We start from the raw sequence: 115343 nt of genomic DNA on the forward strand, positions 1-115343 counted from the left end.
CCGGCCGGGGGGCCAGCGCGCGGGCCAGCGCGACCCGCTGCTGCTGTCCGCCGGACAGCTGCGCGGGGCGGCGGGCGGCGAGCCCGCCGACACCGACGGCGTCGAGCAGCTCGCGGGCCCGGGAGTCGGCCGCGGCGCGGGGCGTGCCCTGGGCCCGCGGCCCGAACGCGACGTTCGCCAGCGCCGACAGGTGCGGGAACAGCAGCGGCTCCTGGGCGAGCAGCCCGACACCGCGCCGGTGCGGCGGCACGAAGGTCCCGTCGGCGGTGTCGAGCAGGGTCCGGCCGTCGACGCGCAGGTGCCCGGAGTCCGGGCGCAGCAGCCCGGACAGGATGCCGAGCATCGTGGACTTGCCCGCCCCGTTCGGGCCGAGCACCGCGAGCACCTCGCCCGCGGCGACCGACAGCTCCAGGTCCAGGGCGAACCCGTCCCGGTCCAGCCGCGCGGCCATCTCCACCCCGCTCATCCGCGGCCGTCCAGCCCGCGCGGACGCCCGATGACGATCACGACCAGCGACACGACGACCAGCAGCAGCGACAGCGCGACCGCCCCCGCGACGTCGGTCTCCCCCTGCAGGTAGACCAGCAGCGGCAGGGTCCGGGTGGTGCCCTCCAGGCTGCCGGCGAACGCGATCGTCGCCCCGAACTCGCCCATGCAGCGGGCGAAGGCCAGCACCAGCCCGGACGCCAGTCCGGGCAGCACCAGCGGCACGGTGACCCGGCGGAAGGCCAGCCCCGGCGACGCGCCGAGGGTGGCCGCGGTCGCCTCGTAGCGCTCCCCCGCGGTCCGCAGGGCGCCCTCCAGCGACACGATGAGGAACGGCATCGCGACGAAGGTCTGGGCCAGCACCACCGCCGCCGTCGTGAACGGGATGAAGATCCCGAACGCGGTGTCCAGACCCTGCCCGACCAGGCCCTTGGCTCCGAGCAGGAACAGCAGCGACAGCCCGCCGACGACCGGCGGCAGCACCAGCGGGAGCAGGACGACCGAGCGGATCCCGCGCATCAGGCGGGGCAGCCGGTTGATCCGGCCGCGGGCCAGGACCACCGCGAGCGGCCCGCCGAGCAGCAGGCACAGCGTCGTGGAGATCGCCGCGGTGAGCAGCGACAGGCGCAGCGCCGACAGCGCGGCCTCGCTGGTGAGCAGGCGGGGGGTCTCCGCCCAGTCGGCCTCCCACAGCAGGCCGAGCACGGGCAGCGCGATGACCAGGAAGCCGATGCCGGCCGGGACCCACATCCAGACCGGCAGTCCGACGCCGGTGCCGTGGCGGTCGGCCGCGCCCTCGCGGCGCCGGGTCGGGGCCGGCGCGGGGGCGGTGCCGGCCCCGGGGGTCACAGGTGCCCGCCCGGCGTCTCCACCACCACGTTCGTCGACTTGATCACCGCCACCGCGAGCGCGCCGGGCTCGAGACCGAGGTCGCGCACGGCCTCGCTGCTCATCAGCGACACCACGCGGTGCGGGCCGCACTGCATCTCGACCTGGGCCATCACCGTGTCGGCCAGCACCGAGGTGACCAGGCCGACCATGCGGTTGCGGGCCGAGCGCTGCACCACCGAGGGGTCCGGCGGGGCGGACGCGTGGTCGCGGGCGAACGCGGCGAGCGCGGCGCCGTCGATGACCTTGCGGTTCGACGCGTCCGCCTGCACCGGCAGCGTCCCCGCGTCCACCCAGCGGCGGACGGTGTCGTCGCTGACGCCGAGCAGTCGGGCGGCCTCGGAGATCCTGAAGTGCGGCACGACCCGGATACTATGGTCGCGCCTGCGGTGGTGCCACGCTGGATACCCCGCGGGATGTCGGGATCGCGCGCTGCCGGGTGCCGGGGACCTGTGGTCTGATCGGTGACGTGGACTTCGCACCCAGCGCCGTGGCGGCCGACTACACCGCGCGCATGCGCGCCTTCCTCGACGAGGAGGTCCTCCCGGCCGAGGCCTCCTACGACGCGTTCCGGGCCGAGCGGCGCGGCACCCCGGAGGAGTGGGCCCTGCCCCCGGTGGTCGAGGAGCTGAAGGCGAAGGCCCGCGGGCGTGGCCTGTGGAACCTGTTCCTGCCGGACGTGTCGGGGCTGTCGAACCTGGAGTACGCGCCGGTCGCGGAGGTCTCCGGCTGGTCCCCGGTCATCGCGCCGGAGGTGATCAACTGCCAGGCCCCGGACACCGGGAACATGGAGACGCTGCACCTGTTCGGCACCGACGAGCAGAAGCAGCAGTGGCTGGAGCCGCTGCTCGACGGCGAGATCCGCTCGGCGTTCGCGATGACCGAGCCGGACGTCGCGTCGTCGGACGCCACGAACATCGAGACCCGGATCCGGCGCGACGGCGACGACTACGTCATCGACGGCCGCAAGTGGTGGATCTCCGGTGCCGCGGACGAGCGCTGCCGGATCTTCATCGTCATGGGCAAGACCGCCGACGACAGCGACGACACCGTGTCGACGCACCGCCGGCAGTCGATGATCCTCGTCCCGCGCGACACCCCCGGCCTGACGATCGAGCGGCACCTGCCGACGTTCGGCTTCCAGGACCAGCACGGGCACTCCGAACTGCGCCTCGAGGGCGTGCGGGTGCCGGCGTCGAACCTGCTCGGCGAGGAGGGCGGCGGGTTCGCCATCGCCCAGGCCCGGCTCGGCCCGGGCCGCATCCACCACTGCATGCGGCTGATCGGCATGGCCGAGCGGGCGCTGCACCTGATGACCGAGCGCGCGCAGGCGCGGGTCGCGTTCGGCAAGCCGCTGGCCGAGCAGGGCGTGGTGCGCGAGCAGATCGCGCTGTGCCGGATGGAGATCGAGCAGGCCCGGCTGCTGACGCTCAAGACGGCGTGGTTGATCGACAACCACGGCGCGAAGGGCGCGGCCACCGAGATCGCCGCGATCAAGGTCGTCGTGCCGCGGATGGCGTGCACCGTGATCGACCGGGCGATGCAGGTGCACGGCGGCGCCGCGATGAGCGACGACACCCCGCTGGCCTACTTCTACGCCTGGGCGCGCGCCCTGCGCTTCGCCGACGGACCGGACGAGGTGCACATCCGCTCGGTCGCCCGGCAGGAGCTGAAGGCCCACCGGAAGTAATCGTGTCCCTATCCTTTCGACTAGGTACACGATGACTAGTTCCGCACCTGCGACGGCGTGACCCCGGCCACGTCCGCGGGTGCGGATCATCGGTCTGAGCTGCGGAAACCCGCCCTGGGCGGGCGCGGGCGACGGCGGTTAGCCTCGGGCCCATGACCACCGAGCTCGGCCTGCCGTCGCTACGGGGCGGCACGTCCCGGGACCCGGCCCGACCGGCCGACCCCCGTCTCGTCGACGGGTTCGGCCGGGTCGCGACCGACCTGCGGATCTCGCTCACCGACCGCTGCAACCTGCGCTGCACCTACTGCATGCCCGCCGAGGGCCTGGACTGGATGCCGCGCTCGGAGCAGCTGACCGACGACGAGCTGAACCGGCTCATCGCCGTCGCGGTGCGCGACCTCGGCATCGAGGAGCTGCGGTTCACCGGCGGTGAGCCGCTGCTGCGCAAGGGCCTGGAGGAGATCTTCTCCGCGGCGTCGGCGCTGGAGCCCCGCCCCGACATCTCGCTGACCACTAACGGCATCGGGCTCGCCCGCCGCGCCGAGGCCCTCGCGGCCTCCGGGGTGAACCGGCTCAACGTCTCGATGGACACCCTGCGCCCGGAGCGGTTCGCGCAGATCACCCGACGCGACCGGCTGTCGGACGTCATCGACGGGATGGCCGCCGCGCACGCCGCGGGCCTGTCCCCGGTGAAGATCAACGCGGTGCTGCTGCGCGGCGTGAACGACGACGAGGCCGCGGACCTGCTGGAGTTCGCGCTGACCCACGGCTACCAGCTGCGTTTCATCGAGCAGATGCCGCTCGACGCCCAGCACGGCTGGCGCCGCACCGAGATGATCACCGCCGACGAGATCCTGGCGCGGCTCGAGGAGCGCTTCGTGCTCACCCCGTCCGACGAGGACCGCGGCGGTGCGCCCGCCGAGCGGTTCGTGGTGAACGGGGGCCCCGCCACCGTCGGGGTGATCGCCTCGGTGACCCGCCCGTTCTGCGGGGCCTGCGACCGGACCCGCCTCACCGCCGACGGCCAGGTCCGCACCTGCCTGTTCGCCACCGGCGAGACCGACCTGCGCGCCATGCTCCGCGGCGGCGCGACCGACGCCGAGATCGCCGACGTCTGGCGCGACGCGATGTGGGGCAAGAAGGCGGGCCACGGCATCGACGACCCCGGATTCCTGCAGCCCGCGCGCCCCATGAGCGCGATCGGAGGATGAGCATGACCCTGTCCCTGGAGACCAGGACGCTGACCGTCCGCTACTTCGCCGCCGCCAAGGCGGCCGCCGGCACCGGCGAGGAGACCGTCGAGCTGCCCGACGGCGCGACGGTGGCCGACGCCGTCGCCGCGCTCGGCACCGCGCACGGCCCGGAGCTGGGGCAGGTGCTGCTGCGCTGCAGCTTCCTGCTCGACGAGGTGGCGGTGCGCGACCGCTCCGCCGCGGTCGGCGGAGCGGCCACGCTCGACGTGCTCCCGCCGTTCGCCGGCGGCTGAGACCCCGGCACGGTCCCCGAGGGGATCAGTCCTCGGGGACGGTCGCGACCCGGCCGGTCGGCACCCCACCGGCGCAGCCCAGCGTGACCCGGACGTCCGGGACGTCGTCGCCGTCGAAGACGACCTCGGCCGGGCCGATGTCCTTGTCGTCCTCACGCTCCCAGCCCTGCGCGGGGTTGACCGACACGATCCGCGGGGTCGCGCCGTCGCAGCGGACCAGGACGTTCCCCGCCGACCCGGCCTGCACCACCGCGGGCGGGGCGGCGGCGGGTGCCGTCGTCGGGACGGGCGCGGGTGCCGGTGGCGCGGCGGTGGCGGCCTGCTGGGCCAGGCGGGCGTCCACCTGCTCGGCGCTGAGCGGCTGCGTCTGCGTGCCCGCGAGGTCGCTGCCGATGCTCCCGACGGCCGTCAGGCCCAGGAGCAGGGCACCGGCGGCCGCGGCGGTCCAGAGCGCGATCTGCAGGACGGGGCGCGTCGGTCGTTCCACGCGCACAGCATGCCCCGGACCCCGGTTAACGGATCCCTAAACGGGACACAAGCGACGGCTGTGCCCCACCGCGGGCGGGGTCGCGGCGGATAGGTTCTCCCTCCGTGGCCCAGATCCTGATCGTCGAGGACGACCCCGGCATCCGCGGTGCGCTCATCCGCGGGCTGACCGAGCGGGGGCACGCCGTCGACTCCGCACCGACCGCGATGGCCGGGCTGGAGCACGCCGTCGGGAAGCGGCCCGACCTCGTGGTGCTCGACCTCGGCCTGCCCGACATGGACGGCACCACCATGCTGCGGATGCTGCGCGGCGCCAGCACGGTGCCGGTGATCGTCGCGACCGCCCGCGACGACGAGACCGAGATCGTCTCCGTGCTCGACGCGGGCGCCGACGACTACCTGGTCAAGCCGTTCGCCGCCGCCCAGCTCGACGCCCGGATCCGGGCGGTGCTGCGCCGGCTCGGCGACGGGGCGGCCGACCCGACGGTCGTCGTCGGCGGGCTGACGGTGGACCCGCGTTCGCGGCGCGCGGTGCTCGACGGCGCCGAGCTGGAGCTGACGCCGCGCGAGTTCGACCTGCTGCACCACCTCGCCGCCCGCGCCGACCAGGTCGTCAGCAAGCGGGAGCTGGTGACCGAGGTCTGGCAGCAGCCCTACGGCGGCGCCGACAAGACCGTCGACGTGCACCTGTCGTGGCTGCGCCGCAAGCTCGGCGAGACCGCGCAGGCCCCGCGCTACCTGCACTCGGTGCGCGGCGTCGGGGTCCGGCTGTCCGCGCCGTCCGCGCCGTCCGCGCCGTCGGCGACGCCCGCGCCGCCGGGGACCGGGCCGGGCACCGCCTGATGCGACGGCGCATCCTCGTCCTCGTCGGGGCGACCGTGCTGCTGGTGCTGGTCGCGTTCGCGGTCCCGCTCGCGACGCTGATCCGCTCGGTCGCGGAGAGCTCGGCGGTGTCCGCGGCGACCGTCCAGGCCCAGGTGCTGACCCCGGCCGTCGCGGGCGGGGACCGGTCGGTGCTGGTCCCCGCCGTCCAGAACGCCGACGGCCGCGACGCCTCCGACGTCTCGGTGTTCCTGCCCGACGGCACCGTGCTCGGCGCGCCCGCACCGCGCAGCCCGGTGGTCCGCCTGGGACTGCTCGGGACGAGCGCGTCGACCGAGGCGGCCGGCGGGCGCGAGCTGGTGTTCGCGGTGACCGGCGCCGCGGGCGGCAACGCCGCGATCCGCGTGTTCGTCCCCGACGCCGAGCTCACCCGCGGGGTGACCCGCTCCTGGCTGCTGCTGGGCGGGCTGTCGCTGGTGCTGCTCGCCGGCGGGCTGCTGCTCGCGGACCGGCTGGCCCGCACCCTCGTCGACGCCACCACCGACCTGTCCGGGGTGTCGGAGCGGCTCGCGGCCGGGGACCTGTCCGCGCGCGCCGACGCCGGCGCCCCGGCCGAGCTCGGTGTCGTCGCGGGCGCGCTGAACGGGCTGGCCGGGCGGATCTCGGAGCTGCTGCGCGAGGAGCGGGAGAACGTCGCGGACCTGGCGCACCGGGTCCGCACCCCGCTGACCGCCCTGCAGCTCGACGCCGAGGCCCTGCGCGACCCGGACGAGTCCGCACGGCTGTCGGCCGGGGTCGACGGCGTCCGGCGCGCGGTCACCGGCGCGATCAAGCAGGCCCGGCGACGCGGCGGCACGACCCGCAGCGCGGACGCGGCGGCCGTCGTCCGGGAGCGGGTGGAGTTCTGGCGGGTGCTGGCCGAGGACACCGACCGCTCGGTGACCCTGCACCTGGCCGACGGCCCGCTGCCCGTGGCCTGCGCACCCGGCGACCTGGAGGCGTGTGTGGACGCGCTGCTGGGCAACGTCTTCGCGCACACCCCGGACGGCACGGCCTTCGGCGTGGAGCTGTCGGCCCGGACCGGCGGGGGCGCCCGGGTCGTCGTGCACGACGACGGCCCGGGGCTGCCGCCCGGGACCGACCCCACCTCCCGCGGGGTCAGCGGCGGCGGCTCGACGGGGCTGGGCCTCGACATCGCCCGGCGCACCGCCGACCAGGGCGGCGGGTCGCTGACGGTGGACTCCCCCGCCGGGGGCGGGCTGCGGGTCGAGCTGGAGCTGGGGCCACCGGCGGGCTGAGCCCGGCCGCTCGGGGCCTCCGCCCTCACCGGACCGCGGCGGCCGCGGCCAGCAGGGCGTCGCGCACCGCGGCGCGGTCACCCGCGTGCAGCGCGTCCACCAGCTGTCCGAGGGTCCGCGCGACCGTGCCGCGCCCGGTCGGCGCGGTCACCGTCCATCCCCCGGGCACCGCCCGCACGCGGACCCCGCCACCCGGCCCGGGACCGTCGGCGGCCGGGGCCCGCACCAGCCGGGTCGCCGCCGCGGCGACGGCGGCCCGCCGCCGGGGCCCCGCGACGAGTGCGCCGTCCGGGTCGTGCGGACGCCCGCAGGCCCCGCACATCAGCGGCGCGGGTGCCGGGTGAGGAAGTCCCGGGCGATGCCGTCGAAGGTGGACCAGCGCACCCCGTCGTGGCCGGAGATGTGCTCGATCAGCCGTTCCAGCATGAGCAGCACCTGCGGGCGTCCCGAGACGTCCGGGTGGATCGTGATCGTGAAGACCGCGTAGTCCTGCTCGCGGTACACCCAGTCGAACTGGTCGCGCCACATCTGCTCGATGTCGCGCGGGTTCACGAAGCCGTGCGAGTTCGGGCTGGACTTGATGAACATCATCGGCGGCAGGTCGTCGAGGTACCAGGACGCGGGGATCTCGACCAGGTCGGTCTCCTCCCCGCGGACGAGGGGCTTCATCCACTCGCGGGCGGGCCGGTCGTAGTCGATCGGGGTCCAGGAGTCGCCGACGCGGACGTAGTACGGCTCGAAGTCGCGGTGCATCAGCGAGTGGTCGTAGGTGATGCCGCGTTCGAGGAGCAGCTCGTTGGTGACCCGGGAGAACTCCCACCACGGCGCGACGTAGCCGGTCGGGCGGGCCCCGGCCCGGTCGGTGATCAGCCCGATGCAGTGGTCGAGGATGTCGGACTCCTGCTCCCGGCTCATCGCGATCGGGTTCTCGTGGGAGTAGCCGTGCACACCGATCTCGTGCCCGGCCGCGACGACCGCGTCGAACTGCTCCGGGAACGTCTCGATCGAGTGCCCGGGCCAGAACCAGGTCGACGGCAGGTCGTAGCGGGCGAGCAGCCGGTTCAGCCGCGGGACGCCGACCTCCCCGGCGAACACGCCGCGCGAGATGTCCCCCGGCGAGTCCTCACCGCCGTAGGACCCGAGCCAGCCGCCGACCGCGTCGACGTCGATCCCGAACGCCACGAAGATCTCTTTACCGGCCACGTCCGCACCTCCGCACCCGCGCCGCCCGGTCGGCGGCGACACCCGATGCGACCACGGTCACACCGTCGGCGCAGATCCTGAGGTGGCGTTGGGAACCGCTGATCCGGACCGGGTGGGCCCTCAGGCCGGGGTGAGCCCGTCGCGCCAGTCCGGGTCACCGGCCAGCACCGTGACCCCGACGGCCTCCTGGGCCAGCCGCGCCCCGGCGGCGAACAGGTCACGGACGGGACCGCGCAGCCGGGCGTCGAGCCACTCGACGTCGCTGTGGTCCACCGTTCGCGACGACGCCGGACGCCCGTGCCGCAGCAGCGCCCGGTACAGCCCGGTCGCGGGCCGCACCGGCGGCAGGCCGTGCGCCTCGGCGAGGTCGGAGGCGGCACGTGGGATCCGCAGCCCGGCGGCGTCGAGGTCGCCGAAGTAGCGGACCGCCGCGGGCGGGTCGTCGCGCAGGGCGAGCACCGACGCGGTGAACGCGTTCCCCGCGCCCCAGGCGAGGCCACCGACCGGGCCGGGGTCGGGCGCCAGGGCGCGGCGCAGCGAGTCCAGGGTGTCGGCGTTCCCGACGACGAGCAGCACCGGCCCGTCGCCGGGCAGGCGGTCGCGGTGCAGCGGCGGGACGACCCGGCGGGCCCGCAGGACCTCCGGGGTCAGCCCGCCGGGCAGCGGGCCGTCGAAGGCCTTCTCGTCGCCGGTGATCTCCAGCGCGCGCTCGCGCAGCGGGACCTCGGCCGCGCGGGACGCGTGGGCGAACAGCCAGTCGTTGACCTGCAGCAGCACCCGCGACGGCCGTCGCAGGTCCGCGGCCCCCGACAGCGCGGGATGCCACGGGCCCCGGTCGGCCGTGGCCGGGGCGACGTCCGCGCGCGCACGGACCAGCCGTACCGAGTTCGGCAGCGGCGGCACCCCGTCGTCGGTCCGGTCGGTCGGCTCCAGCACGCCCGCGGCGGCCAGCTCGGCCAGGACCCCGGCGAGGTTCCGCCGGGCGTCGACGCTTCCGGCCATCGTGGGGTCCGCCTGCAGGAACGCCGCTCGCACCGCCGAGCGCGGGATCCGGGTCCGCCCGGAGGCCGCCAGCAGCTCGGCGAGCCGCTCCGCGACGGGCCCGGGCGGGGTCATCCGGCCGACCCCGCGCCGTCGTCGCCGGTGCCGGCGGCCACCGCGGCCTCGGGGCGCCGGTAGACGCGGGCGGCGGTGATCCGGCCGCCGGGGGCGTCGGCGTCGGGCACCGACCGGGTGACCCGCTCGTCGACGGACAGGTACTTGCGCCCGGCGCGCAGGTCGGCGTCGTTGCGCAGCCGCACGAGCAGCGGGAACGACGACAGCGCACCCGCGTCGAACAGTCCGGTCGTGTAGACCAGCTGCACGCCGAGCGCCTGCGCCACGCCGAACTGCAGCTCCAGCAGGTACCCCGCCGACGCGCGCCCGATCGGGTTGTCGAGGAACAGCACGCCCGCGTGCGCCCGCCTGCCCTGCCCGCGCTGGTGCGCCCGCAGCGCCGCCATCGTGCAGTACAGGACGATCGCCGCGGTCAGCTGCTGCCCGCCGGAGAACACGTCCTTGATCGCGGAGACGCGCAGCCGCTCGGTGCGCAGCACGGCGTCGGGCTTGAGCATCTCGACCCGGACGCCCTTCGGCATCGCCGCCCGGACCCCGCGCAGCAGCATGGACATGCCGTCGCGCCGGTCCTTCGCCTTGCCGCCCGCCATGCCGGTGGCGGTGCGGTCGACGACGGCGCCGAGCTCGTGGCGCAGCGCCGCGTCGGGCAGCTCCTCGAACCGGATCCGCAGGAACTGCTGGCCCGACCAGTCGCCGAGGCCCTCGGGCAGCTGGGACAGCCGCTGCGCGAGGCGCACCGTGCGCAGCGCCTCGCCGACCATCCCGGACAGCCGGGTGACGATCCCGGAGCGGTGCCGCTCGATGTTGCCGAGGTCGTCGTCGAGGGAGCGCAGCCGCGGGCGCAGCGCGGCGATCCACTCCGCGGCGAGGCCGGGCATCTCCGACCGGTCGACGCCGCCGATGTGGCGGTGCACCGGGGAGCTCAGGGTCGCGAACCGCGGGTCCTGGGCGAAGCGGGCGACGGCGTCGACCCCCTCGCGGACCTTCTTCTCGGCCCGCGTCCGCTCCCCCGCCGCGTCGCGGACGGCGTTCTGGTGGCGCTTGAGCGCGGCCTGGGCGGCCTCGACGTCACCGTCGAACGGCACCCCGGCCGGCTCGGGCGTCTCGTCCAGCGAGGACACGACCAGCCCGAACCCACGGGCGAGGTCGGTGGCGGTGCGGTGGGCGTCCTCGGCGTCGGTCCGGGCCCGACGACGGCGTTCCAGGTCCTTGCCCGCCGCGTCCAGGTCGGCCGTGGCGCGGGCGACCAGCTCACGGCCGTGCTCGGCGTCGCGGGGCGGGTCGTAGGGGTCGATCGGCCGCTCGCCGCCGGTGAACCGCTCCAGCTCGCGGCGGGCGACGGCCAGCTCGGTCGCGGCGTCGGCGCGGCGGCTCTCGGCCTCGTCGTAGGCGGTCCGGGCCTGGTCGGCGGCGGCGCGGCGGCTGGCGGCGTCGGCACCGTCGGGGGTGTGCAGGAACGCCGTCGCGGCCTCGACGACGGTGCGCGGCAGCCCGTCGACGGCGACCCGCCGCTCCCGCGCGTCGGCCTCGGCCCGCTCCAGCGCACCGTGCAGGTCGGTGTCGACGGAGGCCGAGGCGTAGGCGTCGCGGGCCCGCTGGAACTCCTCGCGCAGCTCGGCCAGCGACCCCTCGGGGGTCCCCTCCGGCTCCCCGTCCTGCCCGCCGACCTCGTCGGTGGAGACCGGGAGGGCCGCGGCCTCGTCGCGCAGGGTCGTGCCGATGCCGCGCTGCCGGTCGCGCGTCTGCTGGGCGTCGGCGGCCTCGCGACCGGCACGGTCGGCGGTGGTCCCGGCGGCGTCGGCCTCCTCGCGGGCCCGCGCGGCGTCGGCCTCCCCGGTGCGCATCCGCTCCTCGTGCGTCGCCCGGCGGGCGAGCTCGGTGCGCAGCGCGGCCAGCGCGTCCGCCCGGCGACGCGTGTCCCCGGCGGTCCGCTCCAGACCCGGCCGGTCGACGGTGAGCCGGTCGGCGCGCTCGTCGAGGTCCTCGACCTCGGCACGGGTCGCCTCGTGCTCGGCGACGGCGGCGGCCCGCGTGGTCTCCGCGGCCTCGGCGGCCCCGGTCAGGTCGGCGAGGGTGGGACGACGGTCGCGCAGCGCGGCGAACCGGTCCCGCAGCCTGCGGTCGTCGTCGAGGACGGTCTCCAGCTCGGCGAGCCGGGCGGCGCGCTCGGTGGTCTCGGCGACGAGCCGGACCCGGACCTGCTCGGCGGCCTCCTCGTCGTGCAGGGCCGGGTTGGGCGGCACGACGAAGTCGATCCCGGGCGCCGCGTCGGCGTCGGCGCGCAGCGCGGCGGTGGTGCCGACCGCGACCAGGCAGGCCGGCAGCAGCCGCGCCGCGTCCAGCTCGGCGCGGGCCCGCTCGGCGTCGCGCGCGTCGTTGAGCAGCACCCCGCCCGCCAGGTGCGGCAGCCGCGCCAGCACGGTCTCCCGGTCGGGGGCGGGCAGCTTCGCCAGGTAGCGACGGCCAGACCAGGCGGTGATCCCGGCCGCCTCCAGCGCCGCGAGGACGTCCTCGATCTCCGTCGGGTCGGGCAGCAGGCCGCCGTCACCGAGCGCGGCGAGCGCACGTTCGTCGCGGCGCTGGTCGCCGTGCAGGGTCGTCCGCTCCCGCTCGGCGCCGCGGATCGCGGTGGTCAGGGTGTCGACGACGAGGCCCGCGTCGGTGTCCGGGCGGATCTCGTCGAGCCCGAGCAGCTCCGCGGGCCGGACCTCCCCGGCGAGCGCGACGGCGTCGGCCTCCGCGGCGGAGCGCGCGGCCTCGGCGGTCGCGGCGTCGGCGCGGGCGGCGGCCGCCGCGTCCTGGGCGGCGGTGCGGCGGGCCTCGGCGGCCCGTCGCTCCTCGCGGATCGTGGCGGCCGCGGTGTCGGCGTCGGCGAGCGCGGTGGCGCACCGCTCCGCCTCGGTCCGGGCGGCGGCCGCGGAGTCCTCGACGTCGGCGGCGGTCGAGCCCGCCTTCAGGTGCCCGGCGGAGACGGCGGCGGCGACCCGGGTGTCGAGGTCGTCGAGGGCCTCCCGGGCGGTGGTGGCGGCGCTCTCGGCGCGGGCGGCGTCGGCGGTGCGGGTGACCTGCTCGCGACGGGCGGCCGCCGCGCGCTCCTCGGCGTCGGCGCGGTGTTCCTCCGCCGCGTCGGCGGCGGCGTCGGCCTCCGCGGCGACCCGGGCCAGCGCGACCGCGAGCGCGCGGGCGGCGTCCTGCCGGGCGGCGAGCGCGGGCCGGGCCTTCTGCTCCTCCTCCTCGACGCGGGCGCGCAGCCGCGCGGCCTCGGCGGCGGCGACGCGGTGCGCCAGGACCGGTTCGACGGCGTCGCGGGCCATCGAGACGGCCGACGCGGCGTCGCGCTCGCGGGTCGCCTCGGCCGCGGTCCGCTCGGCGGCCTCGACGGCGAGCCCCGCGGTGAGTCTGCGCAGCTCACCGACGGTGTCCTGCAGCCGTTCCGCGGCCCGGGCCGCGGACTGCTCGGCCTCGACCGCGCCGGTGGCCTCCTCGGCGGCGGTCACCGAGCGGGCTTCCTCGGCGATCCGGCGGGCCGCGATCCGCGACGCGGTCGCCGCCAGCTCGGTGCGCGCGGCGGTCTCGGTGTCGCGGGCGGCGGTCGCGGTGGCCTCGGCGTCGACCATCGGCTCGAGCCGGGACAGCGTGCCGTCGACGAACTCCCGCTCGGTCTCCAGCTCCTCGCGCTGGGCGAGCCGGTCAGCGTAGCCGGCGACGAGCTCGGCGACGTTCTGCGGCTCCGCCGGGTCGAGCACCGCGCGCAGCAGGAAGTCGACGAACGCCTCGTCGGAGGAGAACGAGAACGCCTCGGCGGCCTCGCCCTCGCCGGCGTTCATCGCGCGCTGGTAGCGGAACAGCTCCGGGTCCAGCCCGACCTCGACGAGGTGACGGGTCCAGTCCCGGTGCCCGGTCTCCCAGGCGAGCTCGGCGTCCGGGTGCTCGCGGTGCGCGGTCTGCAGGCGCTCCCGGAAGGCGGCCAGGGTGACCCGGCGCCCGTCGTGGGTGAACGGCAGGTCGTCGAGGCCCATCCCGGGGACCGGCCGGAAGGAGAACCAGGCGTCGGCCAGCTTCTCCGGGTCGGTGGAGGCGACGTGCCCGCGCCACTCCGACACCTTCCCGGTGACCAGCAGCCGTCCGGTGCCGACGTGCATCCACTCGCAGACGACGTGCGCCACGTCCTCGGCCAGCACGAAGTTCTCCAGCACCGTGGTGCTGGTGGTCCCGACGACCTGGCGCCGCCCGGGCAGCAGCACCGAGAAGATCAGCTTGAGCAGGACGGACTTGCCGCCGCCGTTCTCCAGGAACAGCACCGACGCGGGCGATGGCCGGCGCGGCGTCGTGCGGTCGAGCGCGTCCGGGGCGAACAGGTCCTCCTGCACGGCGACCTTCACCGGGGCCCCGACGCCCCGCAGGTCGAGCGCGACGTCCTGGTAGCGGGCGGCGGTCGGACCGACGGAGAACAGGCGGACGCGGGTCAGCTCATACATCGCGGTCCTCCGTGGGGTGGTCGGTCGGCGGGGTGCTCGACGGGTCGGCGGCGGCCGGATTCGCACGCTCTGCACCCGCGTCGGCAGGGTGACCTTCCTCGGCCGCATCGCCACCCCCGGCGATGCCCTGTGCGAGTTCGCTTACCGGGTAAGCGAACTCTGCGGACGCAGCGTCGTCGACAGAGCCGGTCGGGCCGCCACCCCCGGCACCGTTCCCTGCGACCTCGCCCGCCGGAACGGTGGGCTCATCGGCCGGCCCCACCGCCGGTGCCGGATCGGGCCGCGACGACGGCCCGGCGGCCTCCCCCGAGTCCGACGGGTCGTCGAGGTCCGGGTCGCTCCCCGCCCCGGGCGTGTCCTCCGGACCAGGCCCGTCGACCGAGCCGGAGACGCCGGACGCGCCGGCAGCACCGTCGGGACCGGGCGTGCCGGGAGCACCGGAGCCCGGCGCGTCGAACACGCCGTCGTGCTCGGTCACCAGGGTCCCGGCGGCGGTCGCGGCGGGCAGGACGTTCAGGGCCAGCAGCTCGTCGAAGGCCCGCTGGGCCGCGAGCTCGCGCACCTGCACCTGGTAGCGCGGCGTCGTCCGGTAGGCGCCCTCCGCACCGACCGGGACGAGGAAGCCCTGGTCGGCGAGGAACCGCAGCGCCTTGCCGACGATCCCGCGGGTGGTGGACTCGCCGACGCGGCCGTCCTTGGTCGCGGTGGCCTCCGGGCGGCGCTGCCAGACCCGCCAGACCTCCTCGAGCTGCGGGGCGTCGGACTCGGGGTCGGCGGGACCCGCGGCACGCTCGTTCAGCACCCGGCAGGCCTCGCGGACGGCGCCGTCGACGAGCTCCACCGAGACCCGGCCGACGTAGGAGTCGTCGCCGAGGTCGTCGGGGCGGGGGAAGGCCAGCGCGGCGACGGCGAGGTGCGCGATCCCGTGCAGGACCTTGTCGGCGCCCCGGTTGGCCAGGGCAGTGCGGCGGGCGTACTCGTCCATCCGGATCTCGAACACCGAGCCCTCGGTCGCGGCGAGCACGATGCCCGGGCCGGTGTCGACGGCCAGCACGACCAGGCCCAGACCGGACGCCACGCGCTGCACGGTCGTGCGGAACTCGTCGTCCTCGCGGTAGCGCCGGACCAGGTCGGCGTAGTCGGGGTCGCGGCCGGGCAGCGCCTTGGGGCGCATGCCGTAGCCGACCAGGCGGGCCGCGGTCTCGGTGTCACTCATGTCTGCGCCGTCCGTCGGTTCGTCTGTCCGCCCTGCACCCCGGCCCGCGCCAGCAGCAGGTCCGCGCCGCCGAACTCGGGGTCGTCGAGGACCGTCCCGTCGTCGACGGCGACCAGCACCGACGGGTCGCCCTGGGTCCGTGCCGTGGCCACCGCCGTCCCGACGGCGTGCATCGCCCGCAGCGCGACCAGCTGCGGCAGGTCCGCCCCGGCCGCGCGGGCCGCCGCGAGCGCCGCGGACAGCCGCACCGGGTGCTCGACGTCGGCGGGCAGCACCGCGTCGGCGGCCGCCCACGTGTCCACCCCGAACCGCTCGCGCGGCTGCGGTGCCAGCTCCGGCTCGGGCACCTCGGCGCCGAACGGGTCACGGTCGCTCGGCGGTGTCAGCAGCGTCTCGACCAGCCCGCCCAGGCTCGGCACCGACGGGTTCCGCACGCCGGCCCCGGCACCGAAGTAGCCGGTCACCGGGTCGTGCGCCGCCTCGACGGTCAGCGCCAGCGACGGCCGCAGCAGCTGCCCGAACACGTCGACGGCGGCCCGCTTCGGCTTCCCGGAGAACTGCTGGCGGTCCTGCTCGGCGCGGAACGACGCGCCCGCCTCCTGCAACCGCGCCTGCAGCTGGGTGTGCCGCTGGATGCAGTCGTCGACGACGGTCACCAGCTCCGCGGCCTGCCTGCGGCGCCCGGGCTCGGTGGCCTCGTCACGGGCGTCGGCGATGTTCGCCTTGATCATCGTCTCGGCGCGGTAGCGGGACTCGATGTGGGTCAGCGCCTCGTCGAGCAGCTGCGGGACGGCGTCGAGCCAGTCCACCGAGCGGACGTCGCGCCGGGTCGCCTCCAGCTTGCGCCGCAACGACTCCGCGTACTGCACGGTCCGGTAGCGGGCCTGCTCGGCGGCCAGCCGGGCGTCGCCGAGACGACCGCGGACGATCAGCGTCTCCAGCTTCGTCTCGGCCGCCTCCTGGGCCGACTCGACGTCGGTGTCCAACGCCCCGACCAGCACGTTGATCGCCTCGTCCGAGGCGCGCAGGTAGATCCCGCCGTCCGGGGCGGCCACCTCGACGAGCAGCTTGAAGTCGAACCGGCGACGCACGTAGCGGCCGTCGTCGTCGGTCGTGCCGTACTCCACGGCGAACCCGCGGTCGATCGACCCCACGTTGATCAGGTTGTCGATGACCCACTGTGCGACGCGGACATACTCCGACCGCGGCGCCCCCGGCACCTGCGCGCCCACGAACGGCAGCAGCCGCCGGACGACCTCCGCGTGGTCCGCACCGTGGTCGAAGTCCATGGCCAGGGTGACCTGGTCGATCGCCTGCAGGCCGATCTCGGCCATCTGGTAGCCGGTCGCGTCCCAGTCGAGCCGCCCCTTGCGAGCGTCGAGGTCGTGCAGCGGCGCCGTGCAGGCCAGGGCCTTCAGCCGGCGCGCCACTCCCTCGTCCGGGCTGATGGTCGACACCCCGACGACTGTAGTTCGGCCGCTCCGGGCCCTAACGCCGCCTTAGGGCTCACGCAGCGCGACCTTGGGGCGGGCGGCGGCACAGTTCCCACCAGCATCCGGGTCGCACCGACCCGGACCAGCCGGAACCTCTCGGAGGAAGATCACCGTGCGTACCCCGCTCACCGTCGCCGCCGTCGCCGCCACCGGTCTCCTGCTCGTCGGCGGGGGCACCGCCCTCGCACTCGGCGCGGGTGGCGCCCCGGACGAGCTCACCGTCGTCCCGACCGGCGCCGCGATCGCACGCACCGCCGACCTGCTGCCGCCGGAGCTGCCCCGCACCGCCGCGGCCACCGCGCCGGCGGCCCCCACCCCCGCCGCGCCCGCGGTCGACCGTGCCGCCGCCGAGCGCGCCGCACTGGCCGCCGCGGGCGGGGGCCGGGTCACGAAGAGCGAGTGGGAGAGCGCCGACCGGGACGACCGCGACGACGACGGCAGCGACGACCGGGACCACTGGGAGGTCGAGGTCCGGAACGGCACCACCGAGCACGACATCGACGTCGACGCCGCCACCGGCCGGGTCCTCGACCACGACGTCGACCACCACGACGGCGACGACCGGGACGACGACTGACGGCGGCGGGGCGCGGGCCGGGCCGGTCAGCCCCGGCCCGCGGTCCCGTCGGCCGCGGCCAGCACCGTCGCCCGCAGCAGCTCCCGCTCCCCGGGTGGGGCCACGGCGTCGAGCAGCTGGTCGAGGGTGTGGCAGAGCGTGTAGTAGCCGCTGAGGAACGACACGGTCCACCCGTCGCCGAACGCGCGCACGTCCACGCCCCGCACCACGTCGTTCACCGCCCGGGCCGCCGCCCGCCGCCGGGGCAGTCCCACCAGACGCACCGCGTCCGGGTCCGGCGCGGACGGCGGACGCGGGGCACGCGGGCGCCCCAGCCACGGGTTCGGCGCGCTCACGGACCCACCAGGAGCGACGAGTACGACGGCCGGTCCGGCGCCGGTTCCGCCGCGAGCAGCGCGTGCGCCACCGCCCGCGCCGTCACCTCCGCCGCAGCCGCCTGCAGCGCGAACACCCCGGCGACGTCCGGCGCGGCCCGGGTGCCCGTGGCCAGCGCGAACGCGCAGTCGCCGTCGCGGATCGTGTGCACCGGCGAGATCGACCGGGCCAGGCCGTCGTGCGCCATCGTCGCCAGCCGGGTGCAGCCGACCTTGTCCAGGGCCGCATCGGTGCCGACGACGACCAGCGTCGTCGCCGTCCCCAGCGGGTTCACGTGCCCCGCGTACAGCTCGGCGAGCCGCTCCGGCGGGGCGAGGACCGGGGCCACCCCGGCGGTGAACTCGCCCGGCAGACCGTGCCGGGCGCCGTACACCTCACCGGTGGCCGGGTCCGCGGCCGCACCGGCGGAGTTGAGCACGACCAGGGCCGCGATCGTCGTCCCGGCGGCAGAGCCCTCGGTGAGCACCGCGGACGCCGACCCGATCCCGCCGCGCAGCCCGCCGGACACCGCGCCGGTGCCCGCCCCGACCGAGCCCTGGACGACCGGGCCGGCGTGCGCGTCGTCGTAGGCGGCCGTGCCGGTCACCGCGGTCGGGCGGGCCCGGGGGTCGCCGCCGCGGCCGAGGTCGAACACCACGGCGGCCGGCACGATCGGCACGACGGCGCCGGGCACCGGGAAGCCCTCGCCGTCGCGCTCCAGCCGGGCCATCACCCCGGAGGCGGCGTCGAGACCGAAGGCGCTGCCCCCGGACAGGGTGACGGCGTGCACCCGCTGGACCGTCGCGACCGGGTCGAGCAGGTCGGTCTCCCGGGTGCCGGGCGCGGCGCCGCGTACGTCCACGCCGGCGACCGCGCCGCCCGGCGGGGCCAGCACGACCGTCGTCCCGCTGCGGGCGCCCGGCCCGCTCACCGCCGCGTGCCCGACCCGCAGGCCCTCGACGTCGGTCAGCCCGTTCCGCTCGCCCGCTCGCACCGCTCCATCCTGCCCCGCAACGCCACGGGCCGGCACCGCGGAACGCGGTACCGGCCCGGAGGGACGTGCGGGGGACTCAGCCCTTCGCGCCGCGCAGACGCCGGATCAGCACGAACAGCAGCACCAGCGCACCCACGCCGCCCAGCACGGGCGCGAGGCGCTTGAGCACCGGGGCACCCGCCGAGTCGAGCAGGTCGATGGCCTCGACCGGGCTGCTCTGCGGCTGGTAGGTGCGCTTCACCGGGGCGGGCGCGGCCTGCTCGCCCGGCGCCGGCGGGACGGCCGGGATCGGGCTGGTCTCGTCGGCCGCGTGCTTCGGGCCCGCGCCGTTGGAGGTCGCCGCACGGGGGCCGGTCAGCTTGTCCGCGACGCAGCTCGAGAACTGTCCGATGATCTTGTCGGCGACGTCGGAGATGACGCCCCGGCCGAACTGCGCCGGACGACCGGTGACGGTCATGTCGGTGACCATCGTGACCGAGGTCTTGTCGGGACCGTCGGCGACCATCGTGCCGGTGACGATGGCCTTGGCGGTGCCGTTGCCGCGGGCGTCGCGGCCGGACGCGTCGATGACGACCTTGTGGTTCGCGTCGTCACGCTCGATGTAGGTGCCCTTGCCCTTGTAGGTGAGCGAGATCGGGCCGAGCTTGACCTTGACGGTGCCCTGGAACGAGTCGCCCTCGTACTCGGTCAGGGTCGCCCCGGGGAAGCACGGAGCGATGAGCTCCGGGTCGTTGAGGGCCTTCCAGGCGTCCTCGATCGGCGCCGCGATCGTGAACTTGTTCTCCAGCTGCATCTTCTCTGCCAAGCCTCCTCGAACGAACGCCGGCGCCGGTCCCGGGGTTCCGGGGCCGACGCCGGCGTCGGTGTGTTCCTCGGGTACGTCAGCCGGCCGCGGCCAGCACCGCACGACCGGTGAGAACCTTCGCCAGGTGCTCACGGTAGTCGGCGGCGGCGTCCGCGTCACTCGGAGCGGACGTGCCCTCGAGCGCGTGCTCGGCGGCGGCCTTCGCGACGTCCGGACCCGCGGCCTTGCCCACCAGGGCCGCCTCGACACCGGTCGCCCGGATCGGCACGTTGCCCATGTTGGTCAGGCCGACGCGGGCCTCGGTGATCGTCCCGCCGTCCACCTTCAGCGCGACGGCGACGGCCACCATCGACCACGCCTGGGCGACCCGGTTGAACTTCTCGTAGTGGCTCTTCCAGCCGGTCCGCTTCGGGAACCGGATCATGGTGAGGATCTCGCCCTCGCCGATCGCGGTCGTGAAGTAGTCCTGGAAGAAGTCAGCCGCGGTCACCAGGCGGGTGCCACCGGCACCCAGGATGACGAACTCGGCGTCCATCGCCAGGGCGGCCGCGCCCAGGTCACCGGCCGGGTCGGCGTGCGCGAGCGCGCCGCCCAGGGTGCCGCGGTGGCGGACCTGCGGGTCGGCGACGGTCTCGGTCGCCCGGGCGATGAGCTCCACGTGGGTGTTCACCAGGTCGTTGCGCATGACCTCGTGGTGGGTGGCCATCGCGCCGACCATGACGTACTGGTCGTCCTCGCCGATCCGCTTGAGCTCGGGGATGCCCCCGAGGTCGATGATCGTGCTCGGCGCGGCCATCCGCAGACGCAGCACCGGCAGCAGGCTCTGGCCGCCCGCGAGGATCTTGGCGTCCTCACCGGCCGACTGCAGGGCCGTCACGGCCTCCTCGACCGAGGAGGGCCGGACGTAGTCGAACTTGGCCGGGATCACTGGACCTCTCCCTTGGGGTTGTTCGGGTCGATGGAGCCGAGGCCGGCGCCGGGCGAGTGGGTGTCGCTCGGGGTCTCCTGCGGGCTCTTGCCCTTCGCGACCTGGAGCGCACGCCACACGCGCTGCGAGGTGGTCGGCATCTCGATCTCGTCGACGCCGAGGTGCCGCACCGCGTCCAGCACGCCGTTGAGGATCGCCGGGGTCGAGGCGATGGTGCCCGCCTCGCCGACGCCCTTCACGCCGAGCGGGTTGCTCGTCGCCGGGGTGGAGACCGTCTCGGTGGTGAAGCTCGGCAGGTCCGCCGCCGACGGGATCGTGTAGTCGACGAACGTGGCGTTGACCAGGGTGCCCTGGTCGTCGTAGTTCGCCTCCTCGAACAGGGCCTGCGCGATGCCCTGGGCAAGACCGCCGTGCACCTGGCCCTCGACGATCAGCGGGTTGATGACGTTGCCGATGTCGTCGACGCAGACGTACTTGCGCAGGTTCACCCGGCCGGTGTCGGTGTCGACCTCGATCGCGGCGAGGTGGGTGCCGTGCGGGTAGGAGAAGTTCTCCGGGTCGAAGACGGCGTCGGAGTCCAGCGACGGCTCCATGCCCTCCGGGTAGTCGTGCGCCATGAACGCGGCGAACGCGATCTCCTGGATGGCCTTGCCCTTGTCGGTGCCGCGGACGGTGAACTGGCCGTTCGCGAACTCGATGTCGTCCTCGGAGGCCTCGAGCAGGTGCGCGGCGATCTTCGTCGCCTTCTCGATCACCTTGTCCGCGGCGTTGACGATGGCGACACCGCCGACGACCAGCGAGCGCGAGCCGTAGGTGTCGAGGCCCTTCGGCGCCACCTGGGTGTCGCCGTGCAGGATCTCGACGTCCTCGAACGCGACGCCCAGCTTGTCCGCGACGATCTGCGAGAACGCCGTCTCGTGGCCCTGGCCGTGGGCGGAGGCACCGGTGGTGACCTCGACCTTGCCGGTGGCCAGCATCCGGATGCTGGCGGCCTCCCAGCCGCCGGCGCCGTAGTCCAGCGAGCCGAGCACGCGGGACGGGGCGAGACCACACATCTCGGTGAAGGTCGAGATGCCGATGCCCAGCTGGACCGGGTCACCGGACTTGCGGCGCTCCTCCTGCTCACGGCGCAGACCGGCGTAGTCGAACAGGTCCATCGCGCGCTGCGTGGCCTGCTCGTAGTTGCCGGTGTCGTAGGTCAGGCCCACGACGGTCGTGAAGGGGAACTCCTCGTGCTTGATCCAGTTCTGCTCGCGCAGCTCCATCGGGTCGCGGCCGAGCTCGACGGCCAGCTCGTCGAGCATGCGCTCGACGGCGAAGGTCGCCTCGGGACGGCCGGCGCCGCGGTAGGCGTCGGTCAGCGTCTTGTTGGTGAAGACGTTGGAGCAGGTGAACTTCAGCGCGGGGATCTTGTAGATCGCGTTGAACATGAACGCGCCGAGGATCGGCACACCCGGCCCGACGAGGCCCAGGTAGGCGCCCATGTCGGCGTAGAGGTGGATGTCGAACCCGGTGATGGTGCCGTCCTTCTTGGCGGTCATCACGAGGTCCTGGATCTGGTCCCGGGCGTGGTGCGCGGTGAGCATGCACTCGCTGCGGGTCTCGGTCCACTTGACCGGCTTGCCCAGCTTCTGCGCGAGCAGCACGCAGAGCATCTCCTCGGGCAGGACACCGATCTTGCCGCCGAAGCCGCCGCCCACGTCGGGGGCGATGACGCGCAGCTTGGACTCCGGCACCCCGAGGGTCACCGTGGTCATGGTGCGCAGGATGTGCGGCACCTGGGTCGCGGCCCAGATGGTCAGCTGCTCACCGGTCGGGTCCACCACGCAGGAGCGGGGCTCCATAAACGCGGGGATCAGGCGCTGCTGGCGGAAGCGGCGGCGGACGACGACGGAGTCGCTGTCGGCCTCGGCGGCCTTGATGGCCTCGGCCACGTCGGCACCGGTGCCGGCGGCGGCGGAGTCGAACACCCAGGTCGCGGAGACGTTGGTGCCGAGGTCCGGGTGGACCAGCTCGGCACCGTCCTGCGCGGCGGCCTCCATGTCGAGGACCGGGTCGAGCGGCTCGTAGTCGACCTCGACGAGCTCGGCGGCGTCGCGCGCGGCGGCGGCCGACCGGGCGACGACGACGGCGACGCCCTCACCGGAGAAGTTGACGCGGCCGACGGCGAGCACCGGGCGCTGCGGGGCCTTCTGGTCCGGGGTGATCGGCCACGCGCAGGGCATGCCGACCTCCTCCGCACCCAGGTCGGCCGCGGTGTAGACGCCGAACACACCCGGGGCCTTCTCGGCCTCGGACTTGTCGATCGAGGTGATGGTCGCCCGCGCGATCGTCGACCGGACGACGGCGATGTGGACGGTTCCCGGAGGCGTGATGGAGTCGGTGTAGCGGGACCGGCCGGTGATGAGGCGCTGGTCCTCCTTGCGGACCCGGGCCTTGCCGATCTCGCCGGTCGTGGTGGGTTCGGCGGTCGTCGTCACGTCAGTTACCTCCCGCAACCGGGGCGGCCTGGCCGGAGGGCTGAGCGGCTCCCGGCTTCATGTTCTTCGCCGCGGTCTGCACGGCACGCACGATGTTCTGGTAGCCCGTGCACCGGCAGAGGTTGCCCTCGATGCCCTCACGGACCTCCTGCTCGGACGGGTCGGGGTTGTCCCCGAGCAGGTCCACCGCAGCCATGATCATTCCCGGCGTGCAGTACCCGCACTGCAGACCGTGGCACTCACGGAAGGCCTCCTGCACCGGGTGCAGCTGACCGTCGCGGGCGAGACCCTCGATGGTGGTGACCTCGGCGCCGTCCGCCTGGACCGCGAGCACCGAGCAGGACTTCACGCTCTGCCCGTTGAGATGAACCGTGCAGGCACCACAGTTGCTGGTGTCGCAGCCGATCAGCGTCCCCGTCTTGCCCAGCGTCTCCCTCAGGTACTGCGCGAGCAACATGCGGGGCTCGACGTCGTCGGCGTAGTTCACGCCGTCGACGGTGACCCGGACCTCTGTCATGAACTCTCACTCCTCGTACGCGACCACGCACGCTCCGAAGCGCGGGGTCTGACCGGGGACTTCGTCCGAGGAACGCCGTTCGCCGTCGCCTGACTCGCGACCACGCCGGCGCGCCCGGAAAAGTTGCCGCACGTCTCGTGTGGCAGCGCCCACATCACACTCCCGATCTTCCTGGGGTGCAAGGAGCCGGGAACGGGGCGACCGGAGGTCGGGTGGCGTGTTGCCGACGTCACGGCGACAGCCTGTCGTGCGCAACCGCAGGCGCGGAGAAGGTGGGCGAGAGACGCCCTCAGAATCGGATCCGTGACGCAACACGAATCACCCGTTCAGACCAGTCCAGACGGAGTGGTACGACACCGGAGGTCAGGGAAGCCTAACCTGCGTCAGCGTCGTGCGCCAGGACCGGTCGGGCGCAGCGGGGCGGAGGTCCAATGCTCGACGGCCCCCCACCACAGACCGGCACCGTAGGCGAGGTCGTCGAGCCGGTGCGCGAGCAGGTGCAGCAGCGGCCCGGTCCGGACCCGCGGGTCGCGGTCGCGGTGGCGCCACCAGTCGGTCAGCCCCTCCACCAGCGCCGCCGCGACGACCGCGCGACGGGCCCGGCGCGACACCAGGCAGGCGAGCGCGGCGACCGGCCAGAAGTGCCGGGTCAACGCCGACGCCGTCTGCCACAGCGCCCCGGACAGGCCGAGCGCGGTGAGCAGCGCCGCCCCGCGCCGCGGGTGCTCGAGCCGGGGCAGCTTCCGGGACAGCCGTTCGGTCGCGACCCCGGTGACGACGGCGGCGAGCGCCGTCGCCCCCCGCCGCTGGGCGAGCAGGAGCAGACAGACCGCCGCCGTCCAGGGGGAGAGGATCACCGGCGGGACCGCGCCCGGGTGCCTGCGCGCCAGCGGCGCCGCCCCGGTGCCGTAGAACGCCTTGCGCCGCAGCCACTCCCCCGGATGGGTGCGGTGGTCGTGGGCGACCCGCGCGACGGGTTCGAAGCGCATCGCCCAGCCGGCCGCGTGCAGGCGCAGGACGAGGTCGACGTCCTCGGCGACGTGCATCCCCGGGTCGAACGCGACCGGCCCGACCGCCGAGACCCGGACGAGCATCGCCGCGCTCGGCACGTAGGCGACACGGGACCGCGGCACGATCAGCGCCGGGTCGGGCCCCAGGTCCAGCGACGACCGCACCGCCTCGTAGCGCCCGACCGCCCCGCGCAGCCCGCCTCCCCGCTCCGGGTCCGGCGCCACGATCCGCGGTGCGACGAGACCGACCGCGGGGTCGGCGAGGTGGGCGAGCAGCGGGGGCAGCCAGCCGGGTTCGGGGACGACGTCGGAGTCGAGGAACACCACGAACGGGGTGGTCGCGGCGGCGAGGCCGGCGTTGCGGGCGGCCGCCGGGCCGCGCGGGGTGGCGTGCCGCAGGACCGTCCCCCCGGCCCGCTCGACGGCGCGGCGCAGCGGGGCCGGGTCGGCGGACCCGTCGTCGACGACGACCGGGCCGGCCACCCCGGTCCCGGCCAGCGCGGCGAGGAGCCGGTCCAGCGGCCGGTCCTTCACCGGGACGACGACGGTGACCTCGGCCGCGGTGATCCCGGCCGGGGCGTCGGGGACGGGGTGGGCGAGCCCGGCGTCGAGCAGGGTGCGGGCCAGGGACCGCTCAGTGGGGCCGGTGACGACCAGCGGCCGCCCGGGGGCGGGCAGCAGCGCGCGGGCCCGCGCGGACAGGTGCATCAGCCGGGGCGGGGCGCCGCCGAGCAGCGCCGCGCCTCCGTCGAGCCGCCGGGTGCGACGGTCGAGCAGCACCCGGAAGCCGTCCGGGAGCCGCCGGTCCGCCGGGCCCGAGGGGGTCGTGGCGGAGGGACGGTCGGGGTCGGTCCGGGCGGCGGTCACCTCCGGGAGCCTTCCATCCCCGGCCGTCGCGGGTCGACACCCGCACCTGCCCGATCGGCGTGGTCCGCACGGGTCCTGCCGTGCAGACTCCGGGGCATGCCCGAGGTCCTCCCCCGCTACGGCTCGGCGACGCTGGCCGACGTCCTCCCCGCCCTGCTGCACGCGATCGGCGCCCCGCTCGACGACCGGCCGCCCGCGTTCGGGCTCCCGCGGGCCGGGGCGGCGGTGCTGCTGCTCGTCGACGGGCTGGGCCACGAACTGCTGCACGCCCACGCCGCCGACGCGCCGGTGCTGGCCGGGCTCGCCGACGCCGGCCCGCTCACCGTCGGGTTCCCCTCGACCACCCCGATCAGCCTGACCTCGCTCGGCACCGGGTTGCCGCCGGGCGCACACGGCACGCTGGGGCTGCGGTTCCGCGTCGACGGCGAGCTGCTCGACGCGCTGGGCTGGTCCTCGGGCCGCCGGGACCTGCGGGAGCGGCTCGTCCCGGAGCGGGTGCAGCCGGAGCCGACCGTGCTGGAGCGGGCCGCGGCGGCGGGCGTCGCGGTGCGGTCGGTGTCGCCGCTGGAGTTCCGGACGTCCGGGCTGACCCGGTCGGGGCTGCGCGGCGGCGAGTACCGCGGGGTCGCCGCGCTGGGCGACCTGGCCGTGGAGATCCTCGCCGGGCTGGAGGGCCCCGGTCCGCGGCTGGTCTACGGCTACCACGCCGACCTGGACAAGGTCGGCCACCTGTACGGCCCCGGGAGCCCCGCGTGGCGCTGGCAGCTGCGCCAGGTCGACGCGCTGCTCGCGATGCTGCTGGACGCGCTGCCCGCGGGGACCCTGCTGGCGGTCACCGGCGACCACGGCATGGTCACCGTCGACCGGACCGTCGACGCCGACACCACCCCGGCACTGTCCGACGGCGTGGCGCTGCTCGGCGGGGACCCGCGCGCCCGGCACGTCTACGCCGAGCCCGGGGCGGCGGCCGACGTGCTCGCCGCCTGGCGGGCGGTGCTCGGCGACGACGCCGCCGTCGTCACCCGGGAGGAGGCGGTCGCCCGGGGCTGGTTCGGGCCGGTCACCGACCGGGTGCTCGACCGGGTCGGCGACGTCGTCGCCGCGATGCACGGGACGGCCGCGGTGGTCCGGAGCGAGGCGGAGCCGTTCCTGTCCACGCTGCCCGGCCAGCACGGCTCGTTCACCACGGCCGAGCAGCTCGTGCCCCTGCTGGTGCACCCCGCGGTGTGACCCCGCGCTACGCCGGCGGCGGGCGGAGGCGTCCGGTGCCGGGGTCGGGGTCCCACGCCGTGACCGCCGCCGACGCCGTCGCCGTGATCGCCGCGAGCAGCCGCAGCCCCTCCCCGGCCGTCGCGCCGGCCGGGTCACCGAGCACCCCGTTCGGGCTGACCGCGGCGATCCCCCCGGCCCGCAGCTCCCCGATGACCTCGCGCAGCGGCCGGGTGTCGCCCGCCTGGGCGCGGTCGGTGCGGACCAGGCCGGGGTGCAGGTGGGCAAGCAGCGAGGTCTCGTAGCGCCCGGCGTGCGCGTCCAGCGGCACTCCGGGGACGTCGGCGACGCAGGACAGCCAGCCCGCGTCGCGGCCCTCGTCGCGCAGCAGGGTCACCGCCGAGCGGAGCGCGGCGACGTTGCCGCCGTGCCCGTTGAGCAGCACCAGCCGCGACGCCCACCGGCACGCCGAACGGCCGTACTCGACGAGGACCGTGCGCAGCGCGTCCTCCCCGATCGACACGGTGCCGGGGAAGCCCTCGTGCTCACCGGCGGCGCCGTAGGGCAGGGCGGGGGCGAGGACGAGCCCCGGGTCGGCGTCGTGCAGCGCCGCCGCGACCGCCGACGCCACGGCGGTGTCGGTGCCCAGCGGCAGGTGCGGGCCGTGCTGCTCGGTGGAGCCGACCGGCACGAGCAGCGTGTACGCCGCGGCCGGGTCGAGGTCGGGCCAGGTCAGATCCGCGAGGAGCACGGTCCCAGCCTGCCCGCTCAGGCCCCGGTCCGGCGCAGCGCGGTCAGCGCGAGGACGACGGCGCCGGTCAGCAGCCCGGCGGCGATGAGCCCGACGACGCCGATCCCCGCGGTGTAGGCGTCCCGGGCGGCCGCGAGCAGCGCGTCCCCGCCGGTGCCGGGCAGCCGCGCGGCCGCGGCGACCGCCCCCGCCAGGCTCTCCCCGGCCCGGCCGGCGACGTCGGCGGGCAGCCCGCCGGGCAGCACCAGCCGTCCGGTGTAGACGGCGGTGAGCACGCTGCCGGTGACGGCGACGCCGAGCGCCACACCCAGCTCGCCCGCCGTCTCCGAGATCGACGCCGCGGACCCGGCGCGGGCGCTGGGCACCGAGCCGATGACCAGGTCGGTCGCGAGCACGCCGATCGGGCCCAGGCCGAGCACGGTGCCCGCGGTCAGCGCCACCAGCGCGACCGGCCCGGAACCCGCGCCGACCAGCCCGACCAGCAGCGCGCCGACCGCGGCGAACGCGGCCGACCCGGCGACGACGGCCGGCACCCCGAACCGCCGCGACAGCACCGGCGTCACCAGCGACCCACCGACGGTGGCCAGTGCGAGCGGCAGCATCCAGACCCCGGCGGCGAGCGCGGACAGGCCGGTCACGAGCTGCAGGTACTGCGGGAGCACGAAGAACAGGCCGTTGACGGCGAGCAGTCCGATGAGCAGCACCGACACCGCCGCGGTGAACGCGGGCCGGGTGAACAGCGCGACGTCGAGCAGCGGGTCGGGCAGCCGGCGCTGGCGGCGCACGAACGCCGTCCCCGCGGCCAGGCCGACGACCCCGGCGACCAGCACCCCGGGCCCCGGACCGTGAGCGGCGAGGTTCTTCACCGCGTAGACCAGCGGCAGCATCGCGGCCAGCGACAGCACGACCCCGGCGACGTCGAACCGCCCGCCGCCGGCGGCACGCTCCTCGGGCAGCAGGAACGGGCCGAGGACGACCAGCGCGAGCATGGCGGGGACGCCGATGAGGAACACCGCGCCCCACCAGAACGACCCGACCAGCGCCCCGCCGACGAGCGGGCCGATCGCGATGCCGACCGAGAACGTCGTCATCCACACCGCGACCGCGAACCGCCGCTGGGTGGGGTCGGGGAACATCGTCGAGATCAGCCCGAGCGTCGAGGGCATCAGGGTCGCCCCGGCGACGCCGAGCAGCGCGCGGGCCGCGATCAGCAGCTCGGCGGTGGGGGCGAAGGCCGCCAGCACCGACGCCGCGGCGAACGCGGCGCCGCCGACGAGCAGCAGCCGACGGCGGCCGATGCGGTCGCCGAGGGTGCCCATGGTGATGAGGAACCCGGCGATCAGGAAGCCGTAGATGTCGAGGATCCACAGCTCCTGGGTGGCGGTCGGGGCGAGGTCGGCGGCCAGTGCGGGCGCGGCCAGGTAGAGGACGCTCACGTCGAGGGCGAGGACGAGCAGGGGCAGCGCGAGGACGGCCAGACCGGCCCACTCACGCGGTCCGGCGCGGCGGGCCGGGATCTCGGTGGTCACCGGACGACCGTAGGAACTCGCCCCGGCTCCAGGTCGACGAGGCGGCCCTCACGGATCGCGGCGTCGAACCGGCGCGGGGTCAGCGCGTCGCCGATCCGGTGCACCGGCCACGGCCCGCCGGCCAGCGCGGTCCACAGGCGGGTGGCGGGGACGGTGGCCGTCGCGGCGACGACGGCGCCGACGGCGCGCCGCTCGGTGCGGCCGGTCGGGTGGTGCAGCAGCTCCACGGTGCAGCCGGGCTCGGCGCGGCTCTGTTCACCACGGCTCTGTTCACCACGGCTCTGCTCACCGCGGCTCTGCTCACCACGGCTCTGCTCACCACGGCTCTGCTCACCCCTGCGCAGCACCCCCAGCACGGCGAGGTCGGTGCGGCAGCGGATCCCGGCGGCGTGCGCGCGGCGGCGGAACCCCTCGCGGTCCAGGGTGAGCCCGAGGTCCTGCCCGACGACCAGCGCCGGGGTGACGACCTCGACGGCGTGCCCGCGGGCGGCGAGCAGCTCGGCGACCGAGGTGGCCTGGTGGAACCCGAGCTCGTCGACGACGAGCACCGGGCCCGCGGGCAGGCGCACCCCGGCCAGCACGTCGTCGACGGGGACGGTCAGCCGCTCCGGGTCCCACGACGGGACGGCAGGCACCGACCCGGTGGCGACGACGACCGCCGCGGGCTCCAGCTCCTCGACGAACCCGCGGTCGACGGTCGTGCCGTACCCGATCTCGACCCCGGCCGCGTGCGCCTCGCGCAGCAGGTCGGCGACGACGTGGCCGAGCTCGGCCCGCCCGGGCGCGGTCGCCGCGAGGGCGAGCCGTCCACCGGGGGTGCCGGCGCGTTCGGCGAGCAGCACCCGGTGCCCGCGCCCGGCGAGCGAGGCGGCCGCGGCGAGCCCGGCCGGCCCGGCCCCGACGACGAGCACCCGCCCCGCGCCGGGATCGGCGGCCCGGGCGGGCGGGACGAGCCGTTCGCGCCCGGCAGCCGGGTCGACCGCGCAGCCCAGCGGCAGGTTCAGCCCGACCCGGCCGATGCAGTCCTGGTTGCACCCGACGCACCGGCGCACCGGGCGTCCGGTGAGGGCCTTGTTCGCGAAGCCGGGGTCGGCGATCTGCCCGCGGGCGACGCCGACGAGGTCGCACTCCCCGCGGTCCAGCGCCGCGGCGGCCTGGTCGGGCGTGGTGAACCGGCCGACCCCGATCACCGGGAGGTCCGCCCCGGCGGCACGGACGGCGCGGCGCAGGGTCGCGGCGAGGTGCCCGGCGTAGCCCGGCGGGGTGTGCATGGACGGCTCGATCAGGTGCAGCGTCGAGGTGGCGACGCCGATCGAGGTGTTGAGGTGGTCCACCTGCCCGGTCGCGGCGAGACGGCGGGCGAGGTCGGCGCCGTCGGCGGGGGTGATGCCGCCCTCGATGCGCTCGTCGACGCCGATCCGCAGGCCCAGCACCGGGTCCGGGCCGATGGCCGCGCGGACGGCGGCGACGACGTCGAGCACCAGCTTCGCCCGGTCGTGCCCCCAGGCGTCGGTGCGACGGTTGGTGGCCGGGGACAGGAACAGCCGCAGCAGCGAGGCGTGCGAGCACTGCAGCTCGACGCCGTCGAACCCGCCCTCGACGCAGCGCGCGGCGACGTCGGCGAAGGAGTCGACGATCGCGCCGATCCCGGCCGCGTCGAGCTCGGCGGGGACCTCGCGGAACATCGGGTCGGGCACCGGCGACGGCCCGACGACGGCCGTGCGCGAGTACATCCCCGACCCCTGCGCGCCGTTGTGGTTGAGCTGGGCGAGCACGAGGGCGCCGTGGGCGTGCACCGCGTCGGTGAGGGCGCGGTAGCCGGGCAGCACGGCCGGGTCGTGCCCGCGGATCAGCCGCTCGTAGGGCCGGTCGCCGGGGTGGACGGCGTGCTCCTCGGTGATCACCAGTCCGGCGCCGCCCGCGGCACGGGCCGCGTAGTAGGCGGTGTGCCGGTCGGTCGGCATGCAGCCCTCGGCGAAGCCGGTCAGGTGGGCGGTGAAGACGATCCGGTTCCGCAACGTGGCGCGGCCGAGGCGCAGGGGGTCGCCGAGCCGGGGCCGCGGATGCTCCCGGTCCGCCGCCTCCTGCGTCGCGACCGCGACGGGCCCGGGGTGCGGCGCCACGCTGCTGCGGGACCCGGGGGCCACGCGCGACGGGAGCGCGGACTCCGGGGACGCGGACTCCGGTAGGGCGACGGCCGAGCGCGCGGGGGCCGGGGGCGCGGCGGTCGGGAGCGCAGCAGTCGGGAGCGCGGCGGTCGGGAGCGCGGCGGTCGGGAGCGCGGCGGTCGCGGCGTCGGCCGCGGGACCGGCCGTGCTGCCCGCGTCGGCGTCGGCCAGGGCGACGCCGGCCCGCCGCCCCTCGCGCACCGCTTCGGCGAGCGTCCGCGGCGCCACCCGGTCCCCCGCGGCCACGCAGCCGGGCAGCGCCGGCAGCGCGTCCTGCGGCAGCCGCGGTCCACAGTCGACGATGGCCGCGCACGGCACGGTCGTCACCGCTCCGGTGTGGACGTCCACCAGCTCCGCGACGCCGCCACGGACGGCCCCCGGCCGGGTGAACAACGCCCGGCGGACCCCGGCCCGTTCCAGCCGCGCGTTCGCCGCGGCCATGTCGCCGCAGCGGCCGAGCTGGTGCCCGGCGACGGCGTCCGGCGTGGCCAGGACCACGGGATGCCCGGCTGCGGCGAGCAGCTCCGCGACCCCCGGTCCAGTCCAGTCCCCGAGCGGGTCGACGACGAGCACCGGCGCGTTCCGCGGAACGCCCGCGGCGGCGAGCACCGCGACGACCGGGTCACGGTGCCCGGCACGGAGGTCGTCGTCCTGCTCCTCCCGGTCGTGGCGTTCGCGTTCCTCTCCGTGCTCCGCCGCGCGGTCCGCGCCACCGCCACCACCGACCGGGGCTGCCAGGGACGGGGCTGACCGCGCCACCCCGGCGCACAGCTCCGCCGCGGTGAGCACCGGGACGTCCGTGTCCCGCACCGACGGCGACGGCCGCGAGCCCGTCGCGAGCACCACCGCGTCGCCGCGCGCGCGGGCCGCGTCGAGCACGGCGGTGTCCACCTCGGATCCCAGCACGACCCGGACGCCGAGCCGGTCGAGCTCCGCGGCCCACCACGGCACCGGCAGCGCGAGCCGGTACCGGCCGGGCAGTACCGCGGCCGCGGGGAGCAGGCCGCCGAGCCGGTCGGTGCGCTCGTGCAGCGTCACCGGGTGCCCGCGCAGCGCCAGTGTCCGGGCCGCCTCGAGCCCCGCGGGCCCGCCGCCGACGACGAGCACAGGTCGTCGCGCCCCTGCGGTGCGTTCCGCGGAACGCGCCCCGGCACCCGCGACGGCGTCCCGATCGCGTTCCGCATCGAGGTGTTCGGGGCCCCCCGCGGCGTCCGGACCGCGTTCCGCGGAACGCGGCTGATCCGGGGCCGGGTCCGGGTCCGGGTCGGTCCGTTCGTGCCCCGACCGCGGTTCCAGCTCGTCGCCGACCACGGGGTTGCGCGGGTCCCGGGCCGCGGCGAGGGCGTTCGTCAGCAGGCACGGCCGGATGCGCTCCGGCGTCCCGGCCCGGGTCAGCGCGACGAGCCGCGGGTCCGCTATCTGCGCTCTCGTCATCTCCACGATATCGGCGTCGCCGCTGCTCAGGGCCTCCTCGGCGACGGCCGGGGTGACGACGCTGCCGGCCAGGACGACCGTCGTCGCACCGCCGAGGGCACGCCGCAGCTCGCCGCACCGGGCCCGCAGGAAGGCCTCGGGCGTGTGCAGGTCCGGCCGGGTCGCGGCGACCGACAGCGCGCTCCCGACGACGGGGACGAGCAGGTCCACCCGGTCGGCGACGGCCCGGGCGAGGGCGAGGCCGTCGCCGGGGGTGATGCCGGCCCAGGGGGCGAGCTCGTCGACGCACAGCCGCAGCGCCAGCAGGGGGTCCGGCCCGATCGCGGCCCGCACGGCGTCGAGGACCTCGCGCAGCAGCAGGGTGCGGTCGCGGCCGTACGCGTCGTCACGGTGGTTGGTCAGGCCGGAGCAGAACTGGCGCAGCACCGAGTGCTGCCCGGCGGAGATCTCCACACCGTCCACACCACTGTCCACAGCCGCGCGGGCGGCGGCGGCGAAGCCGCGGACCACGGCGCCGATCTCCGCGGACCCCATCGCGAGCGGGACCTCGCGGGACACGACGTCCGGGACCGGCGACGGCGCCCACAGCGGGTGCCCGGAGTGCGCGGAGCTGCCCTGCCCACCGGCGTGCGCGAGCCCGGCCAGTACGAGCGTCCCGTGCGGCCGGCACGCCGCGACGACCGCCGCCCACCCGGCCGCGGCGGGCACCCGCGCGCCGTCCCGGTCGCCGAGATGCAGCTCAGCTGGCGCGAAAGATCCACGACTCCCGCTGAGCTGCATCTCGACGCGCCCCGACGCCGCGGCCGAGCCGGGCGACGCGGCGTGGGGGACGGCGGGGAACGCGGCGGGGGCGTAGGCGTAGGGGTGGTCCGAGGCGTGCACCGACGCCGGCTCGACCACGACGATCCCCGCGCCCCCCGCGGCCCGCGCCGCGTAGTAGGCGACGTGGTCGGCCGTGATCCCGCGTGCGGCGTCGCCGAGGTTGGTCTCGTGCGGCCCGAACAGCACACGCGACGGAGCCCGCCGACCGCGCAGGTCGACGGGCCCCGTCAGCAGCAGGTCCGTGTCAGCTCCCCGCGACCGGCTGCGCCGCGGGCACGGCGTCCGGCGCGAACCCGGCGAGCGGGTTCTCGTCGCAGGCCCGGTCCGGCCGGCGCGGCGGCGGGGTGAGCGAGAGCATCGTCGGCTGCTTGGGCGCACGGGTGTTGCGTGGCGCGGAGCGCGAGTGGTCGACGTCGGACTTCGGGATGACCGTCCCGCCGTCCCGCGCGGCCAGCATCGCCTCGCCGTAGCCCTGCACGCACTCCGGGTCCGGGCCGTCGAGCGGCAGGCCGGTGAAGAACTTCGCGGCCATGCACCCGCCCTGGCAGGTGTCGTAGTGCGAGCACGACGCGCACGCCCCGCCGGTCTGCGGCTGGCGCAGCTCGGTGAACAGCTCGGAGTGCTCCCACACCTCCTTGAAGCCGCCCTCGTCGCGGACGTTGCCGGCCAGGAAGTTCTCGTGGATGGCGAACGGACAGGCGTAGACGTCGCCGACCGGGTCGATCAGGCAGACCACGCGGCCCGCGCCGCACAGGTTCAGCCCGGGCAGAGCCTCGCCGTAGGCGGACAGGTGGAAGAACGAGTCACCGGTCAGGACCTGGTCCCCGTGCGCGACCAGCCAGTCGTAGAGCTGCTTCTGCTGGGCCTGGGTCGGGTGCAGCTCGTCCCAGACGTCGGCACCGCGGCCGGACGGGCGCAGCCGGGTGATGCGCAGCTGGGCGCCGTACTTGTCGGCGATGGCCTTGAACTCGTCGAGCTGGTCGACGTTCTCCCGGGTCATCACGACCGAGATCTTGGGGTGCTTGAACCCGGCCTCGGCGAGGTTCTCCAGCGCGGTGATCGCGGTGTCGAACGAGCCCGGGCCACGGACGTAGTCGTTGACCTCGGCCGTCGCGCCGTCCATCGAGATCTGGATGTCGACGTAGTCGGTCGCGGCGAGCTGCGCGGCCCGCTGCTTGTCGAGCTTGACGCCGTTGGTGGAGAACTTGACGCCGACGTCGTGGGCGATGGCGTAGTCCAGCAGCTCCCAGAAGTCCGGGCGCACGGTCGGCTCGCCACCACCGATGTTGATGTAGAAGACCTGCATGCGCTGCAGCTCGTCGATGACGGCCTTGGCCTCGGCCGTGCTCAGCTCGCGCGGGTCACGCCGCCCGGAGCTGGACAGGCAGTGCACGCACGCGAGGTTGCACGCGTAGGTGAGCTCCCAGGTCAGGCAGATGGGCGAGTTCAGGCCGTACTGGAAGTGGTCGACCAGCTTCACGGGCACCTCACTGTGGTGGTCGGCGGGGCGGGCGGGACTAACGGGCGACGATCGTGCGGGACTTCAGCAGTCCGGCGAGGGCACGCAAGTAGGCGTCGTGCTGGGGCTCCTCGACGCCGGCGGCACGGACCGCCGAGCGGGCGTCCGGCTGGTTCTCCAGGTCGCGCACGACCGAGACCAGCTGGGGCGTCTTGAGGAAGGAGAGCTTGCGGGTCACGAAGTCGTACACCAGGGCGCCGAAGGGCTCCGGACGCAGCGAGACGCTCTCGCTGAGCCGGTACGGCGCCGCGGGGTCGAAAGCCCCCGCGGCGCCGTCCGGAACCGTGGTGTCGAGGGGCTTAGTAGACACCGCACATGCCGTCGATGGAGACCTCCTCGACGAGGGTCTCCTCGGTCAGGGCGTCCTCGTTCTGGTGCTCGCTCATGCGCAACCTCCGCTGGATCCGACTCTCGGCGAGAGAGGTGGTGAACCGCCCCGCCGGCCGGCGGTGGCAGCGGATCGGACGCTATTGGCACCCGGTGCCGGAAATCAATACTCGATGTCCACGCCCGTCCGATCGGACGGGCGGGCAGGCTGTCTCCCATGACGGTCGGGACGGTCCTGCTGCACCTCTGCACCCCTGGTGAGTGGCGGAGGTGGCTCGGCACGGGAGCCGTGGCGCCCCCCTCCCTCGACGAGGTCGGTTTCGTGCACCTGTCGACGCCCGGACAGGTCGCCCTGCCCGCGCAGCGCCTGTTCGCGGGCCGGACCGACCTGGTCCTGCTCGTCCTCGACCCGGCCCGGATCGACGTCGCCGGGGTCGACGTCCGGTGGGAGCCGGGGGTGCCGACCGACCCGTCGTCGATGCGGTTCCCGCACGCCTACGGGGCGGTGCCGGCGTCGGCGGTGCTGATGGTGCTGCCCTACCGCCCGGGCCCGGACGGCTTCGCCGCACCGGAGGTCCCCGAGCCCGGCGCGGCGGCGCGGGCGATGGGGTTCGAGCCGTCGATGCTGCGGCGCGGCGCGACCGCGGAGGAGCCGGTGACCGGCGGCGTCGCGGTCCGGACCGACGCCTGGCCGGTGTCGCGGATGCACAACCAGCTGCTGCTCGGCCGCCCGGACCGCACCGACCCGGCCACCGTGCTCACCGAGGCCGACCGGGCGCTCACCGCGCACGGCCTGCACCCGGGGGCGCTGATGTGGGGCCCGGGCGCGGACGAGCTCGCCGACGGCCTCCGCGCCGCCGGGTGGTCGGTCTCGGCGAACGAGGCCATGACCGCCCCCACCGCGACCGGCACGGCCACGGGTGCGGGCGCGCCGACGGTCACCGAGCTGGACCACCACGAGCTCCGCGGGTTCCGGCGCGCCTCCTGGGCCCGGGACCTGCCCGGCACCGGCCCCGGCGACCTCGACCAGCTGGTCGACCGCGACACCGGCGACGACCGGGTGCTGGCCCTGCACCGGCTCGCCGTCGTCGCCGACGACCGGGTGGTGGCGGCCGCGACCCTCCGCCGCGACGGGGCCACGGCCTGGCTCGACGCCCTGGAGACCGACCCGGCCCACCGCGGCCGCGGGCACGGCCGGGCGCTGCTGGCCCGCTCCCGCGAGCTCGCCGCCGAGTACGGCTGCGACCTGCTCGCGCTCGGCGCCGACGCCGCCGACTGGCCGCGGGACTGGTACCGGCGCAGCGGGTTCACCCCCGTCGGCACCCACCTCGAGGCCTCCGCCCCACGCCGGTGACCCCTCCGGACGGAGGGTGGACCTGCCCCGGCGAACGGCCGGGTGGTCAGGTACCCATCTGTAGCTGTTGCCAGTAGTTCGCAACAACCATGGTTGTGCTCGTCCGCCAGCCGACGACGCCGTCGAGGAGAGCCAATGGCCATCGAGCTCAACCAGATCTGGGACTTCCCGATCAAGGAGTTCCACCCGTTCCCCCGGGCCCTGCTGGGGGTGGGCGCGCACGACATCCTGGGGGTCGAGGCGAAGAACCTCGGCATGACGCGGGCGCTGTTCGTGACCACCGGGCTGCGCGGCTCCGGGATCATCGACGAGCTCAAGGGGAAGGTCGAGTACCAGGGCGTCGACGTGGTCGTCTACGACCAGGTCGAGTCCAACCCCAAGGACTACAACTGCATGGACGCCGCCGCGCTCTACACGAGCGAGCGCTGCGACGGCATCATCTCGATCGGCGGCGGCTCCTCGCACGACGCCGCGAAGGGCGCCCGCGTCGTCATCGCCCACGACGGTCGCAACATCAACGAGTTCGAGGGCTTCTCCAAGTCCACGACCATGGAGAACCCGCCGCACATCGCGGTCTCCACCACCGCGGGTACCGGCTCGGAGACATCCTGGGCCTACGTCATCACGAACACCAGCGACATGGAGAACCCGAAGAAGTGGGTCGGGTTCGACGACGCCGTCGTCACCACCCTGGCGCTGGACGACCCGCTGCTCTACTACAGCTGCCCGCAGCACTTCACCGCGTACTGCGGCTTCGACGTGCTCGCGCACGGCTCCGAGCCGTTCGTCTCGCGGCTGGACTTCGAGCCGTCGCTGGGCAACGCGCTGTACTCGATCGAGCTGGTCGGGCAGTACCTGCGCGAGGCCACCTACGAGCCCCGCAACCTGCAGGCCCGCTCGAAGATGATGCACGCGCAGTACATCGCCGCGCAGGCGTTCAACTCCGGTGGTCTGGGCCTGGTCCACTCGACCTCGCACGCGGTGTCGGCGTTCTTCGACACCCACCACGGGCTCAACAACGCGATCGCCCTGCCCCGGGTCTGGGAGTACAACCTCCCCTCCCGCTACGAGCGCTACGCCAAGATCGCGACCGCGCTGGGCGTCGACACCCGGAACATGACCACCGTGCAGGCCGCGGACGCCGCGGTCGAGGAGGCCATCCGGCTGTCCAAGGACGTCGGCATCCCGGACAACTTCGGTGTGCTGCGGTCCGACAGCTACGACAAGAACCGGATGAACACCGGGAAGTACGCCGGTGTCGGCGACACGATCCCGACCGACGGGGACACCGTCCACCGGATCGCCGAGCACATGATGGGCGACTACTGCACCCCGGGCAATCCCCGCGAGTGCACGGTGGACGCCCTGGTCCCGCTGGTGGACCACGCGTTCAACAAGTCCTACTAGGACGACCTGCAGGAGCTCCCCGCCGCGCCCGGATCAGCCCCCGGGCGCGGCGGGTCCCTGTCCGTGCACACCCGCTGAGGAGACCGGTGTTCGACAGCCCCGAGACGCTGACCGAGGCCCTGGCCGGCGAGAACTACGTCATCGACCCCGAGTTCGCCGTGGTCGTGCACCTGGCCACCGCGCTGGAGCGGCCGCTGCTGCTGGAGGGCCCGGCCGGTGTCGGCAAGACCGAGCTGGCGAAGTCCCTGGCCGCGGCGAGCGGCCGGACCCTGATCCGCCTGCAGTGCTACGAGGGCCTCGACGACGGCCGGGCCCTGTACGAGTGGGACTACGGCAAGCAGCTCATGCACGTCCAGATGCTGCGCGACCGCATCGGCGAGCTCCTGTCGGGCACCGCGACGATGGCCGAGGCCTCCGCCCGGCTGCGCGCCGAGGACACCGGTCTCTACACCGAGGACTTCCTGCTCCCCCGCCCGCTGCTGGAGGCGCTGCTGTCGCCCGAGCCGGTGGTGCTGCTCGTCGACGAGGTCGACCGCACCGAGGAGTCGATGGAGGCACTCCTGCTGGAGGTGCTGGCCGAACGCCAGGTGACGGTGCCCGAGATCGGGACCTTCACCGCCCGCTCGACGCCGTGGGTGGTCCTGACCTCCAACGACACCCGAGAGCTGTCCCCCGCGCTCAAGCGCCGCTGCCTGCACTTCGGGGTCGGCTTCCCGACGGCCGAACGCGAGACCGCGATCGTGTCCCGGCGCGCGCCCGCGGTGGCCGACGACGTCGTCGCCGACGTCGTCGAGCTCGCCCGGCGGCTGCGGGACCTCCCGCTGCGCAAGGCCCCCTCGATCTCGGAGGTGATCGACGCCGCCCGCGCCGCCGCCGTCCTCGGGTGCGGGTCGGCCGGGGAGGCCGCGAAGGTCCGGTCCGCGCTGCTCGCCGCCCTGCTCAAGTACGGCTCGGACCGCGAGCTGGCCCTCGCCCGGCTCGACGGCGACGACGGGGCGGGCGGCCCCGCGGCGGAGCCCCGGCCGGGCCGCCCGGCCGACACGACGTCCGGGGCGTTCGGGCGGGGACGCGCGGCCTCGTCGGCGGGCGGGGCGACCACCGGCGCCCGCGCACAGGCCGACCGGGCCCGGCGCGGCCTCCGATGAGCGGCCCGTCCCCCGGGAGCGTCGCGGCCCGGCTGCTCCCGGTCCTCGCCGCGGCGTTCTGCCGGGTGCTGCGCACCCGGCGGGTCCGGGTCTCGCCCGCCGAGTCGATCGAGGTCCACCGGGTGCTGGCGATGGTCGGGGGCGCCGACACCGACCGGCTGCGGGCGTCGCTGCGCGCGGTCACCGTCAAGTACGCCCACGAGCGCCCCGGGTTCGAAACGGCGTTCGACGCGTTCTTCGGCCTGCTCCCCGACGACGGGCCCCCCGGGCGGGGCGGCGGTCCCGGCCTGCGCGGGCCGGGCGCGGAGGGGCTGCCGGACGCCCTGGAGCTGGCCGAGGTGGGCGACGCACTCGGGCGCTCCGCCGACGACGACCCGTCCGCGGCCGAGGTCGGCGACCTGCTCGACGCCGAGGAGACCGAGAAGGGCTTCAACCCCCACCGCGACGACGACGTCTCGCTCGGCGGATCGGACAGGGACCTGTCGGTGTCCTCCGGCGAGGACCGGGGACGGCGCGGCACGACCTACACCGTCGACCTGGACCGGGCCGGTGCCGCCGTCGGGAGGGAGCTGACCTCCGGGGCGAGCACCCCGGTCTCGGGGTCGATCTCCTTCGACGACCCGGAGACCGTCCTGGCCTGGCTGGCCGCGTACGACCCGCACGACGTCTACGCCGACGGTCCGCCGGGCGAGGAGCTGTCGGCGGTCCAGCTCGACCGGCTCGTCGAGGCGATCACCGAGTTCGTGGGCCGGCTCGCCGACCGGGTCGGGGCCGGTGGGTCCCGGCGCCCGGACCCCGACGGCACCGGCCCCGACACGACGGGCTCCGCGGACATGGCGTCGGCCTGCCACGAGCTGCTGCACCGCATGCGGGGCGCCCCGCGGCGACGGCCGCGCGAGCACGCGCACGGCCCGCTCGACGCGCGGCACACGATGCGGCGCAGCATGCGCAGTGACGGCGTCCCGTTCCACCTGTACCACCGGGCGCGGGTCCCGGACCGGGTCCGGCTGCTGGTCGTCGTCGACGTGTCGCTGTCAGTGCGGTCGATCACCGCGTTCGTGCTGCGGCTGGCCCGGACGCTGCACCGGCAGGCGTTCCGCTGCCGGGTGGTCGCCTTCACCGACTCCCCCGTCGAGGTCACCGACCTGCTGCTGCGGGCCCACGACGACCACGCGCTCGCCGCGGTCCTGGCCGCGCCCGGCATCGACCTGGACGCGAGCAGCGACTACGGCCGCGTCCTGCACGAGCTGAACGAGCGGCACCGCGACGCCGTGGACCGCCGCACCGCGGTGCTGGTCGTCGGCGACGGCCGGTCCAACGGCCTGCCCCCGGGCACCGCGGAGCTGGAGACCCTCGCCCGCCGGGCCCACCGGGTCGGGTGGATCACCCCGGAGCCCGAGCGGTACTGGGACCAGGCGTCGTGCGCGATGCGCGACTACGCCCGGGTGCTCGACCACGTGCTCGTCGCCCGCGACGCCGACGAGCTCCGCGCCGGGGCCGGGGAGCTCGGCCACGCCCTGTCCTGATCCGGTCCGGACGGGGCGGTCACCCCTCGCGCAGGGAACGGCGCGGGATGTCCGGGGCGGCCGGCCCCGCGGCACCGCGGGGCACCGCCCGCGCGAACGCGACGACGGCGTCGGCCAGGTCGTGCAGCCGCTCGCGGACGCCGTCGTCGGTGAGGTCGCCGCCGGTGAAGTGGGTGTTGTTCGCATACACCGCGCCGGGCACCGCCCAGGCCCGGAAGAACCCGACGAGCGGCTTGAGCTCGTGCTCGACCGCGAGGAAGTGGTGGTCGGTGCCCCCGGTGGCGACGAGCCCGACGGGCTTGCCCGCCAGCGCGTCGTTGGGGAGCACGTCGAACAGGTTCTTCAGCCGGCCGGTGTAGCTGCCGCGGTACATCGGGGTGCCGACGACGAGCGCGTCCGCCGCGACGACCCGGTCGATCACCGCGCGGGTGTCGCCGGTGTAGTCGGCGGGGTCGCGGCCGTCGGAGAAGACGACGTCGTGGTCGCGCAGGGCGAGCAGCTCCGCCGACACGCCGTCGTGCGCGGCGGCTCTGGCCACCGCCAGTTCCAGCAGCAGCGCGGTCTTCGACGGGTCGGACGGGCTGCCGGAGATCGCGAGGAGATCCATCCCGGCGACCCTAGCCGCCGCCCGACCCGGCACCCTGGTGTCGTGCAGCTGAGCCGTCGTTCGTTCCTGCGGGCCGCCGGCGCGTCCGCGGCGCTCGCGGGGATCCCGGCTCTGGCGGCGTGCGGCGCGCCAGCCGACGCGGCGTCGCCGCGGCTGGTCACCTCGTTCGCCGGGACCGGCCCGCTCGGGGCACCCGACCCGCACCGGGTGTGGCGGCCGGTGGACCGGGCGCGGGCGGCCGCCGTCGCCGACACGCTGCTGGTGTGGGACCAGGACATGACCCCGCGCCCGCACCTGGCGGCCTCCGCGGCACCCGACCGGACGGGGACGCGCTGGCGGATCCGGCTGCGCGACGCCGTCGCCCACGACGGGCGGCCGCTGGCCCCGGCCGACGTGCTCACGTCGCTGCGCCGGGTGCTCGACCCCGCGACCGGGGCGACGGCCGCGCCGATGCTCGCGCACCTGGACCTGACCGCCAGCCGCGCGGTGTCGGCGACCGAGGTGGAGCTCGTGCTGGGCCGTCCCGACTTCCTGTTCGCCCTGGCCCTGGCCGCGCCGGGGACCGGCATCGTGCGCGGCGGGCGGGGGGACGTGCCCGTCGGGACCGGCGCGTTCCGCTTCCTGCCCGGCTCGCCGGACGCCCTCTACCGGCACGACGGCCACTGGGCCGGCCGCCCGCCCGCGCCCGCGGTGGAGTTCCTGGTCGACGACGACGAGGAGAACCGTTACCAGTCCCTGGTGGACGGCTACGTGCACTGGGCGCACGACCTGTTCCCGCACAGCGCACGACGGCTGCTCGGGCGGACCGGGACGACCGTGCTGTCCGCACCGGGCTCGGTGACCCGGTTCCTCGACACCGGGCCCGGCCCGCTCGCCGACCCGCGGCTGCGCGAGGCGGTGCGGCTCGGGATCGACCGGGTGGAGCTGGTGCACGAGATCCTGCTGGACCTCGCGCAGCCCGGCGACGACCTGTTCGGGGCCGGGCTGGCCCACCACCCGGACGGGGTCGCGCCGGTGGTGCGCGACGTCGCGCGGGCCCGGGAGCTGGTCGTCGCGGCGGGGGCCGATGGGGCGCGGGTGCCGCTGTTCTTCGACCCGTTCGACCCGATGTCGCGGCCGACCGCCGACCTGGTCGTGGAGCAGCTGGCGGCGGTCGGGCTGCGGTGCGAGCCGCGCGAGCCGGAGCCGCCGGACGTCGAGCCGACCCCGGGCATCCGGTTCCGCCGTGCCGCGGCACAGCCGATCCCGCTCTACCTGCAGGCCGTGGCCGCGGTGCCCCGGGCACCCGGGGACGACACCGCGGGCGACACCGGGGACGACACCGCGACCGACGGCGCGGCCGGTCCCGGGACCGGCGGGGCCGCCGGGAGCGGGGACGCCGCGGGGGGCCGCCCCGACGTGCGGGCGCTGCTCGCCGTCGCCGCCCGGGCCCCGGACGAGGCGCGCCGGACCGACGCCCTGCGCCGCGCCCAGCTCCTGCTGCGCGACGACGCCACCGCCTGGTCGGTCGGGGACGAGCACGTCGGCGTCACCGCGGACCTGTCGGGCGTCGAGCCCGCCCGCCCGGACACCGGGACCTGGGCCCGGTTCCACCGCGCCCGCCTCGGCTGACCGCCTCCGGCGCGGCACTTGTCCCGGCCCCGACGACTGTGATCCTGTTCAGGTGACCAGGAGACGGAGGGGCGGAGTGCTGCGTGGCATCGGCCGGTCCGGGCGGGCCGCCGTCGCGGCCGGGCAGCTGCTCGCCGCCGTCGTGGCGATCTTCGCGCTGACCACGCTGCTGCCCGGCGACGCCGCCGACGTCGTCCTGGGACCGGACGCCACCGACGAGCAGGTGGCGCGGCTACGCGACGAGCTGGGGACCGGGCTCCCCGCGACCGAGCGGCTCGCCGGCTGGCTCGGCGGGCTCGTCACCGGGGACCTCGGCCGGTCGCTGGTGACCGGCCGGCCCGTCGTCGACGAGGTGGCGGGCCGGCTCGCGAGCACCGCGCTGCTCGCCGTGCCCGCGCTGGTCCTCACCGTCGCGCTGGCCGTCGCGATCGGCACCGCGACCGGCCGGCGGCCCGGCAGCACCCTCGACCGGGTCTCGACGGCGACGGTGTCCGCGCTGGCGGCCGCCCCGCAGTTCGCGACCGGGCTGCTGCTGGTCGGGCTGTTCTCGCTGCAGCTCGGGTGGCTCCCGGCGACCGCGGGCGGCGGGTCGCTGCTCACCCCGGCGGTGCTCGTGCTGCCGGTGGCCGTGCTGGTCCTCGCCCAGCTGGGCAGGCTGTCGCGACAGGTCCGCCAGGGCGTCCTGCAGACCGACCGGTCCCCGCACGTCACCCACCTGCGACGGCTGGGCCTGCCCGAGCGCGACGTGCTGCTGCGCCACGTGCTGCCCGGCGGGCTCGCGCCGTCGGTGCAGCAGCTCGCCCGGATCGTCGGCGGGACCCTGGGCGGGGTCGTCGTGGTCGAGTCGCTGTTCGCGCTGCCCGGGGTCGGGGCCGGGGTGGTCGACGCGGTGCAGAACCGCGACATCCCGCTCGTCCAGGGCTACGCGGTGCTCGCCGCGGTCGTCACGATCACGGTGAACCTGGCGGCCGACGCGACCGTCGCGCGGCTGAGCCCGGTGCGGGAGGAGCGGGCGTGATCCGGGTGCCGGTGGGGACTCTCATCGCGGCCGCGCTCGCCGGGGTACCGCTGCTGTGCGCACTCGCCGGGCCGTTCCTCGCACCGCTGCTGCCGGCCCCGGACGGCGCCGGCGCGCTGCTCCCGCCCGGGCCGGGGCATCCGCTGGGCACCGACGCGCTGGGCCGCGACGTGCTGACGCTCGCGCTGACCGGCGGCACCACCGTCGTCGCGCTCGCCGTCGGCACGCTGGTCCTGGCCTACGCCGCCGGGGTCCCGCTGGGGCTGCTGCTGGCCGCGTCGGGGCGACGGTGGGCGGTGCTGCTCACCCAGCGGGCCCTGGACGTGCTGCTGGTCCTGCCGTCGCTGCTGGTGCTGCTGGTCCTGGCCGGGACCGGGCGGCGCGGGGTCGGCCCGATGCTGGTCGCGACGGCGCTGCTGCAGCTGCCCGCGGTCGTCCGGGTGGTCCGCGGGGCCGCGGGGGCACCGGCGCGGCGGGTGGCGCTGGAGACGATGACGCAGAACGGCGAGCGGTGGTGGCGGGTGCACCTCGTCGAGACCGGGCGGTTCGTCGCCGGACCGGTGCTCGTCGACGCCGGGACCCGCGGCGTGCTCGTGCTGACCGTGCTGACCGGCGCGAGCTTCCTCGGGGTCGGGCTGCCACCGGACACCGTCGACTGGTCGGTGGTGATCGAGCAGAACTCGTCGTCGCTGTTCCTCGCACCGTACGCGCTGCTGGTGCCGGCGGGTCTGCTCGTCGCGCTCGCCGCGGGGACGAACGTGCTGGTGGACCGGCTCGCGGACCGGACGGGGGCGGTCGTGTGAGCGCGCTGACGGTCCGCGGGCTGACCGCGCGCACCGCCGACGGGACGGTGCTCCTCGACGGCGTCGACCTGGACCTCGCGCCCGGCGCGGTGCTCGCCGTCGCCGGGCCGTCCGGGGCGGGGAAGTCGACGCTCGGGCTGGCGCTGCTCGGCGGGACCGCGACCGGGGTGGAGCTCGCCGGGTCGGTCCGGGTCGGCGCGGCCGAGCTGCTCGGCGTCGGCCCGCGGGAGCTGCGGGCGCGCCGGGCCGGGCGGGTCGGGTACCTGCCCCAGCACCCGGGCCAGGTCCTGGACCCGGTGCGCAGGGTCGGACCGGTCCTCGACGAGCTCGCCGCCACCGTGCACGGCCGCGGGCGACGGCACCGGGCCGCCCGGGCCCGGGCGGTCGCCGAGGCGTGCGAGCGGGCCGGGCTCGGCGCCGAGCCGCACCTGCTCCGCCGCCACCCGCACCGGCTCTCCGGGGGTCAGCAGCAGCGGGTCGCGCTCGCCGGGACGCTGGTGACCGGCCCGGACGTCGTCGTGCTCGACGAGCCGACCACCGGGCTCGACCCGGCCGCCACCCGCGCGGTGACCGACCGGCTCGCGGCGCTGGCCGCGGGTTCGACGGCGCTGGTGCTGCTCACCCACGACCTCGACGTGGTCCGCAGGCTCGCCGCCGCCGTCCCGGTGACGCTGCTGGAGCTGGCCGCGGGCCGGGTCGTGCGCACCGGCCCGGCCGCCGCGCTGCTCGGTGCACCCGTCCCGACCGCGCCCCCGCCACCACCGGCGGCGGTCGGGGCGCTGCTCGAGGTGACGGACCTGGGGGTCCGGGCCGCGGGCGGGGCGCGGCTGCTGTCCGGGGTGGACCTCGCCGTCGGGCGGGGCGGGTTCGTCGCGCTGACCGGGCCGTCGGGGGCGGGCAAGACGACGCTCGGCCGGGCCCTGGCCGGGCTGACCCCCTGCTCGGGGACCGTCCGGGTCGGCGGCCGGGACCCCGCGGGCGACCGGCGCGCCGTGCAGTACGTCCACCAGGACTGCCGGTCCGCCTTCCTCGACCACCGCCCCGTCCTCGACCAGGTCGCCCGGCCGGCCGTGCTGCTGCGCGGGCGGTCCCCGGCCGACGCCCGGGCCGCCGCCGTCGCGCTGCTGGAGCGGCTCGGGGTCCCCGCCGCGACGGCCGCGCGCCGCCCGGGCGGGCTGTCCGGCGGTCAGCTCCAGCGCGCCTCGGTGGCGCGGGCCCTGCTCGCCGGGCCCGCGGTGCTGGTGGCCGACGAGGCCACCTCGGCGCTGGACGGCGGGCACCGCGCGCTGCTGCTCGCCGAGCTGCGGCGCTCCTGCCGCGAGGACGGCACCGCGGTGCTGCTGATCAGCCACGACCCGGTCGCCGTCGCGTCGGCGGACCGGATCGTGACCCTCGTCGACGGCCGGGTGGCCGCGGCACCGCAGCCGGTCCCGGCCGGCTGAGCCGGACCGCTCAGGCGCCCGCGTGCTCGCGCAGCAGCTGCGCGGTCTCCCGGGTGATCTCGGCGTGCAGCCGGCAGTGCTCGTGGTGGTCGGCGTGCGCGCCGCAGGCGGCCGAGCTGGCCTCGCAGGCGAGCGCGGCGGCCGACGCGGCGGCCTCGCCGACCGCCTTGTCCCCGGTCCGGCGGCCGAGCACGCTCGCGGCCGCGGTGCAGAGGTCGGCGGCGTCGAGGGCGAGGAGCACCTCGGTCTCCATGCCGCCGGAGGCGACCATGGCCGAGGCACAGGCGGTGCTCGCGCGGGCGGCGTCGTGCAGCTTCTCGACGACGGTGGCCGGGGTGCTGACGCCGGCGGCCTCGAGGACGTGGTGGCTCATGGGGATCTCCTGGTGTCCGGGGTGTGGGACCGGAGGGTTCCCGCGTGGCGGTGGCCGCACTCACCTAGTTGTCGACCTCGACGTCTGAACAACCCGTCATACGTCACGTAGGGTCGGATCATGTCTGCGCTGTCCGCCGTCACCGTCTGCCGGGGGTGCTGCTGCGGCTCCGGTCGCAAGCACCCGGGCCTGGACCGGCCCCACCACGACAGGCTGCTCGACCGGCTCACCCGGGGCACCGAGGGCCACGCGCGGCTGCGGACCAGCGAGTGCCTCGGCCCGTGTGCCGACTCCGACGTCGTCGTGGTCGGACCCACCCCGGCCGCGCGACGGGCCGGTGCGCGGCCCGTGTGGCTGCGTGCGGTCCTGGACGCGGCGACGACCGACGCCGTCGCCGACTGGGTCCGCGCGGGCGGGCCGGGTACGGCGCCGCGCCCGGCCGTCCTCGACGGGCACGTGTTCGCCCCCGGCCTGCGCGCCTCGGACACCGGGCGGGCCGCCGGATGACCCCGCCCGAGCTGTCCCGGCGCCGGGTGCTGACCGGCGCGCTCGGCGTCGCCGCGCTCGCCCTCACCGGCTGCTCCGGCGGCGGGACGGGCCAGGAGCGGCTGCGGGTCGTCTTCGCGACCGGTGGCTCGCGCGAGTCGCTGGACCCGCACGTCCTGCCGCTCTACGTCGACCAGGCCCGGGCCAAGGCGTGCTTCGACACCCTCACCGGGTGGTCGCAGGACATGACCCCCGAGCCGCGGCTGGCCGAGTCCTGGGAGAGCGACGCGACCGGGCGGCGGTGGCGGATCCGGCTGCGCGCGGCCCGCTTCCACGACGGCTCCCCGCTCACCGCCGATGACGTGCTCGCCACCCTGGCCCGCATCACCGACCCGGCGACCACCGCGATCGCCGCGACCCTGTTCCGCGACCTCGACGCGGCCGCCTCGCGGGCGGTGTCTCCGACCGAGGTCGAGCTGGTGCTGACCCGGCCGAACACGCTGTTCCCGCTGGCCTGGGGCGCGCCCGGCACCGAGATCGTCAAGGCCGGGACGACGTCGTTCGACCGTCCGAACGGGACGGGGCCGTTCCGGCTCGCGTCGTTCACCCCGGGCGGGTCCACCGTCTACACCGCGTCGGAGGACCACTGGGACGGCGCGCCCGGCGTGCGTGAGCTGGAGTTCCTGCCCGTCGACGACGAGGCCGCCCGGATCGGCGCACTGCTGTCCGGTCAGGTGCACTACGCCCACGACCTCACCCCCACCGGCGCCGCCCGGCTCGACGGCGAGCAGCGCGCCTCGGCGCTGTCCGCGCCGGCCTCGGCGAGCCAGTTCCTGGTGATGCGGGTGGACCGGGCACCGTTCTCCGACCCGCGGCTGCGCGAGGCGGTGCGGCTGGGCATCGACCGCGAGGAGCTCGTGCGGGTCGTGCTGCTCGGGCGCGGCCGGGTCGGCGACGACATGTTCGGCCAGGGGCTGCGCTACCACCCGGCGGGGGTGGGCCCGGTGGCGCGCGACGTCGCACGGGCCCGCGCGCTCGTCACCGAGGCCGGGGCGCAGGGGGCGGCGATCGAGCTGCAGACCAGCGGCGCCGACCCGACCTTCGACGCCGCCACCGCGCTCGTCGCGCGCCAGCTCGGCGAGGTCGGGCTGCGGGTCACGGCGCGGCCGCTGCCGTCGTCGGGCTACTTCCGGGCCATCCGGCAGCAGGGCGTGTTCTCCCAGAACAGCACCGGCTCGCTGCCGATCCCGGACTACATCGGACGCCGGATGCTGACCAGCACCCCGACCTACGACTTCACCGGCTACCGCAGCCCGGAGATCGACCGCCTCTACTACGCCGCCGTCGCCACCACCGACGACGCCGCGCGCACCGACGCGTTCGCCCGGATCCTGGGTCTGCTGCGCGCCGACTCGGGCGCCCTGGTGTGGGGTGTGCGGGACTGGAACGTCGGCGTGGCGGCCGGGCTCACCGGACTGGAGGCGGCCCGGCCGAACACGTTCGCCTGGGCGAACTTCGCGCGCGCCCGGCTCGGGTGATCAGCGGATCGCGACCAGGGTGCGCCGGTCGAAGGTCTGGGTGAGCGTCCCGACCTCGGCGAACCCGGCGCCGGACAGCGCCTGCTCCCAGGCCGGCAGCGACGACCCGCCGGTGACCCGGCCGGCGAAGCGGCGCTCCCGCTCGGCGAACCCGTCGGCCAGGGCCGGCTCGTCGGCGAGCGCGTCCCACCAGGTCCGGAAGTCCTCGCCGGTGGCCAGTCCCCGGTCGGTGCGCTCGACCCGCAGGGCCCGGGTCAGCTCGGCCAGGCGCGGCTGCTCCGGGTCGGCGAGCACGGTGTCGACGTTCACGAACACCGCGCCGGGGCGCAGCACGGACGCGAGGCGCTGCGCGAGCTCGGGCAGCGCGGGCTCGGGCAGCCAGTGCAGGGCGGTGGCCGAGACGGCGGCGTCGAACGGCCCGCCGACGGCGTCGGTCCACCCGGGACGCGAGAGGTCGGCGTCGACCCAGTGGACGCGCTCGCCGGTGGTCCGCCGGGCCAGCTCCAGCATGACCGGGTCGACGTCGACGCCGACCACCTCGGCACCGGTCCAGCGCGCCGCCGCGCGGGCCGCGAACGACCCGGGCCCGCAGGCGAGGTCGAGGAGCCGTGCGGGGGTGCCGGCGAGCCGGTCGACGACGTCGAGCGCCAGCGCGAACAGTTCCTCGCGGTCGGGGATGTAGCGCTCCTGCTGGGCGTCCCACCGGCGCAGCCAGTGCTCGGCGTCGAGGTCCGTTCCGGTGGTCATCGCACTCTCCTGCACAGCGGTGGCAACAGTGCGGCCGACGGTATCCGCGCGGACCCGCCGAACGGAAGGGACCGCCGGGCCCGTGACCGGCGACGTTCACCGTGCGTGACTCAACGGTCGTCGAAACCGGAACCGATAGGGGGGTCGATCGTGTCCGGACCCCAGATGTAGTGTCCGGGGCGCTGGTGGTTCACCGGTCCGCACGGGCCGGTGAGGCAAGAGGGAACCCGGTGGGAATCCGGGACTGCCCCGCAGCGGTGAACGGGAACGACCGCCGTCAACAGCACTGGGAGCTGCTCCCGGGAAGCGACGGCCAGTAGGTCTGAGCAGTGCGCCCGTGAGTCCGAAGACCTGCCACCGGCGCGCGTGCCGACCGGTGCGCGCTGCTCCGGGGCCTCGTGGGACGGCGCCAGGGTGTGGTGGGCCATCGCGGTCGTTCGGTCCCACCGCCTCCTCGCACCGCTCCGCCCCCCGGGGACGACGGCGACTCGCGAGGAGAGAGCCCGTGACGGCTTCCACCGCTGCACCGGCAACAGCACCCCCGGCCCTGCGCGTCATCCGGCGCGACGGGTCGGAGACCGGTTTCGACGCCACCAAGATCTCGGTGGCGATGACCAAGGCCTTCCTCGCCGTCGAGGGGGACGCCGGTGCGTCGTCGTCGCGGCTGCACCACCTCGTCGCCGGGCTGACCGACCAGGTCGTCGCGGCACTGGCCCGCCACCCCGCGCACGCGGTGCACGTCGAGCAGATCCAGGACCAGGTCGAGCTCGCCCTGATGCGCGGCGGGCACCACCGGGTCGCCCGCTCCTACGTGCTCTACCGCGAGCAGCAGGCCCAGGCCCGCGCGCACGACGGCGGGGACACCGCCGCGGACGCCCCGGTCGTGCACGTCACCCACCCGGACGGCAGCCGGGCCCCGCTGGACCGCGCCCGGGTCGCCGCGGTGCTCGACGAGGCCTGCGCCGGCGTCGAGGACGTGACCCCGGAGCCGGTGCTCGCCGAGCTGGACCGCACCGTCTACGACGGCATCACCGCCGACGAGCTGGCCCAGGCACTCGTCCTGGCCGCCCGCACCCTGGTCGAGCGCGAGCCCGCGTACTCGCTGGTGGCCTCGCGGCTGCTGCTGGACCGGCTGCGCGCCGAGGCCGTGTCGCACCTGGCCGGCACACCGTCCACCCCGGACCACGCGGAGATGGGCGCGGCCTACGCCTCCTACTTCCGTGACTACCTGCGGCACGCGATCGCGGTCGGCCTGGTCGACCCGGAGCTGGCGACCTTCGACCTGGAGCGGGTCACCGCGGCGATCCGCCCCGAGCGCGACCTGCAGATCGGGTTCCTCGGCCTGCAGACCCTCTACGACCGCTACTTCCTGCACGAGCGCGGCGTGCGCTTCGAGCTGCCGCAGGCGTTCTTCCTGCGGGTCGCGATGGGGCTGGCGGTCCGCGAGGTCGACCGCGAGGCGCGGGCGGTCGAGTTCTACGAGCTGCTGTCGAGCTTCGACTTCATGGCCTCGACCCCGACGCTGTTCAACTCGGGCACCACCCGCCCGCAGCTGTCGTCGTGCTTCCTCACCACCGTCGACGACGACCTGGAGTCGATCTTCGGCGGCTACCGCAACAACGCGCTGCTGGCGAAGTACTCCGGCGGGCTGGGCAACGACTGGACCCCGGTCCGGGGGCTCGGCGCGCACATCCGGGGCACGAACGGCGTCTCCCAGGGCGTGGTGCCGTTCCTCAAGATCGCCGGGGACACCGCGGTCGCGGTGAACCAGGGCGGCAAGCGCAAGGGCGCCGCGTGCGCCTACCTGGAGACGTGGCACGTCGACATCGAGGAGTTCCTCGACCTGCGCAAGAACACCGGCGACGACCGCCGCCGCACCCACGACATGAACACCGCGAACTGGGTGCCCGACGAGTTCCTGCGCCGCGTGCAGGCCGACGGCGAGTGGACCCTGTTCTCCCCGGACGAGGCCCCCGACCTGCACGACCTCTACGGCACCGCGTTCGCCGAGCGCTACCGCGCCTACGAGGCGGCCGCGGCCCGCGGTGAGGTCCGGGTGCACCGCACGGTGCGCGCGGTCGAGCTGTGGCGGCGGATGCTGACCATGCTGTTCGAGACCGGGCACCCGTGGATCACGTTCAAGGACCCGTGCAACCTGCGCAGCCCGCAGCAGCACGCGGGCGTGGTGCACTCGTCGAACCTGTGCACCGAGATCACCCTCAACACCCGTGCCGGCGACGAGGGCGAGGTCGCGGTCTGCAACCTGGGCTCGGTGAACCTCGCCGCGCACGTCACCGCGGACGGGCTCGACGCCGACAAGCTGCGCCGCACGGTGACCACCGCGGTGCGGATGCTCGACAACGTCGTGGACATCAACTTCTACACGATCCCCGAGGCCCGCCGGTCCAACCTGCGTCACCGCCCGGTCGGGCTGGGCCTCATGGGCTTCTCCGACGCGCTGTTCACCCAGCGCATCGCGCCCGGCAGCGACGCGGCGGTGCAGTTCGCCGACCGCAGCGCGGAGGCGCTGTCCTTCCACGCGATCACCGCGTCGTCGGACCTGGCGGTCGAGCGCGGCCGCTACGCCAGCTTCGACGGGTCGCTGTGGAGCCGCGGGATCCTGCCGCTGGACTCGGTCGAGCTGCTGGCCGCGGCCCGCGGCGACGGCGAGCTCGACGTCGACCGGTCGTCCACGCTGGACTGGGCGTCGCTGCGGGAGAAGGTCGTCGCCCAGGGGATGCGCAACTCCAACGTCCTCGCGATCGCGCCCACCGCGACGATCTCGAACATCTGCGGGGTCGGGCAGTCGATCGAGCCGATCCACCTCAACCTCTACGTGAAGTCCAACATGTCCGGCGACTTCACGGTGATCAACCCGCACCTGGTCCGCGACCTCAAGGACCGCGGGCTGTGGGACGAGGTGATGGTCGCCGACCTCAAGTACTTCGACGGGTCGCTGGCCGAGATCGACCGGGTCCCCGCCGACCTGAAGGAGCTCTACGCGACCGCGTTCGAGATCGAGCCGCGCTGGCTCGTGGCCGCCGCGTCGCGCCGGCAGAAGTGGCTGGACCAGGCGCAGTCGCTGAACCTCTACCTCGCTGCCCCCAGCGGCCGGGCGCTCGACGAGCTCTACCGCCTCGCCTGGCGCTCCGGGCTCAAGACCACCTACTACCTGCGCACCCGCGCGGCGACGTCGGTGGAGAAGTCCACCCTCACCGGCACCGACGGCCGGCTGACCGGCGTGCCGAGCACCCCGGCCGCCGCCCCCGCCGCGTCGCCCGCGGCGACCGTGCCCGCGGTCCCGGCCACCGCCGTGCCCGCCACAGCCGTGCCCGCCACCGCCCCCGACCTCGATCCGGGCCGTGCCTGCTCGATCGACGACCCCGACTGCGAGGCCTGCCAGTGACCACTCTGCAGCCCACCGGAAGCACCGAGAACGCCAGCGGCCTGGGCGAGATCGCCCGCGGCGCCGCCCCGATCGACGCCGACGACAAGCGCATGATCAACGCGCGCGCCGACGTCAACCAGCTCCTGCCGCTGAAGTACACCTGGGCCTGGGAGAAGTACCTGGCCGGCTGCGCCAACCACTGGATGCCGACCGAGGTCGCCATGCAGGCCGACATCGCGCTGTGGCGCTCCCCCGGCGGGCTCACCGACGACGAGCGCCTCATGCTCACCCGCAACCTCGGGTTCTTCGCCACCGCGGAGTCGCTGGTCGCGAACAACATCGTGCTCGCGGTGTACCGCCACCTCACCAACCCCGAGTGCCGCCAGTACCTGCTGCGGCAGTCGTTCGAGGAGGCCGTGCACACCCACACGTTCCAGTACGTGTGCGAGTCGCTCGGGCTCGACGAGGGGGCGCTGTTCAACGCGTACCGCGAGGTCCCCTCGATCACCGAGAAGGACGCCTGGGCGCTGCGCTACACCCGGGCCCTGTCCGACCCGGACTTCCGGACCGGCACCCCGGAGAACGACCGCGCGTTCCTGCGTGACCTCGTCGCGTTCTATGTGGTCTTCGAGGGCATGTGGTTCTACACCGGGTTCGCGCAGATCCTCTCGCTCGGCCGGCGCAACAAGATGGTGGGCATCGCCGAGCAGTACCAGTACATCCTGCGCGACGAGTCGATCCACCTGAACTTCGGCATCGACTGCATCAACCAGATCAAGATCGAGAACCCGCACCTCTGGACGGCCGAGTTCGCCGCCGAGATCCGGACGATGCTGCACGAGGCGTGCGAGCTGGAGGTCGCCTACGCCCGCGACACCATGCCCCGCGGGATGCTCGGGCTGACCGCCGAGTCCTGCGAGCGCTACCTGCGGTTCATCACCGACCGGCGCGCCGAGCAGATCGGGCTCGCCCCGCTGTTCGGGGAGCCGGAGAACCCGTTCCCGTGGATGAGCGAGGCCATGGACCTGCGCAAGGAGAAGAACTTCTTCGAGACGCGGGTGACCGAGTACCGGACGGGTGGGTCGCTGGACTGGGACTGAGGGGGTGGGCCGGGCCGGGTGACCGGCCCGGCCCGCGGACCTGACCTTTCGGGGAGGGATCAACCCGACAGACGCGGACCTCTGTCGCCATTCCCGGGCAACAGCCATGACAACGCGGGGTGGACGGCGCACCGTCACGGGGTCACGACGCCGACCGCTCCGGCCGGCCGCCGAGCCCAGGAGAGCCCCCGATGTCCGCCCCCCGCTCCGCCCCCGCCCGCCGCTTCCGGGCCGATCTCGACCGGCACGACCGCCGCTCCCTGGCCGGGATGGCCGCGTTCGTCGCGCTGCTGCACCTCGCCGGGTTCGGGGTGCTCGTGTTCCTCGTCGCCCCGGCGCACTACAGCCTCGGGGCCACCGGGGTGTTCGGCATCGGGATCGGGGTGCTCGCCTACACCCTCGGGCTGCGGCACGCCTTCGACGCCGACCACATCGCCGCCATCGACAACACCACCCGCAAGCTGCTCGCCGACGGCGGCCGCAAGCCCCTGTCGGTCGGGTTCTGGTTCTCCCTCGGGCACTCGACCGTCGTGTTCGGTCTGACGTTCCTGCTGGGCGTGGGCGTACGGGCGCTGGCGGGGCAGGTCGGCGACGACAGCTCGGTGCTGCACGCCGTGACCGGCGTCGTCGGGTCCTCGGTCTCGGGCGTGTTCCTGTGGATCATCGGCCTGGTCAACCTGGGCGTGCTCGTCGGGATCGTCGGGGTGTTCCGCCGGATGCGCCGCGGGGAGTACGACGAGGCCGAGCTCGAGGAGCACCTCGCGAAGCGCGGCGTCATGAACCGCTTCCTCGGCGGCCTGACCCGCGCGGTGCGCCGGCCGTGGCACATCTACCCGATCGGCTTCCTGTTCGGCCTCGGCTTCGACACCGCGACCGAGGTGACGCTGCTCGTCCTCGCCGGGGGCGCCGCGGCGTTCGCGCTGCCGTTCTACGCGGTCCTCGTCCTGCCGGTCCTGTTCGCCGCCGGGATGAGCCTGCTCGACACCGTGGACGGGGTGTTCATGAACGTCGCCTACGGCTGGGCCTTCGCCCGGCCGGTGCGCAAGGTCTACTACAACATCACGATCACCGGGCTGTCCGTCGCGGTCGCGCTGGTCATCGGCACCATCGAGCTCGTCGGGGTGCTCGTCCAGGAGACCGGCACCACCTCCGGGCCGCTCGTCGCGATCGCCGACGTCCCGCTCGACGACGCCGGCTACGGCATCGTGGGCCTGTTCGTCGTCGCGTGGCTGGTCGCGATCGCGGTGTGGCGTTTCGGCCGGGTCGAGCAGCGGTGGTCCGCCACCGGTGCCCCCGAACCGGCGGCGGAGGCCTGAGGGCCGCCCGCGCCGACCGGCCCGGAGTCCTCGCTCACCCGGCGGCGGCACCGTCCGGGGCGGGCAGCTGCTCGGCCACGTCGGCCATGTCCTGCTCGGTGGGGGCGTCGTCCTGGGTGAGGTCGCGACGCCAGTACCCGGTGAAGGCGACCCGCCGCCTGTCCAGCCCCCGCTCGCCGACCAGGTGCCGGCGGACCGCCCGCACCGCCGAGGCCTCCCCGGCGACCCAGGCGAACACCGGCCCCTCGGGCAGCTCGACCGCGCGCACCGCGTCGGGCAGCGAGCCGCCACCGCGGTGCACCCAGTGCACGTCGGCCCCGGGCAGCTCCTGCTCCTCGGCCGGGCCGTCCACCTCGACCACCGCGACCGCCCGGGTCCCCGGCGGCAGCTGCTCGACGATCGCGGCGATCGCGGGCAGCGCGGTCTCGTCCCCGACGAGCAGCCGGACCGGCTCGCCGTCCGGGCTGCGGTACCCGGCGACGGCCGGCCCCAGCACCCCGACGACGTCGCCGATCGCGGCGCGGGCGGCCCAGCGGCTCGCCGGGCCGGCGTGCCCGCCGCCGGGCTCGCCGTCGCCGTGCAGGACGAAGTCGACCACCATCCGGCCGGCGTCGGGGTCCAGCGCCCGCACCGTGTAGGACCGCATCCACGGCCGTCGCTCCTCCGGCACGGCCAGGTAGCGGACGTACCAGCCCGCGACGCCGCTGCCGTCCTCCGGCGCGGCCGGGATCTCCGGCACGCCGCCGTCGCGGGCCAGGAAGATCTTCACCTGCTGGTCGGGTGCGACCGGCCGGGCGCCGAGCAGGTCGTCGGAGGCGAGGGTGATCCGGCGCATCCGCGGGGTCAGCGGTTCGACGCCGACCACCCGGCAGAGCGCGTACGAGGGCAGGTCCTGGCTCACGGGGTCTCCGATCCGATCAGCCGCCAGCCGCGGGCGCGGCGGCGGGACTCCCAGAAGGCGGCGTAGCGGCCGCCGCGCTCCAGCAGCTCGGCGTGCGTCCCGGCCTCGGCGATCCCACCGTCGTGCAGCACGACGATCCGGTCCGCCGCGACGACCGTCGGCAGCCGGTGCGCGATCACCAGCACGGTGCTGCGCCGGGCCAGGACCCGCATCGACTCCGTGAAGAACCGCTCGTTCTCCGGGTCGAGCGCGGCGGTGGCCTCGTCGAGCAGCACGATGTCGGCGTCCTTGAGCAGGGCGCGGGCGACCGACACCCGCTGGCGCTCCCCGCCCGACAGCGAGGTGCCGCCCTCGCCGACCCGGGTGGCCCAGCCGTCCGGGAGCCGTTCGACGATCTCGGTCACCCCGGCCAGCCGGGCCGCCTCCGCGACGTCGGCGGCGGAGGCGTCCGGGCGACCGAGGCGGACGTTGTCCTCCAGGGTCCCGTCGAACAGGTAGACGTCCTGGAAGACCAGCGCGAGCTGGGCCATCAGGTCCTCGGTGGTCTGGTCGCGCACGTCCGCGCCGCCGACCCGGACGGTGCCGGAGCCGACGTCCCAGAACCGTGCGACCAGCCGGGTCACGGTGGTCTTGCCCGAGCCGGACGCCCCGACCAGGGCGACCGTCTCGCGCGGCGCGACCCGCAGCGTGACCTCGCGCAGCACCGGCGTCGACGGGTCGTAGCCGAAGCCGACCCCGTCCAGCTCGACGGCGCCCCGCTCGTGCCGCTGCGCCGACCACCGCGGCTCGGGCAGCGGCTCCTCGCGCAGCACCGCGACCAGCCGGCCCAGGTCGTTGCGGGCGATCCGGACGACGCCCGCGTAGTCGCCGACCTCGGCCAGCGGGCCGGTGAACCGGGCGGCCAGCGCGAGCAGCGCGACCATCCGGACCGGGTCGAGCGAGCCGCCGAGCGCGAGGTGGGTGCCGGTGAGGATCAGCGCGCTGAACGCGACCTGCACCGCGAACCCGCCCGCGACGATGCCCGCCGTCGCCAGCCACACCGACCGGCGGCCGGCCCGCTGCTGGGCGTCGATCGCGTCCTCCAGCGGCCGGTGCCCGGCGGCGCCGCGGCCGAAGGCCCGCAGCACCCGCTGGGTGCGTGCGAACTCGACGACCCGGTTGCCCGCCTCGACCGCGGCCGCGTCGTCGAGGGCGTCACCGCGCCCCACCCAGGACGCCGACGCCCGGAACGCCAGCCACAGCACCGGCACGCAGACCAGCGCCGCGAGCGCGAGCAGCGGGTCGAACAGCAGCATCGCCAGCACGATCGTCGCCGGGGTCACGACCGCGACGACCAGCGGCGTGAGCAGGTGCGCGAACAGTCCGGCGACGGTCATCGTCCCGCCGGTCGTGATCCGGGACAGCCTGCCGACCCGCTCGGCGGAGAACCAGCCCAGCGGCAGCGCGGACACGTGGTCGCCGAGCCGTTCGTGCAGTGTCGTCAGCACCACCAGCGCGACGCCGAACCCCGCCATGGCCTGGACGTGGTAGAGCACGCAGGCCGCCACGACGGCCACCAGCAGCGCCCCGGTCCAGACGAGCGCGGCCGCGGTGTCCCCGGCGAGCAGCGCCTCCAGGAACGGCACCAGCAGGACCGTCGCGACGCCCTGGACCACCCCGAACGCGGTCACCCACGCGAGGTAGCCGAACAGCCGCCGCCGGTGGGCGGGACCGAGGATCAGCAGCAGGTCGGTGATCACGAGAGCTCCTCCCCCGCCCGGTGGGCGGCCCACATCGCGGCGTAACGGCCGTCTCGGGCCAGCAGCGCGTCGTGCGCGCCCGACTCGCACACGACCCCGCCGTCGACCACGGCGATCCGGTCGGCGCCGGCGATCGTCGAGAGCCGGTGCGCGACGACGATCACCGTCCGCCCGCGGGCGAGCCCGGACAGCGCGTCCTGGATCTCGGCCTCGGACTCGGGGTCGGCGAAGGCGGTCGCCTCGTCGAGCACCAGCACCGGGGTGTCGGCGAGCAGCGCGCGGGCGATGGACACCCGCTGCGCCTCGCCCCCGGACAGCAGCGCGTCCTGCCCGACCACGGAGTCGTAGCCGCGGGGCAGCGCGAGGACCCGGTCGTGGATCCGCGCGGCCCGGCAGGCGGCGTGCAGCTCGTCCTCCGTCGCGTCGGGCCTGCCGAGCCGGACGTTGTCGGCGACCGTGCCGTGCACCAGCTGCACGTCCTGCAGGACGAAGCCGACGTGGCGGTACAGCACCTCGGGCGCGATCTCCCGGACGTCGACGCCGCCGATCCGCACCGCACCCGCGGTGACGTCGTGGAACCGGGCGACGAGCGTGGCCAGTGTGGACTTGCCCGCACCGGACGGCCCGACCAGCGCGGTCACCGTCCCCTCCGGGGCGTCGAGGTCGGTCCCGCGCAGGACCTCCGGGCCGCCGGGGTAGGCGAACCGGACGCCGTCGAGCTCGACGCGGTGCCCGTCCGGGACGCGCGGCGCGGCGGGGACCGGCAGCACCGGGGTGGCGAGCAGGTCGTGGATGCGCAGCGCGGCCGCGGCGGCGGTGCGCCGGTTCGCGGCACCGAAGCCGAGGGCGGTGATCGTCGTCGGGACGACCAGCGAGACCAGGATCCCGGTCATCGCCTCGACCGGGGTGACCCAGCCCGCGTCGACGAACCACAGCACCCCCGCACACGACACGAGCAGCACGACGGGTGCGGAGATCGCCATCGTGGAGAGGGCCTCGAGCCGCAGCATCGGGCCGACCCACTCGGCGTAGAAGCGGCCGAAGTCGCGGGCGGCGTCGGCGTAGCCGCGGTGCGCGCGCCGCGCCTGGCCGAAGGTCTTGACCACCGCGATGCCGGACACGAACTCGACGACCGCGGAGCTGATCCGGGCGTTCCCGGCGTTCATCTGCTCGACCTTGGTGGCGTAGCCACGCATCATCCAGGCGTAGGCCGCGGCGTAGAACGGCACCGTGGCCAGCGCGAGCAGCGCCAGCCGCCAGTCCAGCCAGGCCAGGTAGCCGACGCCGGCGAGCGGCAGCACCCAGGCCGCGACCCACTCGACGGGATGGTGGGCGACGACCTGGTGCAGGTCGTGCACGTCGTCCTGGGCGGCCTTGCGCACCACCCCCGAGGTGCGCTCGGAGAACCAGCCCAGCGGCACCCGTCCCAGGTGGGCGGTCATCCGGCGGCGCAGCACCGCCTGCAGCCGGACGTCGGCGAAGTGGGTGATCGCCAGGGCCAGCCCGGTGATCCCGCCGCGGGCCCCCAGCCCGACGACGATCAGCCACACCGCCCCGGTGACCGCCCCGCGGTCCACCGGCCCGGGTGCGAGCAGCGCGTCGGCGAGCCCGGCCAGCGCGACGAACGGGACCAGCCCGGCGACGGCGCCGACCGCGGCCAGTACCTGCGCGACCCGGATCCGGCCGGCGACCGGGCGCAGCAGCTCGGACAGCGCCGACGCCTCGGCCCGGGGGCCGGACGGCGGATCGGGCGGAGCGGCCGCCGGCGCGGCGACCTGGTCGGTCAGGGTGGTCACGATGCCTCCAGCAGCGGACGCAGGGTCTCGATCAGGGCGGGGGTGGAGGCCGGGTTCGGCGTCAGCAACAGGGCGGCCACATCGGTGGACACCAGGTGCAACCGGCCCTCGCGGACGAGCGGTCCGCGGGCGACCAGTGGTCGCGCGGTGAGCGCGGCGCCGTCGGCCCCGGTCGGGACGCCGACCAGCGCGACGTCGGCGGCGTCGAGCAGGCCGAGCTGCTCGTCGGGCAGCTGGGAGATGCCGGCCTGCCACGGCGGCAGCGCGGCGACCGCGAGTGGGAGCCGCAGTCCGATGCGGTCGAAGAACCGCACCGACGGTCCGTCCGCGGCCGTCACCAGGTAGGCGGTCCCGCCGACGTACTGCCCGAAGACGTAGCTGCGCCCGGCGGGCAGCTCGGCCCGGAACCGCGCCAGCTGCGCGTCCGAGCGTGCGATCAGCTCCGCCGCCGCCTCCGGACGGCCGAGCGCGGCGCCGATCATCCGGGTCAGGTCCTCCCCCGGGTCCTGCAGCAGCGCCGTCCGGTAGGACACGGTCGGCGCGATGGCCGCGATCCGCGGGTAGGCCGCGGCGAACGTCGGCTGGGCGGTCGTCATCAGGATCAGGTCCGGCCGCAGTGCGGCGACGGCCTCCAGGTCCGGCTCCAGGGAGTCCAGCGTGGACACCGCGGCCGGCAGCGGCGGGTCGACCCCGCGCCACGACCCGTCCGGCGACGCGGGGTTGCGCACCGCGCCGACGACCGGGGCACCCAGCGCACTCGCGATCTGCGCATCGCCCGCCCCCAGCACGACGACGCGCCGTGGCGCGGCGGGCACGACGGCCTCGCCCTGCCCGTGCACCACCGTCACCGGGAATGCGGCGTCCGCGGCCGCGCCCCGGACGGGTGCACCGGAGTCACCGGCCCCGCACCCCGCGAGCACGAGTACCCCTGCCACGACCAGGACGGTCGATCGGATCAGCACGGCCCACCTCCTTGAGTAAGGCAAACCTTAGCTATCCATGAATCGCGTTCGCAATCCCCTCCGTCGTACGGTCGTCGGGTGACACCCACCTCCGGTGCGCGGGCGGGCAACCGTCCGGGACCCAAGCCCCGTCTGACCCGCGAGGAGATCGTCGAGGCGGCCGTCGAGGTCGGCGTCGACCGGCTGTCGGTCGCGGCGGTGGCCGACCGGCTCGGCGTCGCGCCGGGCACGCTCTACCGCTACGTCGACGGCCTGGAGGAGATCGCCGCCGCGGCCGTGGCCCTGGTGTTCGCCCGCACCGCCCTGCCGGACACGACGCAGGGTTGGCGGGCGTTCCTGGAGGCCGAGGCGGCGCTGGCGTTCGACCTGCTGCTCCGCTACTCCGGCCTGATCCAGGACCTCGGGGCGGACCTCAGCGCGGTCGCCGGGGACCGGATGCGGCGGATCGTCGCGGCCCTGCACGGCGCGGGTTTCGGGACGTCGGCCGCGGTGCGGGTGGCCGACGCCGTGCTCGACATCGTCGCCGACGGCGCCCACCAGACCCGCTGGGTGCGCGGGCCCGGCGGCGGCCCCGGCGATCTGTCCGACCCCGCCCGGGCCTATCTCGACTCGCTCGACGAGCAGGTCCGCCCCGGCGTCGAGGCGATCATGAACGAGCCGCGCGAGCACGTGCTGGACAAGGTCGCACTGGTGCTCGACGGCGTCGAGCACCGGCGGGCGACCGGCAGGCCGGGGTACGCCGGGATCGGCTGAGGGCCGTCAGCCGGCGTTGCGGTCGCCGCTCGGGTCGAGGAGCCCGTCCGCGCCGGTCCGGCCGCGCCAGGCGTCGAGCACAGCCGGGTCCGCCCCACCGGCGACGGCGAGCACCCGCAGCGCGACCGCCTGCGCGGCCCGGCCGGGCGCCGTCGCCGGACGCGGCCCGGGCGCCTCCCCCGCCGCGACCGCCCGGACCACCCCGGCGGTCACCGCCCACTGGTCCGGGTCGCCGAACCGCTCCAGCAGGCCGTCGAAGGCGGCCGCCCGGGTCGGGTCGAACGGGATCGGACGCCCGGTGAGGTCGGTCAGCGGGTGCGCCGGGTAGAGGTGCGCGCAGGGCAGGTGACCGGCGGGCACGGGCACGGTCGCCGCGTGCGTGCGGCCCTCGCGCAGCACGTGCGGGAGCAGGTGGGTGTGCGGTCCGTCCGGGGAGCGGCCCTCGGGCGGCGGGATCGCGGCGTACACCTCGACCCGGCCGAGCGCGGTGGTGAACACGCGGTGCGGGCCCGCCGCGACCAGTGCGGCGGTGAGCGCGCCGTCGAGCGGGCCGCCCGCGGCACGGTGCAGCAGCCCGAGCAGGTCGGGATCGGCCGTGCGCACGCAGGCGTCCACCGTGGTCGTGCCCAGCCCGAGGTCGACGAGCACGGCGTCGCGGTCGGCCCGCCGCAGCGCGGAGCGGTCGGGCCCGAGCACGGTGACGGCCCTCCGCGCGGCCCCGCGGGCCGCGGTCGCGGGCAGGCAGAGCGCGACCGCGTGGTTCCAGTGCTCGTGCGGGCCGACCGGCGTCCGGTAGGCCAGCGGCCGGGTCGCCGGGTGCGGCTCGATCCGGATCCCGCCGCGCGCGGTGACGACCGCACCCGGCCCGGACGGCCCGACCGGCTCGTCGGGGGTCCGCACGAACTCGGCGATCGCGCCGGGCGCCCCCATGCTCCAGCCCGAGTACGGGTCGGCCAGGTACGCGCTCAGCAGCCCGGCCACGTCGTCCACGTCGTCCCCATCACCCACGTCCCTCACCCTGCCCCTCCGACCGGACGGTTCACACCCCGACACACTCTGTTGCACAGTGATGGCAACAACGATCGGGAGGCATCGTGGACGAGCACCCGCACGACGGCCCGGAGTGCGCCGGCTGCGACTGGGAGGGCAGGCCGGAGGCGTTCCGCTGGTTCCCCGAGCTGGGCAGGCCCCTCGAACCCGCGGGCGGACAGGTCCACGCGGCCTGAGCTCACCGGGCACCCACCCGTTCCCACCGGCGCCCCCACCACAGGGCCGTCCCGGCCGTCAGCACGACCGCCAGCGAGGGCACGAGCACCACCTGCGGCGCGCCGAACAGGTACTCGCGGCCCTCCGCCACCATCGCGCCCCACTCCGCGGTCGGTGGCTGGACGCCGAGCCCGAGGAACGACAGCCCGGAGACGGTGAGCAGGGTGCTCGCGAACCGGACGCAGGCGTGCGCGGCCAGCGGCGGGACGAGGTTCCGCGCGACGTGGCGGGTCAGGACCCGCGCGGGCCCCGCGCCGAGGGCGACCGCCGCCGTCACGTACTCCCGCTGCCGCTCGGCGAGCGCGAGCAGGTAGGCCTGCCGGGCGAACGGCGTCCAGGCGATCACCGTGACCGCCACCACCAGCGACCCGACGCCCGGACCGAGCGCGACCGCGGCGAGCAGCCCGAACAGCACCACCGGGATCGCGGCCAGGACGTCGACCACCCGCATCGCCGCCCGCCCGACCGGGCCCGCGACCGCGGCGAGCGACCCGACGGCCACCCCGAACACCCCGGTGACCAGCACCGCGGACAGCGCCAGCCCGACCGTCAGCCGTCCGCCGTGGACGGTGCGCGCGAGCAGGTCCCGGCCCAGCTGGTCGGCGCCCAGCGGGTGCGCCGCGGACGGCCCGGCGAGCATCCCGGCGAAGTCGACGGCGTCGGGGTCGGGCAGGAGTGCCGGCGCGGCCAGGGCCAGGGCGGCCACCCCGGCCGCGACCCACCACGCCGTCCGCGCCCGGGGCCTCACCGTGACCCCGCCGAGCGCAGCACCGGGTCCAGCGCCGTCGCCAGCACCTCCACCAGCACCCCCGCGACCACCGCGACCGCGACGACGAGCAGCGTGCCCGCCTGCACCACCGGCAGGTCCTGCGCGACGACGGCCCGGTGCAGCAGACGCCCCAGCCCCGGGATGCCGAACACGACCTCGACCACCACCGAGCCGCCCAGCAGCCCGGCGACGAACATCCCGGCCAGGGCGGTCACCGACGTCGTCGCGAGCCGGGCGCCGTGCCGCCACAGGACCCGGTGCTCACCGAGGCCCTTGGCCCGGGCGACGAGCACGTGCGGCCGGGTCAGCACCCCGGCGGTCTCGGCGCGGACGAGCTGCGCGGCCAGCGCCCCCGGGTAGGCGGCGAGGGTCAGCACCGGCAGGACGAGGTGGGCGGGGTCGCCCCAGCCGAGCGCGGGCAGCGCCCCGGCCCACACCGCGAACACCAGCACCAGCCAGGGCGCGAGCACGAACTCCGGCACCGCGACCCCGGCGACCGTGCCCAGCCCGAGGAACCGGTCGAGCAGCCCGCCGGGACGGCGCGCCGCGTAGGCCCCGGCGGGGATGCCGACGACCGCCGCGAGGGCGAGCGCGAGCACCGCGAGCAGCCCGGACACCGCCGCGGCGTCGGCGACCTGCCCGGCGACCGGGGTCCGCGCGACGTAGCCGTAGCCGAGGTCGCCGCGCAGCACCCCGCCCAGCCAGCGCAGGTACTGCTCGGTGACCGGCGCGTCCAGCCCCAGCGAGGACCGCAGCCGCGCCTCGGTCGCCGGGTCCGGCACCGCCTCGGCGCTGCGGGCCCGCAGGACCGCCCGCGCCGGGTCGACGCCGACCAGCCGCGGCAGCGCGAACACGAGCACCGACGCGGCCAGCAGCACCGGCCCGACGACGACGAGCCGGCGCAGCAGGAGCCCGATCACCCCGTGGTCGGGGAGAGCTGCGGCAGCACCGGGCGGATCTGCAGCGGGTCGGGGACGAAGCCGGTGGCGCCGCGCAGCACGGCGGTGTTGCGCGGGTGCACGACCATGACGCCGACGGCGTCGCGGGTCAGCATCGCGGCGGCCTCTCCGAACAGCTGCTGGCGGGCCGCCGGGTCGACGGTGGCGTTGAGGCGGTCGACCAGCGCGTCGTAGGCGGGACTGCAGTACTGGTCGATGGCGTAGCTGCCGTCGCAGGTGTAGTCCGAGGTCAGCGTGCTCGCCGCGTCCGGGAAGTCGGACAGGTAGCTGCGCGAGTTGAGGAACATGTCGTAGTCACCGGCGAGGACCTTCGGCTCCTGGGCCTCGTAGTTCCCGACGGTGATGTCGACCTTCACCCCGGCGGCACCGAGCATCGCCTGGATCGCGTTCGCCAGCGCGGGCAGCTCGGGCCGGTTCGGGAAGGTCCACAGCCGCACGGTCAGCGGGTTCTGCTCGGTGTAGCCGGCCTCGGCGAGCAGCTGCCGGGCGCGGGCGACGTCGGCGCCGGGCGGCGGCGCGGTCTCGCCCCACGGCACGGCCGCACCGAACAGGTCGGCCGCGGGCGCGGCGCCCCCGGCGAGGACCTGCTGGGCCAGCACCGGGCGGTCGATCGCCGCGGTGACGGCCTGGCGGACCCGCAGGTCCGAGAACGGCGCCGCGGACTGGTTGAGCTGCAGCGGCACGGTGCGCGCGTTCGGGTACTCGACGACCTCGGCCCCGGCCGAGCGGACCTGGTCGAGCTGGGCCTGGGGCAGGCCCTCGGCGAACTGGACGTCGCCGGACTGGACCGCCAGCGCACGGGCCTGCGGGTCCTCGACGTAGCGGACGGTGACCCGGGCGGCACCCGCCGGCTCGCCCCAGTAGTCGTCGTTGCGGACCAGCTGCGCGGAGTCGGCGCCGCTGACGGAGTCCAGCACGAACGGGCCGGTCGCGGTGCGCAGGTAGCGCGGCGCCCCGCCGCCGGCGTACGCGGCGGGCGCGAGGATGCCGAGGTTGCCGCTGGACAGCCGCAGCGGCATCACCGGGTCGGGCTCGGTGGTGGTGATCCGGACGGCGTCGGCGCCGTCGGGGGCGATGGCGAAGCCGATGCCCCGGATCGCCCGCGGCGGGGCCTCGACGCCCGCGACATAGCGCAGCGCCGTGACGACGGCGTCCGGGGTGAGCGGGGTGCCGTCGTGGAACCGCACGCCCTGGCGCAGGGTGACCCGCCAGGCGTTGCCCTGCTGCTCCCAGGCCGTCGCGAGCATCGGCGCCGGGCGGGCGTCGGCGTCGACCGTGGTCAGGGTCTCGGCGACGCCGAGGGACTGCAGCCGGGCGCCGTCGTCGGCGTCGAAGGCGTAGTCGGCGCGCGGCGGGAATTGCAGGGCCACGGTCAGCTCACCGGCCGGGTCCGGGGTCCCGGTGCCGCCACCGCCGGCTCCACAGCCGGTCAGCACCAGGGCGGCGGCCGCGAGCAGCGCGGCCATCTTTCGTGCGATCACCCCATATGACTACATCTGACCACCTGTTCATTCAATGGAGCGTGAGCAACGCCCCGCGGCCGGGAGCCGCGGGGCGTCGCGACACGGGCTCAGCCGGTCGTCGCCGAGTCCCGGACCCGGTGGGCGGCGGCGACCAGGTTGGTCAGGGCCGCCACCGTCTCGGTCTCACCGCGGGTCTTCAGCCCGCAGTCCGGGTTGGCCCACAGCCGGTCCGGTCCGATGTGGCGCAGGGCCGCGCCGAGCTGCTCGACCAGCTCGTCGGTGCCGGGCACCTCGGGCGAGTGGACGTCGTAGACGCCCGGGCCGAGCCCGCGCGGGACCCCCGGCCCGAGGTCGGCCAGCACCTCCATCCGCGACCGGGCCGCCTCGACGGTGGTGACGTCGGCGTCGAGCCCGTCGATCGCCCCCACCACCTCGCCGAACTCGGAGTAGCAGAGGTGGGTGTGGATCTGGGTGGCGTCGGTGACGGCCCCGACGGCCAGCCGGAACGCGTCCACCGCCCAGTCCAGGTACGCGGGCCGGTCCCGCTCGTGCAGGGGCAGCAGCTCGCGCAGTGCGGGCTCGTCGACCTGGATGATCCGGATCCCGGCGGCCTCCAGGTCGAGTACCTCGTCGCGCAGGGCCAGCCCCACCTGCCGGGCGGTGTCGCCCAGCGGCTGGTCGTCACGCACGAACGACCAGGCCAGGATCGTCACCGGGCCGGTCAGCATCCCCTTGACCAGCGCGTCGGACAGCGACTGGGCGAACCGCGCCCACTCCACCGTGATCGGCCGGGGCCGGGACACGTCCGAGTGCAGGATCGGCGGGCGCACGCACCGCGAGCCGTAGGACTGCACCCAGCCGTGGTCGGTGGTGGCGAAGCCGTCGAGGTTCTCGGCGAAGTACTGGACCATGTCGTTGCGCTCGGGCTCACCGTGCACCAGGACGTCGAGCCCGATGTCCTCCTGCAGCCGCACCACCCGGACGATCTCCTGGCGCATCCGCTCGGTGTAGGTGCCGGTGTCGATCGTGCCGGAGCGGTGCGCGGCCCGGTCGCGCCGGATCTGCGCGGTCTGCGGGAACGAGCCGATCGTCGTCGTGGGGACGACGGGCAGGCCGAGCGCCTCGCGCTGGACCTTCGCCCGGACGTCGCCGTGGCTGCGCCGGTAGTGGTCGGGGCCGAGCGCGTCGAGCCGGGACCGCACCCGCTCGTCGCGGCGCGCGGTGGCGGCGACCCGCTCCCGGGTGGCCCGTGCGGCGTCGAGCTCCGCCGCGACCGCGTCGGGTCCCTCGTGCAGGGCGCGTCCGAGCAGCACGACCTCGGTGACCTTCTGCCGGGCGAACGCCAGCATGTCGACGACGTCGCCGGGCAGGGCCGTCTCGGCGGCCAGGTCGTAGGGGACGTGCAGAAGCGAGCACGACGTCGAGACCTCGACCCGCCCCGCGGCGCCGACCAGCCGCTGCGCCGTCGCCAGCGCCCGGTCCAGGTCGGTGCGCCACACGTTGCGCCCGTCGACGACGCCGGCCAGCACCACCTTCCGGTCCAGCCCCGGGACCACCGGGCCTCCGGAGTCGAGGGCGTCGAGGTCGGCGGCCCCCGCGACGAGGTCGAGCGCCAGCCCCTCGACGGCCGTGGCGGCGAGCGCGGGCAGGGCGGGTCCCAGCTCCCCGAAGTACGACGCGACGAGGATCTTGGGCCGCCGGGTCGCCGAGGCGAGCCGGTCGTAGGCCCGGCGCAGCGCCGCGACCTCCTCGGGCGTCCGGTCGGCGGCGAAGGCGGGCTCGTCGAGCTGCACCCACTCCGCACCCGCCTCGGCGAGCTCGGCGAGCAGGTCGCGGTAGACCTCGACGAGCGGCCCGAGCAGGTCCAGCGGGCGGAAGCCCTCCGGTGCGCCGTCGGCCGGCTTGGACAGCAGCAGGAAGGTCACCGGCCCGACCAGCACCGGGCGGGTGGTGATCCCGCTGCGCAGGGCCTCGCGGAACTCGTCGAGGGCCTTGCGGCTGCCCGGCGCGAGCCGGGTGTCCGGGCCGACCTCGGGGACCAGGTAGTGGTAGTTCGTGTCGAACCACTTGGTCATCTCGCAGGCCGGGGCGCCGGTGCGGCCGCGGGCCATCGCGAACAGCCGCTCCAGCGGGTCGGTGACGCCGGCGAAGCGCTCCGGCACCGCCCCGACCGCCAGCGCGGTGTCCAGGACGTGGTCGTAGAACGAGAACGTGTTGCCCGGCACCGAGCCGAGCCCGGCGTCACGCAGCCCGGTCCAGGTGTCGCGGCGCAGCCCGGCGGCGACGTCGTGCAGTGCGGACGCGTCGGTCCGCCCGGCCCAGTACGACTCGGTCGCCCGCTTGAGCTCCCGGTCCGGTCCGATCCTGGGGTACCCCAGGACGGTGCTGCCGATGGTGCTGCTGGAAGGAATGCTCACGGCCCTCTCTCCTCGCGAGTGCGGTGGAGGACCCGTCGCCGGCACGGGGCGCCTGCGACCGCCGGGCACGGCGGTGCCCGGTCGTCCGCCCGGCCCTCCCGCGAGGCCACGGATCCGCGCACGCCGGACGGCGCACGCACCGGCGGCAGGTCTTCGGACTCACGGGCACACTGCTCAGACCTACTGGCCGTCGCTTCCCGGGATGGCTCCCAGTGCTGTTGACGGCGGTCGTTCCCGTTCACCGCTGCGGGGCAGTCCCGGATTCCCACCGGGTTCCCTCTTGCCTCGTGACGTCCCGTTCCCGGGCCGGCACGAACCGTCGGCGACCCGACACTACCCCGGGCCCGACGGCCGAACTGTTGCCGAACGATCCTTGTTGCCATAGTTTGGCATTACTTTCACACCCTCCCCGTCACCCGGGTCGAGGGCGACCTCACCCTGCGCCCCTCCGTTCGGAGGGGGAACCTGCCCGGTCTCCCGAGGGGTAATGGCGATCACCCCTGTGCCCGCGGCCACAGGGGTCATAGCGTGCGGTCTCGACCCATCCACCTGCCTCAGAAAGGGCTGACATGCAGGTAGACGAGCTGCTCAAGCCGTTCCCCATCAAGGAGTTCCACCCGTTCCCCCGTGCGCTCATGGGTCCGGGGTCGCACGAGCTCATCGGCCCGGAGGCCCTGAAGCTGGGCTTCAAGAAGACCCTGGTCATGACGTCGGGCCTGCGCGGCACCGACATCGTCAACAAGATCGTCGAGTCGATGAAGTACCACGGCCTCGAGGTCGTGCTGTACGACAAGGTCGAGTCGAACCCCAAGGACTACAACGTCATGGACGCTGTGGGCCTCTACCAGCAGAACAACTGCGACTCCTTCGTCTCCATCGGCGGCGGCTCCTCGCACGACGCCTGCAAGGGCGCGCGCATCTCGGTCGCGCACGACGGCCGCAACGTCAACGAGTTCGAGGGCTTCAACAAGTCCGAGAACCCGTCCAACCCGCCGCACATCGCGGTCTCCACCACGGCCGGCACCGGCTCGGAGACCTCGTGGGCCTACGTCATCACCGACACCACGACCGACCCCGACAACCCGCACAAGTACGTCGCGTTCGACGACCAGTCGGTCACCACCCTCGCGATCGACGACCCGGTGCTGTACTACGACTGCCCGATCGACTACACCGCGCAGTGCGGGTTCGACGTGCTCGCGCACGCCTCGGAGCCCTACGTCTCGCGTCTGGACTTCCAGCCGTCGCTGGGCAACGCCCTGCACGCCATCAAGCTGACCTCGCAGAACCTGCGCAAGGCCGTCTGGAACGGCCAGGAGCTCTCCGGCCGCGAGGGCATGATGTACGCGCAGTACATCGCCGCCCAGGCGTTCAACTCCGGTGGCCTCGGCATCATCCACTCGATCAGCCACGCGGTGTCGGCGTTCTACGACACCCACCACGGCCTGAACAACGCCATCGCGCTGCCCCGCGTGTGGGCGTTCAACATGCCGGTCGTCTACGAGCGCTTCGCCGACATCGCCGAGGCGATGGGTGTCGACACCCGCGGCATGACCAAGCCGCAGGCCGCCGACGCCGCGCTCGCCGCCTCCATCCGGCTGCTGCGCGACGTGGGCATCCCGGAGAAGTTCGCCGACGTCAAGCAGGACACCTACTCGAAGAACCGGCTGGGCATCGGCCCGACCAAGTTCTACGAGAACGCGCCGACCATCATCGGTGACGCGGCCGACGTCGACCGGATCACCAACCACGTCCTCGGCGACGCCTGCACCCCGGGCAACCCGAAGGAGTGCACGTTCGAGACCGTCCGCCCGGTCGTCGACCACTCCATCAACGGTGACCTGGACGACCTGCTGACCTGATCCGCAGGTCAGGACGTCCACCGTCGCACCAGCGGGCCCAGCCATCCGAGGTGATACTCGGATGGGTGGGCCCGCTGGCTGCGGTCCCGCTCTTCTCCGCACCAGAGCCGGTGCGGCCCGCGAAGGAGATACCCGCGTGTCCGAGGCTGTCGTCCCCACTGTGACCGAGGCGGCGGACGCCGTCGCCTCGACCGGTCCGTTCGAGTCCGTCGACCAGGTGATCGAGACCCTGCGGGAGCAGGGCTACATCGCCGACACCCGCCTGGCCACGACGGTGTTCCTGCTGACCCGGCTGGACAAGCCGCTGCTGCTGGAAGGGCCCGCCGGGGTCGGCAAGACCGAGCTGGCGAAGATGCTCGCCGTCGCCACCGGACGCCGGCTGCTGCGTCTGCAGTGCTACGAGGGCCAGGACGAGACCAAGGCCCTGTACGAGTGGGACTACGGCAAGCAGCTCATGTACACCCAGATCCTCCGCGAGAAGATCGGGCAGCTCGTCGAGGACGCCCCCGACCTCGCCTCCGCGGTCGACCGCATCGGGTCCCAGGAGAGCGTGTTCTTCTCCGAGCGCTTCCTCGCGCCGCGCCCGCTGCTGGAGGCCATCCGCTCCGAACAGCCCGTCGTGCTGCTGATCGACGAGGTCGACCGCGCCGACGAGGCCCTGGAGGCCGTGCTGCTGGAGACCCTGGGCGAGTTCCAGATCTCCGTGCCCGAGATCGGCACCTTCGTCGCCGAGCAACGGCCGTACGTGCTGCTGACCTCGAACAACACCCGTGACCTCGCCGCCGCGCTCAAGCGCCGCTGCCTGCACCTGTTCCTCGACTACCCGTCGGCCTCGCGCGAGCTGGAGATCGTGAAGTCGAAGAAGACCGGGCTGTCGGACCAGCTGGCCGAGGAGCTCGTCAACGTCGTGCGCGGGCTGCGCGAGCTGGAGCTGCGCAAGTCGCCCTCGATCTCGGAGACCATCGACTGGGCGCGCACGCTGGCCGTCCTGGGGGTCGACGAGCTGAGCTCGCAGATCCTGTCCGACACCGTCTCGGTCGTCGTCAAGTACGACAAGGACGTCAAGAAGGCGCTGGACGCGCTGCCGAACCTGGTCGACCCGAACGCGGTCGTCGCCGAGCAGGGCCACGGACACGGACACGGACACGGGCACGACGGCGACCACAGCCACGACGAGCCCGCGGCGCGCTCCACCCGGCACGACACCACGGATCCCGACGACGGTGACGTGGACGGCCGCGGGAAGCGGACCGGCAAGGACAACGCGGGCCGCCACCACGACGGCTACGGCAACAAGGCCGCGGCCGGCAACCCCAACGCGGCGCAGAAGGTGCGCACCGTGAGTCCGGGCCAGGGCGCCCGTTCCTTCGGCGGCTCCCGCAAGCGCCCGGTCTGATCGGGGCGTCGGCGTGGAAGCGAGCATCCACCGCTTCGTCCGGCTCCTGCGGATCCGGTCGGTGCGCATCTCGGTCTCCGAGGCGCTCGACGCGATGGCCTGCGCCGCCCAGCCCGGGGTGCTGTCCGACAAGTCGGTGCTGAAGGAGGCGCTGCGCATCGCGCTGGTCAAGGACCGCCGCGACGAGGCGACCTACGACGAGGTCTTCGACCTGTTCTTCTCCCTGGTCAGGGTGGGCGAGGCCGACACCGGCCACGGGCACGGCCACGGGCACGGGGACCTGAGCGACGACACCCCGCTGGAGAACTTCACGCTGTCCGAGGAGCCGTCGGAGACCCCGCAGGAGGGGCACGACCACGGCTCCCCGGTCGACATCAAGGAGTTCTTCGATCCCGAGGACCTGGCCGAGCAGTACAACCTGCACCAGGAGGCCAACAAGATCGACATGGCCTCGATGACGGACGAGATCGTGCTCTCGAAGGAGCAATCCAACGACGTCACCGACGGCCAGCGCGTGCAGATCGAGACCGACCGGTTCTCCGGCGGCGGTCAGCCCGGGGACATCTCCCAGCAGCAGGGCACCAAGGTCGACGCCGACCTCTCGGTCGCCCAGCAGGACGCGCTGCTGGGCTGGCTGAACTCCGAGGAGGACCGGCTCTCGGAGGAGGAGCAGGGCACCGAGGACGACGCCGCCGCGCTGCGCCGGCGTCTCACCGGGGTGCTCGACAACCTCCCCGAGCTGCTCAAGGCCCACCTGGAGAAGCTGCTCGCGATCGAGCAGCGGATCGTCGAGGGCCACGACGACGCGGAGCGGGTCGCCGAGGTCGACCGGGCCAGCGAGACCGAGCGCATGCAGCTGGAGGACTCGTTGCGGCGGCTCGCGAAGTCGCTGCACGGCGCGCTGACCCACCGCAGGCGGGTCTCGCCGCGGGGCCGGATCGACTCGGCCCGCACCATGCGCAAGAACATGCGCTACGACGGCGTCCCGTTCTCCCCGGTCACCGTGCAGCGTCAGGAGGACAAGCCGCGCCTGGTGGTGCTGGCCGACGTGTCGCTGTCGGTCCGGGCCACCGCGCGGTTCACCCTGCACCTGGTGCACGGTCTGCAGGACCTGTTCGGCCAGGTGCGCTCGTTCGCGTTCGTGGCCGACCTGGTCGAGGTGACCGACCTGTTCGCCGACCACCCCGTCGAGCACGCCCTCGGGCTGATCTTCGGCGGCGACCAGCTCGACGTCGACGCCAACTCCAACTACGGCCTGGCCTTCGGCCAGTTCCTGGAGGACCACGGCTCGGCGGTCACCCGCCGGACGACGGTGCTGGTGCTCGGCGACGGCCGCGGGAACGGCAACGACCCCAACATGGAGGCGTTCGTCGAGATCACCCGGCGGGCCCGGGAGACGATCTGGCTCACCCCGGAGCCGCGGTACTCGTGGGGGCTGGGCCGCTGCGACCTGCCCGCCTACGCCGAGTACTGCGACCGCGTCCGCGTGGTCCGGGACCTGTCCGGTTTCGAGGCGACCACGAACGAGATGGCCGGCGAGCTGATCGGCCGCTGACCCCGCCGGTGGGTGGTGCCGGTGTCCGCACCGGGGCCACCCACCGGGGGTCCGCCTACCGCTCGACCACGATCTTCCCGACGGTGCCGCCGGACTCGACGAGCCGGTGCGCCTCCCGCAGCGACGCCGCGGTCAGCCCCTGCAGGCGCCGCGTCTCGGTGGTCCGCAGCTCCCCGACGTCGACGAGCCGGGACACCTCGTCCAGGATCTCCCGCTGCACCGTCGAGCCCGGCTCCGACAGCGGCCGGGTGAACATCAGCTCCCAGTGCCAGGCCTGCGACTTCGTCTTCAGCGGGAGCGTGTCCAGGCCCTCCGGCTCGTCGATGGCGACGACGATCCCGCGCGGGGTCATCAGCTCCGCGTAGGCCTCGACGTTGCCCGCCGACACCGGCGAGAACACGTACTGCACGCCGTCCGGGGCGACCTCGCGCACCGTGCCGACGAGGTCGTGGTGGTCGGCGACTTCGTGCGCACCCATCTGCCGCGCCCAGTCCGCGGACTCCGTGCGGGAGGCGGTGCCGACCAGCGTCAGCCCGGTCCGCCGGGCGAGCTGCAGGACCATCGACCCGACCCCGCCCGCGGCGGACACGACGAGCAGCGTCCCGGTGGTGTCGGCGGTGACGCGCAGGTGGTCGTGCAGGCACTCCCACGCGGTGATCGAGGTCAGCGGCAGCGCGGCCGCGGCGGCGAAGTCGAGGGTCGACGGCTTGCGCCCGACGATGCGGGAGTCGACGAGCTGGCGGTGGGCGTTGCTGCCGGGCCGGTCGATCGCGCCGGCGTAGTAGACCTCGTCGCCGGGGGCGTACCCCTGCACCCGGTCGCCCACCTCGACGACGACGCCCGCGGCGTCGAAGCCGAGGACCTTCGGCCCGTCGGCCGGGTCGAACGACGACCGGACCTTGCCGTCCACCGGGTTCACCGAGACGGCGCGGACGTCGACGAGCAGGTCGTGCGGGCCGGGCGCACCGACCTCGATCTCGGCGTCGACGAGGCACTCGGGGTCGTCGACGGGCAGCGGCCGGGGCGCCACGACGGCGGGTACGGAAGCCATGACCGGACGCTATCCGCGCCACCGGGCCGCCGCCCGCCGCACCGACGACCCCGGCTGGGCCGATCGGCCGATTTCGTGCCGCCGCGGGGGCCGCCCGGAGTACGATCGGGCGTCCCCTTCGGGAAGGAGGGCCGGATGTCGGACGGTGGCGGAGCGGTCCTCCGGATCGTCGGCCGCGTGTGCACCGCGCTGTGGGGCTACACGCCGGGCGTGATCCCGGCGATGGTCGCCACGATGGGCAGCGGGCCCGCGTTGCGCTGGTTCGCGTCCAACTTCCCGCGCTTCCTGGTCACCCTGCGCGTGCTGGGCCCCGTGCGCACCCACCTCGCCGGGCTCACGATCTCCCTGGTGAACGGGTGCACGTACTGCGCCTACGGCCGTGCGCACGCACTCGAGCTGATCCACCTGCGCGACCGGGACCTGCTGTTCCCGCTCGACGCCCGCACCCTGGCGAGCTGGAACGGGCTGTCCCGCCGCGAGATCGGGCTGCGGCTGCGCGGTGTGCTCGAGGAGGCCGGGATGCACGCCGAGGTGATCTGGGTGGACCGCACCCTGGCCCTGCTCGACGGCGCCCCGCCCGTCGACGCCGACGAGCGCCGCATCGCCCACCTGTGCCGGATGGTCGGCACCATGAACGCGATCGCCGTCGCCGCGGGGACCGTCCCGGACGGCGCCCACGACCCGGTCAACAAGGACGCCGCGCTGAAGGCCCGGCTGCTCGCCGCCCAGGGCGCCTGAGCATCCCGGCCGGCACCGGAGCCCACCCCCACCGTCCGGACGGGGAGGGCCCCGGCCGTCGGACGTGGTGCGGCGTGCCCGTGACCGCCTAGCGTGGAACGGGCCCCCGCACGCACAGGAGCGATCCATGATCGGAACCGACCGGCTCTCCAACGACCTCGCCGGCTGGCTGGACCGCACCCTGGTGCAGCCCGGGATCCTGCCGGCCGAGCGTTTCGAGGAGGCGTTCGTCGCCTGCGTCGCGAGCGCCGCGAAGGACCCCGACCTCCCGGACGACGCGTGGCTCGCCTTCTACCGCAACACCCTCGACGCGCTGGCCGGTGAGCCCGAGCCGGGCGGCACCAACGCCGAGATGGCGCCGGTGCACGCCCGCGCCCGCTCCCTCGTGCTGGGCGAGGAGGTGCTGGAGCTCGGCTGCTGCTTCGGCTTCCTGTCGCTGCAGCTGGCCCGCGACGGCCACCGCGTCACCGCCACCGACCTGACCGGCGGCACCGTCGAGCTGCTGACCCGGATGGCGCCACAGCTCGGCGCCGATGTCGAGACCCACGTCGCCGACGCGCGTGCCGTCGCCCTGCCCGACGGCTGCGCGGACACCGTGTTCGCCGTGCACCTCGTCGAGCACCTGTCCGAGTCCGACGGCGACGAGGTCGTCGGCGAGATGCTGCGCCTGGCCCGGCAACGGGTGGTCGTCGCCGTCCCGTTCGAGGACGAGCCGAACCCCGCCTGGGGTCACGTCCGGGTCTTCGACGAGCGCGTCCTGACCCGGATCGGGGAGCGCACCGGCCATCCGTTCACGGTGTCCGAGCACCACGGCGGCTGGCTGGTGATCGACCTCTGAGCAGGGCGTGGGTGAGCGCCTCCAGCGGCCCGCGGTCGTGGCGGCGCAGCCACCACCCCGCCGTCGCGGCGGACCCGGCGACGACGAGGGCCCACACCCCGACCACCGCCCCGGTCCGCAGCGGCGCCGCGACACCGGCGAGCGCCCCGGCCAGGCCGAGCCCCCAGGCGCCGAACAGCACCGCGGCCACGACGTTCTGGCCGACGTAGCAGGTCATCGCGGTCCGGCCGAGCGCGGTGAGCCCGCGCCGCACCGGGCCGGCCGGACCGCGCAGCCGGGCCAGGACCTCCGGAACCAGGCCGAGCAGCCCCAGCGCGACCAGCGGGGCCACCAGGTAGCGCTCGACGAGGAACCACGGGCCGCCGCCGAGCGTGGTGAGCACGGTGAGCACCGCCCCGGCCACCCCGGTGCCGATCAGCCGTCGGCGCAGGGTGACGGCGCCGGCGTCGAACAGGCCGGCGCGGAGCAGCGCGGATCCGGCCAGGAACAGCACCACCGCCGACGGGACGATCAGCACCAGCTCGACCCGGTACAGCAGCGGGTCGGCCAGCCGTGCGGCCACCTGCCCGGTCCAGGTCGCCGGGTACGGCGGGAGCGGCACGTCGGCGCCGGTGCTCCCGGCCGTCGCGGCGGTCGCACCGCCCACCAGCAGCACCGTGACCACCCCGGCGACGCAGGCGGCCGCCACCCGCACCCGCGCCGACCGCCCCACCAGCCATGCGACGAGCACCGAGGCGATCGCGTAGCCCATCAGCACGTCGAACTCGAAGACCAGCACGTAGTGCAGCAGTCCCTCGGTGAACAGGATCGCGGCGCGGGCGAGGTACCGGCCCGGCCACCGCAGCCCGCGGCGCACCGCGGAGCGGTACTGCAGCTCCATCCCGATCCCGAACAGCAGCGTGAGCAGTGCGAGGAACTTCCCGTTCGCGACGGCGCGGAGCGCGGTGTCGAGCCACCAGCCCCCGGCGAACCCGGCGAACACCGCGCCCGGCCCGCGCGGGTCGGCGAACACCCAGACGTTCGTCGCGAAGGTCCCGGCGATCGCGAGGCCGCGCAGCACGTCCGGGGCGGCGAGGCGGTCACCGGACACCGGTGCGCTCCCGGTCCCCGGTGCCGGGGAAGACGGTCGCCCACAGCGGCCCCACGACGAACCAGATCCCGGCGACCAGCGACGCCGTCGCGAGCCAGGACCACATCGGGTCCTCCGGCCAGGCACCAGGCGCCGGGAACGCGCGGCCGCCGGCCACCGACAGCAGGACCAGCACCGCCGCCGTGACCACCCAGGCGGCGACGACCTTGCCGTACTCGCGCCACTCGTACCGCGTCCGGGCGACCCCGCCCCGCGGCGGGCGCACCGGTGCCGGGCCGCCCGCGAAGCGGTGGGCGACCCGGACGTCGGCCCAGCGCACCAGCGAGTGCCCGAACGCGACGGTGATCCCGAGGTAGAGCGCGGCCAGCCCGTGCACCCGCGACGGTGCGCCGCCCGTCGCCAGGTCCACCGTCGAGGCGGTGACCAGCACGAGGTCCATCAGCGGCACCCCCAGCAGCAGCACCGCCCCCAGGCCCCGGCGGCGCAGCACGTAGCGCGCCCCCAGCCCGGCCAGCAGGAACACCCAGAACCCGATCTCGGCACCGCCGATCAGCCACAGCAGCGGCTCGGCGAACAACGACTCCCCCATGGCCGGTGATCGTGCCGACCCGGCCGCGGCGACGCGTCCGGCGTGCGACCGATCCGCGCATACCACCTTCGACGGACGCCGCGCGGGCGCCGGGCGTGCTGGGATGGGGTGTGATCACGTACCTGGTGAACCGCGACGGCGGCGCACCCTCGGTGCTGCGGGACGCCGGTACCGGCGTGGTGTGGTTCGTGGTCGGGCTGCTGCTGATCTGGGCACTGCCCGACGCGGGGATCACCTGGTGGGGCGCGGACACCGGGGCGACGGCGGCGTCGCTGCTGGTCATGGGGCTGGGCTGCGCCGCGTCGACCGTGCGCCGGATCGCAGTGCCCGCCGGGCTGCTGGTCGGCACGGCGGCCCTGGTCGCGGGCCCCGTCCTGGGCGGCCGCACCGAGATCGGGACCGTGCTCGTGTTCACCGACCTGCTCTACTGCGCCGTGGTGTTCCCGCCGCGGCGCACCGCGCGGGCGGTCGCCGTCGCCGCCGGTGGGGTCGCCACCGTCCTCGGTGTCGCGGCGCTGCTCGTGGCGGGCACCCGCACCGGCACCTACGCCGTGCTCAACCTGACGCTGGTGGTCGGGCTCCCGCTGGTCTGGGGGCTGGAGGTGCGCCGGTTCCGGGACCTGGCGGCCGTCGAGCGGGAGCGGGCCGTCGCGGTGGAGCGGACGGCGGCCCGGGAGCGGGACGCCGCCGTCGCCGCCGAGCGTGCCCGGATGGCCCGCGACCTGCACGACGTCGTCGCCGGGCGGCTGTCGGCGATCGCGCTGCAGTCCGAGGCGGCACTGCAGCCCGGCGCCGACCCGGCGCTGGTCCGGCGGGTGCTGGGGACGGTGCGGTCCTCCGGCGTCGCCGCGCTCGGGGAGATGCGCACGATGATCGGGCTGCTGCGCGACGGCGACACCGCCGACCCGCCCGGGGCGCCCGCCCGGCTGTCCGAGGTCGACGCCCTGCTCGACGAGGCCCGCGCCGCCGGCCTGTCCCCCGTCCTGCGCGACGGGCGCGGCGCGGCCCCGCTGCCCGCCCCGGTCGACCTCGCCGGGTACCGGATCGTGCAGGAGTCGCTGACCAACGCGGCGAAGCACGCGCCCGGCTCGGACGTGACGGTGCGCCTCGCTCTCACCCCCGATGTCGACGACCGGCTGCTCGTCGAGGTGCGCAACGGTCCCGGCCGGCGTCCCGCGGCGGGCCCGGGGCTGCACGGCGGCACCGGGCTCGACGGCCTGCGCGAGCGCGCCCGGGCCGTCGGCGGCACCCTGCACGCGGGCCCCGACGACGACGGCTGGCTGGTCCGGGCCGACCTGCCCCTCGGCCCCGAGATCCCGGCGGAGGTGGAGCGATGAGCATCCGGGTGGTCGTCGCCGACGACCAGGAGGCCGTCCGCATCGGGCTCGTGCTGATCCTCGGCTCGGCACCGGACATCGACGTCGTCGCCGAGGTCGCCGACGGGCTCGCCGCGGTGCGGGCCGCCGCCGAGCACCGGCCCGACGTGGTGCTGATGGACATCCGGATGCCCGGCATCGACGGCATCGAGGCCACCCGGCGGATCCTCACGGAGGGGTCCGCGCAGGTCCTGGTGCTGACCACGTTCGACCTCGACGAGCTCGTCGACGGCGCGCTCGCGGCGGGCGCGGGCGGGTTCCTGCTCAAGTCGGTCGACGCGACCCGGCTCACCGACGGGGTCCGGGCGGTCGCCCGCGGCGAGGGCGTGCTGGCGCCGGAGGTGACCCGGCGGGTGATCCGCCGCTACGCGGGGGCGCCGCGGCCGTCGTCGGTGCCGGGGCTGGAGAGGCTCACCGCACGCGAGACCGACGTGCTCGCCGGGCTGGGCCGCGGGCTCTCGAACGCGGAGCTGTCCGCGGAGCTGGTGATCTCGGAAGGGACGACGAAGACGCACGTCTCCCGGGTGCTGGCGAAGCTGGGCCTGCGTTCCCGCACCCAGGCCGCGATCGCCGCCCAGGAGGCCGGGCTCGTGTGAGCCCGGCCCCCCGGAGGTGGCTCGGCGTGCCGGCTCAGCCCTGGCCGCGCGCCGTCTCGAGCGCGCGCCGGGTCAGCACCTGCACCAGGTGGGTGCGGTAGGCGACCGACCCGTGGGTGTCGGCAGGCGGCTCGGCGCCCTCGGCGGCCAGCGCGGCCGCCTCGGCGACCGACTTCCCGTCCTTCAGCGCCTGCTCCGTCGCGGACGCCCGCAGCGACGTCGACCCCATGTTGACCAGGCCGATCCGGTCGTCGGACACGGCGACGGCGACGATCGCCCAGTCGTTGCTGCGACGGGTGAACTTCTCGTACGCCCAGCCCTTGTCCCCGCAGCGCGGGATCCGGATCTCGACGATCAGCTCGTCGGGCTCGCGGACCGTGGTGAACACGCCGGTGTAGAACTCGCCGATCGGCACGGTCCGCTTCCCGCGCGGCCCCTGCAGGACGACGGTGGCGTCCAGCGCGAGCAGCGCGGCGGGCAGGTCCGCGGCCGGGTCGGCGTGGGCGACGGTGCCGCCCAGCGTGCCCCGGGCCCGGATCTGCGGGTCGCCGACGGTGCGGGCGACGGCCCCGAGCAGCGGGACCTCCTTCGCGACCTCGGCCGAGTCGACCACGTCGCGGTGCTTGGTCGCCGCACCGACGGCGAGCTCGTCGCCCTCGACGCGGATGTAGCTCAGCTCCGGCAGCCGGCCGATGTCGATCAGGAACTCCGGCGCGCCGAGGCGCACCTTCATGACCGGGATCAGCGAGTGCCCGCCGGCCAGGACGCTGGCGTCCTCACCCTTCTCGGCGAGCAGCGCGATGGCGTCGTCGAGGGTGTCGGGACGGGCGTAGTCGAACGCGAGGGGGATCATGCGCCGGCCTCCCCACGGGAGAAGGCGGGCGCGGTGCGCAGCGCGTCGGACTCGGCCTCGGCCTTCTGCGCGGCGTCCGGGTCCTTGCCCGCGGCGACGAGCACCGCGCGCACGATGTTGTGGTAGCCGGTGCAGCGGCAGAGGTTGCCCTCCAGGCCCTCGCGGACCTTCCGCTCGTCCAGGTCGTCGTCGTGGCTGATCAGCGACACCGCGGACATGACCATGCCCGGGGTGCAGAAGCCGCACTGCAGCCCGTGCTCGGACCGGAACGCCGCGGTGACCGGGTGCTCGGGGCGGCCCTCGGACGCGCCGTCGAGCCCCTCCATGGTGGTGACCGACTGCTGGTCGGCCTGCACCGAGAGCACGGTGCACGACTTGACCGCGTCGCCGTCGAGCAGCACGGTGCACGCGCCGCAGGACGTGGTGTCGCAGCCGATGTTGGTGGCCTTCAGCCCGACGGTCTCCCGCAGGTAGTGCGCGAGCAGCTGGCGGGGCTCCACGTCGGCGCTGGTGGGCTCACCGTTGACGGTGATCTCGACCTTCACTTGGAGGCCTCCTGAATGGCTTCCCAGACCCGCATCGGGGTCAGGGGCATGTCGATGTGCGTGACGCCGAGGTGGGACAGGGCGTCGATGACCGCGCTCTGGGTGGCGGGGGTGGAGCCGATCGTCCCGGCCTCGCCGATGCCCTTGTAGCCCATCGGGTTGACCGGCGTCGGGGTCGTCATCTCGACCAGGTCGAAGCTGGGCAGCTCCGCCGCCGACGGGATGCCGTAGTCGGCGAAGGTGCCGGTGAGGGGCTGGCCCTCCTCGTCGTAGATGACCTCCTCGAGCAGCGCCTGCGCGATGCCCTGGGCGATCCCGCCGTGCCGCTGCCCGTCGCAGAGCAGCGGGTTGAGGATGGGACCCGCGTCGTCGACGGCGACGATCTTCTCGACCGTCACCTTGCCGGAGTCGGTGTCGACCTCGACGACGCAGACGTGCGAGCCGAACGGGAAGGTCGGCTTCTTGCCGTCCCAGGTGGTGTCGACCTTGAGCTGCTCGGCGGCCGCCAGCTCCGCCAGGGTCACCGACTTCGCGCCGGGGACGCCCTTGACGGTGATCGCGGCGTTCGCCGGGTCGAGCTCCAGGTCCTCGACGCTCGCCTCGAGCAGGTCGGCCGCGCGCTGCTTGGCCAGGTCGATCAGCTCGGCCGAGGCCTGGTGCACCGCGACGCCGCCGGTCTGCAGCGACCGCGACCCCATGGTGCCGCCGCCGCGCGGGACGAGGTCGGTGTCGCCGTGCTTGACGGTGATCTTCTCGATCGGGACGCCCAGCTGGTCGGACGCGAGCATCGCCCACGCCGTCGCGTGGCCCTGCCCGTGCGGGGAGGTGCCGGTCAGCACGGTCACCGAGCCGTCCGGGTGGACCTCCACCGAGGCGTCCTCGGCGTACGCGCCGCCGCCGGTGATCTCGACGTAGGAGGAGACGCCGATGCCGAGCTGACGGGCGTCGCCGCGCTCGCGGCGGGCCTTCTGCTCGGCGCGCAGCCCGGCGTAGTCGGACTTCTCCAGGGCCAGGTCGATGGCCTTGGCGTACTCGCCGGAGTCGTACTCGACGCCGCCCTTGGTCTGGAACGGGAACTTGTCCGGCGAGACGACGTTCATCCTGCGGACCTCGGCCGGGTCCTTGCCGATCTCGGCGGCGAACAGGTCCATCGCCCGCTCGATCGCGGCGGTCGCCTCCGGACGCCCGGCGCCGCGGTAGGCGGCGATCGAGGTCGTGTTGGTGACGACGGTGCGCGCCCGGGAGTCGACGTTCGCGATGTCGTAGGTGCCGGGCGCCATCATGCGGGTGAACATCGGCAGGAAGGTGCCCAGGCGCGGGTAGGCGCCCAGGTCCTGCACGACGTCGATCCGGTAGTGGGTGACCCGGCCCTCGCGGGTGCCGCCGATCGTGACGGTCTGACGCTGGGCGCGGCCCTGCACCATGCCGGTCATGTTCTCGGAGCGGGACTCGTTCCAGCGGACCGGACGGCCCTGCCGGCGCGCGAGCCAGGCGACGAGCCCGAACTCGGGGTCCGAGCCGATCTTCGCGCCGAAGCCGCCGCCGACGTCGGGCAGGACGACCCGCACCTTGTCCTTGTCCAGGCCCAGCCAGCCGGCGATCTCGTCGCGGCCGCCCTGGGCGTTCTGGTTGGACATGTAGACGGTGAGGTGGTCGCCCTCCCAGAAGGCGCTCGCGGCACGCGTCTCCAGCGGGGCCGCGGCCAGGCGCTGGTTCACCAGGTCCCGGGTGACGACGACCTCGCAGCCGTCGAAGAACGAGGCGTCCTGCTCCTCGTCGTGCCCGTAGGCGGCCGCGGTGTTGGTCCCGGCCTCGGGGAACAGCAGCGTCTCGTCGCGGGCGGCGGCCAGCGGGTCGATCACCACGTCCAGGGGCTCGTACTCGACGTCGACCAGCTCGGCCGCGTCCTCACCCTGGTAGAACTCCTCGGTGAGGACCGCGGCCACCGGCTCGCCGACGAACCGCACGCGGTCGGTCGCCAGGAACGGGCGGGTCATGGCCTTGTTCGCGCCCGGGAACAGCAGTGCCGGTGCGATGTCGAGGTCGGCCCCGGTGACGACGGCGACGACGCCGGGCGACGCGAGCGCCGCCGAGGTGTCGATCGACGTGATCGTCGCGTGGGCGAGCGGGGAGCGGACGAGCGTCAGGTGCAACGCCCCGGTCAGCCGCTCCTCGGTCAGGTCGTCGGTGTAGGTCGCGCCGCGCGTGAGGAAGACCGGATCCTCGGTGCGGACGACGCGGGTGCCCAAGATGCTCATCGGACGCGAGCGTATACATCTCCACCGGCCTGTGCGATGCAGACCACAGCGCCCGATCCGCAGGTCAGGGCACCCTTCGCGGAGCGACGCGCGGGTCCGGGACCGCATCTGCGGCACGCTGCGGCCCGACCGCCCCCGTCCTCGGGGTTGTTGAGATCGCATCCATCCCGCGGGCGAGGGTCAGTCGCGTTCGTCCCACCACGGCCGTACGGCCCACAGTGCCGAGACCGGGCCGTGCCCGGCGCCCAGCGGGTAGGCGTGGCGGACCGCCTCGACGATGTAGCGCTTCCCGAACCGGACCGCCGACTCCAGGTCGAGCCCGCGGGCGAGCCCGGACGCGATCGCGGCGGCCAGGGAGTCCCCGCCGCCGTGGGTGTGGCCGGTGTCGAAGCGCGGGCCGGGCAGCTCGACGGCGGTCTCGCCGTCGTAGAGCAGGTCCAGGCAGCCGTCGGTGTCCTCGGCGAGGTGGCCGCCCTTCACCAGGACCGCGCGCGGGCCGAGCGCGTGCAGCGCCTTCGCCGCGGCGTACTGGCCCGCGCGGTCGTGGACGTCGTGCTCGACGAGCAGCCGGATCTCGTCGAGGTTCGGGGTGACCAGCGTGGCCCGCGGGAACAGGGTGTGCCGGTAGGCGTCGAGCGCCTCGGCGGCCAGCAGCGGGTCCCCGTGCATCGAGGCCGCCACCGGGTCGACGACGAACGGCGTCGCCAGACCCGCGCCGATGCCGTTCTCGTCGCAGGCCCGCGCGACGGTCTCGATGATCTCGGCGTTCGCGAGCATCCCGGTCTTCGCGGCCTGCAGCCCGATGTCGGAGGCGACCGTGGCGATCTGGCCGGCGATCGTGTCGACCGGGACCGTGTGGACGCCGGTGACGCCCACCGAGTTCTGCACGGTCACCGCGCAGACGGCGAGGCAGCCGTGCACCCCGCAGGCGGCGAAGGTGCGCAGGTCCGCGGCGATGCCCGCGCCGCCGCCGGAGTCGGTGCCGGCGATCGTCATGACCCGCGGGGGTGTGGTGCCGACGGTGGGTTCCATGGACGTGTCCTCCCTGGCCGGCATTACCCGGCCGGTCCGCGGTCGGCGGCGCCGGTCCCGGTGGGACCCAGCCGCCCTCTCAGCCCGCTCGCTCCGCGAGCTCCCGCGTCGTGCGTGTCGCCGGAGACGGTAGCCCGTGCCGGCGCGGCGCCGGCCACGTCACCGGCGGGCCGGGTGCCGCGGGCGACGCCACCCGCGGCACCCGGCGTCGTGCCGCTACTCCGTCGCCGCGATCGGCAGGTACACCCGGCCGCCCTCGTCACGGAACTCCCCGGACTTCTCCGCCATCCCGGCCTCGATCGCCTCGACGCTGGTCAGCCCGTGCGCCTCGGCGTAGTCCCGGACGTCCTGGGTGATCTTCATCGAGCAGAACCTCGGCCCGCACATGGAGCAGAAGTGCGCGGTCTTCGCGGGCTCGGCCGGCAGGGTCTCGTCGTGGTAGGCGGTCGCGGTGTCCGGGTCGAGCGACAGCGCGAACTGGTCACGCCAGCGGAACTCGAACCGGGCCTGCGAGAGCGCGTCGTCGCGGGCCTGGGCGTGCGGGTGCCCCTTGGCCAGGTCCGCGGCGTGCGCGGCGATCTTGTAGCTGATCACGCCGACCTTGACGTCGTCGCGGTTCGGCAGGCCCAGGTGCTCCTTCGGCGTGACGTAGCAGAGCATCGCGGTGCCGGCCTCGGCGATCCGCGCCGCGCCGATCGCGGAGGTGATGTGGTCGTAGCCGGGCGCGATGTCGGTGGCCAGCGGACCGAGGGTGTAGAACGGCGCCTCGTCGCACCACTCCTCCTCCAGCCGCACGTTCTCGACGATCTTGTCCATCGGGACGTGGCCGGGGCCCTCGATCATCACCTGGACGTCGTGGCCGCGGGCGATGCGGGTCAGCTCGCCGAGCGTGGCGAGCTCGGCCAGCTGCGCCTCGTCGTTCGCGTCGGCGATGGAGCCGGGCCGCAGCCCGTCGCCGAGGGAGAAGGTGACGTCGTAGCGGCGCAGGATCGCGCAGAGCTCGTCGAAGTGGGTGTACAGGAACGACTCGGCGTGGTGGGCCAGGCACCACGCGGCCATGATCGACCCGCCGCGGGAGACGATCCCGGTGACCCGCTTCGCGGTGAGCGGCACGTGGCGCAGCAGCACCCCGGCGTGCACGGTCATGTAGTCGACGCCCTGCTCGCACTGCTCGAGCACGGTGTCGCGGTAGACCTCCCAGCTCAGCCGGGACGGGTCGCCGTCCACCTTCTCCAGCGCCTGGTAGATCGGCACGGTGCCGATCGGGACCGGCGAGTTGCGCAGGATCCACTCGCGGGTCTCGTGGATGTCGCGCCCGGTGGACAGGTCCATGACCGTGTCGGCGCCCCACCGCGTCGCCCACACCATCTTCTCGACCTCCTCGGCGATCGAGGAGGTCACCGCGGAGTTGCCGATGTTGGCGTTGACCTTGGTGAGGAACCGCTTGCCGATGATCATCGGCTCGCACTCGGGGTGGTTCACGTTGGCCGGGATCACGGCCCGGCCGCGGGCGACCTCGGAGCGGACGAGCTCCGCGTCGCACCGCTCACGGACGGCGATGTAGGCCATCTCGGGGGTGACGGTCCCGGCCCGCGCCCAGGACATCTGGGTCCCCGGCTCCCGTGACCCGACCCACGGCTCCCGCAGCCGGGGCAGCCCGGTGTGCAGGTCGACGGTCGCGTGGGAGTCGGTGTACGGGCCGGAGGTGTCGTAGACGTCGTGGTGCTCACCGTTGGAGAGGGCGATCCGCCGGACCGGGACGGTGATGCCGTCGGGTCCTTCGATCCAGGCCTTGGCCGACCCCTGGATCGGGCCGGTGGTGACCTGCTGCGGACGCACTGGTGCCGTTGTCATGACGGTCCTCCCTGGCCGGCATTACCCGGCCGGTTCTGCGGTCGGCGACCGGCGAGTCGCCCTCTCAGCCCCGCGCGACGGAGCTCCCGCGTGTTCAGTTGGTCGTGCACCCGCACCGTAGGCACCGTCCGGCGACGCGCACCAGCCCCTCACCCGGCTGCGAGGAATGATCACCGGTGGTATCGGGTTCCCCACCGTTATGACGCAGAACGCTGAGCTCTCCCCGACCGACTGGGTCCGCGAGCAGACCGAGAAGATCCTCGAGAACGGCACCACCGAGGGCGTCACGGTCATGGACCGTCCGATCATCCTGGTCACGACGACCGGCGCGAAGTCCGGCAAGCAGCGCTACGTGCCGGTGATGCGCGTCGAGCACGGCGGCTCCTACGCGATGATCGCGTCAAAGGGCGGCACCCCGGAGCACCCGGCCTGGTACCACAACGTGGTCGCGAACCCGCAGGTCCAGGTGCAGGACGGCACGCAGACCGGCACCTTCGTCGCCCGCGAGGTCACCGGCGACGAGCGCCAGGAGTGGTGGGACCGCTCCGTCGAGGCCTACCCGCCCTACGCCGAGTACCAGCAGAAGACCTCCCGGGTCATCCCGGTGTTCGTGCTGGAGCCCGCGAGCTGAGCCCGGCGCCCGCGGGCCCGGTCCGAACCGGGCACGCGGGCGGCCCTCAGGCGGCGGCGACGCCGTGCGCGGGCTCGACCCGTCCGGCGCGGCGCATCGGCCCCACCGAGGCGACCACCGCGACACCGACCACCACCGCGGCCAGCCCGGCGAGCTGGCCCAGCGGCAGCGCCGTGAGCGCCCCGATGCCGGTCGCCCTCAGCGCCAGCAGGCCGTACACACCCCCCAGCACCACGCCGAGCACCGCCGCGACCGCACCGGCGAGTGCCGCCTCGAACGCCACCGCCCGCCGAGCCGCGGCCCGGGACAGGCCGAGCGTGCGCAGCAGCGCGATCTCCCGGGTCCGCTCGCTGACCGACAGTGCGAGGGTCACCCCGACCCCCACGACGGCGACGAGCAGCGTGATCCCCACCAGCCCCAGCCCGACCCAGCGGACGGCGCCGACCGCGACCTCGGTCTGCTCGCGCAGCTCCGCGGTGAAGGTGACGGGTGCCTCGCCCGCGGCCCGCACCACCGCGGTGCGCACCGCGACCGGGTCGGCCCCCGGCGCCGGGTCGACGAGCAACATGCCGTCGGACGGCCGCGCGGTCAGCTCGGGTGCGGCGTCGAGCCGGGTCGCGAGCGTCGCGGCCTGGCCGTCGTCGCCGGCGAACACGACGATGTCGGCCGGGTAGTTCCGCTCGATCGACGCCGTCGCGTCGGCCGAGGCGCCGGCCACGGCCACCAGCAGCGCCGCGGTCAGGCCCACACCCAGCGACAGGACCGTCGTCATCGCCGCGGTGCGCCGCGACATCCGCCGCGCGTTGCCCACCGCGATCCGCCCCGGCGCCCAGCGTGCGACGACCGGCGCCACCAGCGCCGCCGCCCCGGACACTACGAACGGTCCGGTCACCACGAGCGCCGCGAACACCAGCATCCCGGACAGCGCGGCCAGCGCCGTCCCCGCCAGCGGGCTGCCCATCCCCACCCCGGCGACGGCGAGGACCACGGCTAGGACGAGCGCGACCGCGGCGAGCGGCAGCCGCACCCGGGCCCGCGGTGCGCGGGCACCGCTCGCGTCCGCCGCGCCGAGCGCCACCACCGGCGGGGTCCGGCCGGCGGCGAGCGCCGGGGCCAGCGCGGCCAGCACCGTCACGACGACCGCCAGCAGCACGCATCCCGCGAGCCGACCCCACGGCACCACGAGCGCCGGTACGTCCACCCCGGCCGCGCCCGCCGCCGCCAGGGCGGCCCACCCGCCCGCGACGGCCACGAGCGCCCCGGCGACCCCCGCGACCAGCCCGGTGAGCGCCGCCTCGACCAGCACCGACCGCGTCACCTGCCCGCGGCCCGCGCCGACGCAGCGCAGCAGCGCCAGCTCACGGGTGCGGCGGGCCAGCACGATCCGGAACGTCGAGGCGACCACCACGGCCGCGGCGACCAGCGCCAGCCCGACGAACACCGACAGCCCGGCGAGCAGCGCGTCCGCCGACGCCGACGCCGACGCCAGGTCCTCGGTGCGCTGGTCGTCGGCGGTCCGGACCCCGGTGACGCCCGGGACGGCGGCGAGCGCGGCCGGGTCCGGGTCCCCCGCGACGGCGGTCCGGTAGCCGGACAGACCGGCGGCGGCCGGGTCGTCGTCGCGCACGACGAGCACGTCGCCGTACTCGGACCGGACCGGCACCACACCGGTGACGGTCAGCGTGCGGTCGCCGAGGCCGACGGTGGCGCCGGGGGCGAGCCCGGTGCGCTCCGCGGTGCCCGCCCCGATCAGCGCCTCCCCCGGCCCGGACGGCAGGCGACCGGCCGTCACCGGCTCCAGTCCCTGCAGCGGCCCGGTCATCGGGTCGGTGCTCAGCAGCCAGCTGCCGCTCGCGCCACCCGCGACGACGGCGGCCGTCCCCGACCGGGCGGTCGACACCGCGGTCACCCCGGGCACCGCGCGCAGCCGATCCTGCAGCTCCGTGGTGGCGGCCCCGGCGGAGGTGTCGGTCTCCACGGCGAAGGTCGCGCCCGCGGGCACCGAGGACGTGCTCCCGACGAGGTCGGCGCGCAGGCTCGCGGTCAGCAGCACCGCACCGGCGGCGAACACCGTCGCCACCAGCACGGCCAGCCCGGTCAGCAGCAGCCGGCGCGGACTGCGCCGGGCACCGGCGACCGCGGCGCGGGTGGCGGGGTTCACCGGGTCACCGGCCCGGTGGCCGTGACGTCGGACAGGGCGGGGTCGTCGGCGCCGGTCAGCGCGCCCATCGCGGACAGCACCCGGTCCGGGGTGGGCCGGTCCAGCCGGCCCGCGGCACGGCCGTCGCGCAGCAGCAGGACCTGGTCCGACGCGGAGGCGGCGATCGGGTCGTGGGTGACCATGACGACGGTCTGGCCGTAGTCGTCGACGCAGGCTCGCAGCAGGCCCAGCAGCTCGCGCCCGGAACGCGTGTCGAGCGCACCGGTCGGCTCGTCGGCGACGACGATCTCCGGGCGCCCGAGCAGCGCCCTGGCCACCGCGACGCGCTGACGCTGCCCGCCGGACAGCTCCGAGGGCAGGTGGGTGAGCCGGTCGGCGATGCCGAGCCGTTCGACGAGCTCGGCCCGCCAGGCGTGGTTCGGCCTGCGCCCGGCCAGGGAGGCCGCCAGGTCGATGTTCTCGCCCGCGGTGAGGTGCGGCAGCAGGTTGCCGTCCTGGAAGACGAAGCCCATCCGGTCGCGCCGGACCCGGGTCAGCGCGGTGTCGTCGAGGCTCCCGAGGTCGGTCCCGCCCAGTAGCACCTGCCCGGACGTCGGCCGGTCCAGCCCGGCCAGGCAGTGCAGCAGTGTCGACTTGCCCGACCCGCTTGGGCCCATCACCGCGGTGAACCGCCCCGCGGGCAGCCACAGGGTGACGCCGTCGAGCGCGCGGACCGTGGCGCGCCCCCGCCCGTAGGTGCGCACCAGGTTCACCGTCGCCGCGGCGACCTGCGACGGCACGTCGGCCGGATTCCTCAACCCCTCGATCATGACGACGAGGCTGCCGCTCGACGGGGGTCCGGGGCATCGGCCCGTGGTAGGGCGTTGCCCGACCGGGTCGTCGTACTTCCGACCGAGGTCGACGGGCCCGGACGCGTCCTACGGTGTGATCCATGCGCACCGCAACCCGCCGTGGCCGCCCCGTCCTGGTCGGGCTGGAGCTGCTCGCCTACCTGTTCTGGGCCGGGTGCGACGTCGCGCTCGGCCTCGGCTACGGGACGACGTGGGCGCAGAGCGGCGCGGTCTACGGCCTGCTCGTGGCGGGCGTCGTGCTCACCCGGCACCGGGTCGACGCCGGGCCGCTCGGCGTCCCGGTGGTGGCGGTCGCGCTGTCCGCGGGCGGCTCGGCCGCCGCGGTGTTCCTCGGCGGGATCCCGTTCGTGTCGCTGACCGAGCTGTTCGCGCTGGCCGTGGTCACGGTGGCGACGGTGCGGACCGCTCCGGTCCGGGTCGTCCTCGGCGCGGCGGCGGTGTCGCTGCTGGTGATCGTGGGCATGCCGCTGCTGCGGGTCCCGGGGAACGACAGTGAGGTGTTCGCCAGCCTGACCGTCGTCGGCTGGGCCGGGACGATGGTCGTCGCGACCGCGGCGCGCGAGCTGACCCAGCGCCGCTCGGCCCGGCTCGCCCAGGCCCGCAACGACGAGCGCCTGGAGCTGGCCCGCGAGCTGCACGACACCGTCGCCCACCACGTGACCGCGATCGTGGTGGCCGCGCAGGCCGGGGTCGTCGTCGCGGGGAGCCGCCCGGAGGAGGCCGGCCGGGCGCTGGAGTCCATCGAGCGGGCCGGCGCCGAGGCCCTCGACGGGATGCGCCGCATGGTCGGGGTGCTGCGCGCCGGTGCCGACGGCGGCGCCGACCGCGCCCCGGGTCACGACATCGCCGACGTCGAGGACGTGGTCGCGCGGTTCGACCCCGAGCGGACCCGCACCCGGCTGGAGATCGCCCCCGAGGTGCGGACCGCCGTGCTCGGGCCCGCGGTCGCGGCCACCGCGTTCCGGGTGGTGCGCGAGGCCCTGACCAACGTGCACCGGCACGCCCCCGGCGCGACGACGGTGTCGGTCGGCGTGCACCTGCAGGCCGGGAGACTGGTGACCGTGGTGCACAACGACGGGACCGGGACCGAGAACCCGCTGCGCGACCCGGGCGGGTTCGGGCTGGCCGGGATGCGTGAGCGGGTGGAGGCCCTCGACGGCTCGCTGCACGCCGGGCCGGACGGGCCCGGCCGGTGGATCGTCGTCGCCGAGGTGCCCGCCGGGGCGGGTCGGTGATCGCGATCCGCGTCCTGCTCGCCGACGACCAGGAGATGGTGCGCACCGGCTTCGGGCTGATCCTGTCCGCCGAGGACGGCATCGAGGTCGTCGGCGAGGCCGCGACCGGCACCGACGCCGTCGCCATGGCCCGCGAGCTGCGCCCGGACGTCGTGCTCATGGACGTCCGGATGCCGGGGATGGACGGGATCGCCGCGACCCGCGCGCTGAGCGCGGACCCGTTCCCCCCGCGGATCGTGGTGGTGACGACCTTCGACCTCGACGAGTACGTCTACGGCGCGCTGCGCTCGGGGGCCTGCGGGTTCCTGCTGAAGACGGCGGGCCCGCGGCTGCTCGTCGAGGCGGTCCGGGCCGCCGCGGCGGGCGACGCGCTGGTGTCGCCGTCGGTCACCGTGCGGCTGCTGGAGCGGCTGACCGAGCCGGAGCCGGCCCGCGCCGAGGTCCACGCCACGCTGTCGCCGCGCGAGCTGGAGGTGGTGAAGGCGGTGGCCCGGGGCCGGACGAACTCCGAGATCGCCGGGGACCTGTTCGTGTCGCTGTCCACGGTGAAGACCCACATCGCGAACATCGGGTCCAAGCTGGACGCCCGCAACCGGGTGGAGATCGCGGCGTGGGCCTGGGAGAACCGGCTGGTCGAGTAGGGCCGGGCCCTCAGGCCCGGGCCGCGCTCCGGCCGACCGGGGCGAGCGGGCCGCGCGGCGCGGGGATCCGCAGCGGTGCGGCGACGTCGCCGAGCGCCTCCGGGTAGGCGGCCGGCACGACCGGCAGCGCGGGGGCGTCGGAGTCGAGCACGGCACCGGCGGAGCGGGCGCGGTCGTGGTCGGAGGCGCGGGCGTCCCACAGCTCGAACAGCGGCTGCGCGGCCATGACCAGCAGCACCGCGAGGACGGGGGCGACGGCGAGGATCGAGAGCAGCATGGGGACCACGGTGCCCGCCGGGGGCACCCCGCCACATCGGCCGCGGGGCCGGTCTCGCAGGTCGACCCCTAGTACCGGGGTATGACTCCCGGGGTCGGACCCGGGGTCATCCCCGGGGGACGTCCTCGGCCTCGACGGCCGACGGGTCCCACGAGTCCGACGGCGAGCCCCAGCCGTTGCGCTTGAGCATCTTCTTCGCCGCGCGCTGGTGGCGGCCCATCAGCCGGTCCAGGTACAGGTGGCCGTCGAGGTGGTCGGTCTCGTGCTGCAGGCACCGGGCGAAGAAGCCGCGCCCCTCGTAGGAGACCGGCTCGCCGTCGAGGTCGGTGCCGGTGACCCGGGCCCACTCCGCCCGGCCGGTCGCGAAGTTCTCGCCGGGCACCGACAGGCAGCCCTCCTGGTCGTCGTCCGCGTCGGGCATGACCTCCGGGATCCCGTCGGTCTCCAGCACCGGGTCGACCACGACACCGCGCCGCATCGTGCGCGTCTCCTCGTCGGGGCAGTCGAAGACGAACAGCCGCAGGTCCACTCCCACCTGGTTGGCCGCGAGCCCCACGCCGTTCGCCGCGGCCATCGTCTCGAACATGTCCTCGACCAGCGTCCGGACCGTGTCGTCGACCGTGCCGACGGGGCGGGTGGGGGTGTGGAGCACGGGGTCGCCGACCATGCGGATGCGCAGAACCGTCACCGGAGCAGCCTACGGTCGCCGCCGGACGTGACCCGGCCGGGCGGTTTCGGTGTCGTCCAACCCGCCCTCCAGGCGCGTCGCAGCCCGGGACCGTCGGTCCCCTGTGGTTGAATCCGCACCGCGAATGACAGACGTGTCGTTCGTCGTCGCGGCGCCCGGGCGGGGCCGCCGCAGCACGAGATCGTCGTCCGCTCGAGGAGCGTGATGGAGTCCGCCGGGTCCCTGCCGGAACGCCGCGGAGCGCACCGGCGCACCGCTGCCGCGTCCCCCCGCGAGCTCGACCGTCGCGAACGCGAGATCCTCGCGTTCGAGGCCCAGTGGTGGAAGTACGCGGGTGCCAAGGAACAGGCGATCCGCGAGCTGTTCGACATGTCGGCCACCCGCTACTACCAGGTGCTGAACGCCCTGGTCGACAAGCCCGAGGCGCTGGCGGTGGACCCGCTGCTGGTCAAGCGTCTGCGCCGGCTGCGTTCCAGCAGGCAGCGCACCCGCGCCGCCCGTCGCCTCGGCCTCGAGCCCTGACAGCCAGGAGGTCACGATGACCGCACCCGCGTCCGGCGGGCAGTCACCGCTGAAGATCGCCGGTATCGCGCTGATCGGCGTCGGTGTGGTCGCCGCTGTCGTCGGCCTGATCGGCCTCACCGGCGGCGGTGAGGACGGCGGCAACCAGGCCGCGCCCCCGTCGGCGTCGGCCGAGCCCGCCCCGGCCCCGGCCCCCGCTCCGGGGGACGGCACCGGCGACGGCGCCGCGCCCGGCACCGGCGGCACCCCCGCCCCGGGCACCCCCGGGGAGACCTCACCGTTCACCCCCGGAGCGCCCGGCACGCCGGGCTCCCCCGGGTACGACGGCGCGGGCCCGGCCGTCGCCGCGCCGCCCGCCGCGGGCTCCGGCTCCGCGGGCCAGGGCGGCTCCGGCTCCGCCGCCGGTGAGGGGTCCGCCGTCGCGGCCCGCCCGGTCGTGCGGATCTACAACAACTCGACCATCCGCGGTCTCGCCGAGAAGGCGGCCGGGGAGTTCCGCACCAACGGCTGGACCGTGTCCCAGGTGCAGAACTACTCCCAGGGCGTCATCCCGACCACGACCGTCTACTACCGGCAGGGCACCGGCGAGAAGGCCGCGGCCGAGGAGATCGCGAAGAAGTTCGGCATCCGTTCCGAGCCCCGCTTCGACGGCATCCAGGACGCGACGCCCGGCGTCATCGTCATCGTGACGCGGGACTTCTCCGCCGCCTGACCCCGACGACCGCAGCGGCCCCGGACGATCCCGTCCGGGCCGTTCTGCTGTCCCGGTGCCGCTGTTCCGGTGCCGCGCCCCTGCGACGGCTCAGCCGTCGCTGCGGCGGCGGGCGTAGGCCTCCAGCTCGGCGACCTGCGCCGGGTCCAGCGACGCCCGCACCGTGCGGCGCGCCGTCGCCAGGTGCGCGGCGGTCACCTCCCCCGCGTCGAGGGACTCGCGCATCGCGGTCAGCGCGGACTCGCGCAGCAGCGCCGCGCAGTCCGCGGCCGAGTAGCCGTCCAGTTCGGACGCGAGCGCGTCGAGGTCCACGTCGTCGGCCAGCGGCACGTCGCGGCCCGCCGCGCGCAGGATGTCCGCCCGCGCGTCGGCGTCCGGCGGCGGGACGAACACCAGCCGCTCCAGCCGACCAGGCCGCAGCATCGCCGGGTCGATCAGCTCGGGCCGGTTCGTCGCCCCGACCACCACGACCTCGCGCAGCGGTGTCGCGCCGTCCAGCTCGGTCAGCAGCGCGGCGACGACGCGGTCGGCCACCCCGGCGTCGGTGGAGCCGCCGCGGCGCGGGGCGAGCGCGTCGACCTCGTCGAGGAAGATCAGTGCGGGGGCGGCCTCGGCCGCCCGGCGGAACAGCTCGCGGACCGCGCGCTCGGACTCGCCGACGTACTTGTCGAGCAGCTCGGCGCCCTTCACCGCGAACACGTTGAGGTCACCGGAGCCGGCGAGCGCACGCAGCAGGAACGTCTTGCCACCACCCGGCGGGCCGTAGAGCAGCACCCCGCGCGGGGCGTCGACCCCGAGCCGGGCGAACGAGTCCGGGTGGCGCAGCGGCCACAGCACGGCCTCGGTGAGGGCCGCCTTGACCTCGGTCATGTCACCGACGTCGTCGAGGGTGAGGCCGCCGCTGCCCAGCGTGCCGCCACCGGACAGCGAGATCGGGCGGACCGAGCCGACGGCGTCGAGCAGGTCGGACTGGCGGACCTGCTCGGTGGGTTCGGAGCCCGTGCCGCGCAGCGCCGCGCTCACCGCGGCCTCCCGGCGGACCGCCGCGAGGTCGGCGACGACGAAGCCGGGCGTGCGGGCGGCGACCGCGCCCAGGTCGACGTCGCCGGCGCGGGGCACGTCGGCCAGCAGCCGCTCCAGGAGCGCGCGCCGGGTCGCGGCGTCCGGCAGGCCTACCGACAGCTCGCGGTCGACCAGGTCGGGCGCCCGCAGCCGCGGGTCCAGCGCCTCCGGCTCGGCACTGGTGACGACGAGCGCGGGCCCGCCCGGCGCGGTCGCCGCGCGCAGCTCGTCGAGCACCAGGGTGGCCAGCGGCGGCGGGTCGGTGGCCGGGAGCAGGGCGTGCGCGTCGTGCACGAGCAGCACCGCGGGTGCGCCGGTGCCGGTCCCGCCGGTGCGGGCCTGCGCGATCGCCGCCCGGACCCGCTCGGCCGCGGCGGCCGGCTCGACGGCGGCGACGGCCGGGGCCACGAGCTCGACGCACCGGGCGCCCGCCGCCGCGGCCGCGCTGCGCACCAGGGTCGCCTTGCCCGCGCCCTCCGGCCCGGAGACGAGCACGCCGAGCCGGGCGTCGCCGCCGAGCCGGGTCAGCAGCTCCGGGCGCCGGAACATGAGCTCGAACCAGTCCAGCAGGCGGCGGGCGACGGCCTCGTTCGCGGCGAGGTCCTCCAGCGGCAACACGGGCTCGGCGGGTCCGGCGGGCGCGTCGGCTCCGGCCGCGGCTCCCGTGGCTCCCACGACGGAGGGGGCGGCGGCCCCGCCCGGGCCGGGGACACCGGGCCCGGGCGCCGCCGGTCCCGCGAGGGCCGGGCCGCCGTTCCCGGGGACGCCGGAAGCGGGGATGCGGAGCGCGCCGGCCGCGGCCGGTGCGGGGTCGCCGGTGTCGCGGCCGCCCTGCCAGCCCACGACCGTCGACGGCGTCACCACGACCGGCCCCGCCGGGTCGGCGACCGCCACGGTCAGCAGCTCCGAGGTCCACGTCCCGCCGACGGCCGCGGCCAGCGCACGGCGCACCGAGCGGACGTCGGCCCCGGCCGCCGGGGCGATGTCCTGCGGGAGCAGGGACACGGCGTCGCCGCGGACCAGGACCTTGCCCATCAGGGCGAGCCGCAGCGTCGCCGGGGCGACCGTCGCGGTGGTCAGCGCGGACCCGACCAGGCGCACCTCGCGGGCCGCGGTGACCGGCGCCGGCGCGACGACGACGGTCGCGCCGTCGGTCAGCCCGGCGTTGGACAGGGTGACGTCGTCGAAGCGGGCCTGACCGTGCGGGTCGCCCGGCTCACCGGCGACGGCGAGCGCCGCGGTGACCCGGGCCCCGGTGAGGGTCACCGCGTCCCAGGAGCGCAGGCCGAGCGCGGCGAGCACCTCGGGGTGCAGCCGGACGACGCCGCGGCGGGCGTCGGCGGCCGCGGGGGCCAGTCGGGCGACGAGCTCCAGCACGGGCGGTCCTCCGGGGGATCGGGTCAGCGACGGCGCAGGCCGAGGCGGCGGCCGGAACCGCGGGGCGCGGCGGCGACGCCCGGACCGCGCGGGTCGCGGACGGCACCGGTGTCGCGCATGCCGTCCCGGCGGGCCTCGCCCTCCGGGTCGAGCCGGCGCCGGACACCGCGGGCCACCGCACCGGCACGGCCGGCGACCCGGCGGCGCAGCGGCGGCCGCAGACCGAGCCGACGGGCGGACCGGGCCGCGCGGGCGACGGCGCGACGCTGACGGGTCGGCACGTCCCACGCCTCGGGGTGGCGCGACAGCCAGCGGTAGCGGTAGGCCGTCCAGGGCAGGAGCAGCAGGTAGGCGAGCCCGGCGACGGCGATCCCGAGGAACGGGATCGTGATCAGGATCGCGACGACCGCGGCCACCCCGACGAGCAGCCAGCGGGTGGTGCGCGGGGAGACCCGGACCGTCTTGAGCGACAGCGTCGGGATGCGGCTGACCATGAGCCCGGCCGTGACCAGCGCCCACACCGCGACCAGCGGCCGCTCCGACCACCAGCCCTGGCCGAAGTGCAGCCACAGGTAGATCGGGATGCCCGCGGTCAGCGCGGCCGCGGGTGCCGGGACGCCGACGAAGAACTCGCGGGCGAACGGCGGGGCGCTGTCGTCGTCGATCAGGGTGTTGAAGCGTGCCAGGCGCAGCGCCATGCACACCGCGAACACCAGGGCCACCATCCAGCCGGCCCGGGTGCCCTCGAACGCCCAGATGTAGATGACCAGGGCGGGGGCGACGCCGAAGGACACCAGGTCGGCCAGCGAGTCGAGCTCGGCGCCGATCCGGCTGGAGGCGTCGAGCAGCCGGGCCAGGCCGCCGTCGAGGGCGTCGCAGAGCGCGGCCGCCAGGACGGCGATGATCGCGAAGTCGAAGCGCGACTGGAGCGCGAAGTAGACCGCGGTCAGGCCCGCACAGAGGTTGAGGACGGTGACCGCGTTCGGCAGCAGCCGCACGCCGGCGGGATAACCGCCGGCGGGGCGGGACATCCCCACGACCTCAGCGCTCCGCCGGCCCGGCCACCAGGCCGAGCACGGTCTCCCCGCCCACGGTCCGCTGGCCGGGGCGGACCAGCGCGGTCGTCCCGGGCGGGAGGTAGGTGTCCACGCGCGAGCCGAACCGGATGAGGCCGAACCGCTCGCCCGCGGCGACCTCGTCGCCGTCGCGCAGGGCGCAGACGATCCGGCGGGCCAGCAGGCCGGCGATCTGCACGACCCCGACCCCGACGCCGTCGGCGCGGACCACGGTGATCGCGTTGCGCTCGTTGTCCTCGCTCGCCTTGTCCAGGTCCGCGGACAGGAACGTGCCGGGCGAGTACCGGACCCGCGCGACCCGGCCGTGCACCGGGACCCACTGGACGTGCACGTCCAGCACGGTCAGGAAGATCGAGACGCGGGTGTGCGGGACGCGCGGCAGGTCGAGCTCGGCGGGCGGGACCGTCTCGGTCACGGTGGCGACCGCGCCGTCGGCGGGGGCCAGCACCGCGTCGGTGCGCAGCGGCGGGGTCCGGACGGGGTCGCGGAAGAACAGCGCGGTGGCCGCGGTGGCGAGCAGGCCCGGCAGGGTGCCGCGGCCGGTGAGGGCGCGCACCCCCGCCGCGGCGAGCGCCACACCGGCGACGATCGGACGCCCGCCCGGGTGCATCGGGGGGATCGCGTCCCGGACCAGTCGGGCGATGTGGGTCGGGGAGGTCCCGGTTCCTTCGGCCATGGTGGGTCGTCGGCTCCTGATGCTCCGGTGGGGGATCACCAACGCTACGCGGGCGCCGCGGACGGCTGTCCGGCGGGACGACCGGGACACGCCGAGGATCCGGGGGTCCCCGTACCGGGACGGAACCGGTGGCACGATCGTCGGTTCGTACCCGGCGCCGTCCGCACGCGGTGCGCGACCCCGCGGGCCGGTCGGGGGCATTAAAAGGGCCGGGGCCGTCGTCCCCCGAGACGACGACCCCGGCCTTGGAACCGCTCGTCCGCTCCCCAGCGACGGGCGGTGGGTCTTGTGCTGTAAAGGGTCTACCCCTTCACACCAGAAAGTATTCCTCTCCGACGACCGGCAGTCCAGATCACGACGGATGTCCGCCGTGATCTACCTCTTTCGGCCGAACGGACACCCCCTAGGACGTCGCGCGCGGTGAGATCGTTGCCCCGACTGCCTATGAAACAGCTCACACTTTCGGCGCAGCCGCACGTCCGCGCGAGTGGTGGGCCCGTCGCAGAGCGCGATCCTGCTCGCGACACCCGGACGCCTTTCCGGCCCGCCCGGCTCCGCGTGTCACCGCCCGGCGCGCCGGGCGGTGACCGCCGGCCGCCGGGTCACGGGGCGTCGAGCAGCCAGACCGCGACCTGCTCGCCGTCGGCGACGGAGGTGGTGTCGGCGGGCAGGTCGATCAGGCAGTCGGCCCGGGCGAGCGCCGCGATCAGGTGCGACCCGGTGGACCCCACCTCGGACACGGTCCCGGCGGCGGCGTCGAGCAGGCCGCGCCGGAACTGGCGGCGCCCGGCGGGCGAGGACAGCGCCCCGGACAGCCGGGCGGTCACCACCGGCCGCTCCGGTGCGGGGTGCCCGGCCGCCGCCCGGAGCGCGGGCCGGACGAACACCTCGAACGAGACCTGGGAGCTCACCGGGTTCCCGGGCAGGGTGACGGTGGCGACCTCGGTCCCGCCCAGCTCGAGCCGCCCGCAGCCCTGCGGACCGCCGGGCTGCATCGCGACCTTGCCGAACTCCACGCCGTGGCCGGTCATGGCGTCCTTGACGACCTCGTAGGCGCCGGCGCTCACGCCGCCGGAGGTGAGGACGAGGTCCACGCCGTCGCCGACCTTCTCCGCGAGCACGGCGCGGAACCGCTCGACGTCGTCGGGGACGAAGGACAGCTGCTCGGCCGTCGCACCGGCCTCCCGGACCGCGACGGCGAGCATCGTGCCGTTGGACTCGTAGATCTGCCCGGGCTCCAGCGTGCCGCCCGGGGCGACGAGCTCCGAGCCGGTGGACAGCACGAGCACGTGCGGGCGGCGGCGGACCGGCAGCTCGGCCCGGCCGACCGCGGCGGCGAGCCCGATCTGGGGCGCGGCCAGCACCGTCCCGGCGCGCAGCACGACGGCACCCGACGCGGCGTCCTCACCGGCCCGGCGGACGAACGCGCCCGGCTGCGGGGCCTCGTTGATCCGGACGCGGTCGAGCCCGCCGCCGGGACCGGCGTCGGTCTGCTCGACCGGCACGATCGCGTCCGCGCCCCCGGGGACGGGGGCGCCCGTCATGATCCTGGCCACCGTGCCCGGCGCCAGTGCGGGGACGTCGGTGCGCCCGGCCGGGATGTCGGCCGCGACCGGGAGCTCCACCGGCGAGGCCACCGAGGCGCCGGCGAGCTCGGCCGCGCGGACCGCGTAGCCGTCCATCGCGGAGTTGTCGAAGGGCGGCAGCGCGACGCCCGCCGTCAGGTCCTCGGCCAGTACCCGGCCGCTCGCGGCGGCCAGCGCGACCGGCTCGGTCCCGGTCGGCGGCAGCAGGGCCGCGACCGCCGCGGCGTGCTCGGAGACGGTGCGCGGACCGGCCTGCGACCAGGTGCTCATGGCCCCATCCTGCCCGCCGTCGCGGACGGCCCGCAGCCGGGCAGGGTCCGCTTGCACTCACCACGGGCGAGTGCTAGAAACGGGCTCAGCATCCACTGGCACTCGTGTCCGTGGAGTGCCAAGGTCGGGTCGGTGAGTCCGGCGCAGGGTTGCCGGGCGTCCGTCGCGGGCACCGCATCCGATCACTCGACTCACCTCTATCGGAGGGCAACACCCCCATGGCGAAGCAGATCGCGTTCGACGAGGAGGCCCGTCGGGGCCTCGAGCGGGGCATGAACACCCTCGCCGACGCCGTCAAGGTGACGCTGGGCCCGAAGGGCCGCAACGTCGTGCTCGAGAAGAAGTGGGGCGCGCCGACCATCACCAACGACGGTGTGTCGATCGCCAAGGAGATCGAGCTCGAGGACTCCTGGGAGAAGATCGGCGCCGAGCTGGTGAAGGAGGTCGCCAAGAAGACCGACGACATCGCGGGCGACGGCACCACCACCGCCACCGTGCTGGCCCAGGCGCTGGTCCGTGAGGGCCTGCGCAACGTGGCCGCCGGCGCGAACCCGATGTCGCTCAAGCGCGGCATCGAGAAGGCCACCGAGGCCGTCTCCCAGGCGCTGCTGAAGTCGGCCAAGGAGATCGAGACCAAGGAGCAGATCGCTGCCACGGCCTCCATCTCGGCCGCCGACCCGCAGATCGGTGAGCTCATCGCCGAGGCGATGGACAAGGTCGGCAAGGAAGGCGTCATCACGGTCGAGGAGTCGCAGACCTTCGGGCTCGAGCTCGAGCTCACCGAGGGCATGCGCTTCGACAAGGGCTACATCTCGCCCTACTTCGTGACCGACGCCGAGCGCATGGAGGTCGAGCTCGAGGACCCGTACGTCCTCCTCGTCTCCTCCAAGATCTCGACCGTCAAGGACCTGCTCCCGCTGCTGGAGAAGGTCATGCAGTCGGGCAAGCCGCTCGCCATCATCGCCGAGGACGTCGAGGGCGAGGCCCTGGCCACCCTGGTCGTCAACAAGATCCGTGGCACCTTCAAGTCCGTCGCCGTCAAGGCCCCGGGCTTCGGTGACCGCCGCGAGGCGATGCTGGCCGACATGGCCATCCTGACCGGTGGCGAGGTCATCTCGGAGAAGGTCGGCCTCAAGCTCGACACCGCCGACCTGTCCCTGCTGGGCACCGCCCGCAAGGTCGTCGTGACCAAGGACGAGACCACCATCGTCGACGGCGCCGGTGACGCCGACCAGATCGCCGGCCGGGTCAACCAGATCCGCGCCGAGATCGACCGCACCGACTCCGACTACGACCGCGAGAAGCTCCAGGAGCGCCTCGCCAAGCTGGCCGGCGGCGTCGCCGTCATCAAGGCCGGCGCGGCGACCGAGGTCGAGCTCAAGGAGCGCAAGCACCGCATCGAGGACGCCGTCCGCAACGCGAAGGCGGCCGTCGAGGAGGGCATCGTCGCCGGCGGCGGCGTGGCGCTCATCCAGGCCGGCGCCGGTCTGTTCGAGGGCCTCGGCCTGGACGGTGACGAGGCCACCGGCGCGAACATCGTCAAGGTCGCGCTGGAGGCCCCGCTCAAGCAGATCGCGGTCAACGCCGGCCTCGAGGGCGGCGTCGTCGCGGAGAAGGTCCGCAACCTGCCCACCGGTGAGGGCCTCGACGCCGCCACCGGCGAGTACAAGGACCTCATCAAGGCCGGGATCATCGACCCCGCCAAGGTGACCCGCTCGGCGCTGCAGAACGCGGCCTCCATCGCGGCCCTGTTCCTCACCACCGAGGCGGTCATCGCCGACAAGCCGGAGAAGGGTGGCGGCGCCCCCGCCGACCCGACCGGTGGCATGGGTGGCATGGACTTCTGATCGGTCCTGCCTCACCAGGCACACAGCACCACCCCGCGGGGGCGGTACCGGTTCGCCGGTGCCGCCCCCGCGGCGCGTCCGGGGGCCGCCGTCACCCCAGGGCGACGACGGCCGCGCGGGCCCGCTCCCGCAGCGCCGTCACCAGCTCCGGCGGGTCCAGCACCCGCACGTCCGGCAGCAACGGCCACAGCACCCGCCCGGCGTGGACGAGGTCCCCGAACGCGGCGACGACCTCGGTCGTCCCGTCCCGTGTCCGCTCCTCGTCGACGGTGACGGCGGACAGCGCGTCGCGGCGGTCGGCGGGCAGCGCGAGGCGGACCCGGATCCCGGGCCGCCGCGCCCGGAAGTCCTCCCGGCGGCGCAGCCACAGCTCCTCCAGGTCGACGCCCTCGGGCCGGTGCGCGGGCTCGGCCAGCGGCTCGGCCTGTTCGATCCGCGACACCCGGTAGGTGCGGTCCTCCCCGTCGCGCAGCGCCAGCAGGTACCAGCGCCCCGACGCCTGGACCAGCCCGACCGGGTCGACGACGCGTTCGGCGGCGGGCCCGGGCTCCGCACCCGGCCGGGTCCCGGTCCGGTAGCGGATGCGGAGCCGGACCCCGCCGAACACCGCGCGCTGGACGGCGGTGAGCACGTCGGTGGTCGCGCCGTCGTCGGAGTCGCGCAGCCAGCCACCGCGCCGGACCAGCACCCGGCCGGCGGCGTCGGTGGCCTGTTCCCGGGCGGCGTCCGGCAGCGCGGCGACGATCTTGCGCATGGCCGAGGCGAACTCCGGCCCCAGCCCGAGCGCGCCGGGCGTCGACGTCGCGCCGGAGCCGAGCAGCGCGACCGCCTCCCCCGGGGTCAGGCCGGTGAGGTCGGTGGTGAAGCCCGGCAGCAGCGCGAAGCCGCCGTGCCTGCCGCGTTCGGCGTAGACCGGGATGCCCGCGGCGGACAGGGCCTCGACGTCGCGCAGCACGGTGCGCTCGGAGACCTCCAGCTCGCGCGCGAGCACGGCGGCGGTGGTCCGGCCGCGGTGGCGCAGCAGGAGCACGAGGGACAGGAGCCGGTCGGCGCGCACGTCCCGGAGAATGTCACGGAATCACGACAGGAGGTGTCGGGTATCGCGGGCACGCTGGCGCCCATGACGAACCCGACGCTCACCACCGACCCGCGCCCCGCCTACCTGGCCGCTCTCGACTGGGTCGCCGGCCTCGCCCGGGCCGTCCCCGCCGACCGGATGGCCGACCCCACCCCCTGCGACGACTTCGACGTCCGCACCCTGCTCGCGCACCTGGTCACGACGCTGCGCAGGCCGGCGGCGCTGGCCGCCGGGACCGACCCGATGGCCGCCCCGCTGGTCAGCGACGACGTCCTCGACGACCCGGTGTCCGCCTACGTCGACGAGGCGGCGGCACTGCAGGCCGTCTGGTCCGGCCCGGACGGCGAGGCGCTGCTCGACCGGGTCGCGCGGCTGCCGTTCGGCGAGGTCCCGGCGCGGGCCGCACTGGCCGTCTACCTGAACGAGACGCTGGTGCACGGCTGGGACCTGGCCGTCGCCACCGGGCAGGACCCGGAGGCCGACCCGGAGCTGGCGACGACGGCGCTCGCCACCGCCCACGCGTACCTGCCCGCCGAGCGGCGTGGCGGCCCGGTGCCGTTCGGCCCGGTCGTGGAGCACCGCCCGGAGGCGGGGCCGACCGAGCGGCTGGCGAACTGGTCGGGCCGGGTGTCGACGGGCTGGGTCGGCTGACGGGCCGGGTGGGCTGACGCCCTGAGTGGACCGGGGCTCCGGCGTCGCGGCTCCCCCTCGTGAGCCGCGACGCCGACACCCCGCCCACCCCGCCGGCTCAGGCGGCCGGTGCGATCAGCCAGACGGCGAGGTAGACCAGTGCCGCCGCGCCTCCGGTGAACAGGGTCAGGACGAGGACCGCGATGCGCAGCAGCGCGGCGTCCGCACCCAGGTCGGCGGCGAGGCCGCCGCAGACACCGCCGAGCATCCGGTCGGTGCTGCTGCGCCGGAGCCGGAACGCGGCGACGCGGTCGCCGATCGCCTGCGCCGTCGTCCGGGTCCCGGCGCCGCCGTACGGCGCGCCCGCGGTGTACGGCGCCCCGGTGCCCGGACCGGGGTGGGCGGCCCCGGGGTGCGGAGCGGCGGCCGGGCCCGCGTCGGAGGGGCCGGTGCCGGTGGGCGGGACCTCGGGTCCCGCGGTGCCGGTGCCCTCCGGCATGCCGGGGGTGGCGCCCCCGGCGGCGCCGAGCGTGTCGGGACCGGTGGCCGCCGCGGCGACCGGAACCCGGGCAGTCACCCCGGCGTCGTCGGTCCCGACGGCCTCGGTCGAGGCGTCGTGGACGTCGGTCCCGGTCGGTGCCGTGCCGGTCGTGCTCGCGTTGTTCTCCATGGCTCCAGGCTGTCGTCCCGGCGCGCGCCGGGACTCGGGACGAGCCCGGAGACCGACCCGGAGCCGGGACGGTCCCGTCTCAGGGGCGCGGCCCCGCGCGTCCCGGGGTCGCGGTGCCGCTCAGCCCGGCGGGCGGGGTTCGGGCGGGCGGGATCCGGGCGGGAGGTGGCCGGGCGGCGGCTCGACCGGGCCGCGCTGCTCCGGCGGGGCCGCGGACGGCGGGCCCGGCCGGGGCGGCGGGTCGGGCACCTGCCGGTCCCGCATGCGCACCACCCGGCCGAGCACCAGCGCGACGACGACCGACAGGACCAGCCACGCCCCGATCCCCACGAGGATCCACAGGGCGGTCGACATGTGCCCTCCCCGGCCGTCGCGAACGGCACCAGTGTGCCCGTGATCGGCGCCGTACGGAGGCCCCCGGTCCGGGTGAGCGGGCTCAGCCGGCGTCGGGCAGGGCGGGGCCGAGGAGGTCGTCGGCGTCGACGATCCGGTAGGCGTAGCCCTGCTCGGCGAGGAAGCGCTGCCGGTGCGCGGCGTAGTCGGTGTCCACGGTGTCGCGGGACACCACCGAGTAGAAGTGCGCCTGGCGGCCGTCGTTCTTCGGGCGCAGCAGGCGCCCGAGCCGCTGGGCCTCCTCCTGTCGGGACCCGAACGTGCCGCTGACCTGCACCGCGATCGTCGCCTCCGGCAGGTCGATGGAGAAGTTCGCGACCTTGGAGACGACCAGCGTCGCGATCTCACCGCGGCGGAACGCGTCGAACAGCTTCTCCCGCTCCTTGTTGCGGGTGGAGCCCTGGATGACCGGGGCACCGAGCTTCTCCCCCAGCGCGTCGAGCTGCTCCAGGTAGGCCCCGATGACGAGCGTCTGCTCCCCGGAGTGCCGGTCGAGGATCGCCTGCACGACGTTGAGCTTGGTGTTCGCCGTCGACGCCGTCCGGTAGCGCTCCTCGGAGTCCGCCGTCGCGTAGGACATCCGCTCGGCGTCGGTCAGCGTGACCCGCACCTCGATGCACTCGGCGGGCGCGATCCAGCCCTGCGCCTCGATGTCACGCCACGGGGCGTCGTAGCGCTTCGGGCCGATCAGGGAGAACACGTCGCCCTCGCGGCCGTCCTCGCGGACCAGGGTCGCGGTGAGGCCGAGCCTGCGGCGGGACTGCAGGTCCGCCGTCATCCGGAAGACCGGCGCCGGGAGGAGGTGCACCTCGTCGTAGACGACCAGGCCCCAGTCGCGGGAGTCGAACAGCTCCAGGTGCTTGTACTCGCCCTTGGTCTTGCGGGTGACGACCTGGTAGGTGGCGATGGTGACCGGGCGGATCTCCTTCTTCTCGCCCGAGTACTCGCCGATCTCCTCCTCGGTCAGCGACGTCCGCGCGATCAGCTCGCGCTTCCACTGCCGCCCGGAGACGGTGTTGGTGACCAGGATCAGGGTCGTCGCGCCGGCCTTGGCCATCGCGGCCGCACCGACCAGCGTCTTGCCGGCGCCGCAGGGCAGCACGACCACGCCCGAGCCGCCCTCCCAGAACCCGTCGACGGCCTGCTGCTGGTAGTCGCGCAGCGTCCAGCCGTCCTGCTCCAGGGCGATCGGGTGGGCCTCGCCGTCGACGTACCCGGCGAGGTCCTCGGCAGGCCAGCCGACCTTGAGCAGCGCCTGCTTGAGGTGCCCGCGCTCGGACGGGTGCACGACGACGGTGTCGTCGTCGAGCCGCGCGCCCAGCATCGGGCTGATCTTCTTCTGCCGGAGGATCTCCTCCAGCACGGCGCGGTCCAGCGCGGTGAGGACGAGGCCGTGCGCGGGGTGGTTGGACAGCTGCAGCCGCCCGTAGCGCCCCATCGTGTCGACGACGTCGACCAGGAGCGGCTGCGGGACCGGGTAGCGGGCCCAGCGGACCAGCGCGTCGACGACCTGCTCGGCGTCGTGCCCGGCGGCGCGCGCGTTCCACAGGGCCAGCGGGGTGACCCGGTAGGTGTGGACGTGCTCGGGTGCCCGCTCCAGCTCGGCGAAGGGCGCGATGGCCGCACGGGCCGACGCGGAGTCGGGGTGGTCGACCTCGAGCAGCAGCGTCTTGTCGGACTGGACGATCAGGGGGCCGTCGGTCACGGAACGAATCCTCTCGAGGCCGGGGAACGGAGCGGTGCGGGTCCGCCGGACGCCGAGCGGAGACGAGCGGTCGGCGTGTGTCACGTCACGTGACCATGAGGCAACCGGCCCTACGCCACTCGGGAGACGGGGGTTCCGGGGGCTAGACTCGGCAGCCGTCCGTCACGCACAGACGGGACCCGGCACGATCATATCCGTCCGACTCCCCCGGGACGCGGCAACCGCCGCCCCGTGTCGGTCGTGGTGTGGTCGAGCGGTTCCCGTCGTGACCCCGAAAGGCGCACCGGACCAGCTGATGCTCCCCGACCTCGTGCCCGCCGCGCCGCCCGTCCCCGGACCGGAGACCGACAGGGAGATCTCGCCGTGACCACCGTGACCAGCACGGAACGCCCGAGCACGTGGTCGGAGCGACTCGACCCGCGGAACTGGAGCCTGGTCGCCAAGCTGGCGGTCGTCGGTCTGGTGCCCACGGTCCTCGCCCTGTCCATCGGCGCCGTCCGCGTCGTCGACCAGGCCAACGTGGCCGAGGAGCTCGGCCGCGGCAGCGGCCTGGTCGACGTGCACCGCCAGATCGAGACGCTGACCGGCGCACTGCAGACCGAGCGCGACGCCGCGGTCCGCTTCGTGGCGGGCAACCGGCTCGGTGACCGGGCCGCCGTCGACCGGGCGCAGGCCACGACCGACCAGGCGCTGCAGGCCACCACGGCGGGGCTCGACACCGCCGAGCAGCAGGCCCCCGACCTGGCCACGGCCCGCCGGCAGGCGGACACCACGCTGGGCCAGCTGCCGGTCATCCGGTCGCAGGTCGCCGAGGGCCCGACCGCGGCCGCCGACCTCACCGGCCGCTACACCGCGGTCGTCCAGCGCACGCTGGGGCTGGACCGGGCGCTGGTGGGGCGGCTGCAGACCGCCGACACCGCCGGCCTGACCACGGCGATCGCCGCCGGGTCGAGCGCCCGCGAGGCCCTGCAGCTCGAGCGCACCGTGATCGGTGGCGCGCTCGCCGCGGGGACGCTGGAGGAGCAGCAGCGCGCGCAGGTCACCGGGGCCGAGGCCTCGTTCCAGGCCGCGGCCGGTGACTTCCAGTCGTCGCTGACGCCGGAGCAGGCCGAGTCCTTCGGGAACTTCGGCGCGGGCCAGGCGAACGGCGAGCGCAACGCGCTGCGCGACCAGGCACTCGCGGTCCCGCCGGGGGTCGCGCCGCCGGTCGACCCGAACGCGTGGAACGCCGCCGTCGACCGGTCCGTCGCCGCGGTGGACCAGTCCACTGCTGCCGCCGAGCAGGCGTTCGTCGACGGCCGGGCCGCGGCCGCCGAGCAGGCGGGCAACACCGCGGGCCTCAACTCCGTGCTGCTGATGCTCACGATCCTGCTGACCGCGGGCATCATCCTGCTGCTGGGTCGTCAGATGGTCCGTTCGCTGCGCCTGCTGCGCAGCTCGGCGCTCGAGGTCGCGGAGCAGAAGCTGCCCGCGGCGGTGCAGAGCATGCGCTCCGGGCAGGCACCGAACGCGCTCGTCGAGCCGGTCCCGCTGGACAGCCGCGACGAGATCGGCCAGGTGGCACGGGCCTTCGACGCCGTGCACGGCCAGGCGATCCGCCTCGCCGCCGACCAGGCCGCGCTGCAGCAGAACGTCAACTCGATGTTCGTCAACCTCTCCCGCCGCTCGCAGGCGCTGGTCGAGCGCCAGCTGCAGCTGATCGAGCAGCTGGAGAGCAACGAGCAGGACCCGGACCAGCTGTCGAACCTGTTCCAGCTGGACCACCTCGCGACCCGTATGCGCCGCAACAGCGAGAACCTGCTGGTCCTCGCGGGCACCGACCTGGCGAAGCGGAACGTGGCGCCGGTGCAGGTCGTCGACGTCCTGCGGGCCGCGGTGTCGGAGGTCGAGCAGTACCAGCGGGTCGTCGTGCAGACCCCGCCGAACGCGACGATCGCCGGTCGCGCCGCGAACGACCTCGTCCACCTGCTCGCCGAGCTGCTGGACAACGCGACGAACTTCTCGCCGCCGGACTCGCAGGTCGTCATGTCGACGACCCGCACCGCCGACGAGTCGCTGCTGGTCGAGATCTCCGACCGCGGTGTCGGCATGACCGACTCCGAGCTGGTCGACGCCAACCAGCGTCTGTCCGGTCCGGCCGAGGTCGACGTGTCGGCCTCCCGGCGGATGGGCCTGTTCGTGGTCGGCCGGCTGGCCGCACGGCACCGCGTCGGCGTCCGGCTCGCCTCGGCCGCCGTCGGCGGCGGCTCCGGTGGGCTGAGCGCGTCGGTCACCGTCCCGCCGCAGCTGGTGCCCTCCGCGCAGCTGCCCGAGCAGCGCCGCGACGGCGACCCGGGCACCTGGGGCGGCGTGCCGCCCCAGGGTGGCGAGCAGCAGGCCCCGCAGCTGCCGGCCCCGGCGCTGACCGGCGGCGGAGCGCCCGACGGGCCCCGCCCGGACTCCCCGGTCGCGGTGAACGGGAACGGTCGCGGTGGGTCGCTGCCGTCGATGGTCGCGGGCTCCGACGGCCCGATGACCCCGACCTTCGAGACCGGCACGCCCTCGTCCACGACGGCGCGCAACGGCTCGGGCTCGAGCCTGCCGACGCGCCGTCCAGGGTCGTCGCTGACGAAGAACGCGGCCCCCGGCGACGCCGGCGTGCAGACCGCCGACGGGTCGGCCCCGACCCTGAACGGGTCCGCCCCGCAGGGTCTGTCGGCCTTCGCACCGTCGCAGGACGGCGCGCGCGACGGGCGTACCCCGGCCGACGTCTTCACCCCGGCCGACGAGGCCGGCTCCGGTCCCGCCGACGGCGACGCCCCGCGCGGCGCCGAGGCGTTCCGAGCCAGCGGCCCGGCCCCGTCCGGCGACGGTGACGGCCCGTCCGGCGACGCGGGCACCGGCGCCGGGTCCCTCACGGACACCGAGGACACCGAGGCCGCGGTCCCCGCCGACGGCACCGACCACACCGACCCCGACCACACCGGCGTCGACCACACCGATGCCGACGGCACCGACGACGCGGACCGCTCCGGCGGCACCGCGGCCCCGTCGGCCGCCGCCGCGCTCGGGCTGGCGGGTGCCGCTGCGGCGGCCGCCGCGGCCCGGGCCCGCGCCGACCGCGACATGGACGACACCGTCGTCCTGGACCGGGCGATCGGTGACCGTCCCGAGGACCAGCGGCGGACCCCGGCCGACGACGAGGGCTCCGCGGAGGCCGACGCCGACACCGAGGCCGGTCCGGACGCGACCGACCCGGACACCGACGGCTCCGAGGCCCCCCGGGCCACCGACACGGTCGCCGACCGGGACGCCGACGGGGACACCGAGGACGCCACCGACCGGGACGCCGTCCGGGACACCGACGGGACCGCCCCGGAGGAGACCCCGCTCGCGGCCCGGACGAACGGCATCGCGCCGTTCCCCCCGGCCCCCGGGGACCGCACCGACGCCCGCGGGACCGACGGTCACGCCCACGACGGGACCGGGACCGCGGACGCGACCGGAACCGACGTGAGCGCCCCGTCCGACACCACCGCGTCCGACACCACAGACGTCGACGACACCGCCGACACCACCGCGGACGACACCACCGGGGCGGCCGCGTCCACGGAGGTCCCCGGGACCGGCGCCGACGGCGACCGTCCCGCGGACACCGCATCCGTGGACGGCTCGGCAGCGGACGGCGGGTCCGGGGAGACCGGATCCGGGGACGGCGGCTCCGCCGGTACCGACCCCGAGACCGCGGCCCTCCCGACGATCCGCCCGTCCGGCCGTACGCCGATGGGCGGGCCGCTCCCGGCCCGCACCAACGGGTCCCGCCCCTCCCCGTCGCGACGCCCGGTCATGCCGGCCCGCGGCGCCGGACCGGCGCTGCCCACCCGTGGGCCCGGCCGCCAGGGCCCGCCCCCGGCACCGGCCCGCGGACCGCAGCAGCCCGCCTCCCAGCAGGCACAGCCGGTCCAGCAGGCTCAGCCGGTCCCACAGGCTCAGCACCCGGAGGCGCCGCAGGAGCGTCCGGTGCAGCAGGCGCCGGGCCGGCAGGCACCCGCACCGCTGCCGAAGCGGGAGAGTGGCCGGGCCGCGGGCCCGGCGAGCCTCGCCGCGAACGCCGCCGGTTCCTCGCAGGACGAGCTGTTCGCACCGAAGGTGCCCGTCGAGGGCGACCGGGGTCAGCTCCGGCGCCCCGGGGCGGTCGAGTCGGCCCGGGCCCAGACCGGGTTCGACATGGGTCAGACCACCCCGATCTTCGACGACATCGCCTCCGCCTGGTTCCGCTCGAACCGCTCGGTGCCGGTCCGCTGGCAGGACGGTGCCGGCCCGAACGGCGGCGCCCCGGCCGGTGCTCCGGCCCCCGCCGCGGCCGACGCCCCGGCGCCCCCGTCGGGCTTCGCCTCCCCCGCCGACGACGTCTGGCGGCAGGCCCGCGAGGCCACCGACGGCGACGAGTCGGAGACCACCGGTGACGACCTGACGACCGCCGGACTGCCCAAGCGACGCCCGCGGGCGCGACTGCTCCCGGGCAGTGCGGCAGGATCGACCGTGCTCAGCCCCGCTCCGGCGGAGCCGAGGGACGCCGAGAGCGTCCGTGGCCGTCTCGCCAGCTACCAGCAGGGCGTGCGTCAGGGCCGGGAGAGCGCCTCCGGTGTCCGCCGCAACGCACTGGCCGGCACGACGGACACGGTCGACGGCGACTCCGAGCAGCACGACCCGCAGGACCAGCACGACCGGCAGGGCACCCGTGCCCCGCAGGACACCACCGCGACCGGCACCCCCGAGCCCGCCGCGGACCGACCGAACTCGTCCGACCCCGAGGAGAACCAGTGAGGGCACCGCAGGCACAGCCGAGCCAGAGCCGTTTCGGCTGGCTGGTCACCAACTTCGCGGAGCGCGTCCCGGGTGTCGCGCACGCCATCGTGGTGTCGACCGACGGGCTGCTGCTGACCGCGTCCGACCGGCTGCCGCGCGACCGGGCCGACCAGCTCGCCGCCGTCGCATCCGGTCTGGTCAGCCTGACCCAGGGCGCCGCGCGCTGCTTCGACGCCGGTGGCGTCGTGCAGACCGTCGTCGAGATGGACCGCGGGATCGTGCTGCTGATGTCGATCAGCGACGGCTCCTGCCTGGCCGTGCTCGCCTCGCCGAGCTGCGACATCGGCCTCGTCGGCTACGAGATGACGCTGCTGGTCGACCGGGTCGGCCAGCTGCTCACCCCGGAGCTGCGCGCGGAGCTGCAGGGTTCGTTCGGGCCCTGAGGCCGCGACTCCGGACCCCCAGGACGCGTTACCGTCATGCACCCCATCCCAGGATCGACCAGAGCGGGTGAGATCCGATGACCCAGGACCCGGGCGGACACGGCCCCGAGCCGACGTTCGCCGACGTCATGAACGGGTTCAGCCTGGACTCCAAGCGCAAGCCGAAGAAGCGCCGATGGGGGCGCAACCGTCCGGAGGACGACGTCGAGCCGGAGGTCGCCGCCCCCGGGCGGCCGGTCCCACCGCCGGACCCGGCCGAGGTGACCGGTCCCATCGGTGGGTCGGCGGCCTACGGGCTGCCGCCCACCCCGGCCGAGCTGGAGGCCCAGCGGACCGGTGACCGGCCGGACCGGCCGGCGCCGTCGCCGTACCCGGCACAGAACACGGGGCCGAGCCCCGCGCACGACCCAGTGGCAGCGCCGCCGCCGGTGCCCCCGTCCGCGGGTGGCGCCGCCTTCGTCCGGCCCTACGCCTGGACGCGGGGACGGACCAAGTCGGGCTACGAGCTGGCCGTCGAGACCCTGGTCTCGGTCAGCAACCGGGCCCGCAGCCAGCTGGAACGGCTGCCGATGGAGCACCGCTCCGTCGCCGACCTGCTGCTCGAGCAGACCCGCTCGGTGGCCGAGGTCGCGGCGCTGCTGTCGCTCCCCCTGGGCGTGGCCCGGGTGCTGCTCGGGGACATGGCCTCGAACGGCACGGTGACCGTTCACCAGACCGCGAGCACCCCCGGCAACGCGCCGGACCTCGCGCTGATGGAAAGGGTGTTGAGTGGACTCCGTCGGCTCTAGGCCACAGCCGCCCCAGCCCGCGGCCGGGATGGCCCGTGCCGCGACGATGTCGGCCAAGATCGTGGTGGCCGGTGGGTTCGGCGTCGGGAAGACCACCTTCGTCGGATCGGTCTCGGAGATCATGCCGCTGACCACCGAGGCGGTGATGACCGAGGCGAGCGCGTCGCACGACGACCTCTCCGCCACCCCCAACAAGCGGTCCACGACCGTCGCGATGGACTTCGGCCGCGTCTCGCTGGACTCCGACCTGGTGCTCTACCTGTTCGGTACGCCGGGCCAGCAGCGGTTCTGGTTCATGTGGGACGACCTGGTCCGCGGCGCGATCGGCGCCGTCGTCCTCGTCGACACCCGGCGCCTGGCCGACTCCTTCGCCGCGATCGACTTCTTCGAGGACCGTGGCCTGCCCTACGTCGTCGGGGTCAACGCCTTCGACGGGCAGCTGCAGCACACCCTCGACGACGTGCGCGAGGCGATGTCGATCGACCCGGCCGTCCCGATGGTCGTGTGCGACGCCCGGCACCGGCAGTCGACCAAGGAGACCCTGATCGCGCTGGTGCAGCACGCGATGCACCAGCGGATGGCCGCTGGCGCGCGCTGACCCGTACCCGGCCGACCCGGACACCGCGGCGGCGCCGGCACCTCGCGTGCCGGCGCCGCCGCGGTACCGCGTCCGGGGCTAGTCGCGTCCGGCCGGTTGCTCCGATCCGGCGTCCACCGGCGCGATCGAGGTGATGCGGTGCAGCTGGATGCGGCGCAGCTCGCCGTCGAGCGCGTCGCGGCCCTCGACGTACCCGCCGCCGACCGAGACCGGCGCGAGCACCCGGTCCCCGGCGACGCCGTGCGCGTCGACGTAGCCGATCCACACGGTCCGGCCCTCGCGCACCGCCTCCTGCAGCGAGGCCAGGTTCCCGGTCGCGCCGGTGAGCTCACGCCGCCCGGCGACGCTGTCGCGCACCCCGGCCAGGCGGTCCCCCGCCCGCAGCCGCTCGACGAGCTCCTCGGCCCGATTCGTCGGGGACCGGTCGACGACCCGGCCGGCGTCGCGGGTGCCGCGACGCAGCCGCGGCTCGGTGCGCCGCCCCTTCGGCCCGAGGTCGACGACGGCGCCGCCCGCGTCCTCCGCGGCCGGGCTGAACCCGGCGGCCCGCAGCCCGTCGAGCACCTCGGCCAGCGGCAGCGAGCTGACCACGACGGTCGGGGCGATCCGGCGCAGCCCCAGCTCCTCGGCCGCCTCGTGCGCGAGCACCTCGGACAGGAGCACCTCGTCGTCGGAGCGCAGGAAGCAGCTGACCGCGCCGCCGCGCAGCCTGCCGTGCCGGCGGGCGACGTCGTCCACGAGATAGGTCAGGGTCTGCGGGACCGGGGTGCGGGAGCGGGCCTCGAGGATCGCGCGGACGTCGTCGGCGGTGCGGCCGGTGTCCAGCGCCCGGCGCAGGCTGCGCTCGGTGAAGCGGTACACCGTGGCGCCGCCCGCGGACTCGACCTCGGCCAGGATCGCGAGCTCGTGCGCGAGGTCCGCCGACAGCCGCCCGGGTGCGACGGCGGTCAGGTCGGCCTGCAGCAGGATCTCCTCCACCGGGGCGGGCAGCGCCGCGTGCAGCGTCGCGGCCAGCTCGGTGGGGTGCCGGGTGGGGTGCGCCGGGTCCGGGCGCAGGGCCGGGTCGAGCAGCACCCGTCCGGCCGTGGTGAGCGCGTCGAGGGCGACCACGCCGATCGCGGTGGCCTCGGCGACCGTCCAGCCGACCGTCTCGTCGCGCAGCCGTCCGCCGCGCCGCGGGGCGTGCCAGGCCAGTAGCCGCGCCAGGTCCTCCGGCGACCCCACCGAGGTGCCGGGCGCGAGGTCGGCGAGCGCGTCCAGGACCCGGCGGCGGTCCCGCGCGGCCGGCGGACGGCGCGGCCCGTCGGACAGGGCGGTGATCGGCTTGCCGGTCTCGTCGCGGCGCCCCACCAGCCCGGGCAGCCGCGGCAGCTCCAGCCAGGCCTGGGCCAGCACCGCCCAGCGGGACTCCTCCGGACCGGTCCCCCAGACGTCCCACGTGGTGGTCGGCAGCCACTCCGGGGCCACCGACTCGGTCGCCCCGACCAGGTCCGCGGCGTGCAGGATCTCCAGGATCAGCGCGGCGGTCGGCTCGTCGGTGTCGGCCGCCTTCGCCGCACGCTTGAGCTCGCGGACGCCGAACCCGCCCGAGCGCAGCACCGGCACGGACTCCCGCGCCAGCCACTCCAGGAGCAGGTCGGTGCGGCGCAGGAACTCCAGCGCAGCCCCCGCGCCGGTGCCGTCGACCAGCGAGGTCTCCCGCGCGCGCAGCGGGACGTCCGGCCGGGACAGGTCCAGCGGCCCCATCGGACGGTCGCCGCGCAGGGCGAGCGCGACCTGGCGGGGCAGCTCGACGGTGTCGGCGTCGCGGCGCACGAGCAGTCCCTTGTCGACGAGCGAGCCGACCGGCCCGGTCGAGCCGTTCGCATTGCGGGAGCGGCCGACCGGCGGGCCCTGGGCGAGCACGTCGAGGACCTTGCGCTCGTCGTCGCCCACCCCGGCGAGCAGCGTGTCGAGCTCGGGGCCCGCCGCCGCACCGGTGGCGGGGGCGCCGAGCCCGGCGGGCCACGGCCCGACGACGTCGGCGGCCGCAGGGACCAGCGACACCGCGTCGTCCGGACCCCAGGCCAGCGCGCGGTCGCGCAGCGCGGCGAGTCCCTCGGCGACGGTGGCCGCGTCGACGTCGGCGCCGAGCCAGCCGCGCAGGCCCGCGCCGGGCGTCGTCGCGTCGGCGGGGGTCCGCCAGGCCGTCGCCAGCACCAGCGCGTCCAGCACGGTCAGCGCGACGGTGCCCAGGTCCTCACAGGCGCGCTGCACCGACGCCCGGATCGAGGCGCGGGTCGCGAGCACGGTGAGGTCGCCGGGGGGTGGGACGGCGAGGTCCGGACGCGCGCGCAGCAGCGCGGCGAGGAACCCGTCGTCCTGCCCGCGCAACCACTCGACCAGGGACGTCTGCATCATCGCCAGGGTAGTCGGACGATCGCGGGCGCACCGGGGCGGACAGCCGCGCCCGCGTCCGCGATACTGGGCACAGGAGACTGCCGCGGTCCCGCCCGGGACCGGACGACGACGCTGGAGGACGCGATGGCCGCCAAGCCCGCGAAGCAGGACCGGATCCACCCGGAGTGGCCGCACTCCGAGGACGGCGACCACCCGGTCACCGAGCTCCTGGGCAGCGTCCAGGGAAACATGTCGCCGTTCGGTGACATCGAGTTCCCGGTCGCGAGCGTGCCCTACGAGCACCCGGTCACCGAGATCAACCGCTGACCGTGGTCGCCGGCCTGTTGCTCGCGGGCGGCGCCGGGCGCCGCATGGGCACCCCGAAGGCGCTGGTCCGACTGCACGGTGAGCCGCTCGCGGTGCGGGCGGTGAAAGCGCTGCAGGCGGGTGGGTGCGGCCCGGTCACCGTCGTGCTCGGCGCCCGCGCCGACGACGTCACCGACGTGCTGCGCGGCGCCGGCCTCGGTACCGACGGCAGTGACGTCGGTGTCGTGGTCGCCGAGGACTGGGACGAGGGCATGGGTGCGTCGCTGCGGCGCGGGCTCGGGTCGCTGACCCACCTGCCCGGCACCGGCGCGGCGCTGGTGCACCTGGTCGACCTGCCGGGCATCGGGCCGGAGGCGATCCGCCGGGTCGTCGACGGCGCCGGGCCGTCGTCGCTGCGGCGCGCCGCGTTCGACGGCGTCCCCGGGCACCCGGTGTTGCTCGGCCGGGACCACTGGTCCGG

General features: G+C 75.4%; 97 protein-coding genes, 1 pseudogene and 2 riboswitches (2 of these 100 only partly in view). Of the genes and pseudogenes, 42 read left to right on the top strand and 56 right to left on the bottom strand.

Features of this window, described 5'->3' with window-relative positions; translation table 11 throughout:
* From DMP17_RS23500 to DMP17_RS23510, 3 genes are all read right to left on the bottom strand, one after another.
* Positions 1-466 carry the beginning of a sulfate/molybdate ABC transporter ATP-binding protein gene (locus DMP17_RS23500; protein ID WP_337830634.1) on the bottom strand. 626 nt of this gene lie to the left of the window's left edge, so the window shows 466 of its 1092 coding nt (coding positions 1-466); the start codon lies at positions 464-466; its stop codon lies beyond the left edge, outside the window.
* On the bottom strand, positions 463-1236 hold the full coding sequence (locus DMP17_RS23505) for an ABC transporter permease (protein WP_226368260.1): 774 nt from the start codon (positions 1234-1236) through the stop codon (positions 463-465). The genes DMP17_RS23500 and DMP17_RS23505 overlap by 4 nt, the downstream gene beginning before the upstream one ends.
* Positions 1237-1331: 95 nt before the next feature.
* Positions 1332-1736: a TOBE domain-containing protein gene (locus DMP17_RS23510; protein ID WP_062398137.1), complete on the bottom strand. Its 405-nt coding sequence runs from the start codon at positions 1734-1736 to the stop codon at positions 1332-1334.
* Between the two features lie 107 nt (positions 1737-1843).
* On the opposite strand from DMP17_RS23510, the gene DMP17_RS23515 reads away from it, so the two are divergent.
* From DMP17_RS23515 to DMP17_RS23525, 3 genes are all read left to right on the top strand, one after another.
* A complete protein-coding gene (locus DMP17_RS23515; RefSeq protein ID WP_443217901.1) occupies positions 1844-3064 on the top strand; it encodes an acyl-CoA dehydrogenase family protein in 1221 nt (406 codons plus the stop codon).
* 152 nt (positions 3065-3216) lie between these two features.
* Positions 3217-4275, top strand: a complete 1059-nt coding sequence (gene moaA, locus DMP17_RS23520) for a GTP 3',8-cyclase MoaA (protein ID WP_226353970.1) — start codon at positions 3217-3219, stop codon at positions 4273-4275.
* Positions 4276-4277: 2 nt separating this feature from the next.
* Positions 4278-4550 carry a MoaD/ThiS family protein gene (locus tag DMP17_RS23525; RefSeq protein WP_226353971.1) on the top strand — a complete coding sequence of 91 codons (273 nt, stop codon included), beginning with the start codon at positions 4278-4280 and terminating at the stop codon, positions 4548-4550.
* Positions 4551-4575: 25 nt separating this feature from the next.
* On the opposite strand, the gene DMP17_RS23530 is transcribed toward DMP17_RS23525, so the two are convergent.
* A complete protein-coding gene (locus DMP17_RS23530; RefSeq protein WP_226353972.1) occupies positions 4576-5037 on the bottom strand; it encodes a hypothetical protein in 462 nt (153 codons plus the stop codon).
* 104 nt (positions 5038-5141) lie between these two features.
* Here DMP17_RS23530 and DMP17_RS23535 point away from each other — a divergent pair, with 104 nt between their 5' ends.
* Both DMP17_RS23535 and DMP17_RS23540 read left to right on the top strand, forming a co-directional pair.
* Positions 5142-5879 (top strand): response regulator transcription factor, encoded by a 738-nt coding sequence (locus DMP17_RS23535; RefSeq protein ID WP_337830635.1) that lies wholly within the window; start codon positions 5142-5144, stop codon positions 5877-5879.
* Positions 5879-7156, top strand: coding sequence for a HAMP domain-containing sensor histidine kinase (locus DMP17_RS23540; protein WP_337830636.1), 1278 nt, complete (start codon positions 5879-5881; stop codon positions 7154-7156). Before DMP17_RS23535 ends, DMP17_RS23540 begins: the two co-directional genes overlap by 1 nt.
* A gap of 25 nt (positions 7157-7181) precedes the next feature.
* Here DMP17_RS23540 and DMP17_RS23545 read toward each other — a convergent pair whose 3' ends face one another.
* From DMP17_RS23545 to DMP17_RS23570, 6 genes and pseudogenes are all read right to left on the bottom strand, one after another.
* On the bottom strand, positions 7182-7478 hold the full coding sequence (locus DMP17_RS23545; protein WP_226353975.1) for a hypothetical protein: 297 nt from the start codon (positions 7476-7478) through the stop codon (positions 7182-7184).
* A complete protein-coding gene (locus tag DMP17_RS23550) occupies positions 7478-8359 on the bottom strand; it encodes a polysaccharide deacetylase family protein (RefSeq protein WP_226353976.1) in 882 nt (293 codons plus the stop codon). Before DMP17_RS23550 ends, DMP17_RS23545 begins: the two co-directional genes overlap by 1 nt.
* A gap of 120 nt (positions 8360-8479) precedes the next feature.
* Positions 8480-9475, bottom strand: a complete 996-nt coding sequence (locus DMP17_RS23555; protein WP_226353977.1) for a hypothetical protein — start codon at positions 9473-9475, stop codon at positions 8480-8482.
* Positions 9472-13953, bottom strand: a complete 4482-nt coding sequence (locus DMP17_RS23560; RefSeq protein ID WP_226353978.1) for a hypothetical protein — start codon at positions 13951-13953, stop codon at positions 9472-9474. The genes DMP17_RS23555 and DMP17_RS23560 overlap by 4 nt, the downstream gene beginning before the upstream one ends.
* A 478-nt stretch (positions 13954-14431) precedes the next feature.
* Positions 14432-15169 (bottom strand): annotated as a pseudogene (locus DMP17_RS23565) (hypothetical protein); the annotation flags it as partial.
* On the bottom strand, positions 15166-16626 hold the full coding sequence (locus DMP17_RS23570) for a hypothetical protein (protein WP_073576609.1): 1461 nt from the start codon (positions 16624-16626) through the stop codon (positions 15166-15168). The pseudogene DMP17_RS23565 and the gene DMP17_RS23570, both read right to left, overlap by 4 nt.
* Before the next feature lie 148 nt (positions 16627-16774).
* On the opposite strand from DMP17_RS23570, the gene DMP17_RS23575 reads away from it, so the two are divergent.
* Positions 16775-17239 (top strand): PepSY domain-containing protein, encoded by a 465-nt coding sequence (locus tag DMP17_RS23575; protein ID WP_337830637.1) that lies wholly within the window; start codon positions 16775-16777, stop codon positions 17237-17239.
* Between the two features lie 26 nt (positions 17240-17265).
* Here the strand turns inward: DMP17_RS23575 and DMP17_RS23580 are convergent, their stop codons facing one another.
* The 7 genes from DMP17_RS23580 to mftF form a co-directional block, all read right to left on the bottom strand.
* On the bottom strand, positions 17266-17574 hold the full coding sequence (locus tag DMP17_RS23580; RefSeq protein WP_226353979.1) for a hypothetical protein: 309 nt from the start codon (positions 17572-17574) through the stop codon (positions 17266-17268).
* Complete coding sequence (locus tag DMP17_RS23585) at positions 17571-18587, bottom strand: P1 family peptidase (protein WP_226367724.1); 1017 nt, start codon at positions 18585-18587, stop codon at positions 17571-17573. Before DMP17_RS23585 ends, DMP17_RS23580 begins: the two co-directional genes overlap by 4 nt.
* A gap of 76 nt (positions 18588-18663) precedes the next feature.
* On the bottom strand, positions 18664-19380 hold the full coding sequence (locus DMP17_RS23590) for an SRPBCC family protein (RefSeq protein ID WP_337832720.1): 717 nt from the start codon (positions 19378-19380) through the stop codon (positions 18664-18666).
* Positions 19381-19468: 88 nt separating this feature from the next.
* Positions 19469-20320, bottom strand: a complete 852-nt coding sequence (locus DMP17_RS23595) for an FAD binding domain-containing protein (protein ID WP_337830638.1) — start codon at positions 20318-20320, stop codon at positions 19469-19471.
* Positions 20317-22800: a xanthine dehydrogenase family protein molybdopterin-binding subunit gene (locus DMP17_RS23600; protein ID WP_226353982.1), complete on the bottom strand. Its 2484-nt coding sequence runs from the start codon at positions 22798-22800 to the stop codon at positions 20317-20319. Before DMP17_RS23600 ends, DMP17_RS23595 begins: the two co-directional genes overlap by 4 nt.
* A gap of 1 nt (position 22801) precedes the next feature.
* A complete protein-coding gene (locus DMP17_RS23605; RefSeq protein WP_100878813.1) occupies positions 22802-23317 on the bottom strand; it encodes a (2Fe-2S)-binding protein in 516 nt (171 codons plus the stop codon).
* A gap of 383 nt (positions 23318-23700) precedes the next feature.
* Positions 23701-25194: a mycofactocin biosynthesis glycosyltransferase MftF gene (mftF, locus tag DMP17_RS23610; protein WP_337830639.1), complete on the bottom strand. Its 1494-nt coding sequence runs from the start codon at positions 25192-25194 to the stop codon at positions 23701-23703.
* Positions 25195-25290: 96 nt separating this feature from the next.
* Here mftF and DMP17_RS23615 point away from each other — a divergent pair, with 96 nt between their 5' ends.
* Positions 25291-26424, top strand: a complete 1134-nt coding sequence (locus DMP17_RS23615; protein ID WP_226353984.1) for an alkaline phosphatase family protein — start codon at positions 25291-25293, stop codon at positions 26422-26424.
* Positions 26425-26431: 7 nt separating this feature from the next.
* On the opposite strand, the gene mftE is transcribed toward DMP17_RS23615, so the two are convergent.
* Genes mftE through mftA form a run of 6 tightly spaced genes read right to left on the bottom strand, consistent with a single transcriptional unit; the run spans position 26432 to position 35012 of the window.
* Positions 26432-27154, bottom strand: coding sequence for a mycofactocin biosynthesis peptidyl-dipeptidase MftE (mftE, locus tag DMP17_RS23620; RefSeq protein ID WP_226353985.1), 723 nt, complete (start codon positions 27152-27154; stop codon positions 26432-26434).
* Positions 27155-27171: 17 nt separating this feature from the next.
* Complete coding sequence (locus DMP17_RS23625; RefSeq protein ID WP_337830640.1) at positions 27172-28683, bottom strand: MFS transporter; 1512 nt, start codon at positions 28681-28683, stop codon at positions 27172-27174.
* Entirely contained in the window at positions 28680-33293 is a 4614-nt protein-coding gene (locus DMP17_RS23630; RefSeq protein ID WP_337830641.1) for an oxidoreductase, read from the bottom strand. The genes DMP17_RS23625 and DMP17_RS23630 overlap by 4 nt, the downstream gene beginning before the upstream one ends.
* A gap of 58 nt (positions 33294-33351) precedes the next feature.
* Positions 33352-34587 (bottom strand): mycofactocin radical SAM maturase, encoded by a 1236-nt coding sequence (mftC, locus tag DMP17_RS23635; protein ID WP_062398178.1) that lies wholly within the window; start codon positions 34585-34587, stop codon positions 33352-33354.
* A gap of 37 nt (positions 34588-34624) precedes the next feature.
* The gene (mftB, locus tag DMP17_RS23640) at positions 34625-34936 is read right to left on the bottom strand and encodes a mycofactocin biosynthesis chaperone MftB (RefSeq protein WP_062398180.1); all 312 of its coding nucleotides are present in this window, start codon (positions 34934-34936) and stop codon (positions 34625-34627) included.
* The gene (mftA, locus tag DMP17_RS23645) at positions 34926-35012 is read right to left on the bottom strand and encodes a mycofactocin precursor MftA (protein ID WP_060710386.1); all 87 of its coding nucleotides are present in this window, start codon (positions 35010-35012) and stop codon (positions 34926-34928) included. The genes mftB and mftA overlap by 11 nt, the downstream gene beginning before the upstream one ends.
* Positions 35013-35170: 158 nt before the next feature.
* Between mftA and DMP17_RS23650 the strand changes: the two genes are divergently transcribed.
* The 4 genes from DMP17_RS23650 (at position 35171) to madC (ending at position 40385) form a co-directional block, all read left to right on the top strand.
* A complete protein-coding gene (locus DMP17_RS23650; RefSeq protein WP_337830642.1) occupies positions 35171-36307 on the top strand; it encodes a GNAT family N-acetyltransferase in 1137 nt (378 codons plus the stop codon).
* A gap of 135 nt (positions 36308-36442) precedes the next feature.
* Complete coding sequence (gene mdo / locus DMP17_RS23655) at positions 36443-37714, top strand: NDMA-dependent methanol dehydrogenase (RefSeq protein ID WP_226353988.1); 1272 nt, start codon at positions 36443-36445, stop codon at positions 37712-37714.
* Between the two features lie 86 nt (positions 37715-37800).
* Positions 37801-38859, top strand: a complete 1059-nt coding sequence (locus tag DMP17_RS23660) for a MadB family AAA-type ATPase (RefSeq protein WP_337830643.1) — start codon at positions 37801-37803, stop codon at positions 38857-38859.
* Positions 38856-40385, top strand: coding sequence for a MadC family VWA domain-containing protein (gene madC, locus DMP17_RS23665; protein ID WP_337830644.1), 1530 nt, complete (start codon positions 38856-38858; stop codon positions 40383-40385). Before DMP17_RS23660 ends, madC begins: the two co-directional genes overlap by 4 nt.
* Before the next feature lie 19 nt (positions 40386-40404).
* On the opposite strand, the gene DMP17_RS23670 is transcribed toward madC, so the two are convergent.
* Positions 40405-40992, bottom strand: a complete 588-nt coding sequence (locus DMP17_RS23670; protein WP_226353991.1) for an NADPH-dependent FMN reductase — start codon at positions 40990-40992, stop codon at positions 40405-40407.
* Positions 40993-41034: 42 nt separating this feature from the next.
* Between DMP17_RS23670 and DMP17_RS23675 the strand changes: the two genes are divergently transcribed.
* The 4 genes from DMP17_RS23675 to DMP17_RS23690 all read left to right on the top strand — a co-directional run bounded on the left by DMP17_RS23675 (position 41035) and on the right by DMP17_RS23690 (position 45866).
* Positions 41035-42603, top strand: coding sequence for an ABC transporter substrate-binding protein (locus DMP17_RS23675; RefSeq protein ID WP_337830645.1), 1569 nt, complete (start codon positions 41035-41037; stop codon positions 42601-42603).
* Positions 42604-42679: 76 nt separating this feature from the next.
* Complete coding sequence (locus DMP17_RS23680; protein WP_337830646.1) at positions 42680-43621, top strand: ABC transporter permease; 942 nt, start codon at positions 42680-42682, stop codon at positions 43619-43621.
* Positions 43618-44424, top strand: coding sequence for an ABC transporter permease subunit (locus DMP17_RS23685; protein ID WP_226353993.1), 807 nt, complete (start codon positions 43618-43620; stop codon positions 44422-44424). The genes DMP17_RS23680 and DMP17_RS23685 overlap by 4 nt, the downstream gene beginning before the upstream one ends.
* Entirely contained in the window at positions 44421-45866 is a 1446-nt protein-coding gene (locus tag DMP17_RS23690) for an ABC transporter ATP-binding protein (protein ID WP_337830647.1), read from the top strand. The genes DMP17_RS23685 and DMP17_RS23690 overlap by 4 nt, the downstream gene beginning before the upstream one ends.
* 10 nt (positions 45867-45876) lie before the next feature.
* Here the strand turns inward: DMP17_RS23690 and DMP17_RS23695 are convergent, their stop codons facing one another.
* Entirely contained in the window at positions 45877-46239 is a 363-nt protein-coding gene (locus DMP17_RS23695) for a hypothetical protein (RefSeq protein WP_337830648.1), read from the bottom strand.
* A gap of 120 nt (positions 46240-46359) precedes the next feature.
* On the opposite strand from DMP17_RS23695, the gene DMP17_RS23700 reads away from it, so the two are divergent.
* Both DMP17_RS23700 and DMP17_RS23705 read left to right on the top strand, forming a co-directional pair.
* Positions 46360-46746 carry a hypothetical protein gene (locus tag DMP17_RS23700; protein WP_226353996.1) on the top strand — a complete coding sequence of 129 codons (387 nt, stop codon included), beginning with the start codon at positions 46360-46362 and terminating at the stop codon, positions 46744-46746.
* On the top strand, positions 46743-48263 hold the full coding sequence (locus tag DMP17_RS23705) for an ABC transporter substrate-binding protein (RefSeq protein WP_337830649.1): 1521 nt from the start codon (positions 46743-46745) through the stop codon (positions 48261-48263). Before DMP17_RS23700 ends, DMP17_RS23705 begins: the two co-directional genes overlap by 4 nt.
* Here the strand turns inward: DMP17_RS23705 and DMP17_RS23710 are convergent, their stop codons facing one another.
* On the bottom strand, positions 48264-49010 hold the full coding sequence (locus DMP17_RS23710) for a class I SAM-dependent methyltransferase (protein WP_337830650.1): 747 nt from the start codon (positions 49008-49010) through the stop codon (positions 48264-48266).
* Between the two features lie 169 nt (positions 49011-49179).
* Positions 49180-49383: riboswitch (cobalamin riboswitch) on the top strand.
* 132 nt (positions 49384-49515) lie between these two features.
* Here DMP17_RS23710 and DMP17_RS23715 point away from each other — a divergent pair.
* The 3 genes from DMP17_RS23715 (at position 49516) to DMP17_RS23725 (ending at position 54814) form a co-directional block, all read left to right on the top strand.
* On the top strand, positions 49516-52416 hold the full coding sequence (locus tag DMP17_RS23715; RefSeq protein ID WP_337830651.1) for a ribonucleoside-diphosphate reductase subunit alpha: 2901 nt from the start codon (positions 49516-49518) through the stop codon (positions 52414-52416).
* Positions 52417-52421: 5 nt separating this feature from the next.
* The gene (locus DMP17_RS23720; RefSeq protein ID WP_226356586.1) at positions 52422-53498 is read left to right on the top strand and encodes a ribonucleotide-diphosphate reductase subunit beta; all 1077 of its coding nucleotides are present in this window, start codon (positions 52422-52424) and stop codon (positions 53496-53498) included.
* Between the two features lie 191 nt (positions 53499-53689).
* The gene (locus tag DMP17_RS23725) at positions 53690-54814 is read left to right on the top strand and encodes a HoxN/HupN/NixA family nickel/cobalt transporter (protein ID WP_062398203.1); all 1125 of its coding nucleotides are present in this window, start codon (positions 53690-53692) and stop codon (positions 54812-54814) included.
* Between the two features lie 34 nt (positions 54815-54848).
* Here DMP17_RS23725 and DMP17_RS23730 read toward each other — a convergent pair whose 3' ends face one another.
* The 4 genes from DMP17_RS23730 to DMP17_RS23745 are packed head-to-tail and all read right to left on the bottom strand — an operon-like array spanning position 54849 to position 60212.
* A complete protein-coding gene (locus DMP17_RS23730) occupies positions 54849-55715 on the bottom strand; it encodes a siderophore-interacting protein (protein WP_226367738.1) in 867 nt (288 codons plus the stop codon).
* Positions 55712-57454, bottom strand: coding sequence for an ABC transporter ATP-binding protein (locus tag DMP17_RS23735; RefSeq protein ID WP_226367739.1), 1743 nt, complete (start codon positions 57452-57454; stop codon positions 55712-55714). The genes DMP17_RS23730 and DMP17_RS23735 overlap by 4 nt, the downstream gene beginning before the upstream one ends.
* Positions 57451-59250 (bottom strand): ABC transporter ATP-binding protein, encoded by a 1800-nt coding sequence (locus DMP17_RS23740; protein ID WP_337830652.1) that lies wholly within the window; start codon positions 59248-59250, stop codon positions 57451-57453. The genes DMP17_RS23735 and DMP17_RS23740 overlap by 4 nt, the downstream gene beginning before the upstream one ends.
* On the bottom strand, positions 59247-60212 hold the full coding sequence (locus DMP17_RS23745; RefSeq protein WP_337830653.1) for an ABC transporter substrate-binding protein: 966 nt from the start codon (positions 60210-60212) through the stop codon (positions 59247-59249). The genes DMP17_RS23740 and DMP17_RS23745 overlap by 4 nt, the downstream gene beginning before the upstream one ends.
* 78 nt (positions 60213-60290) lie before the next feature.
* On the opposite strand from DMP17_RS23745, the gene DMP17_RS23750 reads away from it, so the two are divergent.
* A complete protein-coding gene (locus tag DMP17_RS23750) occupies positions 60291-60965 on the top strand; it encodes a TetR/AcrR family transcriptional regulator (protein ID WP_226354004.1) in 675 nt (224 codons plus the stop codon).
* Between the two features lie 6 nt (positions 60966-60971).
* Here the strand turns inward: DMP17_RS23750 and DMP17_RS23755 are convergent, their stop codons facing one another.
* The gene (locus DMP17_RS23755; RefSeq protein WP_337830654.1) at positions 60972-61973 is read right to left on the bottom strand and encodes a DUF6925 family protein; all 1002 of its coding nucleotides are present in this window, start codon (positions 61971-61973) and stop codon (positions 60972-60974) included.
* Positions 61974-62059: 86 nt separating this feature from the next.
* Here DMP17_RS23755 and DMP17_RS23760 point away from each other — a divergent pair, with 86 nt between their 5' ends.
* Positions 62060-62191 (top strand): hypothetical protein, encoded by a 132-nt coding sequence (locus DMP17_RS23760; protein ID WP_337830655.1) that lies wholly within the window; start codon positions 62060-62062, stop codon positions 62189-62191.
* A gap of 2 nt (positions 62192-62193) precedes the next feature.
* On the opposite strand, the gene DMP17_RS23765 is transcribed toward DMP17_RS23760, so the two are convergent.
* The 4 genes from DMP17_RS23765 to metE all read right to left on the bottom strand — a co-directional run bounded on the left by DMP17_RS23765 (position 62194) and on the right by metE (position 67839).
* Positions 62194-62979: an ABC transporter permease gene (locus DMP17_RS23765; protein WP_337830656.1), complete on the bottom strand. Its 786-nt coding sequence runs from the start codon at positions 62977-62979 to the stop codon at positions 62194-62196.
* Positions 62976-63920, bottom strand: coding sequence for an ABC transporter permease (locus tag DMP17_RS23770; protein WP_226367744.1), 945 nt, complete (start codon positions 63918-63920; stop codon positions 62976-62978). The genes DMP17_RS23765 and DMP17_RS23770 overlap by 4 nt, the downstream gene beginning before the upstream one ends.
* Complete coding sequence (locus DMP17_RS23775; RefSeq protein WP_337830657.1) at positions 63917-65440, bottom strand: ABC transporter substrate-binding protein; 1524 nt, start codon at positions 65438-65440, stop codon at positions 63917-63919. The genes DMP17_RS23770 and DMP17_RS23775 overlap by 4 nt, the downstream gene beginning before the upstream one ends.
* A gap of 89 nt (positions 65441-65529) precedes the next feature.
* Positions 65530-67839 (bottom strand): 5-methyltetrahydropteroyltriglutamate--homocysteine S-methyltransferase, encoded by a 2310-nt coding sequence (gene metE, locus DMP17_RS23780; protein WP_337830658.1) that lies wholly within the window; start codon positions 67837-67839, stop codon positions 65530-65532.
* Between the two features lie 127 nt (positions 67840-67966).
* A riboswitch (cobalamin riboswitch) is annotated at positions 67967-68175 on the bottom strand.
* 233 nt (positions 68176-68408) lie between these two features.
* Here metE and mdo (DMP17_RS23785) point away from each other — a divergent pair.
* The 3 genes from mdo (DMP17_RS23785) (at position 68409) to DMP17_RS23795 (ending at position 72652) form a co-directional block, all read left to right on the top strand.
* Positions 68409-69701 (top strand): NDMA-dependent methanol dehydrogenase, encoded by a 1293-nt coding sequence (gene mdo / locus DMP17_RS23785; protein WP_226354010.1) that lies wholly within the window; start codon positions 68409-68411, stop codon positions 69699-69701.
* A gap of 136 nt (positions 69702-69837) precedes the next feature.
* Positions 69838-71097: an AAA family ATPase gene (locus DMP17_RS23790; protein WP_337830659.1), complete on the top strand. Its 1260-nt coding sequence runs from the start codon at positions 69838-69840 to the stop codon at positions 71095-71097.
* Between the two features lie 13 nt (positions 71098-71110).
* On the top strand, positions 71111-72652 hold the full coding sequence (locus DMP17_RS23795) for a VWA domain-containing protein (RefSeq protein WP_226354012.1): 1542 nt from the start codon (positions 71111-71113) through the stop codon (positions 72650-72652).
* Positions 72653-72707: 55 nt separating this feature from the next.
* On the opposite strand, the gene DMP17_RS23800 is transcribed toward DMP17_RS23795, so the two are convergent.
* On the bottom strand, positions 72708-73703 hold the full coding sequence (locus DMP17_RS23800; protein WP_337830660.1) for a zinc-binding alcohol dehydrogenase family protein: 996 nt from the start codon (positions 73701-73703) through the stop codon (positions 72708-72710).
* 135 nt (positions 73704-73838) lie between these two features.
* Between DMP17_RS23800 and DMP17_RS23805 the strand changes: the two genes are divergently transcribed.
* Positions 73839-74441 (top strand): hypothetical protein, encoded by a 603-nt coding sequence (locus DMP17_RS23805; RefSeq protein ID WP_226354014.1) that lies wholly within the window; start codon positions 73839-73841, stop codon positions 74439-74441.
* A gap of 127 nt (positions 74442-74568) precedes the next feature.
* Positions 74569-75279, top strand: coding sequence for a mycofactocin oligosaccharide methyltransferase MftM (gene mftM / locus DMP17_RS23810; RefSeq protein WP_226354015.1), 711 nt, complete (start codon positions 74569-74571; stop codon positions 75277-75279).
* On the opposite strand, the gene DMP17_RS23815 is transcribed toward mftM, so the two are convergent.
* Positions 75233-76369, bottom strand: coding sequence for a DUF418 domain-containing protein (locus tag DMP17_RS23815; protein ID WP_226354016.1), 1137 nt, complete (start codon positions 76367-76369; stop codon positions 75233-75235). The genes mftM and DMP17_RS23815 overlap by 47 nt on opposite strands.
* A complete protein-coding gene (locus tag DMP17_RS23820; RefSeq protein ID WP_337830661.1) occupies positions 76359-76958 on the bottom strand; it encodes a hypothetical protein in 600 nt (199 codons plus the stop codon). The genes DMP17_RS23815 and DMP17_RS23820 overlap by 11 nt, the downstream gene beginning before the upstream one ends.
* Before the next feature lie 110 nt (positions 76959-77068).
* Between DMP17_RS23820 and DMP17_RS23825 the strand changes: the two genes are divergently transcribed.
* Complete coding sequence (locus DMP17_RS23825) at positions 77069-78295, top strand: sensor histidine kinase (RefSeq protein ID WP_226354018.1); 1227 nt, start codon at positions 77069-77071, stop codon at positions 78293-78295.
* The gene (locus tag DMP17_RS23830) at positions 78292-78930 is read left to right on the top strand and encodes a response regulator transcription factor (protein ID WP_337830662.1); all 639 of its coding nucleotides are present in this window, start codon (positions 78292-78294) and stop codon (positions 78928-78930) included. The genes DMP17_RS23825 and DMP17_RS23830 overlap by 4 nt, the downstream gene beginning before the upstream one ends.
* 34 nt (positions 78931-78964) lie before the next feature.
* Here the strand turns inward: DMP17_RS23830 and DMP17_RS23835 are convergent, their stop codons facing one another.
* The 5 genes from DMP17_RS23835 to thiC form a co-directional block, all read right to left on the bottom strand.
* Positions 78965-79783 carry an FAD binding domain-containing protein gene (locus DMP17_RS23835; protein WP_226354020.1) on the bottom strand — a complete coding sequence of 273 codons (819 nt, stop codon included), beginning with the start codon at positions 79781-79783 and terminating at the stop codon, positions 78965-78967.
* Positions 79780-80328 carry a (2Fe-2S)-binding protein gene (locus DMP17_RS23840; RefSeq protein WP_073576649.1) on the bottom strand — a complete coding sequence of 183 codons (549 nt, stop codon included), beginning with the start codon at positions 80326-80328 and terminating at the stop codon, positions 79780-79782. The genes DMP17_RS23835 and DMP17_RS23840 overlap by 4 nt, the downstream gene beginning before the upstream one ends.
* On the bottom strand, positions 80325-82586 hold the full coding sequence (locus tag DMP17_RS23845) for a xanthine dehydrogenase family protein molybdopterin-binding subunit (RefSeq protein ID WP_337830663.1): 2262 nt from the start codon (positions 82584-82586) through the stop codon (positions 80325-80327). Before DMP17_RS23845 ends, DMP17_RS23840 begins: the two co-directional genes overlap by 4 nt.
* A 180-nt stretch (positions 82587-82766) precedes the next feature.
* Entirely contained in the window at positions 82767-83618 is an 852-nt protein-coding gene (thiD, locus tag DMP17_RS23850; protein ID WP_337830664.1) for a bifunctional hydroxymethylpyrimidine kinase/phosphomethylpyrimidine kinase, read from the bottom strand.
* 216 nt (positions 83619-83834) lie between these two features.
* Positions 83835-85472 (bottom strand): phosphomethylpyrimidine synthase ThiC, encoded by a 1638-nt coding sequence (gene thiC / locus DMP17_RS23855; RefSeq protein WP_226367754.1) that lies wholly within the window; start codon positions 85470-85472, stop codon positions 83835-83837.
* A 199-nt stretch (positions 85473-85671) separates the two neighbouring features.
* Here thiC and DMP17_RS23860 point away from each other — a divergent pair, with 199 nt between their 5' ends.
* Positions 85672-86103: a nitroreductase family deazaflavin-dependent oxidoreductase gene (locus DMP17_RS23860; RefSeq protein WP_226354023.1), complete on the top strand. Its 432-nt coding sequence runs from the start codon at positions 85672-85674 to the stop codon at positions 86101-86103.
* A gap of 46 nt (positions 86104-86149) precedes the next feature.
* Here DMP17_RS23860 and DMP17_RS23865 read toward each other — a convergent pair whose 3' ends face one another.
* Entirely contained in the window at positions 86150-88264 is a 2115-nt protein-coding gene (locus DMP17_RS23865; RefSeq protein WP_337830665.1) for an FtsX-like permease family protein, read from the bottom strand.
* Complete coding sequence (locus DMP17_RS23870) at positions 88261-89073, bottom strand: ABC transporter ATP-binding protein (RefSeq protein ID WP_226367756.1); 813 nt, start codon at positions 89071-89073, stop codon at positions 88261-88263. The genes DMP17_RS23865 and DMP17_RS23870 overlap by 4 nt, the downstream gene beginning before the upstream one ends.
* Before the next feature lie 122 nt (positions 89074-89195).
* Here DMP17_RS23870 and DMP17_RS23875 point away from each other — a divergent pair, with 122 nt between their 5' ends.
* Both DMP17_RS23875 and DMP17_RS23880 read left to right on the top strand, forming a co-directional pair.
* Positions 89196-90350, top strand: coding sequence for a sensor histidine kinase (locus DMP17_RS23875; protein ID WP_337830666.1), 1155 nt, complete (start codon positions 89196-89198; stop codon positions 90348-90350).
* Positions 90350-90991, top strand: coding sequence for a response regulator transcription factor (locus tag DMP17_RS23880; RefSeq protein ID WP_337832721.1), 642 nt, complete (start codon positions 90350-90352; stop codon positions 90989-90991). The genes DMP17_RS23875 and DMP17_RS23880 overlap by 1 nt, the downstream gene beginning before the upstream one ends.
* Before the next feature lie 10 nt (positions 90992-91001).
* Here DMP17_RS23880 and DMP17_RS23885 read toward each other — a convergent pair whose 3' ends face one another.
* Both DMP17_RS23885 and DMP17_RS23890 read right to left on the bottom strand, forming a co-directional pair.
* Complete coding sequence (locus DMP17_RS23885; RefSeq protein WP_226354028.1) at positions 91002-91268, bottom strand: hypothetical protein; 267 nt, start codon at positions 91266-91268, stop codon at positions 91002-91004.
* A gap of 106 nt (positions 91269-91374) precedes the next feature.
* The gene (locus tag DMP17_RS23890) at positions 91375-91956 is read right to left on the bottom strand and encodes a peptide deformylase (protein WP_226354029.1); all 582 of its coding nucleotides are present in this window, start codon (positions 91954-91956) and stop codon (positions 91375-91377) included.
* A 204-nt stretch (positions 91957-92160) separates the two neighbouring features.
* Between DMP17_RS23890 and DMP17_RS23895 the strand changes: the two genes are divergently transcribed.
* Positions 92161-92478: a DUF3263 domain-containing protein gene (locus DMP17_RS23895; RefSeq protein WP_100878847.1), complete on the top strand. Its 318-nt coding sequence runs from the start codon at positions 92161-92163 to the stop codon at positions 92476-92478.
* Between the two features lie 16 nt (positions 92479-92494).
* On the top strand, positions 92495-93190 hold the full coding sequence (locus tag DMP17_RS23900) for a LytR C-terminal domain-containing protein (RefSeq protein ID WP_224401311.1): 696 nt from the start codon (positions 92495-92497) through the stop codon (positions 93188-93190).
* 90 nt (positions 93191-93280) lie between these two features.
* On the opposite strand, the gene DMP17_RS23905 is transcribed toward DMP17_RS23900, so the two are convergent.
* The 4 genes from DMP17_RS23905 to moeA form a co-directional block, all read right to left on the bottom strand.
* Positions 93281-95629 carry an AAA family ATPase gene (locus DMP17_RS23905; RefSeq protein WP_226354030.1) on the bottom strand — a complete coding sequence of 783 codons (2349 nt, stop codon included), beginning with the start codon at positions 95627-95629 and terminating at the stop codon, positions 93281-93283.
* Between the two features lie 23 nt (positions 95630-95652).
* Complete coding sequence (gene pssA / locus DMP17_RS23910; RefSeq protein ID WP_226354031.1) at positions 95653-96660, bottom strand: CDP-diacylglycerol--serine O-phosphatidyltransferase; 1008 nt, start codon at positions 96658-96660, stop codon at positions 95653-95655.
* A gap of 10 nt (positions 96661-96670) precedes the next feature.
* On the bottom strand, positions 96671-97381 hold the full coding sequence (locus DMP17_RS23915) for a phosphatidylserine decarboxylase (protein WP_062398262.1): 711 nt from the start codon (positions 97379-97381) through the stop codon (positions 96671-96673).
* Positions 97382-97983: 602 nt separating this feature from the next.
* Complete coding sequence (gene moeA, locus DMP17_RS23920; RefSeq protein WP_337830667.1) at positions 97984-99237, bottom strand: molybdopterin molybdotransferase MoeA; 1254 nt, start codon at positions 99235-99237, stop codon at positions 97984-97986.
* Between the two features lie 218 nt (positions 99238-99455).
* Here moeA and groL point away from each other — a divergent pair, with 218 nt between their 5' ends.
* Positions 99456-101084, top strand: coding sequence for a chaperonin GroEL (gene groL / locus DMP17_RS23925; protein WP_020622657.1), 1629 nt, complete (start codon positions 99456-99458; stop codon positions 101082-101084).
* 91 nt (positions 101085-101175) lie between these two features.
* On the opposite strand, the gene DMP17_RS23930 is transcribed toward groL, so the two are convergent.
* Positions 101176-102141, bottom strand: a complete 966-nt coding sequence (locus DMP17_RS23930; RefSeq protein WP_337830668.1) for a helix-turn-helix transcriptional regulator — start codon at positions 102139-102141, stop codon at positions 101176-101178.
* A 63-nt stretch (positions 102142-102204) separates the two neighbouring features.
* Between DMP17_RS23930 and DMP17_RS23935 the strand changes: the two genes are divergently transcribed.
* Positions 102205-102813: a TIGR03086 family metal-binding protein gene (locus DMP17_RS23935; RefSeq protein ID WP_226354035.1), complete on the top strand. Its 609-nt coding sequence runs from the start codon at positions 102205-102207 to the stop codon at positions 102811-102813.
* 97 nt (positions 102814-102910) lie between these two features.
* Here DMP17_RS23935 and DMP17_RS23940 read toward each other — a convergent pair whose 3' ends face one another.
* The 3 genes from DMP17_RS23940 to DMP17_RS23950 all read right to left on the bottom strand — a co-directional run bounded on the left by DMP17_RS23940 (position 102911) and on the right by DMP17_RS23950 (position 105560).
* Positions 102911-103462, bottom strand: coding sequence for a PspC domain-containing protein (locus tag DMP17_RS23940; RefSeq protein ID WP_337830669.1), 552 nt, complete (start codon positions 103460-103462; stop codon positions 102911-102913).
* Between the two features lie 120 nt (positions 103463-103582).
* Positions 103583-103816 (bottom strand): hypothetical protein, encoded by a 234-nt coding sequence (locus DMP17_RS23945; RefSeq protein WP_226354036.1) that lies wholly within the window; start codon positions 103814-103816, stop codon positions 103583-103585.
* 82 nt (positions 103817-103898) lie between these two features.
* A complete protein-coding gene (locus DMP17_RS23950) occupies positions 103899-105560 on the bottom strand; it encodes a DNA repair helicase XPB (RefSeq protein ID WP_337830670.1) in 1662 nt (553 codons plus the stop codon).
* Positions 105561-105923: 363 nt separating this feature from the next.
* Here DMP17_RS23950 and DMP17_RS23955 point away from each other — a divergent pair, with 363 nt between their 5' ends.
* The 4 genes from DMP17_RS23955 to DMP17_RS23970 all read left to right on the top strand — a co-directional run bounded on the left by DMP17_RS23955 (position 105924) and on the right by DMP17_RS23970 (position 112177).
* Positions 105924-110366 (top strand): nitrate- and nitrite sensing domain-containing protein, encoded by a 4443-nt coding sequence (locus DMP17_RS23955; RefSeq protein WP_337830671.1) that lies wholly within the window; start codon positions 105924-105926, stop codon positions 110364-110366.
* A complete protein-coding gene (locus DMP17_RS23960; RefSeq protein WP_020623626.1) occupies positions 110363-110791 on the top strand; it encodes a roadblock/LC7 domain-containing protein in 429 nt (142 codons plus the stop codon). Before DMP17_RS23955 ends, DMP17_RS23960 begins: the two co-directional genes overlap by 4 nt.
* Before the next feature lie 77 nt (positions 110792-110868).
* Entirely contained in the window at positions 110869-111579 is a 711-nt protein-coding gene (locus DMP17_RS23965) for a DUF742 domain-containing protein (RefSeq protein ID WP_226354039.1), read from the top strand.
* Positions 111580-111607: 28 nt separating this feature from the next.
* Positions 111608-112177 (top strand): GTP-binding protein, encoded by a 570-nt coding sequence (locus DMP17_RS23970; RefSeq protein ID WP_224387299.1) that lies wholly within the window; start codon positions 111608-111610, stop codon positions 112175-112177.
* A gap of 78 nt (positions 112178-112255) precedes the next feature.
* Here DMP17_RS23970 and DMP17_RS23975 read toward each other — a convergent pair whose 3' ends face one another.
* Positions 112256-114577, bottom strand: a complete 2322-nt coding sequence (locus tag DMP17_RS23975) for a helicase-associated domain-containing protein (RefSeq protein ID WP_226354040.1) — start codon at positions 114575-114577, stop codon at positions 112256-112258.
* A gap of 123 nt (positions 114578-114700) precedes the next feature.
* Between DMP17_RS23975 and DMP17_RS23980 the strand changes: the two genes are divergently transcribed.
* Both DMP17_RS23980 and DMP17_RS23985 read left to right on the top strand, forming a co-directional pair.
* Positions 114701-114883, top strand: coding sequence for a hypothetical protein (locus tag DMP17_RS23980; RefSeq protein WP_020623622.1), 183 nt, complete (start codon positions 114701-114703; stop codon positions 114881-114883).
* Between the two features lie 2 nt (positions 114884-114885).
* Positions 114886-115343, top strand: the 5' portion of a protein-coding gene (locus DMP17_RS23985) for a nucleotidyltransferase family protein (protein WP_073576670.1). Its footprint extends 145 nt past the window's final position; the window shows 458 of its 603 coding nt (coding positions 1-458); its start codon is at positions 114886-114888; its stop codon lies beyond the right edge, outside the window.

The organism is Pseudonocardia sp. TMWB2A (assembly GCF_017312135.1).

Coding starts and splice junctions, on each gene's coding strand:
- DMP17_RS23965 (WP_226354039.1), top strand. CDS start 110,869: ATGACCCAGGACCCGGGCGGACACGGCCCCGAGCCGACGTTCGCCGAC.
- madC (WP_337830644.1), top strand. CDS start 38,856: ATGAGCGGCCCGTCCCCCGGGAGCGTCGCGGCCCGGCTGCTCCCGGTC.
- DMP17_RS23940 (WP_337830669.1), bottom strand. CDS start 103,462: ATGGAGAACAACGCGAGCACGACCGGCACGGCACCGACCGGGACCGAC.
- DMP17_RS23820 (WP_337830661.1), bottom strand. CDS start 76,958: ATGGGGGAGTCGTTGTTCGCCGAGCCGCTGCTGTGGCTGATCGGCGGT.
- DMP17_RS23885 (WP_226354028.1), bottom strand. CDS start 91,268: ATGCTGCTCTCGATCCTCGCCGTCGCCCCCGTCCTCGCGGTGCTGCTG.
- DMP17_RS23900 (WP_224401311.1), top strand. CDS start 92,495: ATGACCGCACCCGCGTCCGGCGGGCAGTCACCGCTGAAGATCGCCGGT.
- mftM (WP_226354015.1), top strand. CDS start 74,569: ATGATCGGAACCGACCGGCTCTCCAACGACCTCGCCGGCTGGCTGGAC.
- mftA (WP_060710386.1), bottom strand. CDS start 35,012: ATGAGCGAGCACCAGAACGAGGACGCCCTGACCGAGGAGACCCTCGTC.
- DMP17_RS23895 (WP_100878847.1), top strand. CDS start 92,161: ATGGAGTCCGCCGGGTCCCTGCCGGAACGCCGCGGAGCGCACCGGCGC.
- thiC (WP_226367754.1), bottom strand. CDS start 85,472: ATGACAACGGCACCAGTGCGTCCGCAGCAGGTCACCACCGGCCCGATC.
- DMP17_RS23615 (WP_226353984.1), top strand. CDS start 25,291: ATGCCCGAGGTCCTCCCCCGCTACGGCTCGGCGACGCTGGCCGACGTC.
- DMP17_RS23835 (WP_226354020.1), bottom strand. CDS start 79,783: ATGATCCCCCTCGCGTTCGACTACGCCCGTCCCGACACCCTCGACGAC.
- DMP17_RS23540 (WP_337830636.1), top strand. CDS start 5,879: ATGCGACGGCGCATCCTCGTCCTCGTCGGGGCGACCGTGCTGCTGGTG.
- DMP17_RS23830 (WP_337830662.1), top strand. CDS start 78,292: ATGAGCATCCGGGTGGTCGTCGCCGACGACCAGGAGGCCGTCCGCATC.
- DMP17_RS23935 (WP_226354035.1), top strand. CDS start 102,205: ATGACGAACCCGACGCTCACCACCGACCCGCGCCCCGCCTACCTGGCC.
- DMP17_RS23545 (WP_226353975.1), bottom strand. CDS start 7,478: ATGTGCGGGGCCTGCGGGCGTCCGCACGACCCGGACGGCGCACTCGTC.
- mdo (WP_226353988.1), top strand. CDS start 36,443: ATGGCCATCGAGCTCAACCAGATCTGGGACTTCCCGATCAAGGAGTTC.
- DMP17_RS23980 (WP_020623622.1), top strand. CDS start 114,701: ATGGCCGCCAAGCCCGCGAAGCAGGACCGGATCCACCCGGAGTGGCCG.
- DMP17_RS23710 (WP_337830650.1), bottom strand. CDS start 49,010: ATGACCACCGGAACGGACCTCGACGCCGAGCACTGGCTGCGCCGGTGG.
- pssA (WP_226354031.1), bottom strand. CDS start 96,660: ATGTCCCGCCCCGCCGGCGGTTATCCCGCCGGCGTGCGGCTGCTGCCG.
- DMP17_RS23605 (WP_100878813.1), bottom strand. CDS start 23,317: ATGACAGAGGTCCGGGTCACCGTCGACGGCGTGAACTACGCCGACGAC.
- DMP17_RS23915 (WP_062398262.1), bottom strand. CDS start 97,381: ATGGCCGAAGGAACCGGGACCTCCCCGACCCACATCGCCCGACTGGTC.
- DMP17_RS23590 (WP_337832720.1), bottom strand. CDS start 19,380: ATGCAGCTGGAGAACAAGTTCACGATCGCGGCGCCGATCGAGGACGCC.
- DMP17_RS23800 (WP_337830660.1), bottom strand. CDS start 73,703: ATGGCTTCCGTACCCGCCGTCGTGGCGCCCCGGCCGCTGCCCGTCGAC.
- DMP17_RS23945 (WP_226354036.1), bottom strand. CDS start 103,816: ATGTCGACCGCCCTGTGGATCCTCGTGGGGATCGGGGCGTGGCTGGTC.
- DMP17_RS23975 (WP_226354040.1), bottom strand. CDS start 114,577: ATGATGCAGACGTCCCTGGTCGAGTGGTTGCGCGGGCAGGACGACGGG.
- DMP17_RS23700 (WP_226353996.1), top strand. CDS start 46,360: ATGTCTGCGCTGTCCGCCGTCACCGTCTGCCGGGGGTGCTGCTGCGGC.
- DMP17_RS23525 (WP_226353971.1), top strand. CDS start 4,278: ATGACCCTGTCCCTGGAGACCAGGACGCTGACCGTCCGCTACTTCGCC.
- DMP17_RS23560 (WP_226353978.1), bottom strand. CDS start 13,953: ATGTATGAGCTGACCCGCGTCCGCCTGTTCTCCGTCGGTCCGACCGCC.
- DMP17_RS23875 (WP_337830666.1), top strand. CDS start 89,196: ATGCGCACCGCAACCCGCCGTGGCCGCCCCGTCCTGGTCGGGCTGGAG.
- DMP17_RS23845 (WP_337830663.1), bottom strand. CDS start 82,586: ATGAGCATCTTGGGCACCCGCGTCGTCCGCACCGAGGATCCGGTCTTC.
- thiD (WP_337830664.1), bottom strand. CDS start 83,618: ATGGAACCCACCGTCGGCACCACACCCCCGCGGGTCATGACGATCGCC.
- DMP17_RS23725 (WP_062398203.1), top strand. CDS start 53,690: ATGTCCGCCCCCCGCTCCGCCCCCGCCCGCCGCTTCCGGGCCGATCTC.
- DMP17_RS23670 (WP_226353991.1), bottom strand. CDS start 40,992: ATGGATCTCCTCGCGATCTCCGGCAGCCCGTCCGACCCGTCGAAGACC.
- groL (WP_020622657.1), top strand. CDS start 99,456: ATGGCGAAGCAGATCGCGTTCGACGAGGAGGCCCGTCGGGGCCTCGAG.
- mdo (WP_226354010.1), top strand. CDS start 68,409: ATGCAGGTAGACGAGCTGCTCAAGCCGTTCCCCATCAAGGAGTTCCAC.
- DMP17_RS23870 (WP_226367756.1), bottom strand. CDS start 89,073: ATGATCGAGGGGTTGAGGAATCCGGCCGACGTGCCGTCGCAGGTCGCC.
- DMP17_RS23805 (WP_226354014.1), top strand. CDS start 73,839: ATGTCGGACGGTGGCGGAGCGGTCCTCCGGATCGTCGGCCGCGTGTGC.
- DMP17_RS23650 (WP_337830642.1), top strand. CDS start 35,171: ATGACGGTCGGGACGGTCCTGCTGCACCTCTGCACCCCTGGTGAGTGG.
- DMP17_RS23555 (WP_226353977.1), bottom strand. CDS start 9,475: ATGACCCCGCCCGGGCCCGTCGCGGAGCGGCTCGCCGAGCTGCTGGCG.
- DMP17_RS23695 (WP_337830648.1), bottom strand. CDS start 46,239: ATGAGCCACCACGTCCTCGAGGCCGCCGGCGTCAGCACCCCGGCCACC.
- moaA (WP_226353970.1), top strand. CDS start 3,217: ATGACCACCGAGCTCGGCCTGCCGTCGCTACGGGGCGGCACGTCCCGG.
- DMP17_RS23705 (WP_337830649.1), top strand. CDS start 46,743: ATGACCCCGCCCGAGCTGTCCCGGCGCCGGGTGCTGACCGGCGCGCTC.
- DMP17_RS23970 (WP_224387299.1), top strand. CDS start 111,608: ATGGCCCGTGCCGCGACGATGTCGGCCAAGATCGTGGTGGCCGGTGGG.
- DMP17_RS23860 (WP_226354023.1), top strand. CDS start 85,672: ATGACGCAGAACGCTGAGCTCTCCCCGACCGACTGGGTCCGCGAGCAG.
- moeA (WP_337830667.1), bottom strand. CDS start 99,237: ATGAGCACCTGGTCGCAGGCCGGTCCGCGCACCGTCTCCGAGCACGCC.
- DMP17_RS23505 (WP_226368260.1), bottom strand. CDS start 1,236: ATGTGGGTCCCGGCCGGCATCGGCTTCCTGGTCATCGCGCTGCCCGTG.